The following is a 110,534-nucleotide window of genomic DNA, read 5'->3' on the forward strand; positions in this document are numbered from 1 at the left end:
AGCTCGTCGGCCGGCGGGGCGCCGCCGGGGCCGGACGATGTGGCGCTGGCATGCTCGGACATGGCGGTCCTCCTCTGATGCGGTCTAGCGGTAGGCCTTGTAGGTGGTCACGAACGGCCGGTCGCTCGGCCCGATCTGCTTGCCCAGCGGCATCAGCGAGACCGGGATGAGCTTGAGGTTGGCGATGGCCAGGGGGATGCCGATGATGGTGATGGCCATGGCGAAGGCGGTCACCACATGGCCGATCGCGATCCAGATGCCCGCGACCAGCAGCCAGATGACGTTCCCCAGCAGCGAAAACACGCCGGTGCCCCCGGGCCGGTCCACCACGGTGCGCCCGAACGGCCAGAGCGCGTAGTTCGCGATCCGGAAGGACGCCAGGCCCCATGGGATGGTCACCACCAGGAGGCAGCAGATGATGCCGGCCACGAAATATCCGATTGCGAGCCAGAGCCCGCCAAAGAGCAGCCAGATGAGGTTGAGCAGTGTCTTCATGGCTCCATTGTCCCCCGCCGGGGCCCGATCCGGCCTAGGGGTTCACCCTGAACATTTCCTGAATCATGTCCCGTGACGCACGCGCGGGCAGGGAGCTTTGCGAACGCCGGAAAGGGCACAATACTGGGTACATGCCTGCACTCCTGAAGATTGCCCTGATCGTCGCCGTTGTCCTGCTGGTCCTCGGCGCGGCGGTGAAGGCCGTGCAGTTCCTGCTCTACGTGGGCCTTCTGGTCCTGGTGGGGGCCGGCATTTTCTACTTCCTGCGCCGCTCGCGCATTTCCCGCTGACGCTGCCCGGAACGTCCGGATGACCAACTTCGTGGACCTGCTGGGCCCCATTCTCGAAGTGATGACGTGGGTGGGTTTTATCCTGGGGCTGCCGTTGCTGGCCTGGGGCTGGATTGTCCGGCGCCGGCACTGCGAGTGGACCGGGACCACCGCCAAGGTGATCAGCGCAGGCGGGTTCACCGGGTACAGCTGGACGGACCACCACGACGCCGACCACCGCTCGCTGCTGCCGGCGGCCGAGTCGCAGGGCCTGGTGGTGGGGTCCGACGTCGATCTCTACTACGACGTGTGCCACCCGTCCCGCTGGGGACTCACGCCGCCGAAGCACGACAACGCCGCCTGGACCCTGGGCTGGATCCTCACCGGGGTGGGGATCCTTTCCACCGTGGGCGGCTTTGTCCTCCTGCTCTTCTAAATGGTCAGCTGCCAGCTGGCCGACTCTGGGTCCACTCACCCACAGAAAGGTCACGGCAGATGAGCAGCGGCATGTTAAACCCCGAAGATGGGCCCGGGACCGGGCACGTAACCCCGTCCAGGATGGCTCTAGGCCATTATGGTTTAAAAGTTTCCTACATCGCCGCTGTGATGGTGGGCGGAGGGGCCGGCGCGCTGTCCCGGTACGGTGTGGAGCAGGCGCTGCATGTCCCGTCCGGATGGCCGATCGCCACACTGGCCGTCAACCTGTCGGGGGCCTGGGCACTTGGGGTGTTGCTGGAGGCACTGCATCGGGGCGGACCGGACACCGGGACGCGGCGCGTCGTCCGGCTGGTGGCCGGGACGGGCTTCCTTGGCGCTTTCACAACCTACAGCACGCTGGCCCTCGACATGACCCGGCTGATGGCACTCGGGAATGGCGCCGGCGTCGCTGTTTATCTGGCGGCGAGTCTGTTCGGGGGCACCCTTGCCAGCTGGTCCGGAATCTGGTGCGGTGCAGCCTTCCATCAGCGTGCTCTCCGGCGCCGCTCCATGAGGGAGGCGCCGAAACCGGCAAGACGGCCCGATTTTGACGAGGAGGGACTGTGACCGTAATCCTGATGATTCTTGCCGGAGCCGCCGGAGCCGCCGCAAGGTTTATTCTTGACAGTCTGGTGCGGCCGCGGTTTCCCACTCCCCTGCCGGTGTCCACCATGATCATCAATGTAAGCGGCTCGTTCCTGCTCGGCCTGCTCACAGGCGGGGTGCTGATGGCCCGGGTGCCGGCCGAACTGCAGACGATTCTCGGCACGGGCTTCCTCGGCGCTTACACCACCTTCAGCACCGCCAATGTCGAAACCGTCCGTCTCATTCAGGCGCGGCGGGGCGGACTTGCCCTTATCAACGCACTTGGCACGCTGGTCCTGTCCGTGGCGGCTGCCTTGGCGGGCCTGCTGGCGGGAAGCGCCCTTTGAAGATCTGACCTTTCACGGCCAGTCCTACGAGCTTCCCTGCGCGGCAAACTAGGTCGAAAGTCCTTAGTCGGTTGATGGGGCGCCGACTAGCCTTGGGGTGTCTTTCATCCTAGAATTCCGCGTTCTTCCCGTCCGCAGGTGGACGGGAAATCAGCTAATGCACGAGTTATCCGTATGGCGATGGAGCTTACATGGGCAGCGTGGGTTTGCTTTACGTAGGGGCAGTATTGTTTATCAACGGCCTCATGCTGCTGGGCATCGTCCCCGGCAAGTCGGCCGCAATCCTGAATTTCCTGGTGGGCACCATGCAAGTGGTATTCCCCACCCTCATCATCCTGCAGTCCAACGGCGACCCCGCTGTCATCTTCGGCGCCGCCGGACTTTACCTCTTCGGTTTCACCTATCTGTATGTGGGCATACTGCAGATGACAGGGATCAGCGGTGAAGGCCTTGGATGGTTTTCACTGTTCGTCGCCGTCTGCGCAGTTGTCATCGGGTACCTCCAGTTCACCCTTACCGCCGACCCCGTTTTTGGCGTCATCTGGTGGGTGTGGGCTGTCCTCTGGACCCTGTTCTTCCTGCTCCTGGGGCTGAACAAGTCCTCCCTTACCAGGATGACGGGGTGGTTCACGGTGTTCATCAGCCACCTCACCGGCACGATTCCCGCGTTCCTCCTTCTCCTGGGCCGCTACGAAACCAACAACACGCTCGCGGTTTGGGTCGCGGCCCTTGCCGTCGCGTCCCTGGTGGGCGCCTACTTCCTGGGCCGCAAGTCGATGCGGAGCAGCGCAGAGCCCGGGCAGGCGGCGAGCGTCGCACCGGCCGCTTAATCTCGCCTTCCGAACAAAGTCAGGAGCTTCATGGCCATCTACGAGTACCGATGCCCCGAAAATTCACGCTTCGAAGCATCGCACCCGATCGGGGACGCCCCGGCCACCATGCCCTGCCCCTCCTGCGGTGAACCGTCGCGCCGACTGTTCACCGCACCGCACCTGTCCAAGACCGGATCGTCAGCCTTCCGGCTTATTGACTCCACCCATCGCAGTGCCGATCAGCCTGAGGTGGTGACCTCGCAGATCCCAGGCACCCCCAGGCGCGTCCAACAGTATTCATCCAACCCGCTACACCAGAAGCTGCCGCGTCCTTAACCGACCAGGAAACGGCGCCAGTAACAAGGAGATGAAATGCCAGCGAAGATATTCAGCCTTGACTCGAGCAAGAAATTTGAGGACCAGGAAAAGATCGGGCACAACCGGTGGCATCCTGAGATTCCGCCCGTCGCGACAATTAAACCCGGAGATACCTTCCGGGTGGATTGCCGGGAATGGTTCGACGGGGCGATCGTTAACGACGATTCCGCCGAGGACATCCTCAACGCGCCGCTGTTGACCGTGCACAAACTGAGCGGGCCCTTCGCCGTCGAAGGAGCCAAACCCGGGGACCTGCTGGTAGTCGACATTCTGGACGTCGGCCCGATTCCCCAGGAAGACTCCGGTCCTCTCGCTGGGCAAGGCTGGGGATACACCGGCATTTTCGCCACGAACAACGGTGGAGGCTTCCTCACCGAGCAGTTCCCGGACGCCTACAAAGCCATCTGGGATTTCACGGGGCAGACCGCAACATCCCGTCACGTGCCCGGTGTCTCTTTCACAGGCCTGATCCACCCCGGGCTGATGGGCACGGCCCCCTCCGCCCAGCTCCTCGCCAAATGGAACAAACGCGAAGGAGACCTGATCGCGACGAATCCGAACAGGGTACCCCCGCTGGCGCTGCCTCCCGAGGCCGCGCATGCAGTCCTCGGCCACCTTCCCTCCTCGGACTTTGACCGGGTGGCGGCGGAAGCGGCCAGGACCGCACCTCCGCGTGAGAACGGCGGTAACCAGGACATCAAGAACATGTCCAAGGGCACCCGCATTTTCTATCCCGTGTTCGTGGACGGAGCGAACCTCTCCATGGGAGACCTCCACTTCTCGCAGGGCGATGGAGAGATCACGTTCTGCGGTGCCATCGAGATGGGCGGATTCATCGACCTCAGGGTGGAGATCATCAAGGGCGGCATGGAAACCTACGGGGTCAGTGAGAACGCCATTTTCATGCCCGGTAACGTCGACCCTCAGTTCAGTGAGTGGCTGGCATTTTCCGGCACGTCCGTAACCCTTGACGGCGAGCAGCGCTACCTCGACTCGCATCTTTCCTACCAGCGGGCCTGCCTCCACGCCATCGATTACCTCAGCAAGTTCGGCTACAGCAGGGAGCAGGCCTACATCATCCTGGGTGCAGTCCCCATCGAAGGACGCCTGTCCGGCGTGGTGGACATCCCGAATTCCTGTTCCACGGTCTACATTCCGACGGCTGTCTTCGACTTCGACGTCCGGCCATCCGCGGCGGGCCCCCATCAGATAGATCCAGGCATCGGGGTGCCCATGGCAAGAAACAGGTAGGCCAACCTGTCACCGCAGGCAGCGGCCCGTCCAGCCTTGGGCTGGACGGGCCGATGCCTGCTCCTGTAACTACGCCTGCTTAACCATGGCGGCGTCAACATTGATCTTGACCTTGTCGCTGACCAGCAGCCCGCCGGCTTCGAGGGCGGCGTTCCATGTCAGGCCGAATTCCTTGCGGCTGATCTCGGCTTCCGCGCTGAACCCGGCGCGGGTGGCGCCGAAGGGGTCCACCGCGACGCCGGTGAACTCGACCTCGAGGTCCACCGGCTTGGTGACGCCGCGGATGGTGAGGTCGCCGGCCAGCACGTAGTCCTCGCCGTCGCCCCGGATGCCCGTGGCGCGGAAGGTCATCTCCGGGAACTTCTCGACGTCGAAGAAGTCCGCGCCGCGGACGTGGGCATCGCGGTTGGCGTCGCCGGAGTCAAAGCTGGCGGTCTTGACGCTGGCATGCAGGCTGGACTCGGCCAGGGAATTGCCGACGTGGGCCTCCGCCGTGGCCTCGTTGAAGCGGCCGCGGACCTTGCTGATGCCTGCATGGCGGACGCTGAAGCCGATCTCGCTGTGGGACATGTCCAGCGTCCAGATGCCTGGGGTCAAACCTTCGGGCAGGGTCACAACGGTCTCCTTCGCGTGGATGGCGGACCGGGCCCGCCGGGTCTTTCGGGGCACTCCCCCAAGGAGCCATGCTAGCCACGCCCGCCCGGCCCGGCTAGGGTTCCCCGCGTCCGACGGCGGCAGCACCCCGCCGTGGGGAGCACCCCGCCGTCGGGAGGAACTGCCGGGTTACGCCCGCGCCGCCGGCGCCCAGCCGATGGCCGGGGCGATGTGCCGGACCACGGTGCCCAGCAGCTTGGCGTTAAAGTCGACCCCCAGCTGGTTGGGGACGGTGAGCAGCAGGGTGTCGGCGGCGCGGACGGCGGCGTCGGCGGCGAGGTCCTTGGCAATGGCGTCGGGTGCGCCCACGTAGCTGCGGCCAAAGCGCGCCATCAGCCCGTCGATCACCCCCACCTGGTCGCGTTTCTCCCGCAGGGCACTCAGTCCGAAGAACCGCCGGTCCTCGTCGTCGACGATCGGCAGGACGCTGCGGCTGACCGAGACGCGCGGCTGGTGCTGGTGGCCGGCGTCGGCCCACGCCTGCCGGAACATGCTGATCTGCTCGGCTTGGAGCTGGTCGAAGGGCACGCCGGTGTCTTCGGTGAGCAGCGTGGAGCTCATCAGGTTCATGCCCTGTTCCGCGGTCCAGACGGCCGTGGCACGGGACCCGGCGCCCCACCAGACCCGTTCGCCGAGGCCCGGTGAATGCGGCTGGACAGGCAGCAGCCCGGAACCGCCGCCCGCGTAGCGCGGCTCCGCCTCCGCCATCCCGGCCCCCGAAATGGCGCGGCGGAACACGGAGGTGTGCCGCCGGGCCATGTCCGCCGCGGTTTCCCCGTCGGCCGGCACATGGCCGAACACGGCGGCGCCGTCGCGGGCCGGTTCGGGTGAACCCCGGCTGATCCCGAGCTGCAACCGCCCGCCGCTGATCAGGTCCGTCGCGGCGGCTTCCTCGGCCATGTAAAGCGGGTTTTCGTAGCGCATGTCGATCACGCCGGTTCCCATTTCGATCCGGCTGGTCCGGGCGGCAACAGCGGACAGGAGCGGGAACGGAGAGGCCTGTTGCCGGGCGAAGTGATGCACGCGGAAGAACGCGCCGTCCACCCCCAGTTCCTCGGCGGCGACGGCCAGTTCGATGCCCTGCAGCAGGGCGTCGCGGGCGGTCCGGGTGCGGGAACCCTCCCCGGGTCCCCAGTGCCCGAAGGACAAGAATCCGATGCGCTTCATGTCATGCCCAACACCCGAGGCAGCAGCAGCATTCCGGCGCTCAGGCGCTACCCGGGGTGCGGAATTGCCCGGTAGCAACGCGGCGCGCGATGTTGCCCGCTGGAGGCAGACCCGGAAGACTGCCCGAATGAAGCGGGGAGAAAGCGTGCGCCCGGAGCTGCGGACCGGCATGCCAGCAAAGTACCAGGGACTGCTGGCAGCCGTGGGTTTTGTGGCTGTCATGGTGCTGTCGCTGGCAGGCCAGGTGTGGCTGGGGCCGGTGATGGCCCTGGTCTTCGTGTCGGCGCTGCGCATGAGCGCGCGGATTCGCTTTGAGGATGCCGGCCTGTCCGTCCGGGTTGCGGGGCTGTTCTCCACGACAATCGCCTATCGTGAGATCACAACCGTCGCCACCGGTCCGAGCACCGGCCTTCGTGAGGGCATGGGCTTGCGGATACTCCCCGGCGGAGGAACCGGCTATCTGGTAGGCGGCCCGACGATCCGGATTCAGACCGCCGGCGCCTGGCTGCTTGTCTCGTGCGCTGACCCGGCAGGCGCCGTCGCGTACATCCGCACGAAACTTCCGGAACCAACGTAGACGCGTTCGCAGGGCTTCTGGCCGGCTGAGGCGCTCAGGCCCGGACTCAGGCCCCCGCTTGCGGAGCCAAGGCGGGCTGTCGCGGGCACTCCGTCGCGGGCTCTCCGCTACGCCGCGCGTTCGCCCGGCCCCCAGGGCAGGCGCGGTGACGCGTGGATCCTGGCTTCGTGCCGGCTGAGGAGTTCGGCGCGTTTCTTGACGGCGCTGAGGTACTCGGCGAAGACCGCCTCGACATCGGGGACGGCGTTCCAAAGCAGGACGGGCAGCGGGCCGGCAAAGTCCTGCCTGACGCGCAGGAGCGTCTGCCCACCGTGGGGCGTGAGTGTGAAGGTGCGCACGCTCCTGGCCAGAGCAAGGGGCACGCCTCCGGTCCAGGTCATCACTTCGCCCGGTACCTGCCTGACCCGTAAGCGGAAGGTGCGCTTCCCGCCGGTGCGGGTACGGACTCTGATCGTGCTGCCGTGGCGCAGTTCGCCGTCAATGTGAGTAATCCCGGAGTTCCAGACGGTGAAGTTGCCGCCGTCAGTGATGACGTCCCATACCGTGCTTTTTCGGGCATCGATCAGGGCCCTGGACTCATAGGATTTTATGCCCCTGCCGGGCCAGAACTTTGCCTTCGTTCCTGTCGGACTCATCGGGACTGGTGGTTCCAGAGCCCGGAAGGGCCTTGGCTCCGGATCGCGCAACGTCTCGACATTAGGAGGCTTCCTTCCGAAAGAGGGTGCGAGAGGTGGATCTGCCACTGGTGACTACGATCATTCTCGGGCCGCACCGGGGCGCGGACCTCATCCGGGCAAGATGATTCCCGCCGACAACACGGCGATCCACCAGTGCGTGGCCCAGGGGAACCCACTGTCGGTCAACGGCCCCGGGCAGCTGGGCAGCTCGCCGGCCGGCACTATCCGGGGATCCGGAATTCCTGGGCCGTCAGCGTCCACGCGGTTCCGGTGGCGCTCACTATCAGCGTGTACGTCCCGGGGTCCAAGGTGACGCCGACTGCCCCGGTGCCGCCGGTCTGGCCCACGGACAGCGCAGTGATGGCTGGTCCTTCTGCGGGCTGGAGGTAAGCGATGGCCGGCCCGGGGAACGTGTACTCGAGGTGGACCCGGCCGGTGAGGGTCACGAGCGAAGCCTGGGTCTTCGTGCCGGAGGATTCCGCGACGGTGACCCACTCTTTCGCCAGCGGCGGGACCGGATCCAGCAATGCCATCACGGCGGCGACAGCCCCGGTGACGGGGACCGCACTGACGCCGGTCAGGGCTCCCCCGAGGGCGGCGGCCAGGACGGCCGAGGCGACGCGCAGGCCTCGGCGCAGGGCGTTCGTCCCGGCCAACGGCATGGATGCACCGTCGGCGGCGTATTCTTTGGTGATCCGGAACAGGTCCAGGAGCCACCAGATCCCCAGTCCGCCGAGCGTCAGCAGCTTCAGGGTGCCGGAGACGGGCTGGCGGAGGTAGAACCGGTCCGCGCCGGTGAAGCCCAGGAACAATGCCAGCAGCCACGCCGTGCGCAGGGAGCGCAGCGGCGGCAGCTCACCTTCGAAGAACAGGCCATGCTGCCCGGGCGGAGTCACATTTCTGATTCTCGAGCAGCCAGGCGCGGGACGTCTACGGTCTTTCGGCACCAGTGCAGCGCCGCAGGCTGGGCTCAGGCCGCCGGATCAGCCTTCGGTTCAGAGCTGCCCCGCCGGGGACTTGGCCGCCGCCACGAAGTCCCGGATCCTGGCCAGGTCCTTGACCCCGCGGGAGGACTCGACACCGGAGGAGACGTCCACGCCCCAGGCGCCGGCCTGCGCGGCGGCGCCGGCCACGTTGGCCGGATCGAGGCCGCCGGCCAGGAGCCAGGTGCGCCCGGCCAGGCCCTTGGCGCGGACCGAGGCGTAGTCCCAGGCCTCGCCGGAGCCGGGAACGGCCGCGTCGATCAGGAGCAGGTCCTCACCCCAGTCCGCGAACGCGTCTGGCGCGGCGGACATGGTGACGGCCCGGATCAGCCGCAGGCCGGCGTCGTGCACGGTGCGCACGTCCGCCGGCGTACGGTCGCCGTGGAGCTGCACCCAGCCCAGCCCGGCCTCGCGGGCCAGCTCGACGGCGTCCGCCGCGGCCTCGTGCCGGAAGACGCCGACGGCGGGAAGCCCGGCCGGGACGTGGGCCAGGAGTTCCCGTGCCTGCGCCGCCGTCACTTCGCGCGGGCTGCTGGTCAGGACGAACCCGACGGCGTCCGCCCCGGCTTCCGCGGCGGTCCGGACCGACTCCGGGGTGCTGAGTCCGCACACCTTGACGAACATCCGGCTCCTTCCGCAAAGTCCATGTTGTTACCTCCGACCGTAGCAAGGACGGCGGCATGCTGGCCCATCACGGTCCCCCGCATGACGCGGGCGGATAGGGTGGAGGGATGGAAATCATCCGGTACGCCGCGCTGAAAGCCCAACCCTGGCGTAACGGCGGCGGGGTGACCCGCGAAGTGGCCGTCCACCCCGGCTCCGCCTCCCCGCAGGCCGGGACGGACGGCGGCTGGGACTGGCGGGTGAGCATCGCCGAGGTGTCCAAAGCGGGCGACTTCTCGGCGTACCCCGGCATGGACCGCGTCCTCACCGTGGTGGAGGGTGAGCTGCTGCTGCTGACCGTCGACGGCGCCGAGCACCCGCTCGAAAAGTACCGCCCCTACCGGTTCTCCGGCGACGCCGCTGCCGCCGGCGCGCTGCCCACCGGCAACATCCGGGACCTCAACGTCATCACCCGCACCGGCGTGTTCAAGGGATACACCTCCATCGTCGAACTCTCCAAGAAGCGGGCGCACCCGGTATTCGAGGGACAGCTGGGGATCCTGCTGCAGGGCCAGGCCACCGTGGGCACCGGCGGCGACGACCAGCCGACGGCGCTGGAGCGCTATGACGCCGTGGTGGGTTCGGATGCCGGCACCCCGGAGATCCTGGGACGCGGATTCCTGGCCGTCGTGTCGATCGACCCCGTCGGGGACTGATCACGATCGGGAGCAGCAGCGGGAGCTCCTACCCGGTGGGCCGCCCGCTCCGCATCTGGAGCAGCGCCGCCCCCTCACCGGCCGCGGGATAATGATTGCGCTGGCGCGCGCCCTCCGGCCCGCGGGTTCGACCCTCCGCCGGGGCGTTGCTAAGCTGGAATGAAGGCCCCTTCTGGCGGGCCTCCGGACGACGGTTCAGTACCCGGCACGCGACAAGACTGGCCACAGGAGCAGTCATGTCGTGGTTAATTCTTATTCTTTCCGGCTCGTTGGAAGCCGTCTGGGCCGCAGCCCTGCACCGGACCGCGCAGGCCACCGGCCGCCGCCGGATCGCCCCGGCCGCCGTTTTCCTTGTCTCCGTGCTGGCCAGCACCGGCGGGCTCGCGATCGCCATGCAGTCCATCCCCACGGGCACCGCCTATGCCGTCTGGGTGGGCGTCGGCGTGGTGCTGACCTCCGCCTATGCCATGGCCACCAAAGTCGAGCCTCCGACGGCGGCGCGGATCCTGCTGCTCGGCGGCATCGTGGTGTGCGTGGCCGGCCTGAAGCTGGTGGCATAGCCATGGCTCCGAACCGCACCCCCAAGGCACCGGCCGCCACCCTGGCGTGGATCATCCTGCTCGCGTCCGCCGTGCTGGAAGCGGTCTGGGCCACGGCCCTGGGCCTCTCCGACGGCTTCAGCCGCCCCCTCCCCACCCTGGTCTTTGCGGTCACCGCCACCCTGAGCATGGTGGGGCTGGGACTTGCCGTCAAAACCATCCCGCTCGGCACGGCCTACGCCGTCTGGGTGGGGATCGGCGCGGCGCTGACGGTGGGCTGGGCGATGGCGACCGGCGTCGAACCTGCCAGCCCACTCAAACTGCTGTTCATCGCCGGGATTGTGGGCTGCGCGGCCGGGCTGAAACTGCTGCCGGCCGGGAAATCCGAGGCGTCCCCGGCGCTCCCGCCCAGTTAGTCCGCGCCCGGACGGGTGATCCGGGGCGACACGCCGTGGCGGCGGCCCGCTCGCGGGAAGCAACTGGGCAGGAGCGTTGGAATACCCCGGAGCGGACCGGGGTTGGGGCTAAAAACGGCGAATGGAGACCCCATGAATGCAGCGACAGTCCGGCTCGGCGACGGTCTGGAAGTCAGTCCCCTCGGTTTTGGCGGCATGGCCCTGACCCCGGTGTACGGCGAAGTGGACCCGGCCGAGGCCCTGCGGACCCTGCACCACGCGGTGGATGCCGGCGTCAGCTTCATCGACACAGCGGACATCTACGGCGGGGGCAGCAACGAGGAGCTGATCGCCAAGCTCCTGGCGGATCGCCGCGGCGAGGTACAGCTGGCCACCAAGTTCGGCCTGGTGGGCACCCCGGCCACCGGTTACTCAGACATCCGCGGCGACGCGGACTATGTGCGGCAGGCCGCGGACCGGAGCCTGCAGCGGCTGGGCACCGACACCATTGACCTGTACTACATGCACCGCCGTGACCTCCGCGTTCCGATAGTGGAAACCGTGGAGGCCATGGCGGGGCTGGTGCAGGCCGGCAAGGTGCGGCACCTTGGCCTGTCTGAAGTGACGGCCGAGGAGCTGCGCGAAGCCAGCAGTGTCCACCCGATCGCCGCAGTCCAGAGCGAATGGTCCATCTGGAGCCGCGATGTGGAACGCAACGTGGTTCCTGCCGCGGCCGAGCTGGGGGTGGGATTCGTGCCCTACTCGCCGCTGGGCCGGGGATTCCTCACCGGCACCGTGGACGCGTCGAAGCTGGGAAGCAACGACTTCCGCCGCAACATCCCGCGTTTCGCCGAGGCGGCGCTGGACGCCAACCAGGCAGTGGTGGCGGCCGTGCAGTCCGTCGCGGCTGAACTTTCCGGGTCCGGGCAGGCTGCAACTCCCGCCCAGGTGGCCCTGGCCTGGCTGCTGGCGCAGGGCCGGAAGCTTGGACTGCCCGTGGTCCCCATCCCCGGCACCCGCAAGGCGGCCCGGATCGACGAAAACCTTGGCGCTTTGGCCCTCGGCTTCACCACGGCGCAGCTGGAGAAGCTCGACGCCGCGGCGGACGCCGTCGTCGGCTCCCGGTCCGCGGACCCGCGGTGGGTGTCCCAGGGCCGTGAATAGCCCGTCCGTAGACTGAAGCCCATGGACTCGCTTATTCACTCGTTACGGAACATCACCATCCGCCGGATTTCGGTCAGCGAGATGGACAACAACGTTTATCTGCTCACCGCCAAAGCCTCCGGTGCGCAGCTCTTGATCGATGCGGCCGATGATCTAGCCGCCATCCAGGAGCTGCTGGCCGACGCCGCCGCGGATACGTCCGCGACGCTGAAGCTGGCGCTGATTGCCACCACCCACCAGCACTGGGACCACGTCCGCGCGCTGCCGGCCCTGGTGGAAGCCACCGGCGTGAAGACAGCGGCCGGGACGGACGACGCCCCGGAACTGCCGGTGCCGGTGGATGTGCTGCTGGATCACGGGGACGTCGGCAACTTCGACGGCTTCGACGTGACGGCAGTGCACCTGCGCGGCCACACCCCGGGTTCGATCGCGCTGGTGTACCAGGACCCGGAGGGCCCGGCGCACATCTTCTCCGGCGACTCGCTGTTCCCGGGCGGGGTGGGCAACACGCAGAAGGACCCGGACCGGTTCGCCCAGCTGCTCAGCGACGTGACCGAGCGGCTGTTCGATGTCTATCCGGATGACACCGTGGTGCACCCGGGCCACGGCAAGCCCACCACCCTGGGCGCGGAGCGGCCGCACCTGGAGGAGTGGCGCGCCCGCGGCTGGTAGGCCGCGCGCTGTCGGACGGGCGCTGCGTTTTCAGACGGCCGCTGCGGGGATTCCCGTAGCGGCCGTCCGTTTGCGTAGCGGAAAACCGGGGACTTAGCAGCCGCGGCGTTCGTTCGACGCCGGAGCCGACGCACGGCGGGGTCCGCTGCCGCGGGCCGGACGGCCTTCGCCGGAACGGCCGTTGCCGCCGCCTGCGTAGGATCCGCCCGAGGTGCCCCCGGTGTTCGAGGACCAGACCGGTGCGCTGCCGCCGCTCTTGGCGCCGGCTGCGGCACGCTGGCCCGTCGCCGGACGTCCGCCGCGCTGGCCGCCGGTGGCTCCGCCCGTGCGGGGTGCACCGCTGCGGGGTCCACCGGACCGGGGTGCGCCGCTGCGGGGAGCCGAGGCGCCCCGGGCGTCGCTGCGTCCTTCTGCTGCGCGGCCGTCGGAGCCACGGCCGGCCGCGGCGCGGCCGCCGGCGGACGGAACATCGTTGTGGTGCGCGTAGGCGGTAGAGCGGCCGCGGCCCCGGGCGTTGCGCCGCTCGGCGCGCTCGGCGTCGGCCTTGTCCTGGTTCTGCTCCGCGAGGCGGTCGGCTGCGCTGCGGGCTGCAGCCTGGCCTTCGTAGGCGGCGGCGCGGCGCTCGGCACGCGGAAGGTCGGTGCGGGGAGCCTCGGTGGAAACCCGTCCGCGTCCGCCGCGTCCGCCCCGGCCGCCCGCGGTGGGCGCAGCCTGGCGGCGGGCGCGCTTGCGTTCGGCGTTGGCACCGGTGGAGGTGCCGCCGCCCTGGTTGAACTTGGCGGCCAGCAGTGCGGCGCGGGTGCGCGGATCGATCTTGTCGGCCATTTCGCCCACCAGTTCGGCGACCAGCGGCGAGTTGGCGGTGACGCGCTCGAAGTTGACCTCGACGCCGGCAGCCTTCATCAGCTTCTTGACGTCTGACTGCTGCTCCGGAAGGGTCAGCGTCACCACGGTGCCGTCGGAACCGGCGCGGGCCGTACGGCCGGAGCGGTGCAGGTAAGCCTTGTGCTCCGTGGGGGGATCAACGTGGATGACCAGCTCGACGTCGTCCACGTGGACGCCGCGGGCGGCCACGTCGGTGGCGACCAGGACGCGGACGTCGCCGGAGGAGAACTCGGCGAGGTTCCGGTCACGGGCGTTCTGCGACAGGTTGCCGTGCAGGTCGACGGCGGGGATACCGGCGTCGGTGAGGGTCTTGGCCAGCTTGCGGGCGTGGTGCTTGGTGCGCATGAAGAGCACGCGGCGGCCGGCGCCCGAGGCGAGCTCGACGATCAGCTGCTTCTTGACGGTCTGGTCGTTGACCACCAGGACGTGGTGCTCCATGGTGGTCACCGCGGCCTGCGGATCGTCCACGGAGTGGGTCAGCGGGTTGGACAGGTAGCGCTGGACGATCTTGTCCACGCCGTTGTCCAGGGTGGCGGAGAACAGCAGGCGCTGGCCCCGGCTGGGGGTCATGTCCATGAGCTTCTTGACCACCGGCAGGAAGCCGAGGTCAGCCATGTGGTCGGCCTCGTCCAGGACGGTGATCTCGACGGCCTCAAGGGTCAGGATGCGCTGGCGGATCAGGTCCTCCAGGCGGCCGGGGCAGGCGATGACGATGTCGACGCCGGCGCGCAGGGCCTTCTCCTGGCGCGCCTGGGAGATGCCGCCGTAAATCACGGTGGTGGTCAGGCCTGCGGCCTTGGCCAGCGGCTCGATGGTGGCGTTGATCTGGGTGGCGAGCTCGCGGGTCGGAGCGAGGACCAGGCCCATGGGCCGGCCGGGCTTGCGGAAATGCGCGGCTTCGCGCTCAGCGAGCCGTGCCACGAGCGGGATGGCGAACGCGATGGTCTTGCCGGAGCCGGTGCGGCCGCGGCCCAGGACGTCGCGTCCGGCCAGGGTGTCCGGGAGGGTCTTGACCTGGATGGGGAACGGTTCAACGATTCCCTGGGCGGTGAGGGTGTCGGCGAGGGCCTTGGGCGTGCCGAGGGCAGCAAAAGTAGTCATAAGTTTCAAAGGTCTTTCAGGCGGTGTCCGTGCAGACATCGGCCCCCGAGCCGGTTGGTCCAGGGGTTCGCCGAAGAAAAGTCAGGTGATCAACCGGGCCGTTACCAACCTTGCGGCAGTGGCGGCCGGGACCAAATAGAACGCGTTCATCGACGCAGGATGTGCCTCTCACATGAAAAAATCCCACTCCCTAAGGACATTCCCGAAGGAATCCAGCAGGGGAACCGGTTGATGAACCGGACCGGTCATTCAAGACCGGCCAATTTGAACCGAAAAGTGGGCATCACTGCACATCAAGTTCCTCCAGTCTATCATCCGGCGAGGCCAGGGCCGATTCCGCAGGCTCAGGGCAGCAGCGCGGGTGCCTGGAACAGCGGTACGTGCGACGCCGGGGAACCGGGCCGCAGCGCCGCCGGCGCGGGCTGATTAGCGGGCAGCGCCCCGGCCTGGCCGGCGGCCCCCGCGCCGGCCGCTGCCGCCGCGACCGGGACCCGCCGGACCACCAGGACCTCGGCGTCGATCAGCCGCCTGGTGCCGGTCCGCTCGTCCAGGATCCAGAACAGGTCAGTGTCCGCCACCGTGCGGATGACTTTGCCCCGGTGGAAGAGTTTCCCGTTGTGCCACGCCTCGATCGGGTCCCCCACCAACAGCTCCTCACACGATTGCACCTGCTGCCCAACGTCTACCGTCATGGCCTGCTCCTTCCGTGGACCCGGATCCACCCCAGCGTCATTCCGGCCTCCGGCCCCAGCCTCCCCTACCGAGGTTTCAAGGGCGTTTCGGCGGAGTGATCGTCGTGTGTCAATTTTGGAAGCCGCCGGGCGCCTGACGCCGTGCGCCTGTCGCCGACCGCCGGGCCCTGCAATGATGAGGGAACCCAACCCCCACCACCGGCGAGGACATCCATGACTGAGCAGACACACCCCGAGCCCGGCAGCGACGACGGCGCAGCCCAGATGTGGGACGACATGTACCGAAGCCGGGACCGGGTCTGGAGCGGCCAGCCGAATCCGCAACTGATCGCCGAGGCCGCGCCGCTGCCGCCCGGGACAGCCCTTGACCTGGGCTGCGGCGAGGGCGCCGACGCCATCTGGCTCGCCAGCCGCGGCTGGACGGTCACCGCCGTCGACGTCTCCGCCGTCGCCCTGGAACGGGCCAAGGCGCATGCGGAGGAACGGGGCCAGGGCGGGAACGTCACGTGGGTACAGCAGGATCTGGCCACGTGGGTGCCCGGCGAGCTCTTCGATCTGGTCACGGCCCAGTTCCTGCATTCCACCGTGATGCCCTGGCAGCAGGCGCTGCAGGTGGCCGCCGCCGCGGTGCGGACCGGCGGAACGCTGCTGATCGTGGGCCACCACCCCGAGGGGCTGCCGCCGTGGGGGAAGCATCACGACCACGGGACTGAGCGGTTCTACACGGCGGAACAGCTGGCCGCCGGGCTCGGGATCGAAGCACCCGAATGGCGGCTCGACGTCGTCGACACCCGGCACCGCAGCGCCACCGGGCCCGACGGCGAGGCTGCCGCCCTGACGGACGCCGTACTGCGCGCCACCCGCCTCGCCGCCCACTGAGCCCGGCACCTGCAGCATCCCGTCCGCCGTCGAACGCGCCGGAAGTGTGCGGGATCGCCGGAACGTTCCGGCGACCCCGCACGCCTCCGTCGACTTTGCGGAACGCCCCCGCAGGCTTTGATGTATGACATGGGACACAGGGCGACAACTGGGCCGCGGATGCTCGACAAGTGTCGAACTTCGGAAGGCGCGCCGGGCGGGCCCGACAAGGGCGGCTGCCCGCGCAGCGGCGGGGCCGCGCCCGCCCCAGGGGCGCCGCGTGCCACCCGCCCGCCCGGATCCGCCGCCGCGAATCCGCCCGGATCCCGCCCCTACGCTTAAACCACCCACCAAGTGTTAGCTCCGTCACACCTGCGACGGAACCGTGCGGGCCGCTGAAATCTCCTCCGGCGGGCCGCCCGAAACAAGGAAGAAGCCTCATGTCTGAACGCTCCACCACGGCTGTCCCGAACACTGCACCAGAGTCCACCGCCAGCAGCCACGGCCAGGAACCGCACCTCGCCCGGGCCCTGGGCAACCGCCACATCCAGCTGCTGGCCATCGGCGGCGCCATCGGCACCGGCCTGTTCATGGGCTCCGGCAAAACCATCTCCCTGGCCGGTCCGTCCGTCATCTTCGTCTACATGATCATCGGCTTCATGCTGTTCTTCGTCATGCGGGCCATGGGCGAACTCCTGCTTTCGAACCTCAGCTACAAGTCCTTCAGCGACTTCGCTGGCGATCTGCTGGGCCCCTGGGCGGGCTTTTTCACGGGCTGGTCCTACTGGTTCTTCTGGGTGGTCACCGGCGTGGCCGACATCGTCGCGATCGCCGGGTACGTGGACAAGCTGGCCCCCGGCACACCGCTGTGGATCCCGGCCCTCATCACCCCGGTGGTGCTGATCCTGCTGAACCTCCCCACGGTCAAGGCCTTTGGCGAGGCGGAATTCTGGTTCGCCATCATCAAGGTGGTGGCCATCCTCGCCCTCATCGCCACGGGCATCGTCATGATCGCCACACACTTCACCTCCCCCAGCGGCGCGGTGGCCAGCCTGTCCAACATCTGGAACGACGGCGGCATGTTCCCGCACGGCATGTTCGGCTTCATTCTCGGCTTCCAGATCGCCATCTTCGCGTTCGCCGGCATCGAGCTGGTGGGCACGGCAGCAGCTGAAACCAAGAACCCGGAAAAGAACCTGCCCCGGGCCATCAACTCCATCCCCATCCGGGTGCTGCTGTTCTACGTGGGCGCCCTGGTGGTCATCATGGCGGTCAACCCGTGGCGCAGCATCGATCCCGGCAGCAGCCCGTTCATCGGCATGTTCACCCTCGCCGGGCTCGGCATCGCCGCGGTGGTCATCAACCTGGTGGTGCTGACGTCCGCGGCCTCCAGCGCCAACTCCGGCATCTACTCCACCTCGCGCATGGTCTACGGCCTGGCCCAGGACGGCAACGCCCCGAAGGCCTTCGGCAAGCTGAGCATCCGCAAGGTCCCGCAGAACGCCCTGCTGTTCTCCTGCATCTTCCTGCTGGCCGGGCTGGTGCTGCTCTACTCCGGCGACTCGGTGATCGGCGCCTTCACCATCGTCACGTCGGTGGCCTCGGTGCTGACCATGTTCGTGTGGTCCATGATCCTGGTCAGCTACATCGTGTTCCGCCGCCGCCGGCCCGAGCTGCACGCGGCGTCGAAGTTCAAGATGCCGGGTTCGGGCTTTATGCCCTACGTGGTGCTCGGGTTCTTCGGTTTTATGCTGGTGGCGCTGGGCCAGGCCGACGACACCCGGCTGGCGCTGCTGGTGGCGCCGCTCTGGTTCCTGCTCCTCGGCGGGGCCTGGTACTTCAACCGCCAGACGCCGCTGCAGCAGGCGCGGATTGCGGAGTGGAAGGCAGTGCGCGACGCCGGGACGGTCACCGCAGCGCGCTGACCATGACGCCGGGCGCCGGTCCTCACCGGCGCCCGGCCACCCGCGGAGCCACCGCCACCGCCGCGACGCCGATCAGCACCGTCAGGGCGAAGACACCGGCGAAGGACGCCGCCGCCGTCGCGAACGCCGCAAAGATGATTCCCGTGGTGGCGAGCGACAGCGCCCCGCCCAGGGAATCGGAGATGGACATCGCCGAGCTGTTGAACCCCTCGTTGTCCCTGGTGGACAGGGCCAGGGTCATGACGCTCAGGCGCGCATACATCAGTCCCATGCCGGCCCCGGCGAGGACCCACGCGGCAATCGCGACGGCGGCCGGCCAGCTCAGCAGCGTGGTCACGAGCACCAGGACGACGGCGGCCAGGACCAGGGCCGCCCCGGTCCGGACCGCGCGGCGGTGATCCAGCCGCGGCCCCAGCCGGCCCTGCACCGCGGAGCCGGCGGCCCAGGCGACCGCACCGCCCGTGAGTGCCAGCCCGGCGAAGGTGGGCGAGAAGGAATACCGCTCCACCAGGAGGTACGGCAGATACACCTCGGCGCCGAAGAACGCTGCAGCGGCCAGCCCGCGCGTCAGAATGACGCTGGGAAGGCCCCGGCGGGCCGTCAGGGTCCCCCTCGGCACCAGCGGGCGCACGGCAAGGAGGGCCACCACGACGGCGGCCACCGCCACGAGCCCGCCAGCCACCGGAAGCCGGGCGGAAAGGTTCAGGCCAAGCACCGCGAGCGCCGCGAGCGCAGCCCAGACCAGCCGGCCGGCGGCCGAGGTTTTCCGCGGCGCAGGGGTGGACATGTCCCCCGGCGCGGCAGTGTTTCTTTCGTCGCTGGCTCCGTCGGCACCGTTCCCGTTGTCGCGAGTCCCGCCGTCGCCGTTCCCACCAGCACTTTTCCCGCTGGCGCCGTTTCCGCCGTCGGGGGTTCCGTGCAGCCCGCGCAGGGCCGGGACGATCATCAGCAGGGCCGGCACCACCAGGCCCACCACCCCCAGAAACACCCAGTGCCAGCTGAGCAGCTGAGCCACGACTCCTGCGGCAAAGGGGCCCACCAGCGAGGGAATCACCCAGGCCGCGGAAAACGCGGCAAAGATCTTCGGATGCAGCACGGCCGGATAGACCCGGGCGATCACCACATACAGCGCCACCGTCATGGCCCCGCCGCCCAGGCCCTGTACCAGCCGTCCCGCCACGAGGGCCGGCATGGTCTCGGCCGTCCCCGCGACCAGCAGGCCCAGCACAAACATGGCCACGGACGCGTACAGCGGCCCCACCGGGCCGCGCCGGTCGGACCAGCTGCCCGCGGCCACCATCCCGATGACACCGGTGGCCAGCGGGCCGGCGAACGCCAGGGCGTACAGGGCGGCGCCATCCAGCTCACGGCTGACCACCGGCATGATGGTGGTGACGGCCAGCGATTCGAACGCGGCCAGGAACACCAGGGCGCAGGCGCCGAGTGTCACCAGGACGTAGTTGCGGTGGAAGATGCCGGCGGATTCGAGGGTCGCGGCGGGGGCGGTACGGGGCAAGGGAATGGCCTGATCGATAGTTCTTGGAGGGGTGGTGGCTGTAGGGGAAGCATGCCACAGGCGGCGGCCGGGCGCACCCACGCCGTGCGGTTCTATACTTCCGGGAAGACCGCGGCGGCAAAGACTGCGAGAGGACACAAAGACGTGACTGAACGGATCGGCATCATTGGTGGCGGGATTGTGGGGATCGCGCTGGCGCGTGCGCTGGCCCAGGCCGGGATCGGCGAGGTCACCGTTTTCGAGAAGGAGCACCGGCTGGCCGCCCACCAGACCGGCCACAACTCCGGCGTCGTCCACGCGGGTCTCTACTACGCGGAAGGGTCCCTGAAGGCGCGCCTGTGCGTTGCCGGACGTGTTGCCCTCCGGGACTTCTGCCAGCAAAAGAACCTGCCCTACCGGGAGGCCGGCAAGCTGGTGGTCGCCGTCGACGAGTCCGAGCTCCCTGCCCTGGCGGAGATCGAACGGCGGTCCCGGGCGAACGGGGTTCCCGGCCTGGCCCGGCTCGACGGCGCCGCGCGGCTCCGGGAGATTGAACCGCACGTGGCCGGTGTGGCCGCGGTCCATTCGCCGCACACCGCCGTCGTCGATTTCGCGGCGATCACCGAAGCCCTGGCCCAGGACGTCCGGGCCGCCGGCGGGACCATCCTGCTGGGGCAGGAGGTGGTGTCGATGGCCGTGGCGGGGAGCACCGTGCGGGTGGTGGCGGTGGGGTCGGAGCACGTCTTCGACCGGGTGATCGCCTGCGCCGGCCTGCAGTCCGACGTCGTTGCGCGCCTGGTGGGCGCCGATCCCGCACCGAAGATCCTTCCGTTCCGGGGCGAATACTGGTCGCTCAGCCCGGAGCGGACGGACCTGGTGCGGGGCATGATCTATCCGGTCCCGGACCCGCGGTTCCCGTTCCTGGGCGTGCATTTCACCCGCGGCGTGTACGGCGACGTGCACGTGGGCCCCAACGCCGTTCCGGCGCTCGCCCGCGAGGGCTACGGGTGGCGTGCGGTGTCGGCGAAGGACACCTGGGAGTCGCTGCGGTGGCCCGGGGCCTGGCCGCTGGCGAAGAGGCACTGGCGGATGGGGGTGGAGGAGATCAGCGCCTCACTGGTCAAGACCCTCTATTACCGCAAGGCCAGGCGCTTCATCCCGGAACTCGCCATGGCGGACCTCACGGCGAAGACGGCGGCGGGCGTCCGGGCGCAGGCCTGGGGCCGCGACGGGTCGCTGCTGGACGACTTCGCCGTGGACCAGGTGGGACCCGTGACGCTGCTGCGCAATGCGCCCTCACCGGCGGCGACGTCGTGCCTGGCCATCGCCGACCACTTGGTGTACCGGTACCTGAACGTCCGGCGGCCGTAGGGCACCCGGAGTGCAGCGTTTCCGGGGTCAGCCGCCGACGTAGCGGTCACGCCCGGCGCGGTAGCCGAACACCGCGGCCAGGGATCCGACGGCGAGGAAGAGCACCCCGGCCGCCGCGAAGGACCCCGTGGCCTGGTGCAGCTGCCCCACCATCAGGGTTCCGGTGGAGCCCACCCCGTAGCCCACGCCCTGCATCATGCCGGACAGGTGCGCGGCGGTGTGCCCGTCCCGGGTGCGGACCATGATCATGGTCAGCGCGACGGCGGTCAGGCTGCCCTGGCCCAGGCCCAGCAGTCCGGTCCACAGCCAGATGAGTTGCAGCGGACCGAAGATGCTCAGCGCGAAGCCGGCGCCGGTCATCAGCGCCACCACGGTATTGATGCCGCGCTGGTCCCGGAACCGGGTGGCGAGCGCCGGGGCAAAAAGGGACCCCAGCATCTGCAGCACGATCGAGACGGAGACGATCAGTCCGGCCGTGCCGCCGTCCACGCCGCGTTCGCGCAGGATCGGCACCAGCCAGGCGAAGACGCTGAAGGACATCATGGCCTGCAGCACCATAAAGATGGTCACCTGCCAGGCGATGGCCGAGCGCCACACGTTCACGCCGCCGTGCAGCACGTGCTGGCGGCCGTGGCGCTGCCGGATGGCCACCGGCAGGAACAGCAGGAGGACGACGCCGGCGGGCAGCGCCCAGAACCGCAGCGCCGCGGTCCAGTCCCCCGTCGCGGCAAAGACGGGATACGTGAATCCGGCTCCGAGGGCCGCGGAGGCGCAGATCGCCGTGGTGTAGAGGCCGCCCATGAGTCCCAGCCGGTGCGGAAAGTCGCGTTTCACCAAACCGGGCAGCAGCACGTTGCAGAGCGAGATCGCGGCGCCGCACGCCGCCGTCCCGGCCAGCAGGGCGGGGAGATGCCCCGCGTCCCCCGCTTCCAGGGGGCGCAGCAGCAGCCCCGCGGTCAGGACGGCCATGGCGCCCAGCAGGACGCGCTCGGCGCCGAACCGGCGGGCCAGCACGGGTGCCAGCGGCGCGAAGACCCCCAGCAGGGTCACCGGCACGGTGGTGAGGACCACCACCGCCCAGCCCGGCAGTCCGGCGTCGGCCGTCACCTCGGGAAGCACCGCGGAGAAACTGGAGAATACGGTGCGGAGGTTCAGCCCGATCAGGACCAGGCAGACACCCAGGTAGGCCAGGGCGCGGCGGCCGGCGACGCGGGTGGGTTCCGCCGCGGGGACGTCGTCGATTTCGGCGTCCACCAGCAGGCCCCGGCCATCCTCGATCTTGAGGCCGCCGACGGTGGAGTCCTGGGAGCTCTTCGGTACAGTCACGGACCCATTCTGGCAGGCCGCGCGCCGCGGACGTTGTCAACAGCCCCCGCCGGCGCCACCCCGGGCGGTCCGCTCAGCTCCGGCTAAGGATCAGGTACCGTTCGTCACTGACCGCCTTTCCCCACAGCGCCGGGTCCGTCAACGGCACGACGTCGGCGTGCCGGCGGTGCCGGAGCACCAGGTCCCGGCACTCCTTTGCGGGTATCCCGGCGCCGGTACCCCACAGCCCTTCGACCAGGACAATGGTCCCGGTCCCGCGCAGGAGCTGTGTCCAGCGTCCCAGCGCCGCGTCAGGATCCGGAAGCGCCCACACCACGTGCCGGGCCAGCACCACGTCGCAGCATCCCGGTGGAAACGGCGGTTCCGAGGCGTCACCCTGCCGGAACTCAACCGCCGTCGGGAGCGGCAACCTGCCGGCGGCGGCAGCCCGGGCCGCTTTGGCCTGCGCGGTTTCCACCATCCGGGCGGAGAGGTCCAGACCCCGGACGCGGTGGCCGGCCTCCGCCAGCAGGAGGGACAGGCTGCCGGTCCCGCAGCCCAGATCCGCGACGTCGCTGACGGGCCCGGGAATGAGCGGCAGGATCAGGTCCGCCCAGGCCTGCCGGACGGCCGGATCGCGCAGGCCGTGGTCGGCTTCCCGGTCAAAATCCTTCGCCTGGGCGTCCCAGTATTCGCGTATTGCGTCGGTCATGCGCACAGTCTGCCACGGCCCCCGGACAGGAACGGCTGCCGGACCGGCGCCTTGGTCCCGCCCGGCCGGACGGCGGAACTCCACTATTCTGGAAAGGATGAGCGAAACCCCAGAATCCCCCGAAACGCCACAGCCGCCGCGCCCGGTGACCCCCGGCAGCCAGGCCTCCTTCGGCACCTACGGCGGCCGCCCGGTCAGCTTTGTCCGCCGCGGCACCCGCCTGCAGGGCCGCCGGCAGGCTGCGTGGGAGGAGCACTCCGACCGCTGGGCTGTCGAGGTCCCCCGGCACGTCGCCAACACGTCCGTGCACCCGGACTACGTCTTCGACGCCGAAGCCGAGTTCGGCCGCAAGGCGCCCCTGATCGTGGAAATCGGTTCCGGTCTCGGCGACGCAGTCTGCCACGCCGCCGAGGAGAACCCGGACACGGACTTCCTCGCCGTGGAGGTCTACACCCCGGGCCTGGCCAACACCCTGATCAAGATCAACAGCCGCGGCCTGAGCAACGTCCGGGTGGTGGAGGCGAATGCCCCCGAGGTGCTAGCCACCATGCTGCCGGCCGGTTCCGTAACGGAGCTCTGGGTCTTCTTTCCCGACCCCTGGCACAAGTCGCGGCACCACAAGCGCCGCCTCATCCAGCCGGCGTTCGCCGACCTGGCGTCACGGGCCCTGAAGCCGGGCGGCATCTGGCGCATCGCCACGGACTGGTCCAACTACGCCGTCCACGTCCGGGAGGTCCTGGCCGGGTCCCCCGACTTCGAGAACCTGCACGACGGCGAGCGCAGCGGCCCCGACAGCCCCCTCACCCAGGTGTGGGAATCCGGCGTCGAATCCCTGGTGGGCGGCGCCCCGGTCAAGGAGGGCCGCGCGCCGGTGAGCACGGAACATACCGGCCCGAATGAGGGCATCGACCAGACCGGGGGCTGGGCCCCGCGGTTCGACGGCCGGATCCTGACGAGTTTCGAGGGTAAAGCGCACGAGGCGGGACGGCTCATCTTCGACCTGGCCTACCGCCGCCGGTAGCCCGGTCCCGGCTCCGTCGGGCCCCTGTCCGGCCGCCTTTCCGGGTCCGGTGCCGCGGGTACTGTTCCCGCACGGCTCCGCGTGGCACGATTACCGAAGATGCACCAACCGGGCGGAACGGAAGCCCGGGCGAACCACCGAACCAGCTGAGGAATCCGCCATCAAAGAAGAACTGAGATCCGCCACGGACGCCGCGGAAAACATCACCAACTCCCGCACCCTGGAGATCGTGGCCCGCGCCGGTTTCGCCGTGAGCGGCATCCTGCACCTCCTCATCGGCGTCGTCGCCATCCGGCTCGCCATGGGCGGGGAAGGGAAGGCCGACTTCAGCGGGGCGGTGGAGCAGCTCGCCAGCCAGCCAGCCGGTCCGCTGCTGCTGTGGACCTCGTTCGCGGCGTGCGTGGCCCTCGCCATCTGGCAGACCAGCGATGCCATTTTCGATTTCGAGCACCTGCCGACCAAAAAGAAGCTGGGCAAGAAGCTCAAGGCAGCACTCCAGGCCGTCGTCTATGCCGGGCTCGCCATCACCTTGTTCAGTTTCGCCAGCGGCGCCGGCTCGGATCAGGGCAGCGCCACGAGCAACCTCACGGCGTCGATGATGAAAACCCCCGGTGGCGTAGCCCTCCTGATTGCCGTCGGCGCGGCCATCGCGATCACCGGGGTCGTGTATGCCATCCGGGGCTTCCGCCAGTCGTTCGCCAAATACCTTCGCCTCCCGGCTTCGCCCAGGGCGCGGACGGCGGTGACGGTTCTGGGCGTGGTCGGCTACGCGGCCAAGGGCGTTGCCCTGCTGCTGGTGGGGTTGCTGGTCATCATAGCCACCGTCAAGGCGAACCCCGAGGAATCGACGGGGATCGACGGCGGCCTGAAGGCCCTGCGCGACCAGCCTTTCGGCGTCTACATGCTGGCCGCCGTCGGCATCGGCCTGATCTGCTACGGCATTTTCATGATGGTGCGGGCGAAACTCGCCAAAATGTAGAGTCCGCACATCAGGCGCGCCCGCGCCGTCAGCCGTTCCCCGCCGTCAGCCGCGGGGGACTGTGATGACGGCCACGGCCTGCTGCTGCCCGTCCCGCATCTCGATGCTGGCGATGTTGGTGAGCTGCACGGGCGTGGCCCCGGTGATCCGGACCCTGCCGCTGGGGGTGGCCGTCCACGCGCAGGCGCGCTCCTCGCCGCCGCCGCTGTCCTTCACCCAGAGGGAGAGGGTGCCGTCCGCCGGGAGGCTCCGCCCGTCGACGGCGAGCTCGGTGCCCCAGGTCTTCTTCACCATGCCTACTGTGAACTGCAGCCCGTTGCCGGCCTGGACGGAGTAGCTGGCATCCGGTTTGGGCGGCTGGTTGGCCAGCGGCGCGGCCAGGAACCCCAGGACCAGGCACGCAGCGGCTGCCGCGGCCAGCGCTGCGGTCCACCGGAGCCGGATGCTCCTTCGCCGCGCGGACAGCTCATCGAGCAGCCGCCGCGGCACGGCAGCCGGCGCGGGAACCGACGCCGCCGGTTCCCGCCCGGCCGCCATGCCGAGGGCGACGGCGTCGGGCACCGGGAGCGCGTCCAGCAGCGCCGGCAGGCTGGCAAGCTCGTCCAGTTCCTTCCGGCAGTCCGCGCAACGGCCCAGGTGATCCTCAAAGGCGGCGGCCTCGGCCGGTTCCAGACCGCCCAGCAGGTAGGCGCCGAGGAGCTGGTGCGGGTCGGCGGCGCTCACCGCTGCACCCCCATCTCGTCGAGGATGGTCCGCAGGGCCCTTACGGCGTAGAACGCCCGGGACTTCACTGTTCCGTTCGGGATGTTCAAGCTGACCGATGCCTCCTGCACGGTGTAGCGGCGGTAGTGGAGCGCCACCAGGACATCCCGGTGCTCGGCGCTGAGCCGCAGCAGCGCTTCTTCCATCAGGACGCGGTTGAGGAGTTCGTCCACGCGTTCCGCACCGCCGGCCGGATCGGCCAGTTCCCGGTCCGTTGTTTCCTGGGGCCGGCGCTGGGCCTTGCGGTAGTTGTCGATCATGATGTTGCGTGCGGTCCGGAACAGGTAGCTCCGCAGGCTTCCGGTGATGTGCGGCGCCTGCTGCCAGACCTTCAGCACTGTCTCCTGCACAATGTCCTCCGCCAGTTGCGGATCCCGGCAGGCGCTCAGGACGAAGCGCCTGAGCGCTGCCCCGTGGTCGCGGTACATCGCGGCCACCACGTCTTCGTCCAACGGCATTGCCGTCCTCCCTGGCCCTGCGGTTTCCGCGCCCTTCGGCGCCGGCGTTTCTGCCCCTACGACGTGCAAATCACCGGAACAGTTCACCAGGGCCGGCGCCGGGGCGCGTCCCGGGCCTGCTGTGAACCATTCTGGCCCCGGAGGCGTCGTAACGGTTAGCGCCGGCCGGAGCCGATTGGCCGGTTCGCGCAAGGATCCGAGTCAAGGAGCAGCAGATGAAAAAGCACCTCCGCGTCGGCCTGTCCGCTGTGGCCCTCGCCGCCCTACTCTCCGGCTGTGCCGGCACGGGCGGAACCACCACTTCCCCGACCACGGCGGCGGCGCCAACCAGCGCAGCGGCTTCCCCGCCGACGTCGGCCGCGGCTTCGACGTCGGCTCCGGCAGCGGCTACCGCCGACGTCAAGGTCGCCGATTCCTCCGCCGGCCAGATCGTGGTGGACGGCAAGGGCATGAGCGTCTACTACTACACGAAGGACGTCAAGGATTCCGGGACCAGCGCCTGCACCGGCGGCTGCCTCGACGCCTGGCCACCGGTCCTCGCCGCAGCTGACACCCCAACGGTCGACGGCGTCACCGGCACCGTGGGCACCATCGCCACCCCCGACGGCAAGCAACAGCTGACCATCAACGGCATGCCGGTGTACTACTACGCCAAGGACCTCGCGGCCGGGGACATCACGGGCCAGGGCGTCGGCGGCGTCTGGTATCTCGTGGCACCGTCCGGCGAGATGATCACCGCCGCCGGCTAGCAGAGGACACCGGCGACGCCGGGCCCCCGGCTCAGTCGGCCTCGTCCTCCAATTCGACGGCCGCCAGAATCTCCTTGTCGGCCTCGGCCTGGCGTTCGGCCAGGTTGGGGATCCGGGCCACGCGCTCGGCGATGTGGCGGTCCAGTTCCTCCTCGTCCAGGACGAGGAGGTCGCCCTGGCTCCGGAGCCAGGCGGCGTTGAGCGCGACGATGTCTTCGGTCCCCAGCAGGGCCTCGAACTCGCCGTCGAGCTCGTCCAGGAGCCGGACGGCGTCCGCGGCGGTGCTGCCGGCACCGCCGTCATTGGGGGCGCCGTCCAGCTCCGCGTCCCCGTCAAGGTACGCGTCCGCCTCTTCCTCGGAGAGCGAGTCGAAGGCCGCCGCGGAGCGGTTGAAGAGATCCAGGTGCGCGGCGGCGCCCATACCTTCCAGCCCGGCCCGGACGTACGCGTCGATCTCCTCGCGCTCGGGCGCGCTGAACACGTACTGGGCGAACCCGCCGCCCAGTGCCTGCGTCAGGTAAAAATCGACGTAATAGCTGCGCAGTGCGTTCGGGGCGATCTCCCCTACATCCAGCAGTTCCGCGTACATCGTGTTGACCACATCCACGTTCGCGTCCACGACGTCGGCGTCGCTGCCGTTAATGCACTCCCGCGGCAGGACCGCCGCGTAGTCGTTGGCGGGAAGGCTCGTGGAAAGACCGTTGCTCATGGAAGATCCTCACTGCAGAAGGCGGGTGCCGCTCCGAACCCTTTCAACGTACGTTGCACCGCGCAGGGTGCGGCTGAGCCCGAGCTGAACGTCCGGCGAAGTTTGGGTGTCCCGCGGCCCCTGCCCGGCCCACGAGACCGGCAATAAAATCCATGGACTGGCTTTAAAAATATAAGTGAGTATGGTGATGGGTAGATAGCGTTTAGAAAGGCGTGATTCCATTGTCCGGAAAGTCTCCCCGAAATATCAATGCCAAGAAAACGGGAAAGTCGATTCTTGAAAAAAGAGCCGACAAAAAGGCAAAAAGCGAATCCAGCGACATTCTGTTCGTCAAGCCGCGCAAAAACCAGCGGTGACGCCTAGCCCCTGTCGGGAAAGATCCGCGGGCGGCCGGACGTGTTACTCCTAGCCGCGGCCGGCCGCCCGCGCCACCCGACAGCAGGGTGACCCGCCGCCGGACGCACCGCCGCTTGGACACCCGGGCCATTCAGGCTTCCGAGTAGATTTCCGCTAAATGGCGGAATGCGCGCCGGCGAACGCCGCAAGCCGCCACAGAACTCCCTGCCCGGATGCCGGGTGATTCCTGTCCGGCCCGTTTCTCAGCCTGCAGAAATTGCTGGTTGTTTGGACACAGAAAGACCCAGTCATGCGCCAGACACGTAATGCACTGATTATTCCGCCCCGCCTTAACCACCCCATTCGGGTGGAGGAAATCGACACCTCCCTGGCCGCACGGCAGACCCTGGTGGAGGGAAGCGTCGGGGCCATCACCGGCCCGGGTTGGCACGCCTTCCTGAACGACGAGGCGGACTTCATTCCCCTGCCCCCGAACGCGCGGGCCGAGGTGCTGATCCGCGAAGCAGGGGTCCCGCTTGAGGAGACCGTCAGCGGGACGGTGGTGTTCCTCGGCAACGCGCACGATGGCGGCGACACGGACATACCGGCACCCCTGCTGCGGCTGGCCGAGCGCCTCTTCAACACAGCACTGGCCGCCTGACCAGGCCACGGAGCTGTTCCCGGATGCAACACTCCGCTGGTTCGAAAGCTGCGGTCACTTCCCGTACTGGGACCAACCAACGGAAGCGGCAGGCCTGATCCTCGATAGCACCGGCTGGGCTGCGGCTTAGCGCCGGAGCGGAGCCGTGACGACCGCCAGGCAACCCACCACCCTCGCGCCTCACCAACGGCACCCGGCACCGTCGGCCATGCCGACCGCATGCGCGAATCGATGGACGGGCTGGTGGGACAGGATCCCCGGGTTGAAGGTCCCGGCCCCGGCGGGGCCAAGGAGCGAACATCACTCCACCCGGTCGGGACGGAGGCCCTGTTCGTAGGCATCGCCTGATCGCCGGGTTTCCCTTAAACCAGTCGTCGAAAGCGCAGCGAGGCCCGGTTCCTCCTTCGGCTCCGCTGCAAGCCTCCAAAGGAGCGTTTATCCCGCACGATGGAATGCCCGATGAGGATGCCTTAACCGCTACCCTCCGGGCGTCTTGAAACCCTAGGGTTTCGAGGCGCGGAGGTTTCGAGACACAGGCCGGAATAGGAAGCAGACTCCGCAGACCGGACACGAGCGGCTTCAATCGGTAGTAGCTTCATGCCGCGATCCTGCTTTCCTGCCACGGCATTTCTTCGTGTCCTTCGGCTGGGAGAAAGCCCTAACGATTTAGGACCTAGAGCGCAGCGCGGTCAAAAGATCCGCTAGTGAGGGCAGCCCCGCCAACCCGGCAGGGCTTTTGTAGACCCTGCATGTCAGGGCCGGCGATGCTGGTGATGGGAACAGGTCCAGGCCGTCTGCAATGAAGGACGGCGAGCCGTGGAAGTGCAGTGCTGTGGCTTGTTCCTCAGTGTCCAGCTGCACCACACGCACGTCTCCAGCGGCGTTTTCGGCTGCCAATGCCTGACGGAACAGATCCAGAGCCGGAGCACTGTTTGGGCAGCCGGCAATGATCCGCAGTTCGTAGTCCATAGTCTCTCCAGTATTTCAGCCGAGAGAGCTTTGCACTCCTCCCGTCAGTGGCGGTCAGTCCTCATCCTCGTCTTCTACGAGTTCACCTTCCCAGGCTTCTTTGCCTTCCCAGATGGCGAAGGCGGCGATGATGAAGCCGGCGACGGGGTCCAACCAGGCGGCGCCGGTGAGCTCGTAAAGGCCGACACCGAGGAGCGTGGAGATGCTGAGCAGGACGCATATTTTGGTTTCTGCTGCGTCGGCCAGGATCAGGTTGTCCTGCAGTTGGTTTCCGACGCGTTTTTTCATGGCCGCGAGGAAGGGCATCACGATAATCGAAAGCACGAGAATGGCAATGCTCACCGGGGAGCTTTCGGGAGCTTCGCCCTCGATCAGACTCATGGTGCCTTCGTAGGTGACGTAGGCGGCGAGGATGAAGAAGGTGACGGCAACCAGCTTGAGCGCGATCCGTTCTTTTCGTTCATCGGCGTGACCGTGCCGGAGCCGGGCCGCGAGCCGGATTCCCACGAGGACGGCTGCGATTGATTCGATGCCGGAGTCGATGCCGAACCCGACCACGGAGACCAGTCCGGCGATGAGGCCTGCGGTCACTGCGATGGCGCCCTCTATGACGTTATAACCGACGGTGAACTGGGCCAGGCGAAGGCCTTTGCGGGTGAGCTGTTCGGTTTGTTCCGGAGTGAGTGTGCCGGCGGTTTCCATTGTTCGCTCCCTGTTTCGTGCTTGCAGAATCGAAAAGGGTTACCGGTCCGGATGCGCTTTGGGTCGGTCCTCTTTGCTGCCTCAGAGTGAGGCCGCTACAGCTGTCCCACCGCGAAGGTCGCATCAAACCGATAATATCGCTTAAAGACGATTGATAGGCGTAGGCCTCTTAGAAGGTTTCCTTCAGTGCGGTGGTGATGAGGGCTTTAAGCGTGCCCTTTTCGGCGAGGCCGAGCACGCGGGCGCTGACCCTGCCCTGTTTGTCCAGCACGAGGGTGGTGGGTACCGCCCGTGGCGGGACGTAGTCGGCCAGGGCAAGGAGGATGCTGCCGTCGGCGTCATCGAAGCTGGGATACGTTGTGCCGAAGGTTCGTTCAAAGGCGGCGGCCGTGGCTGCGGTGTCGCGCAGGTTGATGCCGTAGAACAGCACGCCGTCAGCTTTGAACTCCTGATTAAGGGCCTCCAGATCTGGGGCTTCCGTCCGGCAGGGGGCGCAAGCGGCGTACCAGACGTTCAGGACCGCCACCGATCCGCGCCAGTCTTTGGCGTTGACGATCGTTCCGTCGTAAAGCGGGCCTTCCAGCTCCACGGGAGCGCTCCTGTCTTCGGGAGCGAACTCGGAGACTGACCCGTCGCCGGCGATGTAGTTTTTGTTGTCCCCGGCCCGCGCCTGGGCCGCGAGGGAGTCAGCGGGGGCGGCGCAGCCGGCCAGAAGCAAGGCCCCTGATGCCATGCCGAGCAGGAGGCTGCGACGGCCGGGCTTTGATTCGACGGCTGATGATGGGTTTGAGGGGACGTTCACGGGGTGCGGTCCTTTCGTTTCATACGGGGGTGGTGATGGTCCCGGCGAGGTTTTGCAGCTGGTAGATCCAGAGCATCCAGACCCCGGAGAGCATCAGGATTCCGACGAGGATGAGCAGCGAGCCGCCGATGATGTTGAACGTGCGGATGTGCCGGCGGATGAAGCCCAGGCTTCTGGTGACCCAGTTCAGGCCCAGCGCGACCAGAACAAAGGGGATTCCCAGCCCTAGGCAGTAGACGAATCCCAGCAGCGCCCCTCGCCAGGGATCCCCGGTGGTGGTGCTCAGGGCGAGGACGGCGCTGAGCGTCGGCCCCATGCATGGGGTCCATCCGAGGCCGAAGACGATACCCAGCAGCGGTGCCCCGGCGACGCCGGTCCTGGGCCGGAAAGACAGTTTCCGGGTGGTTTGGAGGAAGGAGAAACTCCCGGCCAGGACCATGCCCATCAGGACCACGAACACGCCCAGGGCGCGGATGAGGGTGTCCTGCCACTGCACCAGCCAGCCGCCGATGACACCAAAAGCGGCCCCGTACAGCGTGAACACGGCGGCAAAGCCCAGAATGAAAAGACCGACACCGGTTAGGACCCGACGCCGGTTATCCGGCTGTGACGGGTCGGTAAGCCCGGAGACGTAGCCCAAGTATCCCGGCACCAGCGGAAGGATGCACGGGGAGATAAACGACACAGTCCCGGCGGTCATGGCCAGTGGCATCGCCACCAGCAGCGCCCCGGACTGCACCATTTCGGCGAAAAATCCGCCAATGCTCATCAGTTTTTCTCCGGTCAGTATGTATAGCTTCGCCGCTCCGGCAGCAATCCGATCAGCCCCGTCAGCTCGCTCACGGCTGAGGTACAGGGGCCGTATCGTCCGTTTCGACGTTACAGTATCTCGACGATGACATCCTAAAACTGCGCTATCATCGTCTCATGACGATTGAATCTGTGGCTTCCGCGGATCCGTGCGGGCAACTTAGCCCAGCGGCGGCGCTGTTCCATTCCCTCAGTGACCCGACGCGCTTGAGCATCGTGCAGCGCATGGCCGGCGGTGAGGTCCGGGTCGGTGACCTGACCGGGGAGTTGGGCCTGGCCCAGTCCACGGTATCTGCGCACGTGGCGTGCCTGCGTGATTGCGGCCTGGTTGAAGGCCGGGTGCAGGGCCGCAGCGTCTATTACTCGCTGTCCCGCCCGGAACTGATGGACATGCTCGCACAGGCCGAGATCCTGCTTGCCGCTACGGGCAACGCAGTGAGCCTCTGTCCGAACTACGGCACCGGCAGCACCGGGGCCGCCGCCCTGACCAAGGAGAACGAACGATGAGTGACGCCTGCGGCTGCAGCGACGAAAAGACCGGGACCGAAGCGGTCGAAGAGGCCGAGGAAGCCGTCGGCTTCTGGCAGGTCACTGAGGTCCGGGCGGCAGCGGTGTCCGGTGTCCTGCTCCTCGCGGCGTGGATCGCGTCGCTGGCCGGCGGCCCCCAGTGGTTGACGCTTCCCCTGGAGATCGTCGCGCTGCTGGTAGCGGCCTGGACGTTCGTTCCTTCCACGCTCCGCCGCCTGTTCAAGGGCAAGATCGGGGTCGGGACCCTGATGACGATCGCCGCCGTCGGTGCCGTCGCCCTGGTGGAATTCGAGGAAGCGGCCATGCTGGCCTTCCTCTACGCGATCTCGGAAGGACTGGAGGAGTACTCCCTGGCGAAAACCCGCCGGGGCCTGCGCGCCCTGCTGGACCTTGTCCCGGCCGAGGCCACAGTCCTGCGCGGCGGAACCGAGGTCACTGTGGACCCGGCAGAACTCGTCCTCGGGGACCGCATGGTTGTCCGGCCCGGGGAACGTCTGGCTACCGACGGCAGGATCGTCACAGGCCGCACGTCCCTGGACACCTCGGCGCTGACCGGTGAGTCCGTCCCGGTCGAGGTTGGGCCGGGCAGCGAGGTTTACGCCGGGTCGATCAACGGCACCGGCCCGCTTGAAGTCGAAGTAACCAGTACCGCGGAAAACAACTCACTGGCCAGAATCGTGCATATTGTGGAGGCCGAGCAGTCCCGCAAGGGCCCCGGCCAGCGACTGGCTGACTCCATCGCCAAGAAGCTCGTCCCGGGCATCCTGATCGCCGCGGCCCTGATCATCGGCTTCGGCTTCATCGTCGGCGAACCCCTGCTGTGGTTCGAACGCGCCCTCGTCGTCCTGGTCGCGGCCTCACCCTGCGCCCTTGCCATCTCCGTTCCCGTCACGGTCGTCGCCTCCGTCGGTGCCGCCAGCCGCATCGGCGTGCTCATCAAGGGCGGCGGCGCCCTGGAGACCCTCGGCAAGATCCGCACCATCGCCCTGGACAAAACCGGCACCCTGACCCGGAACAAGCCCGCCGTGATCGATGTCGCCGCGGCCGGGACCGCCACCAAGGAACACGTCCTGGCCCTCGCGGCCGGCCTGGAGGCCCGCAGCGAACACCCGCTGGCCCGTGCCATCCTGGCCGCTGCCGACGAGCGGGCAGCTGTCACCGATGTCGACACCGTTCCCGGAGCAGGGCTGGAAGGACGGTTCGAAGGCAGGACCGTCCGTCTTGGCCGGCCGGGCTGGATCAACGCCGGGCCCCTTACCGCCGAGGTCGAACGGATGCAGCACGCCGGCGCGACCGCAGTCCTAATCGAAGAAGACGGCCAAGTCATCGGTGCGGTCGCGGTCCGCGACGAGCTGCGCCCCGAAGCCCGGGAAGTCATCGCCCGGCTCACCGCCTCCGGCTACACCACAGCCATGCTCACCGGTGACAACCTCATCACCGCCACCGCACTGGGCAAGGATGCCGGGATCACCGAAGTCCACGCTGACCTCCGGCCCGAGGACAAGGCCGACATCATCCGCACCCTCCAAACCCGGCAGCCCACCGCCATGGTCGGGGACGGAGTCAATGACGCCCCGGCCCTTGCGACCGCCGACAGCGGTATCGCCATGGGCGCGATGGGCACCGACGTCGCAATCGAAACCGCCGACATCGCCCTGATGGGCGAGGACCTGAACCACCTTCCCCAGGTCCTCGATCACGCCCGCAGGACCCGGTCCATCATGCTCCAGAACGTGGGATTGTCCCTGCTGCTGATCGCGGTGCTGATCCCGCTGGCACTGTTCGGTGCACTGGGCCTGGCCGCTGTCGTCCTCATTCACGAACTCGCCGAAATCGTGGTTATCGCCAACGGCGTCAGGGCAGGCCGGATCAGCCGCAAGACCATGTCCACCGCCAGCACACCGGCCCCGGCGCTGGAACCGGCAGCGTGAGCGCCGAAACCACGGAGTTGGACTCGCCCACCCGGCAGGCCAGACGGTCCAGGGCCGTGCTGCTTCTGGTGGCAGCAGTCCTGGCCGCGGCCGACCTGATCCTCAAAGCCGTCGCCGAAGCGCTGCTCTCCACCGGAGCGACGACCGATCTGGGCCCGATCAATATCCGGCTGCTCTATAACCGCGGCGTCGCCTTCAGCCTCGGCGCGGATCTTTCCCCGTGGATCGTCATCACCGCCACCGGCCTGATTATCGCGGCCCTGACCTGGTACACCGTCTCCTCCGCCCCATCCATGACCGGCCTCTCCAGGGCAGGGGCGGCCATGCTGCTGGGCGGAGCGGTCGGGAACTTCATCGACAGGCTCGACGGTCAGGGGGTCGTGGACTACCTGCATAGCGGATGGTTCCCCACCTTCAACCTCGCGGATGTGTTCGTCACCACCGGAGTAGCCCTCCTCGTTCTCGGCACCATCTTCCCCCGGCGCACGCGCAACGACCACTAAGGCAACCGGTGCTTCACGAACGGCCAAGCCGCCACGGTTTTGGTGACCTGCAGCGCCGACGTCAACAGAACAAATCAAAGTCCGCGTTAAGACATTTAAGTTTCAGATAGAACCAGCCCCGCCCAGCGCGACCAGGAAAGCATCCCGCTAATGACACAAGCTCCGCCAACCACCACCCCCACTGACGCCGCACGGAAAATACGCAGGGTCGTCTGGATCATCCTGGGAGCGGTCGTCGCCGCCGGCCTCGTCTGGTACGCGGTGTTTACCGCGACCAAGCCGCAACCGGCCGCCCTGCAGCCGGTCGTGGATGCGCAGCTGGTCAGGGAGGACAGCCACCGCGTCACGAACCCCGCCACGGAGAAGGCCCAACTTGTGGAGTTTCTGGACTTCGAATGTGAGTCTTGCCGTGCCGCCGAGCCCTTGGTGCAGGAGTTGAAGCAGGAGTACGGGGACAGGATCACGTTTGTTCACCGCTACTTCCCCCTGCCCGGGCACGCCAACTCCGGCACCGCGGCCCTCGCCGTCGAAGCCGCCGCCCAGCAAGGCAAGTACGAGCAAATGGCCGCCAAACTATTCGAGACCCAGTCACAATGGGGCGAAAAGCAGGACTCCCAAGCCCCACTGTTCCGGACCTATGCTGAAGAACTCAGCCTGGACATGGAAACGTACGACGCAGCCGTGGCCGCGGAAGAAACCAAGGAACGGATTCGTCGAGACATCGCTGACGGTAAAGCACTCGGCGTAACCGGCACGCCGACCTTCTTCCTCGACGGAGACAAGCTCACCCTCAACACAGAAGAGCAGTTCCGGCAGCTACTCGACGACGCCGTGAAGTAGCGCAATAACCTACCCTGTTAGGCCAGCGACTCTGCGCCATATCCGCGTCCGGAAACCCAGCGATTCACAAGGCATCGATTACTGAGACACTGCACCCGGCCGATCCACTAAGGAGACAAACGATGCTGGCGTCTGCTCAGTGCCTAAAGACTGAGTTGCCTTGCATGAAAGTCAAAGTGTTTTGTGGGATACGCGTAGACATCCCGGAGCGTCATCGCGGGAGCGAAGAAGGGATCCCACCGGTCCGGGAACGGCATTGACCTGGACAGCGAATCGCGACTCTCGCGCTTCAGGCTGCGGGTAATGGCGTTGATGGTCTTGTCGAGTTTCCGGGCCATCCGTCGCTCGTTGAAGTACAGCGCTGCACTCTTGGAGCCCCAGTAATTAATAACGTCGAAGGGGCGCGTGCCCGCGTTCAGGATTGCGGCGAAGGCCCTCCCGGCAGGTGCGGGGAGCCGGCTGATGAGATGGACCAACGGAAGCAGCGCGCGGACCACCATGTAGCCGAAAACCATGTGAAAGAGCAGCTCCTCATTGCTCCACTTCGTGCCGTTGCTCTTGCGGCGAAGCTCGGCGGTGCTGGCGCCCGCCAACCACTTACGGAGGTCAGCTCGTACTCGGCTGTATTCAGCCAAGATGTCCTCCTTGGTCGGTTCCATGTTCCCCTTCACCTCGCACCTTGCTCGTTTACATTCGCTCGCTGCGTTCGTTCAGAAGGCTACCGCCTCACTCGCCGTGGCCAGCCTGCAGCTACATCCGACAGCCACCTGCATCGCCTCAACTGGAACGTACGGGCGTCTCGCAACCCTTGGGATACGAGACGTCTCGCCAGGCCTCGCCGGGGCCGCGATGTCGGCGCCAGAATTCCTCTAATTCTCGGGAAAGTTCGCGGCGCCCGCGATTCTCATAACTACGTCTCGAAACCATCTGGTTGAATCGGTGTATTCGCTGTTAGTTATGAGACACCCTGAGAGCAGGCATGGCGAAACTGATCGGCTAGGCGCGCGTTTCGACGCGGCAGCAGTCCACTGACCGGCAGGAGGCAGACCTTCTGGCTGCCGGCGCCCGGCGGGATGACCTCTACATGGACCACGGCGTATCCGGCGCCCGGTCCTCGCGGCCGCAGTTCGACCGGGCACTGGACGAGCTGGTCGTGGGCGACACTCGTCATCACCACCCTGGACCGGCTAGGACGATCCACACAGAACATGCTCGCCTTCGCCGACGCACTCCGGACCCGCGGCGCCGGCCTCCGGGTCCTGAACCTGGGCGGGGGCGACGTTGATACCTCGACACCGATGGGGTCGATGCTGTTTACCGTCATGGCCGCACTCGCCCAGATGGAAAACGAGATCAAACGCGAACGCCTCACTGACTCAATCAGCAAACGGCGGCAAGCCGGGCTGGACCTCGGGGGCCGGCCCCGGCGGATCACGGACAGTCAGGTCCGCAGCGCGGTGCGCCTGGTCGAAGGGGGCGCTCCTGCTGCGCAGGTTGCCCGCGACCTCGGGATGTCCCGCGCGACGTTCTATAGACGCTCCCAAGCCCTCGTGCCCTAGAGGTCACAGCTGCCGCTCCATTGCCTCAAGCGACTCGATGCGATTCTGGGGCCTTAGCCCCGTTGGCCGCAGCTCTGGTTATGTCACCGACTCGCTCACACTCTTGCTCAGCAAGGACTCGGCTAGACCAGCGCCGCGACAAATGCGTGGTGGCTATCTGCCTCTGCGCGGTGCTGCCGCCTGGTAGACGACGGCGGCGGCAACGTCCCTCAGCTTGACGTTGCTGTTGCTGGACATCGTCTGCAGTCGGTCAAAGGCCTCTTCGCTGGTGCAACGGTGCTGAGCCATGAGAATGCCCTTGGCCTGCTCGATGCCGGCCCGGGACCTCATGGCTTCCTGCAGTTGCTCCACCTCTTTGCGCGCGGAGTGATAAAGGCTCGATGTCACCATGGTCGCTGCCGAGTACTCGGTGAAGCGCTGTTTCCGGTCGGCGTCAGACACATCCGGATCAGCACTGAGGTAAGCCAGGAGGCGGACGAGATCCTCGCGGTGCTCGGTCACGTCGCGTACCTCTTGCAGCAAAGCGACCACATGACCCTCCTCATCCAAAACCGGATTATTGACCGGGCTCCAGTACCGCTCCAGGAACGCGCCGGGGCGCCCAGGATCAGGGATGTCGAACCGATGAAGGAACATGCTGTCTCTCTGCCCGGTTCTCTTCACACGCTCAAGCGACTCGCGCATCACCCTGGCCGGTTCCTGCTCTGCCTGGAACGGGTTCTCGCCGAACACCTCGAAAGCCCGGTGCCCAACAAGATCAACGGAGGGGATTCCCACGAGGTCGACGAACGCGGGATTCACGGCGAGGATCACGTACTCGAGATCCATCAGCGAGTACGCCGACGACGTTGCCTCAAAGATGCCCCGAGCATATTCGTTGATCCGATCAACTGTTTTCCCCGACCCGCCCACGCCTGCACTGTCGTACTGTTCCATGTCGCCGCCCTCTCCCTACCCGGTACCTCAGCATCCTTTGTGCGGCATGGAACGGAAGCGTGGTGGGGTCCGAATTGACCTCTTATCGACGGTGTCAAAAGGATCGGGTTGCCGCGGGGAACCCCACCCCACAATCCTCTCATTGAGACAGATCATTTTCGGCTTACCAGGAGGATCAGAAGCTACCCTGATGAAGTAGTGTCTGCTGGGGCTATTCCGGTTCCCCAATTAGGCAGGCCTTTAGTGGGCCTCTTCGTAAGCTTTCATGATGTCCTGGCTAATGCGGCCGCGGGCGCTGGGGTTGTACCCGTTTGCCGCAGCCCACTCCCGGATCCGCTGCGTCTTTTCCCATCACCGGGATCTGGGGCCGGGCGGCTTCGACGGCGGCGCGGGTGCGGCGCTGTCCCATCAGGACGTGCACGGTGCCGTCGTCCGTGCTGTGGACGATCACCGGCTCCATCACGCCGTGTTCTTTGATGCTGGCGATGAAGTCAGGGGTCAGGGCCGCGTCTATGCGGACATTGACGTCGACGGTCAGGGTGGCCGGGTCGAGCATTTCGAGGGTGGTGTTGGTTTTCATGGTGGTGCTCCCTTTGCAGAGGGCTTGGGTGGGTGGGCCGGCTCAGGTGACCGGCCAGCTTCCCCTCTCCCCCGACGCTTCTATGTCTGTCTAGCGGTTGGAAAACACGAAGAGCGCTTCTATAGCGCGAGCGAAGCGAGGCCCTTTCAGCGGTTAAAGGGCTGAGGCCGGCAGGACCGGGGTTCCTTTCCCGCGCAGGTTCTGCAGGCGCAGAACGCGCCGCGGCGCCTGGTCCCGCCTTCCCAGGTTCGGGGCCGCCGCCCCGGCTCGCTAAGATGGATCAGATGACCAACTGCTGAAAGTAGTGCGCACATGCCATCCCATCCGGACGAGAGTGCGGCACTGGCAATACAGACCCCCGCGATCAACGACCGCTCCCTCGCGGCCGGGCTGGCGTACGCCATGGGGAGCCGCGTTTCCGGGATTTCCTTTGACGCCGCCACCGGGCTCATGCTCGGCAAGGTGCGCGGCGGTGCGCCCGCGCCGTACTCCACCACGGCGAAGCTGGTCCGGAAAGCGGGCGGCTGGAGCTGCACTGTCGGCGTCTGCAGCTGCCCGGTCCGGAAAGACTGCAAGCATGTGGCCGCACTGCTGTTCGCCGCCGAGGACAACCCGGCGACCCGGGTCCAGCTGCTGGCCCCGGCCGACGTCAGCAGGCTGTCCCGGCAGGCCGCGGCGCCGGAGGTCCCGGACTGGGAACAGGCGCTCAGCCCGCTCATCGCCCAGCCGGGCATCACCCCCTCCACCAACGGCACGCCGCTGGCTCTCCAGTTCGAGATTGAAGAACCCGCCCCGCACTTCTCCTACACCGGCCGCCGGGATCCGCTGCGCAGCGTCCGCCAGCTGAAGGCCCGGCCCGTCATCATGGGGGCCAAGGGCAAATGGATCCGCGGCGACGTCTCGTGGACCACCCTGAGCTACCTCAGCTACCGCCGCGAGTGCAACCAGGCACATGTCGAGTGGATGCAGGAGTTCCTCGCCTCGCACACCGCCCAGGCCAACCGCCAGCACGCCGGGACCGGCCTGTGGCTGGGCCTGAACACCTACGCCGGCAAGAACCTGTGGAGCCTTCTGGCTGAGGCGCGCAAGGTCGGCGTCGCCCTGGTCCACAGCCGGGGCTCCGAACCTGTGCGGCTCGTGGAGCAGCCAGCCGCCGTCGGGCTCAACCTCACCCGGTACGGGACCGCACCGGCCGCGGCCGAGGCCGGAGACGACGGCGGGCTGTCGCTCGCCCCCACCATCACGGTCGAGGGGGAAGTGGTGGACCCAGCCTCCGTCGGGACCATCGGCCGCCCGGCCCACGGGATCTTCCTGACGTCCGGGGCGGATACCCTGCCCGGCGTGGCACCGGGAGACGCCGTCATCACGCTCGCTCCGCTGGAAGGCGGCCTCAGCGAAGAGCTACTGAGTTTCGTGACGGCGGGAACCACGCTGCACATTCCGGCCCGCGACGAGAGCCGCTTCCTTACCGGCTTCTACCCGAAGCTCAAGCAGAGCGCCCGCGTCACGGCCTCCGACGAATCCGTGGAACTGCCCCAGCTGGCCGTCCCCACCCTGTCCCTGCTGGCGAACTACGGCGCGGGCCACCGGGTCCGGCTGCACTGGGAATGGCACTACACCTCCGGCACACACGTCACGGCCCAGCCGCTGTGGCGCCACCCCGGCGACCACGGCTACCGGGACGACCCCGCCGAGGCCCGCATCCTGGACGCCGTGGGGCAGCCCTGGGACGTGGTGCCGGCGCTGGGCGAATCCGCCACGGGCGGCTGGGGAACCCCGCGGCTGGCAGCGACAGCCGAACTCAGCGGCCTCGACACGCTGGCCTTTACCGAGGAGCTGCTCCCTGCGCTCCGCGAGGTTCCCGGCGTTTCGGTGGACACCTCCGGCGAGATTGCCGACTACCGGGAGGCCGAGGAGGCCCCGGTGGTGTCCATCTCCACCAAGGCCACCGAGCAGCGGGACTGGTTCGACCTCGGCATCCAGATCTCCCTGGAGGGCCAGCCGGTGTCCTTCGCGGCCGTATTCTCGGCGCTGGCAGCCGGCCAGACCAAGATGCTGCTCCCCAGCGGCGCCTACTTCTCCCTTGACCTGCCCGAACTGCACCAGCTCCGCGCCCTGATTGAGGAGGCCCGGGAGCTGCAGGACAACAAGGACGCGCCCCTGCAGATCAGCCGCTTCCAGGCCGGCCTCTGGGACGAACTGGCCCAGCTCGGCATCGTGGACCAGCAGGCCGCGGCGTGGCGTGAGGCTGTCGGCGGGCTGCTGGAGGGCGGCGTGAAGGGCCTGCCACTGCCGACAACGCTCAACGCCGAGCTCCGCCCGTACCAGCTGGAAGGCTTCAACTGGCTCAGTTTCCTCTACCGCCACGGGCTGGGCGGGGTGCTGGCCGACGACATGGGCCTGGGCAAAACGGTGCAGGCCCTGGCACTGATTTGCGCCGCCAAGGAAGCAGCCAGGAATCCGGACGCAGCGCCCGACGGCGGTGCTGCCGCCGGCACTGTCCCGGAGGGTGCGCCGCCGGCCGCTGCCCCCCATGCGCCGTTCCTGGTGGTGGCCCCCACGAGCGTGGTGGGCAACTGGGATGCCGAGACGGCCCGGTTCGCCCCCGGCCTCACGGTGCGGGCCATCGGCGAGACTTTTGCCAAGAGCGGCTCGGACCCGGCGGAGGCGATGGCCGGCGCGGACATCGTCATCACCTCCTACGCCCTGTTCCGGATCGACTACGAGGCCTACGCGTCCAAGGAATGGGCCGGGCTGGTCCTCGACGAGGCCCAGTTCGTCAAAAACCACCAGTCCAAGGCCTACCAGTGCGCGCGGAAGCTTCCGGCGGCGTTCAAGCTCGCCATCACCGGCACCCCGCTGGAGAACAACCTCATGGAGTTCTGGGCGCTGACCTCGATTGTGGCGCCCGGGCTATTCTCCAGCCCCAAGCGGTTCGCCGAGTACTACCAGAAGCCGGTGGAGAAGAACGGTGACAAAGCACAGCTGGACAAGCTCCGGCGCCGGGTCCGTCCGCTGATGATGCGTCGCACCAAGGAGCAGGTCATCCACGACCTGCCGCCGAAGCAGGAACAGATCCTCGAAGTGGTGCTGAACCCGCGGCACCAGAAGGTCTACCAGACGCACCTGCAGCGGGAGCGCCAGAAGATCCTGGGCCTGATCGATGATGTCAACAAGAACCGTTTCACCATCTTCCAGTCCCTCACCCTGCTGCGGCAGCTCAGCCTGGACCCGTCGCTGATCGACCCCTCGCTGTCCGGCGTCCGGTCCAGCAAGCTCGATGTCCTCTTCGAGCAGCTGGAGGACCTCGTGGCGGAAGGCCACCGCGCCCTGATCTTCAGCCAGTTCACCGGTTTCCTGGGCAAGGTCCGCGAGCGGCTGGTCGAGGAGAACATCGAGTTCTGCTACCTCGACGGCGGAACCCGGAACCGCTCCGACGTCGTCAATGAGTTCAAGAACGGCGCCGCCCCGGTGTTCCTGATCAGCCTCAAGGCCGGCGGGTTCGGCCTGAACCTGACCGAGGCGGACTACGTGTTCCTGCTGGACCCGTGGTGGAACCCGGCTTCGGAGGCGCAGGCCGTGGACCGCACGCACCGGATCGGGCAGGCCCGGAACGTGATGGTCTACCGGCTGGTTGCGAAGGACACCATCGAGGAGAAGGTGATGGCGCTCAAGGCCCGGAAGTCCCAGCTCTTCGCCGACGTCATGTCCGGCGACGCGCTCACCGGCGGAGCGCTCACCGCGGAGGACCTGGCCGGTCTGTTCACCGACTGACCCGCCTCCGTTAGCAGCAACGCGGGGTCACTAGGCGCCGATGAATCCCTCAAGGATGGGCCGCATCTGACCCCGCGTTGCGGGAGCTGCGGTCAGTCCGCGTGGACACCGCCGGCCGCTGACCGGAGCCGGGCCAGCAGCGTCGCGGCGAGCATCGCCGTTGCCACTTCGACCGCGATGATTGCCAGCATCGCTCCGGCACCCGAGGTCGCCGCCCCAGGTGCCGGCGCGGCAGCATGGCTGATGTGGCCCTGCTGCCCGGCGCCGAGCAGCAGAACCGCGTGCACGCCGGTCATCGCCAGCGCCGAGGCCATTACCCGGCGCAGCGCGCCGGCGCGTCCGTGGCGCCAGATATGCACGGCGCACGGGAGGCACACCGCCACCATTGCGAGCATCAGCAGGTTCAGCCAGATCCCGTGCTGGCTCCCGGTGACCAGCCACAGGTGCGCCAGACACGACGCCGCCGTGGCGGCTGCGCAGATCCGGGAATGGACGGCGGGTGCGGCCCCGCCGCCCAGACTGATGGCGGCACTCACGGCGTCAGCCTAGCTGTGGCAGTGTCCGCCGCCGGCCGGCTGTGCACTCGCGGGCACATCCAGCACGGGACTGCGGTCGAAGAACCCCTCGGGCCGGAGCTTGAAGCCCACCGTGTCCACGGGCATGATGGGCCAGTCCTCGACCCGGGGGAAGTGCGTCAGCCCGAAGGTGTGCCACACCACGATGTCCTGGCCGTCGATGTCCCGGTCCTGGGCGATGTAGGCCGGCAGGCCCGCCCCGCCGGTGTGCTGGTTGACGAAGTCCCCGGTGGGGTACCGCTCCTCCTCCGCGAACCGTGTGACCCACAGGTCCTTGGTGGCAAAAGCGGCGCGCCGGGCGATGGAGGACTCCGGGTCGGCGAGCAGGGTGGGCTGGCCCTGTGCGTGCAGCTTGTAGCCCACTGGTTCACCCAGGCGGTTGCGTGATTCCGGGTTGGAGATGATCCATGTCCTGCCGCTGCGCGCGTCGGCTTCCCGGACGGCTTCCGATTCCCGCGCCAGGACTGTCCGCTTCCGGGAGAACGCGTTGCCGCGCTCGTTGCCCGCGCCCATGGCCTGGCGGACCACGTCCTCCTCCTCGACGCGGTTGGTGAAACCGTCGATCGCCATGTCCAGTCGGGCACTGAAGAGGTGCTGGTGGAAGGGTGCCCCCAGGCCGGGGGCCATCTGGGAGATGTTGTCCGAGCCCCCCTCTGGGAAAGCGGAGGTGAAGACCACGCCGGTGGCTTTGGCCTCGAACTCGATGGTGCCGTCGAGGTAGAGGTACCAGTAGAAGCCGTAGTCGTAGTTGCCGACGGTGGTGAAGAAGGAGATCACCAGGCGGCGGTTGCGGCGGGTGTAGTTGATGCCGCTCCACAGGTCGCTGTGCTTCGCCAAGATGCCCCAGTCCTCCTCGTGCATGCAGATGCCGTTGCGGATTTCCCGGGCATTGCCGAAGGCGTCGCTGATGATGGGGCTGAGGTAGGTGATCTCGCCGAGGCAGTCGCAGCCCAGCTCCAGGGAGTTCGCGTACTGGCCCACGAGGTATTCGCCGGTGTCGAAGTAGTTCTGCCATGACCGGACCGGCGACGGGTCCCCATAGGGGACCACCATCTCGGCGATGGATGCGCGGTTGATGATGGGACGCACGCGGTCGCCGTCCCGGAAGGCCAGGTTGTGCAGCACCACGCCTTCCCGGACATCGAAGCCGACGTCCACGCTCCACTTCTCCCATTCAACGTGGTTGCCGCCGGTGACTGTGAAGCTGGGCCCCTCGGGCTGGGTGATATTGATGGGCTTCTGCGTGGTGCGCAGCGGGCCGGTCAGTTCCGGATCCGTGTAGTTACCGTGCTCGGCCGGAATCGGGAAGACGCCGGCGTCCAGTACTTGTGTGACTTCCTTGCTGACGACGTCGACGTACGCCACAAGACCGTCCACGGGGTGCGCCCAGGCGCTGTCCTCGGGGAAGTCCTGCACGAAGGCCAGTCCGCGGAGGATCCGGCGCCCCCTCTCCTCCGGGTATTCGAAGACACCGGCGGACAGCGGGGCAACCCGGACCTTGCGGACGTCCAGGCCGCGGCTGGCCAGGGCCTTGAGCCACCGCCCGTCCGCGGCCAGGAGTGCCTCGACCACCTCGAACTCCTCCTCCAGAACGGGGAGCTCGCCGGTCGCCGTTGTGTCGAGTTCGACGGCGGAAATCACCGTGCCGCTGGACACCGAGACGGTTATGTCAGCCGGCCGCCCTCCCGCGATGTCATGGACGAAGACCCGGAACCGGCGTTCGTCGGTGCCTGCCGGCGCATTCCTGGCGGGGTCCACCAGGCCCAGGTATGCGATTCGCTTGGCCTCTCCGAGGAATCCCGCTGTACGCAGAATGGCCTGGACGGCGGAGATTTCGGCGCCCGTGGCGAGGCTGTAAGCGTTGGAAGGAATAGACGCGGTGCGGATGTCGGCTGGTGCGGTCATGATGACGGCCTTCGTTCGGGGACCCCGGCGGGTCGGAACTTTATTTTCTATAGTTGTAGAGAATACGGAAATGTAAGCTGTGCCACAAGAGTTTGATGCAAATGATTCGGGGAGCAGTACGGTGCCAAAGATCGTCAATCACGACCAGCGGCGGCTCGAGCTCGTCGACGCCACATGGCGGACCATCGCCAGACTGGGGATCGAAAGCGCCACCATGCGGGAAATCGCCCTCGAAGCCGGTTTTGCAAACGGCGCCCTCAAGCCGTACTTCCCCACCAAGGACGACCTGCTCACCTTCGCATTCGGGCACGTCTTCAACCGCACCAACGAGCGCATCCGGGAGGTTACCGCCGGGCAGACCGGACTCGCAGCGCTCCGGTTTTTTTGCCTCGAGGTGCTGCCGCTCGACGAGGAGCGGATCAACGAGGCCCGGATTGTCATCCCGTTCTGGCAGAAGGCCATCAACGACCCCCACAAGGCCCGGATCCACCGCGACTCGATGGAACAGTGGCTGGCGGCGATGCGGCAGTTCCTTGCCGAGGCCCGCCAGGCCGGCGCCGTCACCACCACGGTCGGCGACACAGCCCTGGCCGGGCAGCTGCTCAACCTGCTCCTCGGCGCGCAGGTCGCGGCGGCACTCGCCCCGGACGGCCAGGTGGAGCTGGGGCTGGCCGACCAGCTGGAGGGATTCCTCACCCTGCTGGCCCGCTGAGCCCGCCCTCCCGTTTTTATTCGCCGGGTGTCGAAAAAAGATGACACGGGCCGGGCGCGGCGCTACCCTGAAAGGACTGTGTCCCACGACACAGTCCTTTCGAATTACGACGGCGTCAGGATTCTTTATGACCGCAGTTGCAGCCCGCCCCTCGCTCCGTCCGGCCGGGCAGGACGTCCGCAGCAGCACGGCAGCATCTTTCGACCACTGGAAGCACCTCGTTGCGGAGTCGTTCGTTCCGCTGGCAACCTCGAGCGACGACGCGGACAACTTCCGCGGCCGCATGCGGGCCCGGCGGCTGGACCGTATGGCCGTCGTCGAGGTCTCCTCCACCAGCCATGAGGTCCACCGCACGCCGGCGCTGATTGCGCAGTCCAACCAGCGCTATTTCAAGCTTAATCTGCAGCTGCAGGGCACCGGGCTCCTCATCCAGGACAACCGCGAGGCGGTCCTGCAGCCGGGAGATCTCTCCATCTACGACACCAGCCGCCCCTACACGCTCGCCTTTGAGGGCGACGCCCGGCTCATGGTGGTCATGTTTCCCTGGGACGCGTTGTCCCTCCCGCCCGACTGCGTCGCGCAGCTTTCGGCCGTACGGATGGCGTCCGACGGCGGCCTCGCCGCGATCGTGGGTCCGTTCATTGCCCACCTCGCGGAGAACCTGGATGCGCTCAGCGGCCCCAGCGGGTCCCGTCTGGCCGCCAATGCCCTCGATCTCGTGTCCACCATGCTCCATTCGGAGCTGGACATCTCCGCCGACCGCATGCGGCCGCAATCCCTGCTGGCGGCCTCTGCCCGCGAATATATCGACGCCCATCTGGCCGATCCGCTGCTCTCGCCCGCTTCGATCGCGGCCGCCCACTTCATCTCCACTCGTCACCTGCACAACGTCTTCCATGAATCCGGCTCCACCGTCGCGAGTTGGATCAGGACCCAGCGACTGGAAGGTGCGCGCCGCGAACTGCGGGATCCGCTTCACGCCGGAAAGTCCGTAGGTGCTGTCGCCGCCCGGTGGGGCTTCCTGGACGCGGCACACTTCAGCCGTTCCTTTCGTGATGCCTTCGGCGTCTCCCCGAGCGACTGGCGGCGCGGCGCCTGAACCGGCCCCGGGGCCCTCTGCCGCCGTCGGCAAAATGGCAGGAGGGGCGGCGCCGGGCTGATCCGGCACCGCCCCTCCTGCGTCCGCGGCCGGAGACTACACGGCGGCGGCGCCTACGCGCACGGCCTTGCGCTCCAGAGCAGCTTCCACGAGCACACCGGCAACAAACACCACCGGGACTGCCAGCAGGAGGGCACCCGCCGTTTCGGCGCTGCCGCCAATCAGTGCGGTGAAGTTGCTGACCACCAGGGACAGGACCCAGCCCAGCAGCACCGCGGCGAGCGCCGGCGCCACCGCCGTCTGCCAGAGCTGGCCCGGCACCCTCTCACGCCGGAAATATGCGACGACGGCCAGGGAGCAGAGCATGTACAGCACCAGGAGCGCCGCGACGGCCAGCCCACTGAACCAGGAAAAGAGTGTCAGGACAGGGTCCAGGGACAGCACAGCGAAGGGCGCCACCAGTAGGAGCGCAATGCCGGTCTGGATCCGCGCGGCTACTTCCGGGGCTTTGTGCCGGTTGGTCCGGGAAACGATTCGGGGCATCGAACCGCGCAGTGCCAGCGAATGGAGGTAGCGGTTGATTCCATTGTGGAAGGCGATGATGCCTGCCAGCAGGGAAGTCACCAGCAGGACCCCGGTGACTGTTCCAGCCCACGGCCCGAACAGCTCCACCATCGGCGTCAGCACGAACGAGGTGGAATCGCCCGATTCGAGGGCCGCGCCGGCGGCGTCAACGACCTGGGACGGGCCGTAGTAGCTGACCAGCATCCACGAAATGAAGGAGAAGAACACAGCGATCACACCCACGGACACGTACGTGGCGCGGGCAACCGTGCGGTGGGCGTCCTTCGCTTCGGCGGAATAGATCGCCGTGGATTCGAAGCCGAACATGGAGGCGACGGCGAACATGATGGCCACGCCGGGCGCCCCTGCCCCGATAGCCGCGGGAGAGAAGGACGCCGCCAGGCTGATGCCCTCCGGCCCGCCGCCCCGCAACAGCACGGTGAACCCGAACATCAGCAGGATGGCGACCTCCAGCCCCACGAGCACCGCGAGGACCCTTGCCCCGAGCTCGATGTTGAGGGATCCCAATACCTGCACGCCCGCCATGGTGACCACAGCCAGCAGCCACCACGGAACCATGATCCCGGCGGACCCGAGGAGCCCCGCGAACGCCGCGCCGTACAGCCCGTACATGGCGGCCTGGACCGTGCTGTACGCGAGGAGCGCGAGCCACGCGGCTCCCGCTCCGGTCTTCCGCCCGAAGGCGGCCGTCACATACGCGTAGAAGGCGCCGTTGGCCTGGATCTTCCGGCTCATCGCGACGAACCCGACGGCAAAGACCACAATGACAATGCCCACCACCAAGTAGGCGCCGGGGGCGCCGGCGCCGTTGCCGAGGGCCGTGGCCAGCGGCGTTGCGCCGACCATTCCGGTCAGCGGCGCCTGGGCTGACAGGACAAAGAAAAGAATGCCCATAACGCCAACGCTGCCGGCGCGCAGCGCAGTGGAGTGCTCCGGGCGGGGACTGGACGCTGCCGTCCGGGACGTGGAATTTGAAATACTCATCGGATCCTTCTTACTTAACGGTCATGAGTCTGGGATATGGCGGCGTCTGGCACCGTGGCATTCAGCCTTGCAGGTGACACCCATCACTTTTTTGTCGATCAGCGACCGGTTGTTGTTCCCCAGCGCAACGGATCCGGCGCAGGGGCAATCCTTCGCAGTGGGTCAACGGCACTTCGCGCAAAGACAAGACTGCAGGTCCGGGATCGGGGGAAACTCGGAGATGTCCCAAGCGCCTCAACTACTCGATGTGGAGTACCCATGGAAACCTACGATGCCCTCCTGGCCGCGATCGCCCCGGCGTCCGGCGAAACGCGGACCATCCTCGACCCTGCGACCGGTACCGCCATCGGCGAAGCGCCGGTCCACACCGCCCAAGATCTTGAACGGGCCGTCGCCGCGGCCTCAGCCGCGCAGCCGGCCTGGGCCGCACTGGGTCACGACGCCCGGTCCGCCGCCCTCCTGCGGGCCGCCGACGCCGTCGAACGCTCCGCCGAGGAACTGGCCCGCCTGCTCTCCCGCGAGCAGGGCAAGCCGCTCAACGGTCCCAACGCCCGCTTCGAGGTCGGCGCCTGTGCCGCGTGGCTCCGCGTCGCCGCGGCCACCGCACTGGACCCGGAAACCGTGGTGGACGACGGCGAGACCCGCGCCGAACTGCACTACCGGCCCATCGGCGTCGTCGGCGCAATCGGCCCCTGGAACTGGCCCATGATGATCACCGTCTGGCAGCTCGCCCCCGCCCTGCGGATGGGCAACTCCGTGGTGGTGAAACCTTCGGAATACACGCCCCTGTCCGTCCTGGCCCTCGTCCATGTCCTGAACCAGGAACTCCCCGAAGACATCCTGTCGGTGGTCTCGGGCGGCCGTGACGTCGGTGAAGCTCTGGCCGGACACCCCGGCATCGGCAAGGTCATGTTCACCGGCTCCACCGCCACCGGCAAGGCCATCATTAAGTCCTCCGCCGACACCGTCAAGCGCCTCACCCTGGAACTCGGCGGCAACGACGCCGGCATCGTCCTGCCCGACGCCGATCCCGCGGCCATCGCCGAAGACCTGTTTTGGGGCGCGTTCATCAACACCGGCCAGACCTGCGCCGCGCTCAAACGCCTCTACGTGCACGAGGACATCTACGATGCGGTCTGCGCCGCACTCACCAAGGTCGCCGCCACCATGCCGATGGGCAACGGGCTGGACGAGAACAATGTCCTCGGCCCGCTGCAGAACAGGCAGCAGTACGACGTCGTGTCCCGGCTGGTGGAAGCGGCCCGGGATTCCGGGGCCAGGATTCTCCTGGGCGGCAACCCGGACGCCGGCCAGCCCGGCCACTTCTATCCCGCCACCCTGGTGGCCGACATCGACAACACCAACCCGCTGGTCGCGGAGGAACAGTTCGGCCCCGCTCTCCCGATCATCCGTTACAGCTCAGTGGACGAGGCGGTCACCATGGCGAACGCGCTCGACGTCGGACTGGGCGCCTCCGTCTGGTCCGCCGACGCGGCGGAAGCCCGCAAAGTCGCTTCCCGGCTCGAGGCCGGCACTGTCTGGATCAACAAGCACGGCGCCGTGGACCCGCGCATCCCCTTCGGCGGCGCCAAGCAGTCGGGCTACGGACTGGAGTTCGGCGTCGAAGGCCTGAAGGCCCTGGGGATTCCGCAGGTGATCAACGGCTGACTGGACCTGGTGCGCGGCGGGTCAGGTCTCGCGACACGCAAACGGCCCAGTCGCTGGGCCGTTGCCGCGTCGCTGGTGCGCGACCGCGACCCGCCTCCGCCAAAGCAACGCGGGGTCACTTAGCGCCGATAAATCCCCCAGGGATGGGCCGCAACTGACCCCGCGTTGCGGGAGGTGCCGTCAGCCCGCGTGGTCCTGGAGTTCAGGGGCACGGTTCTCGGCGGCGCGGTGGCCGGTGCGGAGCAGGGGTGCGAAGAACGCGGCGAGCTCGTCCGTGGCCGTCAAGGGCAGGACGTTGGCCACGTACTGGTCCGGGCGCACCACCACCACGGCGCCGCCGCGGTCGACGCCGCGCAGGTCGAAGATGTCCGCCGCCGGATCCGTGGCGTAGACCTTCTCGAGGTAGGTGAGCTGGAACGGCCCCACCTGCGGTTTGAAGACGTCCGGCACGGCGCCGATGTCGAGGGAGGCGTGGTCCTGCTGGTAGATGACCTTCACGTCGAACCAGGCGTCGGCGTCGGCGCCCTCGGGGGTGGCGGCCAGCGGCGAGTGCGGTGCGCCGGCCAGCCACGCGGCGAGGTCAGCGGCCGGCGACGGCGCACCGGCCGCGGCTTCGTCGGCGAAGACGTAGATCCGCCACCGGCCGTCCGCCATGGCCTGGTGGCCCAGCTGCACCGGGTTGGTGTCGCAGACCCGCACCACCGGCGCGGACTTGAAGCGCTTGCCGATGGGGAATCCGGTGGCCAGGTCCTGGTGCGCCGCCTCGGCGACCAGCATGGAGGGAGCGTACTGGGTCATGAAGCCCGCAGGGAACTCCGCGGTGCTGGTGTAGAAGTCCTCGAGCTCCGAGGGGCTGTTGAACTCCTCGGGCTTCTTCGCCATCAACGTCGACCATTCCTTGTCGAAGTCGATGAGGTTCTTCGCGATGACCTGGCGTTCGGCCGAGTAGGTGGCCAGCAGGCTTTCCGGGCTGCGGCCCTCCAGCACGTGGCCCAGCTTCCAGCCCAGGTTGAAGCCGTCCTGCATGGAGACGTTCATACCCTGGCCGGCCTTGGCGCTGTGCGTGTGGCAGGCGTCGCCGGTGATGAACACCCGCGGCGTCCGGGTGCCGCGCTCCTCCGGCAGGACGTCATCGAACCGGTCCGTGAGCCGGTGGCCCACCTCGTACACGCTGTGCCAGGCGACGTTGCGCACGTCGAGCGTATAGGGGTGCATGATGGCGTTCGCCTTGGCGATGATCTGCTCGATGGTGGTGCTGCGCACGGCGCCGGCATCGTCCGGCGCCACCTCGCCGAGGTCCACGTACATCCGGAAGAGGTGGCCGCCCTCCCTGGGGATCAGCAGGATGCTGCCGCCGGCACCGGACTGGATGGCGCACTTGGTGCGGATGTCGGGGAAGTCGGTGTTCGCCAGGACGTCCATGACACCCCAGGCGTGGTTGGCTTTGTCGCCGGCGAGCGTGCAGCCGATCGACTCCCGCACCTTGCTGCGGGCGCCGTCCGCGCCCACCACGTACTTCGCCCGGACGGTGACCTCACGGCCTTCGTCGGGGCCGGACGTGCGCAGCAGGGTCACGGTGACGGGGTAGTCCCCCTGCCCGGTGACCTCCAGGCCGCGGAACTCATAGCCGTAGTCCGGCGCCATCCGGGCCGGTGAGTTCGCCATGAACTCGCCGAAATAGTCCAGGACCCGGGCCTGGTTGACGATCAGGTGCGGGAACTCGCTGATGCCGGCGGGGTCGTCCACGGCGCGGGCGGCGCGGACAATGCGGGAGTGGTCTGCGGGGTCCGGCTTCCAGAAGGCCATCTCGGTGATGCGGTAGGCCTCGGCAATGATCCGCTCGGCGAAGCCGAAGGCCTGGAAGGTCTCAACGCTCCGGGCCTGGATGCCGTCGGCCTGGCCGACGGCCAGCCTGCCGCCGCGGCGCTCCACGATCCGGGTGGTAACGCCCGGGAACTGGGACAGCTGCGCGGCCGTGAGCATGCCCGCCGGCCCGGTGCCCACAATGAGCACGTCCACTTCGTCGGGAAGCTGCGCGGGCCTGTTGATGCCGACGCCGGCGGCCGGCTGGATTCGGGGGTCACCGGAGACGTAACCGTGGTGGTGGAAATGCACGGGCTTTCCTCACTTCGTTGTGGGCGGCCTGACGCCGGAGCTGTGTTGGGCGAACTGTGTTCGCAACTGCAACTGTGTTCGCTATTTGAACTGCACGTTCGATAATAGAAATATTGCGCTGTCCCAAACTGTACGGCAGATATGACGCAGGTTACAAGCGGTGCCGGCGCACACCCGGTCCCGCCGCCTGGAGCGGGGCTTGACGCGCCCCGCTCCCCCGGGTCATAGTCTTCGTATACGATTTCGTACTCGATGAGGAGTAGCTCTTGGAACAGGTCACCGACCGCACTCTGGCCGCGGCCCGCAAAGTCATCGCGGTGCACATCAACTACCCCAGCCGTGCGGCGCAGCGAGGGCGCACCCCGGAGCAGCCCTCATACTTCCTGAAGCCGTCCTCCTCCCTGGCCGCCGGATCGGCCGCAGCCCCGACCACCGTGGAACGCCCGGCCGGCTGCGAACTCCTCGGCTACGAGGGCGAGATCGCCCTGATCATCGGCAAGCCCGCCCGCCGGGTGGGCATCGACGATGCCTGGAGCCACGTCGAATGGGTCACCGCCAGCAACGACCTCGGCGTTTATGACCTCCGCTACGCGGACAAGGGCTCCAACCTGCGCTCCAAGGGCGGCGACGGCTTCACCCCGGTGGGCCCGGGACTCATCGCCGCGGACACCGTGGACCCCGCCAGGCTCCAGATCCGCACCTGGCACAACCAGGAACTGGTCCAGGACGACACCACGGAGGACCTGCTCTTCCCGTTCGCCCGGCTCATCGCGGACCTCTCGCAGCTGCTCACCCTCGAGGAGGGCGACATCATCCTTACCGGCACGCCCGCCGGGGCCTCCGTGGCCAAGCCGGGCGACGTCGTCGAGGTTGAAGTCAGCACGACGCCGGACGCCGCGGCCGGCGCGCCGCTCACCACCGGCCGGCTGGTCACCACCGTCACGGAAGGCACGACGGCGTTCGCGGACTTTGGCGCCGGACCCAAGACCGACGACCTGCAGCGGGAAGAGGCCTACGGTTCCCGGGAAGCGGCGGGCCTTCCGGCGGACACAAGCGCCGCCGTCGGGCATGCCCTTTCCCCGGCGCTGAAGGCGAAGCTGGAAAGCGTCTGCACCGCCACCCTCTCCTCCCAGCTCCGCAAGCGGGGTCTGAACAACGTCAGCATTGACGGCCTCAGCTCCACCCGCCCGGACCAACGCATCGTGGGCCTGGCCCGGACGCTGCGTTACGTGCCCAACCGCGAAGACCTCTTCAAGACCCACGGCGGCGGCTTCAACGCGCAGAAGAAGGCGATCGACTCCGTCAACGAGGGCGAGATCCTTGTCATGGAGGCCCGCGGCGAAAAGGGCACCGGCACCATCGGCGATATCCTGGCCCTCCGCGCGCAGGTCCGCGGCGCCGCCGCGATCATCACCGACGGCGGCGTGCGTGACTTCGCCGCCGTGGCCGCCATGGACATGCCCACCTACTACGCCAACCCGCACCCGGCGGTGCTGGGCCGCCGGCACATCCCGTGGGACACGGACATCACAATCGCCTGCGGCGGCACCACCGTGCAGCCGGGGGACATCATCGTGGCGGATTCCGACGGCATCCTGGTCATCCCGCCGGCCCTCGCGGAAGAGCTCGCGGACGATTCCATCGCGCAGGAGCGCGAGGAAACCTTCATCGCCGAGATGGTGCAGCAGGGCCACAGCGTGGACGGCCTCTACCCGCTGAACGCTGAATGGCGCGCCAGGTACGACGAATGGGAAGCGATGGGAAGCGGGGAAACCAATGGCTGACGCAGTGACAGCAGCCGCCGCGCGCCCGGCCAGCAAGTCCGAGCAGGCCTATGCCGCCGTCAAGGCCCGCATCGTGGACGGCACCTACTCCCCCGGCTACCGGCTGGTGCTGGCGAAAATCGCCGAGGACCTGGGCGTCAGCGTGGTGCCCGTCCGCGAGGCCATCCGCCGGCTCGAGGCGGAAGGCCTGGTGAAGTTCGAGCGGAACATCGGCGCCACCGTGGCCGGCATCGACCCCACCGAATACCTGTACACCATGCAGACGCTGAGCATTATCGAGGGCGCCGCGACGGCCCTGTCGGCCCCGCTGATCGGTCCGGCGGACATCGCCCGCGCCCGCGCCGTCAACGCCGAGATGCGCGGCTGCCTGGAGCACTTCGATCCGGTCCGCTTCACCGCCCTGAACCAGGACTTCCACAGCATCCTCTTTGAACACTGCCCCAACCCGCACATCCTGGACCTCGTCCACCGGGGCTGGAACCGGCTCGCCGCGCTGCGGTCCTCCACGTTCCGCTTCGTCCCGGGCCGCGCCCACCAGTCCGTCGACGAACACGAGGCGCTGCTGCGCCTGATCGAAACCGGCGCGGACGCGGACGCCATCGAAAAAACCGCCCGCCTGCACCGGTCCGCCACCCTGGACGCGTACCTCGCCCAAAGCAACAGTTAGGAAGACACAACAATGACGTTCCCTGCCTCAGAAACCGCCACCCACTACGTTCCGCAGGAGCTGCCCACCCACATCCAGCACTACATCAACGGCGAGTTCGTTGACTCCGTGGGCGGCAAAACCTTCGACGTCCTCGATCCGGTGTCCAACACCAACTACGCCACGGCGGCCGCCGGCCAGAAGGAAGACATCGACCTCGCCGTCGCCGCAGCCCGTGAAGCGTTCACCAACGGCCCCTGGCCGAAGATGAAGCCCCGCGAGCGTGCCCGCGTCCTGAACCGGATCGCCGACGCCGTCGAAGCCCAAGAGGCCCGCCTCGCCGAACTGGAAACCTTCGACACCGGGCTGCCCATCACCCAGGCCAAGGGCCAGGCCCTGCGCGCGGCCGAGAACTTCCGCTTCTTCGCGGACCTGATCGTGGCCCAGTTCGACGACGCCATGAAGGTCCCCGGCTCCCAGATCAACTACGTCAACCGCAAGCCGATCGGCGTCGCGGGCCTCATCACGCCGTGGAACACGCCCTTCATGCTCGAGTCCTGGAAGCTCGCCCCGGCCCTGGCCACCGGCAACACCGTGGTCCTCAAGCCGGCGGAATTCACCCCGCTCTCCGCCTCGCTGTGGGCGCAGATCTTCAAGGATGCGGGCCTGCCCGACGGCGTGTTCAACCTGGTCAACGGCCTGGGCGAGGAAGCCGGCGACGCGCTGGTGAAGCACCCGGACGTCCCGCTGATCTCCTTCACCGGCGAGACCACCACCGGCCAGACGATCTTCCGCAACGCCGCCGCCAACCTCAAGGGCCTGTCCATGGAGCTCGGCGGCAAGTCCCCCTGCGTTGTGTTCGCCGACGCCGACCTCGACGCCGCGATCGACTCCGCCCTGTTCGGGGTCTTCTCGCTCAACGGCGAGCGCTGCACCGCCGGCTCCCGGATTCTGGTGGAACGGGCCGTGTACGAGGAATTCTGCGAGAAGTACGCCGCCCGCGCCAAGAACATCGTGGTCGGCGACCCGCACGACCCCAAGACCGAGGTGGGCGCCCTGGTCCACCCGGAGCACTACGCCAAGGTGGCCTCCTACGTGGAGATCGGCAAGTCCGAGGGTAAACTGCTGGCCGGCGGCGGCCGCCCGGACCACCTTCCGGAGGGCAACTACATCGCCCCGACGGTGTTTGCCGACGTCGCCCCGGACGCCCGGATCTTCCAGGAGGAGATCTTCGGCCCGGTGGTCGCCATCACCCCGTTCGACTCCGACGACGAGGCCCTCGCCTTGGCAAACAACACCAAATACGGTCTGGCCGCCTACATCTGGACCCAGAACCTGACCCGGGCGCACAACTTCTCGCAGAACGTGGAGGCCGGCATGGTGTGGCTCAACAGCCACAATGTCCGCGACCTGCGCACCCCGTTCGGCGGCGTTAAGGCCTCCGGCCTGGGCCACGAGGGCGGTTACCGCTCCATCGACTTCTACACCGACCAGCAGGCCGTCCACATCACCCTCGGCACCGTACATACCCCCAAGTTCGGCGCCTAGGCCCCGCAGCCCGCCGCCGGACTGTCCCCAGACCCTTTCAAAGAAGAGAGAATCCCATGACCAACTTCGTCCCCACCCCCACCGTCCCGGCACCGGACATCGTCCGCTGCGCCTACATGGAGATTGTGGTCACCGACCTCGCCAAGTCCCGTGAGTTCTACGTGGACCTGCTGGGCCTGCACGTCACCGAGGAGGACGAGAACGCCATCTACCTGCGTTCCCTCGAGGAATTCATCCACCACAACCTGGTGCTCCGCAAGGGGCCCATCGCCGCCGTCGCCGCCTTCGCGTACCGGGTGAAGTCCCCCGCCGAGGTGGACGCCGCCGAGGCGTACTACAAGGAACTGGGCTGCCGGGTGGAGCGCCGCAAGGACGGCTTCACCAAGGGCATCGGCGACGCCGTCCGGGTGGAGGACCCGCTGGGCTTCCCCTATGAGTTCTTCTACGAGGTGGAGCACGTGGAGCGCCTCACCCAGCGCTACGACCTGTACTCCGCCGGCGAGCTGGTCCGCCTGGACCACTTCAACCAGGTCACCCCGGACGTCCCGCGCGGGCGCAAGTACCTGGAGGACCTGGGCTTCCGCGTCTCCGAGGACATCCAGGACTCCGACGGCGTCACGTACGCCGCGTGGATGCACCGCAAGCAGACCGTGCACGACACCGCCCTGACCGGCGGCAACGGCCCGCGCATGCACCACGTCGCGTTCGCCACGCACGAAAAGCACAACATCATCCAGATCTGCGACAAGATGGGCGCCCTGCGCATCAGCGACCGGATTGAACGCGGCCCGGGCCGGCACGGCGTCTCCAACGCCTTCTACCTCTACATCCTGGACCCGGACGGCCACCGCGTGGAGATCTACACGCAGGACTACTACACCGGCGACCCGGACAACCCCACCATCACCTGGGACGTGCACGACAACCAGCGCCGCGACTGGTGGGGCAACCCCGTGGTCCCGTCCTGGTACACCGAGGCCTCCCTGGTCCTGGACCTCGACGGCAACCCGCAGCCCGTCATCGAACGGACCGACGCCTCCGAGATGGCTGTGACCGTGGGTGCCGACGGGTTCTCCTACACCCGCAAGGACGAGGACGGCCACGCCGGGGAAAAGACCGGCTTCAAGCTCGGCGCGCAGCTGTAGCCATGCTGGATGTCACAACGATCGAGGCCATCGCCGACGAGCTCCTGGAGGCCGGCCGCAGCCGGACCCCGGTTCCCCGCCTGACGGCCCGCTACGCGGACATGACAGTGGAGGACTCCTACGCCGTGCAGCAGCTCTGGCGGCGGCGCAACGAGGACGCGGGCCGGAAGCTGGTGGGCCGCAAGATCGGGCTCACCTCCAAGGCCATGCAGGCCGCCACGGGCATCACCGAACCCGACTACGGCGCCATCTTCGATGACATGGTGCTCGAGACCGGGTGCTCCGTGGAGTGGGACCGGTACACCCACCCGCGGGTGGAGGTGGAGCTGGCGTTTGTGCTGAAGAAGGACCTGGCCGGGCCCGGCTGCACCATCTTCGACGTCCTGAACGCCACTGACTACGTGGTGCCGGCCCTCGAGATCCTGGACTCCCGGATCGAGATGGAGGGCCGGACCATCGTGGACACCATCGCGGACAACGCTGCGATGGGCGCCATGGTGGTGGGCGGCAACCCGGTGAAGCCCGACGCCGTGGACCTGCGCTGGGTCTCTGCCATCCTTTACAAGAACCAGACCGTCGAGGAAACCGGTGTGGCCGCCGGCGTCCTGGACCACCCGGCCAACGGGGTGCACTGGCTGGCCAACAAGATCGCCGCCCACGGGGACGGGATGAAGGCCGGCGACATCATCCTGGCCGGCTCGTTCACGCGGCCGCTCTGGGTGTACAAAGGCGATACCGTCCACGCCGACTACGGACCCTTGGGGAGCATCACATGCCGCTTCGAGTAGAGCCCAACCCCACATTCCGGGACGCCCTGCGCGGCCAGGCCGGCCCGTCCGGCCGGCCCCTGGCCGGCATGTGGGTGTGTTCGGGCAGCCCTCTGGTGGCGGAACTCTGCGCCGGAGCCGGCCTGGACTGGCTCCTGATCGATGCCGAGCACAGCCCGAACGGGCTCGAGTCCATCCTGGCGCAGCTGCAGGCGGTCCACGGCTACCCGGTGCATGTGATGGTGCGGCCCCCGGTGAACGACACCGTCCTGATCAAGCAGTATCTGGACCTCGGAGTGCAGAATCTGCTGGTCCCGATGGTGAATTCGGCGGCCGAGGCGGAAGCCGCGGTCGCCGCCACCAGGTACCCGCCGCACGGCGTCCGGGGTGTGGGCTCCGCCCTGGCCCGCGCCGCGCGCTGGAACCGGGTCCCGGACTACCTCACCCGCGCGTCAGAGACCGTCAGCGTCACGGTCCAGATCGAATCCGCCGCGGCCGTGGACGCTGTGGAGGACATCCTGGCGGTCGACGGCGTGGACGCCATCTTCCTGGGGCCCTCCGACCTCGCCGCGTCCATGGGTGTGCTGGGGCAGCAGGAACACCCCCGGGTGCGTGCCGCCGTCGAACAGTGCCTGGCCGCCGCCACGGCGGCCAGAAAACCGGCCGGCGTCAACGCGTTCAACCCGGCAACGGCCCGCGCGTACCTGGCCGCCGGGGCAGCGTTTGTCCTGGTGGGCGCCGATGTGGCGCTGCTGGCGCGGGGCTCCGAGGCGCTTGCCGCCGAGTACGTCCGGCCGGACCCGGCGGTGGGGCCGTGCGGCGGTTCCCCCGCCAGCTACTGAGGCTCAGGCGGCGGCCGGCGCCAGCGCGGGCCGGAAGGCCGTCTGGCGCCGGAACCAGCCGGCCAGCTTCTTGCCTTTGCCCTTCCACCAGCTGTCCTCGTCGCCGCCGGTGCGCCACCGGAAGATCACCATCACCATCACGAAGACCCCGGCCGCGACGTCCTGCCAGGTTCCGCTGGCAGCGTCGATTAGCACGCTGACCGCGCTGATGAGGATTGAGGGCCAGGCCAGGGTGGTGAAAACGGTGTTCGCCACGTAGCGGCGGTGGGACCTGGGCACGGACAGGGCCCGGACCATGTCAAAGCAGACACAGATGACCACAATGGTCTGGCCCAGGGTCAGCAGGAGGGATCCCGTCAGGGAGCCCGCGAACATGGCCAATTGCTGCAGTCCGGAATTCATGGCCTGCCCGCGATCAGTGCGGGTCCAGGTTCCGTTCCCCCCGGCGAAAATTGAACAATCATGCGGTGCCCCCCGGCTGCCGTCGCTGCACTGGCTGCGAGCCAGCATTTCCTGCCGGATCAATTCAAACGGCTGGGCGGGCCCGAAGTCACGCAAACGCTGTACCCGTCTTTCCGGGCCGCCGCTACGCGGATCCGGGGGCGGGTACTCACCCCGGACGCGCCGACTACTTGGCCGGCGGGGACGTGGCTGCGCTGCTCAGATCAGCATGGCCTCTCGCACCTGCCCGGCAGCGCCGGCTCCACCGGCACCCCGGGACGCGACCTGTCCCGCGGCCAGCACGTAATAGCTGTCGGCGGCACCTAGTGCGAAGCCGATGTGCTGCTCCACCAGCAGGACACGCATGCCGCTGCGCTGGGACAACGTGATGATGGTGTCCTGGATTTCGGCCACCACGTTGGGCTGTATCCCCTCCGTCGGCTCATCCAGGATGAGCAGCGTGGGGTCCGTGATCAGCGCCCGGGCGATGGCCAGCTGCTGCCTCTGCCCGCCGGACAAAAGGCCGGCCCTGCGCGCCAGCAGCGGAGTGAGTGCCGGGAACATGTCCAGCGCCTCGGTCACGCGTTCCTTTCCGTCGCGGCGGCCGTCGGCCACGAGCTGGAGGTTCTCCAGGGCTGTCAGCTGCCCGAACGACTGCTGTCCCTGCGGAACGTACGCCATGCCGCGTGCCACCCGCTGGTGCGGACGGAGGGAAGAAATGTCCTCCCCGTCCAGCGTGATGGTGCCGCGGGTGGGCCTCAAGTGCCCGACGACGGCGCGCAGCAGCGTGGTTTTCCCGGCACCGTTGTGGCCCAGGACGGAAACCAGCGTGCCGTCGGCGACCGTGAGGTCCACTCCGGAAATGACCTGGGTGCGCCCGTACCCGGTGTGCAGGTCCTTGATCTCCAGCATCAGTGCCCTTCCATTCCGGCTGTGCCCAGATAAACCTCTTGCACCTTTTTGTCGGCCTGCACCTGCGCCACACTGCCTTCACTCAGCACCTTGCCGGCTGCCAGGACGGTCACCGAGGTGGCGAACTCGCGGACGAAATCCATGTCGTGTTCCACCACCAGGGTGATACGGCTTGCTGCGATCCGGCGCAGGAGCAGCCCGGTTTCATTGCGTTCGTCCTGGCTCATTCCGGCGATGGGTTCGTCCAGGAGCAGCACGTCCGAATTCTGGACCAGCAGCATGCCGATCTCCAGCCACTGCTTTTGGCCGTGCGCCAGCGTCCCGGCCTGTTTCTCCGCTGCCTTGTCCAGTCCGATGATCTCCAGCGCTTCCAAAACGGCCGGGGCCACGCCCTTCCGGCGGCGCAACAGCTCGCCTGCTTTCCGGCCGGACCCGGCGGCGATGTCCAGATTCTGGAGCACGGAGAGGTTCTCAAAGACGCTCGCCGTCTGAAAGGTCCGGCCCACTCCCAGCCGGGCAATCTTGTGCACTTTCCGCCCCAGGATTTCCGTTCCGGTGTGGTTCACGGACCCGGTGGCCGGCACGAGTCCTGTGATGGCGTCGATGATGGTGGTCTTGCCGGCGCCATTGGGTCCGATCAGGAACCGCAGGTCACCCTGCGTGACGTTGAGATCGACCTTGTCGACGGCAACAAAACCGTCGAACGTGACCGTGAGGTCCCGGACCTCGAGATATTTGGGCCTGCCGTGGCGGAGCCCGCCTGCCTGGGGTTCGCCCTCGGGAAGCAGGGTGGGGGTTGTCATCGGGTTGCCCCTTCCGGGATGGTGGCTGGTGGTGCGGCGGCTGGCAGCGGTACAGCGCTTGGCTCGTCGTCGGGGCGTTTCTTCAGCCGGGACACGAGCCGGGGCAGGGACGCGAGGCCTCCGGGCATGAACCCGATCACCAGTACGAAAAGCAGTCCCTGGAAGTAGACCCAGAAGGACGGGAACGTGGACGACAGGCTGGTCTGGGCGATGGCCACGCTCAGGGCTCCCAGCACGGGGCCCAGCAGGGTGGCCCGGCCGCCGATTGCCACGCCGATCAGGAAGGCAATGGACGGGATCACGCCTACATCGGCCGGCGAGATGATGCCCACGATGGGCACGAACAGGGCGCCGGCGATCCCTGCCATAACTGCGGCAATCACGTACGTCACGGTCTTGATGGTGGCCGGGTCATACCCCAGGAAGCGGACCCGCTCTTCCTGGTCACGGACCGCTTCAAGGAGTTCGCCGAAGCGTGAGTGCATAAGTTGCCGGGCCGCCGCCAGTGCCAGCAGCAGCACCACGGCGGCGATCGAGTACAGCATGAGTTTGTTGGAGGGGTCCTTGAGGTCGAAGCCGAAGAAGGACCGGAAGCCGCTGAGGCCGTTGGAGCCGCCGGTGGTGGCCTGCTGGCCGACCAGGAAGACAGCGAAGGCGGCGGCCAGCGCCTGGCTGAGAATGGCGAAATAGGCTCCTTTGACGCGGCGCTTGAAGACGGCGAGTCCGAGCAGGAGCGCCACCAGCCCGGGGACCAGGACGATTGCGGCGAGGGTCACGATGGGGCTTCGGAACGGCTCCCACCATGCGGGGACCTCGCCGGCGCCGTAGAGCGACATGAAATCGGGCACGCCGGAACCGCCAAAGAGTGACGCGTCCGCCAGTTTGAGGTGCATGGCCATGATGTAGGCGCCGAGCCCGAAGAACACCCCCTGGCCCAGGGTCAGCATGCCCCCGCGCCCCCAGGCCAGTCCGATTCCCACGGCCACAATCGCAAAGCACAGGAACTTGCCCAGCAGGGCGAGGTTGAACACCGAAAGCGTGGCGGGCGCCGCCACCAGCAGCAGCACCGCGCCCGCGGCTAACCCGGACAGGACGCCCCATCGGGATTGTAGGAAAGTGCTCATGCCAGGCTCCTTGTCTTGAGGCTGAAGATGCCCTGCGGCCGCAGCTGCAGGAAGGCCACGATCACTACCAGGACCAGCACCTTGCCGATGCTGGCCGTGGTGGAAAATTCAAAGACGGACTGCAGCACTCCCAGGGCGAAGGCGGCGATCGCCGCCCCCTTGATCTGGCCGACGCCGCCGGCCACCACCACCAGGAAGGCATCCACGATGTAGTTGGTGCCCAGGTAGGGTCCGGTGGAGCCGATCAGGGTGACAGCCACGCCCGCTACTCCGGCGAGGCCCGATCCGATGAAGAACGTCAGCTGGTCCGTGCGCCGGGAGGAGATGCCGCTGGTTTCGGCAAGGTCCCGGCTCAGGACGACCGCCCTGATCCGGCGGCCGAGCGGGGTGGCCCTGAGAACCATCGCCAGTCCCGCCAGGCAGGCCAGCGACAGCAGCAGGATGAAGAGCCGGGTCAGCGGAATCGGGGCCCCCAGCAGTTCGATGTTGCCCTGCAGCCAGGCCGGCGCCCGGACGTCCACGCTGGGGGCACCGAAGATGTCCCGCGCCGCCTGCTGCAGGATCAGCGCCACCCCGAACGTCACCAGTAGCGTGTCCAGGGGCCGGTGGTACATCCGTCTCAGCAGTAGGGCCTCAAGCACCAGCCCCAGCAGGCCGCCCACGAGGAAGCCCACCGGAATGGAAACCAGCAGCGAGACGCCGGCATCGGAGATGCTTTGCTGCACTACGAAGGCCGTGTACGCGCCGGCCATCATGAACTCGCCGTGGGCCATGTTGATGACCCCCATCTGGCCGAAGGTCAGCGACAGCCCCAGCGCGGCGAGCAACAGCACGGAGCCGAGGCTGAGTCCGGCAAACATCTGTCCAATCAGCAGTTCCATTCCAGCGGGCCTTTCCTCAGGTATCTGCGGGTGTGGTGGAAGGTGCTACTTGGCCAGGTCTTTGGCCCAGTCGTAGGTGGCCAGGAAGGGGTCGGGTTCCACCGCTTCGGGGGAGGACCACACCGTGTCGATCAGGCCCTCGGAGTTGATCTTTCCGATGCGGGGGGTCTTGGTGATGTGGTTGTTCTCGCCGTTGACCGTGACGGTGCCCTCCGGCGCCTCGAACGTCACTCCGCCTGCTGCCGCCTGGACCTTGTCGACGTCGAAGGATCCGGCCTTTTCCACCATGGCTTTCCACAGGTACAGCGAGGTGTAGGCCGCTTCCATAGGGTCGCTGGTCACACGGTCCGCGCCGAACTTCGCCTTGAACGCGGCCACGAACTTTGTGTTGGCCGGCGTATCGAGGGTCTGATAATAGTCCCAGGCCGTGAGCTGGCCTTCCACGTTCTCCAGGCCGACGCCGGGCACTTCCTCTTCCGCGATGGAGACCGAGACAACCGGCATGGAGTCTGCGGTCAGGCCGACGCTCTTGTACTGCCGGAAAAAGGCCACGTTGCTGTCGCCGTTGAGGGTGTTGAAGACGGCATCAGCCTTGGAATCGCGGACCTTGTTCACGATCGTGGAGAACTCCGTGGATCCCAGCGGTGCGTATTCCTCGCCCAGGACTTCCATGCCGTGCTCGGCGGCGTAGGCCTGGATGATCTTGTTGGCGGTCCGGGGGAACACGTAGTCGCTGCCTACCAGGAAGATGGATTTGGTGCCCTGCTCGGCCAGGTAGTCCAGCGCCGGGATGATCTGCTGATTCGTGGTGGCGCCGGTGTAGAAGATGTTCTTGGACGCTTCCAGGCCCTCGTACTGGACCGGGTAGAACAGCAGGGCGTCGTTGGCTTCAAAGACAGGAAGCATTGCTTTGCGGCTGGAGGACGTCCAGCCACCGAAGACAGCGGCGGTGCAGTCCTGCTGGATCAGCTTCCCGGCGCGTTCGGCGAATTTGGTGGGTTCGCTGGCACCGTCCTCACTGATCACCTGAAGCTGCTTGCCCATTACCCCGCCGGCGGCGTTGATCTCCTCCGCAGCCAGGCTCAGGGAATCAAAAACGGTGTTTTCGCTGATGGCCATGGTGCCGGAGAGCGAGTTGATGAAACCGACCTTGACGCTGCTGCCGGACGTGTCCACGCAGGAACTGCCGACGCTGGCCGTGGAGTTGGCCGAGGCCGGATCTGCGATCTGACTGCCGCAGCCCGCCAACGCAGTCGCCACCACTGCCGCGGCCAAGGGGATAAAAGCGCGCTTAGTTACTGGAACCCTCATGATTACCTGCTTCTCGCTCCGCGCTGCCCCGGGGGCAGCGGTTGGTCTCCAGGGCCCTCACGGGACCCGTCGGGCCTCAATCTAGGAGCGAATTGTTTCCACAGGCGTGCCGCTTCGTTTCCGCGCCATTTCGGAGCGGGGCTGTTTATCCGGCGCGGCGACCGGGCACAGTAAATTCATTGGACAAAACCGCGGAAAATGCGGGCCGCAAAGTTAACCTGCAGGAAACTTTGCGGTCGTCATGTTGGCCTTTACAGCGACACATTCGCCGCGCCGCGGCTCAGTCGCCGTTCCGCGGCCTCCACACCACAACGGCCTGGGACCGGGCCCTGGGGCGCTGGCCGCGGGCCAGGCTGACGACGTCGCCGGCGGCTCCGGCGGCAAAGATGCGCGAGTCAATCGCGCGGGGGCGGCGGCTGAGTTCCTCACTCAGCTCGGTGACGCGCCGCTGCAACGCAGCCACCTGGTTCTCCAGCTGCAGGATCCGCTTGATGCCTTCGAGGGAAACACCCTCCTGCGACAGCCGCTGCACCTCGCGGAGCATGTTGACGTCCCGCTGCGAGTAGCGCCGGGACTTGCCGGGGGCACGGCTGGGCGAGACGATGCCCAGCCGGTCGTACTGCCTCAGGGTCTGCGGGTGCATGTCCGCCAGCTCCGCGGCGACGGAAATGACAAAGATCGGCTGCTCGTAATCGATGGCCATTCCGGGCACCCGTTCCTAGAGCCGGGCCTTGGCTGCGAGTTCGGCGCGGACATCTTCCCCGGCCGTGGCCGTGGCGAAGGCCTTGACGGCTTCCTCCGCATCCTTGTTCAGCTTCCGCGGGACGGCGACGTCGATGGTCACCAGCAGGTCGCCGGTGGCCTTGGCGTGCTTGACGCCGCGGCCCTTGACGCGGAGCGTGCGGCCCGACGGCGTTCCGGCCGGGACCCGCACTTTGACCTTGTCGCCGTCGATGGTGGGAACCTCGATGTCGGCGCCTAGGGCTGCCTCCGGGAAGGTGACCGGGACGTGGATGCGCAGGTTGTCGCCGTCGCGGACGTAGAAATCGTGCGGCTTCACCGAGACGGTGACCATGAGGTCGCCGTTTCCGGCCGGACCGTACTGGCCCTTGCCGCGGACACGGACTTTCTGCCCGTCCTTGATGCCGGCCGGGATGCGGACGTCGATGACCTCGCCGTCCGGCTCGCGCAGGCCGATGGTGGTGCCGCGGATGGACCCGGCAAAAGAAATGGAGGTGGACGCCGTCCGGTCGGCGCCTTTCTGCGGGCCGCGCTGGAAGGACTGGCCACCGCCGAAGCCGCCTGCCCCGCCGAACAGGTCGGCGAATTCCGGCGGAATGCCGCCGGAGGTGCTGTAACCGCCGGAGTGGCGTCCTCCGCCGCCGGTGAACAGGCCGCCGAAGAGGTCCTCGAACCCGGCCCCGCCGGCCGCCCCGCCGCCGCCGGGGGCAAACCGCGCTCCCCCGCCCATGGCACGGATGGCGTCATACTGCTGGCGCTCATCCGGATCGGAGAGCACAGAGTACGCCTCGGAGATGTCCTTGAACTTCTTCTCCGACGCAACATTCCCCGCATTGGTATCCGGATGATGCTGCCGGGCGAGCTTCCGGTAAGCCTTCTTAATATCAGCGTCGGAAGCGTCCTTGGCGACACCAAGGATCTTGTAAAAGTCCTTGTCCACCCAATCCTGGCTAGCCAATGGCGTTTCCTTTCAAAGTACAAAGCGTAAAGGCGAGATTACCGCGAGGGGTGATTAAGCCGGGACGGCCACAATCACCTGTGCCGCGCGGAGGACCCGCTCGCCGGCCCGGTAGCCGGAGCGCAGGACCTGGCTGACGGTGTCGATCTCGACGTCCGGGCCGGGCTGCTGGATGAGCGCCTCGTGGATCGTGGGGTCGAACTCCACGCCGGTCTCATCGATGCGCACCAGGCCGTACGTCTTCAGCGCCGTCTCCAGCTTGGCGGCGATCGCGGCGAACGGTCCGTCCGCGAGGTCACCGTGCTGGCGGGCGGCGTCGACGTCGTCCAGAACCGGGAGCAGGGAGTTCAGGACGCCGATGACGGCCATCTCCCCTGCCACGGCGCGGTCGCGTTCCACGCGCTTTCGGTAGTTGACGTACTCGGCCTGCAGGCGGCGGAGATCATTCCTGAGCTCCTCCGCTTCGGCCCCGTCGGCACCCTGGGCCACGGAGTCCGCGGCGGGCACCTCAACGCTGTTGAGGATGTCCTCCGCCTGGGACAGTACGTCCCCGGAAGGGGAGTCCACAGCATCGGCGTGCTCCTGGTCGGGGTGGCGTGCCTGGCCGGTCTTCGGGTCAACCTTGCGGTTGTCGTGGATGATCGGCTTCTGCGGCTCGTTTTCCGAATTGGCGTCGCGGCGGCTCTCGGAAGAACCGTGCTCTTCTTCGTTACCGTGATGCGGCATGGTTACTTCTTCTCGTCTTCGTCAACGATCTCGGCGTCGACGATGTCCTCGTCGGAGCCGGCCGCCTTGTCACCGGCGGGGGCGCCGGTGGAGCCGTCGGCGCCGTCCGGGGACCCTGCCTGGGCGTAGATGGCTTCGCCGAGCTTCGTCTGGGAAGCCTGGAGCTTCTCGAACGCCGTCTTCACAGCGGCGTCATCGGTGCCTTCGAGCGCGGCCTTGAGGGCGTCGACGTCGGCCTTGACCTCGGTCTTGACCTCTTCCGGCAGCTTGTCAGCGTTGTCGGCGATCAGCTTGTCCACGGAGTAGGCGAGCTGCTCGGCCGTGTTGCGGGTGTCGGCTGCCTCGCGGCGGGCCTTGTCCTCGGCTGCGTGTTCCTCGGCGTCCCTGACCATGCGGTCGATGTCTTCCTTGGAGAGGCTGGAACCGCCCGTGATGGTCATGGATTGTTCCTTGCCGGTGCCCTTGTCCTTGGCGGACACGTGGACAATGCCGTTGGCGTCGATGTCGAAGGTGACCTCGACCTGCGGGACGCCGCGGGGAGCCGGAGCGATGCCGGTCAGTTCGAAGGTGCCCAGCGGCTTGTTGTCGCGGGTGAACTCACGCTCGCCCTGGAAGACCTGGATGGCCACGGACGGCTGGTTGTCATCCGCGGTGGTGAAGGTCTCGCTCCGCTTGGTGGGGATGGCCGTATTGCGCTCGATCAGGTGCGTCATGATGCCGCCCTTGGTCTCGATGCCCAGGGACAGCGGGGTGACGTCGATCAGGAGCACGTCCTTGCGCTCACCCTTCAGCACGCCGGCCTGCAGGGCGGCGCCGACGGCGACGACCTCATCCGGGTTTACGCCCTTGTTCGGTTCCTTGCCTCCGGCCAGTTCCTTGACGAGGTCGTAGACGGCCGGCATGCGGGTGGAACCGCCGACGAGCACGATGTGGTCGATCTCGGAGAGCTTGATGCCGGCTTCCTTGATGACGTCCTGGAACGGCTTCTTGGTGCGGTCCAGCAGGTCCTTGGTGAGGTCCTGGAACTTGGCGCGGGTCAGCTGCTCGTCCAGGTGGACCGGGCCGTCGGGGGTGACGGAGAGGTACTGGAGGGAGACGTTGGTGCTGGAGGAGGAGGACAGTTCCTTCTTGGCCTGCTCCGCTGCTTCGCGGAGGCGCTGCAGGGCGATCTTGTCCTTGGAGAGGTCGATGCCCTTGACCTTCAGCTGGTTCAGCAGGTAGTCCACAACGCGCTGGTCCCAGTCGTCGCCGCCGAGGTGGTTGTCACCGGCGGTGGCGCGGACCTGGATGGTGGAGAAGTTGTCTTCGTCCTTGCCCACCTCGAGGAGGGAGACGTCGAAGGTTCCGCCGCCGAGGTCGAAGACGAGGATGAGTTCGTCTTCCTTGCCCTTGTCCAGGCCGTAGGCGAGTGCGGCCGCGGTGGGCTCGTTGACGATGCGCAGGACGTTCAGGCCGGCGATCTCGCCGGCTTCCTTGGTGGCCTGGCGCTGGGCGTCGTTGAAGTAGGCCGGGACGGTGACGACGGCGTCGGTGACCTTTTCGCCGAGGTAGGACTCGGCGTCGTTCTTCAGCTTCATGAGGATGCGGGCGGAGATTTCCTGCGCCGTGTACTTCTTGTCGTCGATGCCGACGGTCCAGTCGGTGCCCATGTGGCGCTTGACGGACGCGATGGTGCGGTCAATGTTGTTGACGGCCTGGCGCTTGGCGATCTCGCCGACCAGCACTTCACCGGACTTGGAGAAAGCAACGACCGACGGCGTGGTGCGGCCGCCCTCGGCGTTGGCAATAACGGTGGGCTCGCCGCCTTCGAGAACGGAGACGACAGAGTTGGTGGTTCCGAGGTCAATACCTACTGCACGTGACATGTGGTGCTTCCTTCTTTCCGTGGAAACTTGCTGAGATAGCTGCGGACCGCAGCGTGTTGATCAGCTGGATCCGAACGTTATTGAGCGATCTGCACTCAACTTTACTCAGGCCCGTTTCAAAGTCAATCCAGACTTGAGTGACGTACGCTCAAGTCTGGATTGACGACGGCTGGGCGCCGTCAAGGAAAGCACCAGGTTGCCCGTCATTACGGGCGACTCCGGGCCGCCGCACTCTCGGGGCCCGGCCTCCGGACAGCCGGTCTGTTCGCTGAACGCGAAGAAAGCTCAGCGGCGGTCGCGGTCTGCCTCGCCCGGGGTGCCCTCCCGGCGCCCGGGGTGCCGGGCGCCGGGGCCCTGGGTGCCGGCGGCGCCGTAGTCGCCTTCCTCGTACTCGCCCTCTTCGGCGGCCGACGGCGTCGCTGCGGTCCCGCCCGCCGCGCCGTAGTCACCCTCGGGGTAGTCCCCTTCTTCGACGCCGACGGCGGCGGTGCCACTGACACCCGCTTCGCCATAGTCGCCGGTGGGGTATTCCCCCTCTTCGGCCTCCGGCGGATTCTCCCCGGCAACACCTGCAGTGCCGTAGTCACCTTCGACATACTGGCCCTCGGCAACCTCGGCCTCGGGTTCCGCTGCCTTGCGGTCAAACTCGCTGTTTTCGGACATGGTTGGATCCTTCCTGGAAGCCTCGGCGCGCCCAGGCAGGCGCAGGGGCAGTCTATCTAGCAGCGCCGGACGGCAACAGGGGGTAGGCCGGGGGAGCTATGCCGCGGGGTCGAGTCCCGCGAGGCCCGCCAGCAAAGCCAGCTGGTGGGCGAACAGATCATCCGGGGCCGCGAACGTGGCCGCGCCATACTGGCCAAAGACCTCGAAACTGATGGCACCGAACAGGGACGTCCAGACGAGTGCGCCGCGGGCCAGCAGCGCATCCGGCACGGCGAGCCCCATGCCGGTCCGGATGGCCGCCAGGTCGGCGGCCAGGGGCGCGGCGACGGCGGCCCGGTCACCGGGCGCGGCCAGGCGGCCGGCGCGGTAGGCGCCGTCAAGGATGTCCATCAGGGCGCGGATCACGCGCGTGCCCGGCCCGGTGGTTCGCTCGGCCGGCGCCCGGTAGCCGGGCACGGGACTGCCGAAGAGGAGGCCGTAGCGGGCCGGCTCCCGCAGGGCCCACCGCCGCACCGCCCCGCCCAGAGCGCGGAACCGTTCGGCAAAATCCCCCTCGGGCAGGGCGGCCACCGCAGCGTCCACCTCGTCCCCGAGCTCGTTGTAGGCGTCAATCAGCAGCAGGGTTAGCAGCTCCTCCCGGTTCCCCACATAGCGGTATACCGCCGAGGAGACCACGCCGAGGTCCCGGGCAACGGCACGGAGAGACAGGGCGGCGGCACCGTGGAGCGCCAGGTGCTCCCGGCCGAGGCGCACAATGTCCTCGATGGTCCGGGCCCGCGCCCGCTCACGGGGCGTGGGCGGCTTTGTGGACGGGGAAGCGGGTGGCTGTGGCACGGCTCCAGCTTCCCACAAAACAGAGCAGTGTCAACAAATGTGAGCACTGCTCTTGACATCCGGCGCCAACGGCCCCATTCTTGTTTTCGAGAGCAGTGCTCTCGTGACTCACTGCCCGGCCCTCCGATGCCGGCCCGCCCGCGAAAGGAAGAACCGCCGTGCCAGAGTTTGAATCCCCCGAGGCCCCGGCCTTGTTTGTGGTCACCGGCGCCGGGCCGGTGGGCTGGAGTGTCGCCGAACAGCTCGCTGCGGCCGGCCACCGCGTCCGGGTCCTCACCCGGTCCGGCAGCGGCCCGAACCACCCGCGCGTGGAGAAAACGGCCGTGGACGTCTCGGATCCTGCCCGCCTCGGGGAGCTGTTCCGCGGCGCCAAAGCCGTGTTCCACTGCATCCACGGCTCGGAATACAGCGCCAAGGCCTGGGCTGCCGAACTGCCCGTCGCCGAGCTGGCTGTCCTGGCGGCGGCGGGCGAGGCGGGCGCCGCCGTCGTCTTTCCGGAGAGCCTGTACTCCTACAGCGAACCCGGCCGGCCCATGACAGAGGAGGGTCCGCGCGAGGCGCAGGGCGGCAAGCGGGGCATCCGGACGGCGCTGCTCAAGGCCCGCGCGGCGTCCGCGACGGATACCGTGAGCGTGGTGGCATCAGATTTCTTTGGCCCCAGGGTCCGTACGGCACATGCCGGCGAGCGCATGGTGAAGCCGGTCCTCGCCGGCAAGACCCTGATGGTGATCGGCGACGCCGGTCTGCCGCATTCCTTCACCTACGTGCCCGACCTGGCCCGTGCCATGATTGCGGCCGCCCTAGACAGGGCCCGGTGGAACCGGGTGTGGCACGCGCCCACCGGCCCGGCGCTGAGCCAGCGGGAGATGGCCGCAGCGTTCGCCGCAGCGGCCGGCGTTCCGGTACCGCGCGTGGTGGCCGTTCCCGGCTGGGTGCTGCGCGCGATGGGCGTGTTCTCCCCCGGAACGCGGGAACTGGCCGAGACGCTGTACCAGTTCGAGCGCCCCTTCGTGATGGATTCGAGCGCCAGCGGGGCGGCCCTGGGCCTGGCACCCACCCCGCTCAGCGAAGCAGCCGCCGCCACCGTCGCCTGGTGGGGTGCCCAGGGACAGTGACGGCGGCTGCGACGGAGTTTTCCGGCCAGCGGGTTTCCGGCCAGCGGGTTTCCGGCCAGCGGGGTGCCGGGCAAAGTGTTCCGTCCGTTGGGTCCGGCTAGCGGACCCCCACCTCCTCGGCGTCCGGTTCCGTTGCGGGCAGGGAGCGTGCGGCATCCGCCTCGGGACGGCCGAGCTTGCTGGGCCACCAGATCCGGGGCCCGATGTCGTAGGCCAGCGCCGGGACCAGCAGCGAGCGGACCAGGACAGTGTCCAGCAGCACGCCGAAGGCCACGATGAAGGCCAGCTGGACTAGGAACATGATGGGGATGACGCCCAGGGCGGCAAAGGTGGCCGCGAGGACCACACCGGCGGAGGTGATCACCCCGCCCGTGACGCCCAGGCCGCGCAGGATGCCGGGACGCGTGCCGTGCTTCAGCGACTCCTCCCGGACCCTGCTCATCAGGAAGATGTTGTAGTCCACCCCGAGGGCCACCAGGAAGACAAAGCCGAAGAGCGGAACCGTGGCGTCGGCGCCCGGGAACCCGAAGACGTTGTTGAACACGTAAGCGGAAACGCCCAGCGCGGCAGCGTAGGACAGGACCACCGAGGCAACCAGCAGTACAGGGGCCAGCACGGAGCGAAGCAGCAGCATCAGGATCACGAGGATGACCGCCAGGACCACCGGGATGATGGTGACCAGGTCGCGCTGGGCGGTGGTGTTGGTGTCCAGGGCGGTCGCCGTCACTCCGCCCACCAGTGCGCCGTCGTCGATCTTCTTCAGGTCCTCGCGGAGTACCACGACAACCTGCTCAGCCTCGTTGGAGTCGGCGGCGAAGTTCAGGGTCGCATTGATCAGGACTTTGCCGTCCCGCACCGCGGGAGCCGTGGGGGCCGGAGGCGCACCGGGGGCAGCCGGGGCGCCCGGAACAATGGGCATGCCCCCTTCGGCCAGCAGGTAAGCATCGCCGACGCCGTCGGTCGCCTTGACCTGTGCCAGCACTTCCTGGGCCTTCGCCTCGTCGGTGACGATCACCGCGGGGCTGCCGGAACCGGCGTCGAAGTGCCGGGCCAGGGCGTCCTGGCCGTCGACGGCGTTGGAGGCGGTGAGGATGACATCGGTCTGCGGGACGCCGTTGGCCTTGAGCTGCAGGACGCCGGCGGAGGCCACCAGCAGGAGCAGCACGGAGGCGATCCAGACGGTGCGGGGCCGGCGCGAGACGAGGGAGCCGGTGGCGCGCCACAGGCCCTTCTGGCCTTCAAGGCCGGTGACAAGCTCAGGTTCGCGCTCCGTCTCCGGAAGCAGCTTGGGGCGGAAGGGCCAGAAAGCGGTCCGGCCCAGCAGCGCCATCATGGCCGGCAGCAGGGTCAGCGCGGCCAGCAGCGAGCAGAGGATGCCCGCGGCGGCCACCGGCCCGAGGGCCTTGTTGGAGTTGAGGTCGGAGAAGAGCAGGCAGAGCAGGGCGATGATCACCGTGGCACCGGAGGCGACGATGGGTTCCCAGGAGTTCTTCCAGGCGGTGATCGCGGCGCCGGTGCGGTTGGTGGTGTGCGTCAGGGCTTCGCGGAACCGTGCCACGTACAGCAGCGCGTAGTCCGTGGCGGCGCCAATGACCAGGATGGAGAGTATGCCCTGGCTCTGCCCGTTGAGCTGGATCCAGCCGAGCTTTGCCATGCCGAAGACCAGCAGGATGGCCGCGCAGAGGGCGAACACCGAGGTGAAGAGCACGGCAATGGGCAGCAGCAGCGAGCGGTAGACAATCAGGAGGATCACGAACACGGCGCTGAGCGCCACGAGCAGAAGGATGCCGTCAATGCCCGCAAAGGCGCTGACCAGGTCCGCCGTGAGCCCTGCCGGGCCGGTCACGAAGGTCTGCATTCCCTCCGGGGCGGATTCCTGGACCACCGTACGGAGTTCCGTGACGGTTTCCTTCACCTCGCCGGACGAATCGATGGGAACAACGAACTGGACGGCGTTGCCGTCCTCGGACGGGATGGGGCCGATGACCGTGCTGACGGATGGCACGGCCTCCAGCTCGGTCTTCAGGGCGGCCGCCTCGCCGAGCTGGGCCGGGGTGAAGGCCGCGTCGCTCTCAAGGACAATCACAGCGGGGATCTCGTTGGAGTCGCGGAACTTGGCCTGCCAGTCCTGGGCCGCGGTGGCCTCGGCCCCTGCGGGGAGGAAGGAAGCCTGGTCGTTGGAGGAGACCTCTTCCAGCCGGCCGAAGGTGGGCCCGCCGATTCCGGCGATGGCCAGCCAGGTGACAACGAGCAGGACGGGGACCAGCCAACGGAGCCAGAAGGGGACGCGGGGGGAGTGTTGCCGGTGGGGTTTCATGGCGTCCTTCGTGGTGGGGCGGCGCGGAGTAGAATGAGTAAATCATAGAGTATCTCCATCATGGATATAAGTGCCAATCTAGACACTTCCGGAAATGGAGGTGTCCCGGGGTGAAGTAAACTCCGGAGGGCGCAAGCGCGCCGGCCCTCTGGGCACGGCGGAGGAGGAGGTGCAATGTCAGCCGAGATGCCGGGCCCCCCCGACACTGCAGGGCAGCCGCCGCTGGTCCGGCTGCTGCAGGAATTCAGCCTCGAAGCCAACCGCTACGTGGACTCCGCCGGCGGCCGCAACGACATGCACCGGACAGACCTCAATGCCCTGGCGGTGATCATGCAGCACACCGCGAGGAACCAGATCGTCACGCCCGGCGTGCTCCGCAAGGAACTCCACCTCAGTTCCCCCGCCACGACGGCACTGATTGACCGGCTGCACCACTCCGGCCATGTGGTCCGCGAGCGCCTCGGCACCGACCGCCGCCAGGTGCAGCTCCGCATGACCCCCAAGGCCTACCGCGACGGCGGGGCCATGTTCCTGCCGCTGGCCCGCCACATGGACGCTGCGATGGCCCAGTTCACCCCGGAGGAACTGGTGATTGCCACTCGGTTCATGACCTCGATGATCGACGCAACGGTCAGGGCAGGGCAGGAGGCCGCGCAGCAGACGGCCCCGGCTCCCCCGGCGACGCAGTAGCCAGCACCGCCGGGCGCGCGGACGGGCGGACTTTCCAGTCCGCCGGGTGGCCAGCCCCGGCCCGGCGGGCTGCCCACAGAGCTCCCGCGGCCAGGGCCGCCGGAACCACCAGCGCCCAGCCGCTGAACAGCAGCACGGCCAGCATCACCGCGGCTGCCAGCACCACCCCGTACCAAGCGGGCGTCTGTGCAGGGAGCAGCCGGATGCCGGCCGCCAGCCCAAACGCCGTCACGGCAGTGAAGCACGCCGATGCTGCGCCGATCTGGAGCTGCATGTCCGCCAGCCCGGCCGCGGCCGCGCCGAAGGACACGAAGGTCATCGCGGCCAGCAGGCCCAGGCTGGCCGCTGGCACCTGTCCCGCGCCGGCGCCGCGCTCCAGGCGGCGCGGCAGCACACCATCGGACGCCAGACTCGCCCCGAGACGGCTGGCGCCGGCGACGAAGGTGTTGATCGGACCGAATGTGAGGACGGCGGCGGCAACGGCGGTCAGCGGGGCCGCGAGCCCGCCCAGCCCCTTTTCGAGCAGGCGCGCGATGGGCACGTCGCTGCCGGGGAGGGCCGGGCCCAGCACGGCCACGCACGCCGCCACCACGCCGAGGTAGACCACGCCCACCACCACTAGGGTCAGCCAGGTGGCCCGCTTGAGGTCCCGCTCGGGGTGCCGGAATTCGCCGGCGATATGCGTGACCGCCTCCCATCCGGCGAAACAGAAGAAAAGGAGGCTGGCCACGCCGCCCACGGCCCAGTAGCCGTGCGGTGCGAAGGGCGCGAAGTTCGCGGCGCTGGCGAACGGAGCGGCCAGGGCAACGGCCAGCGCCAGCAGCCCCACCAGGAGCACCATCAGCACCAGCTGGATGCCGCTGGACATCCGGATTCCGACGGCGTTGGCCGCGAACGCGGCGGCGAGCAGCAGTGCGGCGGCCAGCAGCGCCGTTCCGCGCCCGCCGCCCAGGGCGTGGGCGATGTAGTTGCCGCCGATGATTGCCGTCGCGGGAGCGCCGAAGGGGATGGCAAAGTAGAAGAGGTAGCCGGCCACGGCCGAGGCGCGGCGCCCGTAGGCGCGCGTCACGAAGTGGGCTATCCCGCCGGCGTCGGGCTGCTGCCGGCTCATTTCGGCGAAGCTGAACGCCACGGGCGTGCAGAACACCAGCAGCAGCGCCCAGGCCAGGAGCGACGCCGGGCCGGCTTCCCTGGCGGCGATGGCCGGGAGGACCAGGATGCCGGAGCCGAGGATGGCTCCGACGTAGATGCCGGTGGCCCGGAAAAGGCCGAGTCCCGCCTGTTTGCTGGTTTTGCTGTTCACTCCTCCAATCATCCGCGGGACGGGCCCGGCCGGAAGCGGCAAAACGGACGCCGGCGCACAATATCCTGCCGTTGTGCCGCCGCATTTCTGTCGGTTCTTATGCCGGTGGTCATGCCACTGGTTCTGCCGTTTTTTATGCCACTGTTTTTCTGCCACAAGTGGCACTGGAGGCGGTAGCGTTTCCCCATGAGTGCGCAGCAGCCTGACGATGTGTACAGCCACGGCCACCACGAGTCCGTGGTCCGCGCCCACGCTTCCCGGACGGCGGAGAACTCCGCGGCGTTTGTCCTCCCGCATCTCACGCCCGGCGTCTCGGTGCTCGACGTCGGCTGCGGGCCGGGCAGCATCACGTGCGATTTCGCCGTACTCGTCTCCCCCGGAAAGGTCACCGGCCTGGACCGCTCGCCCGAGGTGATCAGCCACGCGCGGGACCTCGCGTCCGAACGCGGCGTGCCGAACGTCGAGTTTGTCGCCGGCAACATCTACGACCTCGACTTCGAGGACGAAACGTTCGACGTCGTCCACGCCCACCAGCTGCTGCAGCACCTCACGGACCCGGTCGCCGCGCTGCGGGAAATGCGCCGGGTCGCCAAGCCCGGCGGGATCGTGGCGGTGCGCGACGCCGATTTCCACGGCATGAGCTGGTACCCGTCCCTTCCCGAACTGGACGAATGGATGGAGCTGTACCAGCGGATTGCGCGCCGCAACGGGGCGGAGCCCGACGCCGGCCGCCGCCTGGTCTCATGGGCCCAGGCCGCGGGGTTCACCGACGTCGCCCCGACCAGCAGCAACTGGCTCTACGCCACCGCGCAGCAGCGCCGCTGGCAGGCCCGGGTCTGGGGCGAGCGGGTGCTGCATTCGGCCTTCGCGGACCAGGCGCTCGAGTACGGGTTCGCCAACCCCGCCGACCTCGCCCGGCTCTCGGCCGGCTGGCACCGCTGGGGATCCACGGACGACGGCTGGTTCCTGATCCCCAACGGCGAGGTGATCGCCCGGGCCTGAGAGCGCGGAGTCAGCGGGGGATGATCCGGAACAGGAATTTGGTCTTGACCATCGTCCACACGAGGGCCAGTACCAGCACATAGGCACCGGTGTTCAGCCAGATGTTGCCCAGCCTCAGCGCGGGGATATTGGCCAGTGCCAGGATCAGGAACACGTGGATGATGAAGACGTACAACGTGGCCTGCCCCAGCGGGATGAGGAACCAGCCCAGCGACCGCTCCAGCAGCTTCCAGTACGCGGTGAGGAGCGTGTAGGCGGTGATGACCACCAGCACCACGTTGAGCAGGCGGCCCGCCCCGAGGTAGGTCCGGCCGAAATAGCCGCTGTAGAGCGTCTGGTGCAGGGTATCCGGCAGCAGGGCGAGGCGGAAATCGTAGGCGTTGGACAGGTAGGGGTTCGAACTGGCGAACAGGGCGAACACCACTGTCAGCGCGGCACACAGGGCCAGCACGCCCTTGTGGCGGGAAAACCAGGCCACGAGGGGCCGGCGGTGGTAGCCGGCGGTCAGGCCAAGGACAAAGAGGACCTGCCAGACCAGCAACGGAAAAGAATCTTCGAACTGGGAGGGCAGGAGGCGGATGCGGAACAACGCCCCCACTGTGTACAGGGCGGCGCTGACCAGCAGCACGGGCCACACCAGCCGGCGGGACAACGCCCACAGGATCAGGGGGCTGAGAAGTAGGAGCACCACGTACAGGCCCATGATGTTGAACTGCCACGGGCCGAACTCCAGCAGCAGGATTTTCGGGATCAGCCAGGCCGGGACCGGGAACTGCAGCAATCCCTCCACCTCCGAGTACATGTCGTAGCTGCGGCCGGCCGCCACACTGCCTGCGCCGCCGGTCCCCTGGTCGGTGAAGGCCGTCAGCACCGAGCTCTGGATCCGCGGGATGAGGCTGATGACGAAGACGGCCATGACCACGGCCAGGGCGGTGACGTAAAGCTTCCAGGACCGGGCGGTTGTTTTGTCCACCACGTCCCCGATGTTGTCTGCCACCCGCGGCCCGTAGACCATGCCCAGCACCGCCCCGGAAAGCAGGACAAAGAATTCCGCACCGGACACCGCGCCAATCGTTTCCTGGGTCAGCAACTGGAACAACGAGGTGAGGCCGACGTGGTTGACCACCACAAAGAGGATCGCCATGCCGCGCAGCATGTCCACCCGCCGGTCCCTGGCGCTCCCGTCCGTGTAGGCCCACTTCTGTGCCGCCGCCCAGCGGAAGGGAAGCACCCACACCACGGCGGCCAGCGCCAGACCCGCCGCAGCGGCCAGCCACGCCCAGCCACCGGAGATCGTTCTGCCGCCCGGTGCGCTGCCGGCAGCGTTCCCGGCCTCCCCCGACGGCACGGTGCCGGTCAGGAAGCGGGACTCGTCCAGCGCGGCGGCCAGCACCCCGGCGGTGCCCGGGTCCGCGGTGAGCCGCCAGTCGATGGCCACCTCGCCGGAGGCACGCTGTTCCACCCGTTCGTTCCACAGCACGGCGCGGATGTTGTTATATCCGGCGTCCGGGGCCGCGAGCACCTGCCTCAGCCACGCACTCTTGGTGTCCGCTTCAGCGGGTCCGCCGCTGGCCGGGCTGTACAGGGCGCCCGTTTCCAGCAGCAGGGGCTTAGCCCTGGCCACGGCGTAGCTGGCATAAAAGTCCGCATCCGCCAGGGCCTGCACAGGTACTGCGGGCCCCAGCATGCGGCCCAGCCCATCCGCGGCAGGAAGGGTGTTCACCGGAGGCCCGCCGGCCGAGTCGTCATGGAACGCTGCCAACCCCACCCAGTCCACCGCGTCGTCCCCGGGGTAGTACGGCGCGTAGGCCGCGTCCTCAGGGTTCCAGACGCCGTCGGAGTTCGTGTCCAGGGCCTCGAAGTCCGGGCTGCCGGGCTGCGCCTCGTCCGGAGCCGGGCCAAAGGGGTAGCCCCTTCCCTGGAACGGCGACCAGACCATGATCGGCCTGTCCAGCTCTCCGCGCATGGCGGTGGCCACGGCGCGGAATGCCCCAACGTACTCAACCGGCTTCTGGCCCCATGCCGTCCAGCCCGCGTTCATGTCGGGGGCGAACCGGATGAACAGCCGGCCCTTGAACCCCTCCGCCATGGCCTTGATTTCCTGCGCCAGCTCGGCCGCGGCCTCCCTGTCAACCTGCGCCAGCGGAATCCTCGGATTGACCGTGATCAACGCATCAGCTTGTGCGGACCCCGTCTGGTCCAGGAACTGCGGGATGAAGGTCTTTTCCTGCTCCCGGACAGGCAGCGAAAGTTCATGGGCGTACACGGCCGCCGGTTTTCCCAGCCGCTGCGCGTAGCGGGCAGCCGAGTCCGTCGCCCAGTCCAGCTGGACCCCCCACGCCGGCCCGCTGTCCGGCCCGGCCAGAGGCTCGAGGGCCGCTGCCTCAGCCGCGGCAGAAGCAGGGCCCGGGCCGCTGGCCTGCGCCGATGCGCCGGAAACGGCCGTGAGCGTGGGGACCAGAAGCAGGAACGGCAAGAGGGCAAGCACGCGGCGCAGGTTCACAGTCGCAATAGTAGCCAGTCCGGTCCTGGCCGCCGGTTCCGACGCCGGCAGGCTGGGATGCCGGGCAGGCATTCCCCGCACTCCGGTATGCCGCTAGGGTGCACTAAAAGATGCACCAAAGACCCTGCGGCGAGGAGTAACCATGCGCAAAGTGACGGCTGGCCTGTTCAGTTCCGTGGATGGTGTGGTTGAAGACCCGTTCCGCTGGCAATTCGACAGCTTCGACGAGGAACTCGGGGCGGGGATGGGCCAGATGATGGCCCGGATCGACGCCGGGCTCCTGGGCAGGGTGGGCTACCAGCAATGGGCGGACTACTGGCCGAAGGCCGATACGGATACGGACTTCGCGGGGTTTATCAACCCGCTGCCCAAGTATGTGGCGTCCCGGACCCTGTCCGGCGACCTGGGATGGCAGAATGCCCGGCTGATCGACGGGCCGCTGGAGGACTTCGTCGCGGACCTGAAAAAGGGCAACGGCGGCGAGATCGGGGTCTTCAGCAGCATCTCGCTGGTCCGTCAACTGCTGTTCGCCGGACTGCTGGACACGCTGATGCTGATCGTTCATCCGGTGATCGCGGGCAGCGGCCGGCGGCTCTTCAACGACGGCGATCCGCTCACCCGGCTTGAGCTGCAGGCGTTCGAGCAGACCAGCAAGGGCAACCTGATTCTCAGCTACGGCCTGCGCGGGGACTGACTGCGGGCGGCAGAGCCGGCCCCGGCCGCCATCGGTCTTGTCATCAGGCGAACTTGTCATCAGGCGGAACGCCGCTGCCGGGACCGTAAACTGGGTTCGTGCAACCCTCCCTGTGGCTGGCCCTGGCGGGCGCCGGCGTCCTGATCAGCTTCACGCCCGGCGCTGGCGCCATCAACACGATGAGCAACTCGCTGAACTCGGGCTTCCGCCGCTCCATCTGGGGCATCCTGGGGCAGCAGGCCGCACTGATTGTGCACGTGGTGATCGTGGCCCTCGGTGTGGGCGTCCTGGTGGCCAGTTCGCCGGTGGCGTTCAACGTGATCCGCTACGCCGGCGCGGCGTACCTGGTGTACCTGGGCATCCAGCAGTTCCGGCACAAACCGGACCTGGACCATGAGAAGGCTGCCGCGCTGCGTAACGAACCGGCAGGCTCCATGTTCCGCCGCGGCCTGTGGGTCAACCTGCTCAATCCCAAAGCCATCGTGTTCTTCCTGGCCTTTATGCCGCAGTTCATCCGCCCGGAGGACCCGCTCCTGCCGCAGTACCTCATCCTGGCTGCCACTGTGGTGGTGATCGACATCCTGGTCATGTGGTTCTTCTTCGCAGCCGCTGCCAAGTCCTTCCAGCGCTTTACGCACGATGCCCGCGGCCAGAGGATCCTCAACCGGACGTTCGGAGTGCTGTTTATGGCCGTCGGCGTCGGGCTGGCCCTGATTCACTGACGGCGTCAGCCGCCCGCCCGGAGGCGCGGGAGCAGCGACTCCACCGTGTTCGAGGCGATGGCGAAGCTGATCCCGTTCGCCTCGGCCTGCGGGGTGGACGCGGCCACCATGGTGTTAATGCCGATCACCTGCCCGCGGTCATTCAGCAAGGCCCCGCCGGAGTCGCCCGAGCTGATGGACGCGTCGGTCTGGAGCAGCCCCGTGAGCGTGCAGCTCGAACCCAGGCCGGTCTCCATCACGGAGGTCCGGCCCGTGGCGGAGATGATGCCGGTGGTGACGCTGGGATCGCCGTCCAGGCCCAGCGCGTAGCCGACAGCCACCACCGCATCACCGGTTTCCACGGACTCTGAATCGCCCAGCTCCAGGACGGGCACGTTCTTCACGCCCTCGACCTGCAGCAGCGCCAGGTCGTTCTCGCAGTCGGAGCCGACAATCCTGGCGGGATGCTCGCCCGACTCGGGGAATGTCACGGTCACCGCCGAGGCCCCGCTGATCACCCCCGTGACCAAATGCGCGTTGGTGATGACCTCACCCGAGCTGCCGATCACCACCCCGGTCCCCTGGGCCGTTACCCGGCCGCCGCCGCTCGGCGCCAGGAAGGGGTTGGACTGCGTGGTGGTGGCCTTCACGGAGACGACGGCGGGCAGGGCAGCGGCCAGCAGAGCCTTGACGTTGGCGGGACGGTCAGAGACCGACCCGCCGTCGGTCACGTACTGCCGGACCACGGTCTCGGTCCCCCAGCCGGTGGCGCGGGCCACCAGCAGCGCAGCTCCGGCGCCCGCGAGCGCGGCGGCAAGCAGCATGGCCAGCAGCGGAAAAATGCCGGGCACGTAGCGGCGGATCCACCGGCGCGTTTCCGGCGTTTCCACCGGACGTTGCGCCGCCACAGCGGCCGCGGAAACCGGCGGCGGCGTGTTCGTTTCCAGCGCCATGGACACCATGTTCCCTCCCCCGCCCGCCACCGGCTAGGGGCGAAGGCCCCGTCACCATATAGCCCTTCTCCTGCCCCGGCGATTCCCGCGCGGCGCCAGTCTGTACAGCGAATACCGCCTCACGGAAGACTGGCGCCATGCGCAAACTGACCTTCGGCATGAACGTAAGCGTGGACGGCTACATCGCCGCTCCGGGTGGCGACCTCGGCTGGGGCGTGCCGAGCGACGAACTGTTCCAGTGGTGGTCCGACCGGGTGGGGGCGACGGGCCTGGCGCTGTACGGGCGCAGATTGTGGGAGTCGATGAGCCCGCACTGGCCAACCGCCGACCAGCAGCCTGGCGCCACACCGGCACAGATCGAGTTCGCCCGCCGCTGGCGGGACATGCCGAAGGTGGTGTTCTCCTCGACCACCAACACCGTCGACTGGAATACCCGCCTGGTCACCGGCGACGCGGTCGCCGAGATCACCCGGCTCAAGGCCGGCGACGGCGGCCCCCTGGACATCGGCGGTGCCACACTCGCCGCGGCAGCCATGCGGGCCGGGCTGATCGACGAGTACTTGATGGTCACGCACCCGGTCCTGGTGGGCGGCGGCACGCCGGTCTTTCCAGCCCTGGACCGCTGGATTGATCTGCGTCTGGTGGAAACCCGGACCTTCCCCGGCGGCGTGGTCCTGACCAGGTACGAGACCAGAAGCTAGAAGGTGCGTGACAGCAGCGAAAACAAATGTGACAAACTCTGTAATAGTTGCCGTCCGGAAACTAGCCAAGGGGGAACCGCATGACTCATGCTTGCACTATGACCTCACTGTCGAGCCAGTACCGGATCATCGCGGTCTGCACCGGAAACATCTGCCGGTCCCCGATGGCCGAGCTGATGCTGGCGGAGGCCATCGACGCAGCGGGCCTGACCGGCGTCGTTGTTGATTCGGCGGGTACCACAGCCTACGAGGCGGGGCGGCCGATCGACCCCCGCGCCGCCCGCAGGCTCACCGCGAACAGCATTCCCTCGGACCTCCACGTGGCGCGCGAATGGCGGCCGGAATGGTTCCAGGACCGGGACCTCATCCTGGCCCTGGACGTGGACCACTTCGGCTGGCTGCAGCAGGCGGCGCCGGACAGTTCATCCCTGGCCAAAATCCGGATGCTGCGCAGCTTCGACCCGGCCGTTGAAGACAGGGACCCGCTGGACCAGGGCATCGAGGACCCCTGGTACGGCGGTCACGCGGATTTTGACGTCACCTGGAACCTGATCCATGCCGCGGTCCCCGGGATCGTCGCGCATGTCCGGGCCGAGCTCGCTCTGCGCCGGCCGGGCGGGCTGCATCCCGGCAGTAATCAACCCCATGCACAGCACCGGGTACGCTCTATTTCATGAGTCCCGCACCCGTCATCATCGCCATCGACGGACTCTCCGGCGCAGGCAAGACCACCCTGGCGATTGAACTGGCGGCACGGCTCCGCGAGCACCACAAGGTGTCCCTTTTCCACCTGGAGGACATCTACCCCGGCTGGAACGGCCTCACGGCCGGCATCGAACGCTACACCTCCACGGTCCTGGCCCCGCTGCACCGCGGCGAGCCGGCCCACTGGGTCAGCTGGGACTGGAAGGCCCACTACGACGGCGAACCGCGCACCACCCAGCCCGCCGAAATTGTCCTGGTGGAGGGCGTGGGCGCCGCCGCGGCCGACGCCCGGCACTTCCTGTCCGCGGTGGTCTGGGCCGACGCGCCCGAACAGGACCGGCGCAGCCGTGCCCTGGCCCGGGACGGCGAGAGCTACGAACCCTATTGGGATGAGTGGGCCGCCCAGGAGCAGGAGTGGCTGGCTGCAGACGACGTCCCGGCCCATGCCGACGTCCGGGTACTCAACCTTGCCGACGGCGCCGCGCCGGCGGAAGTGCTGCAGGCCCTCCAGTACCTGCCGGCCGTTGCCCCCGCCCTGCTCCCCGAACTGGCCGCACGCCGCGGCCTGGAACTCCGCGCCGAACGGATCGACTCCGCCCCGGACCCTGCCCGGCTTTTCGCGTCCCTCTTCGGCCGCTCGGCCAACGCCGTCTGGCTCGATTCCTCCCTTGCCCCGGACGGCGCCGCCGCGGAGCGGAGCCGCTTCAGCATCATGGCGGATGACGGCGGCCCGTCCGGCCAGTCGGCCAGCCACAGTTCGGGCCGGACCGAGGTCAGCGTCGGCAACGCCATCGTCCGGACCGAAGGCCCGTTCTTCCGCTGGCTGGACGGCGTCTGGGGCCGCCGCGCCGTCCGCAGTCCCGAGGACTACCCCTGCGAGTTCACCCTGGGCTGGCTCGGCTACCTTGGGTACGAGCTCAAACGCGAGACCGGCGGCAGCGACGTCACGGCCGACTCGCCTGACGCCTGCCTGCTGTTCGCCGGCCGCGCCGTGGTGCTGGACCACGTGGAACGGACCGCCTGGCTGCTGGCCCTGGACGGCCCCGACGCCGGGGACTGGCTAGAGACGGCACGCACCGCCGTCACCGAGGCAGCGAGCGCCGCCGTCGCGGATTCCGCCCCCGCGCCTTCCGTCCCCGGGTCCGGTTCCCTGGACTTCACCGCGCGCGACTCCGAAGCCGCCTACAAGGCCAAAATCAAAGAGGCCCAGCACCAGATTGCCGAGGGCAACACCTACGAGGTGTGCCTCACCACCGCCCTCACCGCAGACCTGCCGGCCGGCGCCGTGGACCCGCACCAGGCCTACCTGGCGCTGCGCCGGAGGAACCCTGCCCCGTTTGCCAGCTACCTGCGCTTCGGTGACCTTACGGTGGCGAGCACCTCGCCCGAGCGCTTCCTGCGGATCGCGGCCGACGGCGGGATGCGCGCCGAGCCGATCAAGGGCACGCGGCACCGCGACGCCGACCCCGCCCGGGACGCGCAGCTCCGGCAGGACCTCGAGTCCTCTCCCAAGGACCGCGCCGAGAACATCATGATCGTGGACCTGCTCCGCAACGACCTCAGCCACTTCGCGCTGCCCGGCTCAGTATCGGTCAGCCGCCTCTGCGCGATCGAAAGCTACGCCACGGTCCATCAGATGGTGAGCACCGTCGACGCCCGGCTCCGGCCCGGGATGCCGCGGGCCGAGGCCGTCGCGGCCTGCTTCCCCGCCGGTTCCATGACGGGGGCCCCGAAGGTCAGCACCATGGCCATCCTGGACCGGCTCGAGGACGCGCCCCGCGGGGTGTACTCCGGCGCGATCGGCTATTTCTCCCTCAGCGGCGCCACGGACCTCGCCGTCGCGATCCGGACCTTGGTGCTCACGGACGGTCCGGACGGCGGCGCGGGGCTTAGCCTCGGCGTCGGGGGTGCAATCACTGCGGACTCCTCGCCGGAGGAGGAGTACGCCGAGATCCAGACGAAGGCCTTCGGGGTCCTGTCGGCGCTGGGCACCGAGTTCCCGCCCGGGTGACTCCGGTGATGCATCGATTTGCCGAGAATGGCCGCTATCCGGGGTGGTTTCGCGGCCATCTGTGGTGAATGGGCGGCACCCGGGCCGCGGCGTCCCGACCCTCCGGGCATACGAAAACGGCGCCGGATATCCTCCAGAGGAATACCCAACGACGCCGTCTTTCGTCGGGATTAGTTCTGATTGAAAGCGTCCTTGACGTTCTCGCCAACCTTCTTCGCGTCTGCGATTACCTGGTCCTGCTGGCCCGCGGAACGCAGTTGCTCGTTGCTACTGCAGGGTGGCGGTCAACCGGGCGACGTTGTCCACGTACTTGACGCCCATGGGCCGCTGCATCCAGTCCTCGAGCGTCAGTTCGCGGGAAATGTCCCGGTAGGTGTCCTCGACGGCGCTGATCCGGCGCACGATGTCCTCGCCCAGAAGCATCACCGAGACCTCCAGGTTCAGCGAGAAGGACCGCATGTCCATGTTGCTGGAGCCCAGCACAGCCACTTCGTTGTCGATGGTGAAGTGCTTGGCGTGCAGCACGAACGGCGCCTTGTACAGGTAGATCCGCACCCCGGCTTCCAGGAGCGCCTCGTAGTAGGACTGCTGGGCGTGGTGCACCAGGAACTGGTCGCCTTTTTCCGAGACGAAGAGCTCGACGTCGACGCCGCGCTGCGCCGCCGTCGTCACCGCGTAGAGCAGTGAGTCATCCGGAACGAAGTAGGGGCTGCAGATGGAGATTTTGTGCTGCGCCGAATAGATCAGCGTGTTGAAAAGCCGCAGGTTGTTTTCGGTGATGAACCCGGGGCCGCTGGGCACCACCTGGGCCGTGATGTTGCCGGCGTGCAGCTGGGGCCGGTGCGCCAGCTGGTCCTCCAGTGATTCGTCGGTCTCGCCCAGCCAGTCGGTGGCGAAGACGACGTTAAGCGTGTTGACGATCGGTCCGCGCATGCAGGCCATCAGTTCGACCCATTCGCGGCCCACCTTGCGGTGCCGCGGGTTGTTGTAGGACGGCTCGATCAGGTTCTGCGAGCCGGTGAAGGCGATTTCGCCGTCGATCACCATGATCTTGCGGTGGTTGCGCAGGTCCGGGCGGCGCCACTGGCCGTGCACGGGCCGCAGCGGCAGCATGGGCCGCCAGCGGATCTTGCTGGCCTTGAGCCGGGCGATCAGCTTGCTGTAGCCCTTGATACGCAGGGTCCCCAGGTGGTCGAACAGGAGCCGGACCTCGACGCCGCGCTCCGCGGCCTCTTCCATCGCGGTCAGCAGATCGTCCGTGACATGGTCCGAGCTGAGGATGTAGAACTCGGCGTTGACGAAGGATTCGGCCTCCCGGACGGCCGCCGCCATCGCCTTGATCGAGTCCGGGTAGCCCGGCAGGAGCTCCACTTCGTTGCCGTCCACCATGGGCAGCGAGCCCAGAGTCTTGTTCAGTTCGGCCGCGGACGCCACCCATTCGGGGCCATCGTATTGGCTTTCCGGCGCTGCCAGCTGGGAGGTGCCGGCGCGGACGCGGGTGTTCACGGCTTCCTGCTGCGCCCGGCGCTTGCGGGAGAGCCGGAAGTTGCCGAACAGCAGGAACAGGACCAGGCCCACGGCCGGAACGAAGAAAATGATCAGCAGCCACGCCATGGCCGTGGTGGGGCGGCGGTTTCCCGGAATAATGCCCAGCGCCAGCACCCGGATGGCCAGGTCGATAACGGCGAGGATCAGGATCACCCAGGACGGGAGCGACCCCGCCAGCGAAAACGGCCACAGCACAGGCGAACCCCTCAAGTTCCAGACCCGCGGAACAGTTCCGGAACGGGCAACTTTCAAATCCTAACCCGTCGCCGCCGCACTAAGCTGAAGCCATGACGCCTGCTGCTGCCGCCCCTGCCCCCGCCACGGTCCTGGTCTTCCTCGACCCCGCGTTCCAGGACGGCCGGCTGGCCGATTCCTCCAAGCCGCAGCTGATGGCGACGGACCAGGGCGCCACCCGCGGCGACGGTGTTTTCGAGTCGCTGCTGGCCGTCGGCGGGCAGCCCCGCAAACTCCAGGCACACCTGGACCGGCTGGCCGGATCCGCGCGGGTGCTGGAGCTCGACATCCCGGCGCAGGACGCCTGGCGCCGCGCCATTGCCACGGCCATCAGCGAGTACCGCAGCCAATCCGCACCCGCGGCCGGTGCGGCGGCCGACGACGAGCTGGTGGTCAAGCTGCTGGTGACCCGCGGCGTCGAAGGCGGCTCACCCACGTGCTGGGTCCAGGCTTCCGCCACCAGCCCGGCAGGCAGACGGCAGCGTGAAACCGGCGTCGACGTCATCCTGCTGGACCGCGGGTACGACAGCGAGGTCGGCGAGCGCGCCCCCTGGCTGCTCCTGGGCGCCAAGACCCTGTCCTACGCCGTCAACATGGCCGCGCTCCGGTACGCGCATGCCCACGGCGCGGACGACGTCATTTTCACCTCGGCGGACGGGCGGGTTCTGGAGGGCCCGACGTCGACCGTGCTGCTGGCGCACCTGGAGACCTCTGACGACGGAGCCGGCGGGGTCCGCACCATCCGGCGCCTCATCACCCCGCAGCTGGACAGCGGCATTCTGCCCGGCACGTCGCAAGGGGCGCTGTTCACCGCGGCCAAAGCAGCCGGCTGGGAACTGGGCTACGGCCCGCTGGAACCCCGCGACCTGTTCGACGCCGACGCCGTCTGGCTGATCTCGAGCATCCGGCTGCTGGCACCGGTGAACCACATCGACGGCAAGGAGATCGGCACGCCGGAACTCCGCCGGCAGCTCACAGAGGAGCTCAACGCGCTCTACGCCACCATCGAGTAGCCCTCCCCGCCTTCCAAAGCAACGCGGGGTCACTTGGCGCCCATCCGGGGCCTCCTGATGGGCCGTAGGTGACCCCGCGTTGCTGTTAGGCCGGGGACCGTTACTTAAGATGACGGCTGCGGCGGTGCCGGCCCGCGTCGCAGGTGTTACGTTCGTGGAGAGTAATGAGAACCGGCGCCAAGCCCTGACTGGCCGGTCGGCAACCCTCCCTTTCGCGGCGGGGTGCCTCAGGTGAATACTCGGCATATCGACCATTCGAGCTGCAAGCGTGAGAGAAAAGGAGATCCGTCATGCCTGACGCACCCGCTGGTTCCAGTAATAGAAACGGCGTGGCACCAGCCCCGTCCCCCGCAGGACCCGCCGAGGAGAAGCTGGCGTACCGCCTGTTTACCGGCCCCGATGACCGGGCGTTCTGCGAGCGCGTCTCGGCCGCCCTGGCCGAGGGCTACGTGCTGCACGGCAGCCCGTCCGCCACGTACAACGGCCTCAGCGTCATCGTGGCCCAGGCCGTGGTGCTGCCGGCGGCGATCGCGAGTGCCGACGCCGCCGTCGCCAATGCCGTGGACGATCTTGAGTTCGACGGCGAGGGCCACGCGTGAGCTACGCCGGGGACCTCACCCCGCAGGAGGCGTGGGCCAAGCTGGAGGACGGCGCCATCTTGGTGGACGTGCGCACCGAGGGTGAATGGGCGCACATCGGCATGCCTGACACAAAAGCGACGCGCAACGACCCCCTTTTTATCCAGTGGAACCTGGCCGGCGGCATCCCCAACACCCAGTTCGCAGAACAGCTGAAGCGGCAGTTGAAGCAGCAGGCCCCCGAGGACCAGGGCACGGAACTGGTCTTCCTGTGCCGTTCGGGCGCCCGGTCCGTGGCCGCCGCCATCGCCGCGACGGAGGCCGGCTTCACCTCCTACAACGTCCTTGAAGGCTTCGAAGGCGAACCGGACCGGCACGGCGACCGCACGGTCAACGGCTGGAAGAACCGCGGCCTGCCCACCAACCTCGGAAAGCACTAAGTGAGCTTCAACCCTGACGCCGCCGGCTGGAGCGCCGACACCCAGGCGGTCCGCGGCGGGCTCGACCGCACCAGCTTTCAGGAGACGGCCGAGCCGATCTTCCTCAACTCAGGCTTCGTCTACGAGTCCGCGGCCGCCGCGGAACGCGCCTTCACCGGCGAGGACGAACGCTTCGTCTACTCCCGCTACGGCAACCCGTCGGTGGCCACCTTCCAGGAACGGCTCCGGCTGCTCGAGGGCACCGAAGCCTGCTTCGCCACCGCCTCCGGCATGTCCGCGGTGTTCACCGCCCTCGGCGCCCTCCTGGCCGCCGGCGACCGGGTGGTCGCGGCCCGCTCGCTGTTCGGCTCGTGCTTTGTGATCCTCAACGAGATCCTTCCGCGCTGGGGCGTGGAGACGGTCTTTGTGGACGGCCCGGACCTGGAGCAGTGGCGTGCGGCGCTGGCGGAACCCACGACGGCGGTCTTCTTCGAGTCGCCGTCGAACCCCATGCAGGAGATCGTGGACATCGCCGCCGTGAGCGAACTGGCGCACGCGGCCGGCGCCACCGTGGTGGTGGACAACGTCTTTGCCACTCCCCTGCTGCAGCGCTGCGGGGAGCTCGGCGCGGACGTGGTGGTCTACTCCGGCACCAAGCACATCGACGGCCAGGGACGGGTCCTCGGCGGAGCGATTCTGGGCACCAAGGAGTTCATCGAGGGCCCGGTCAAGCAACTGATGCGCCACACCGGCCCGGCGCTCTCGGCGTTCAACGCGTGGGTGCTGGCCAAGGGGCTGGAGACCATGGCCCTGCGGGTCAACCACTCCTCCGCTTCCGCGTTGCGGCTGGCCGAATGGCTGGAGGCGCAGCCCGCGGTCGGGTGGGTCAGATACCCGCTGCTACCGTCCCACCCGCAATACGAGCTGGCCGCACGGCAGATGAAGGCCGGCGGCACGGTGCTGACCTTCGAGCTCTCCCCCTCGGGCGGGCGGTCGGCGAAAGAGGCGGCCTTCGCGCTCCTGGACGCGCTGCGGATCATCGACATCTCCAACAACCTGGGGGATTCGAAGTCCCTCATCACCCATCCCGCCACCACAACGCACCGCGCCATGGGGCCGGAGGGCCGGGCGGCGATCGGGCTCAGCGACGGCGTGGTGCGCCTCTCCGTGGGCCTCGAGGACGCCGAGGACCTGATCCGCGATCTGGGCCAGGCGCTCAAGCAGGTCTAGGGCGCGCCCACGGCCGATCCGGGCTCAGCCGGTTCCGCGGCCGCGGTCCCCTCCGTGGTCACCTCGACGGCCCGTTCGACGACGGCGGCGAGCCCGCCGGGGTGGAACGGCTCCCGCTGCAGCTGGGACCCGGAGCCCTCGGCGAGGATCCGGGCAACACCCTCGCGGGCCAGGTCCAGCTCGCCCTGCTCTTCGAGCACCGGCGCCACATAGTCCACCAGGGCATGGACCACGTCCGCGGCGGGGGCCGGGGTGAACGTGCCGAAGTCCAGCAGTTCCCCGCGCAATCCGCAGTTGCTGGCCTGCCAGGAGGCCATCCGCAGCAGCAAGGTCGGCACGGGGGCCGGATCGACGCCGTCGTTCCATTCCCGCGATGCCGACTCGACCAGCGCGCGGACCAGCACGGCGATCAGCGCCGCGTCCTCCGCCCTGAGGCAGACGTCGGCGACCCGCACCTCGACGGTGGGATGATGCCGGGCCAGCCGGACATCAAAGTAGACCATCCCCTCGTCCATCAGGACGCCGCTGTCCACCAGCCGGGTGATCAGCCGCTGGTAAATGGGCAGGCTGCCGAAGATCATGGTGGGCCCCGAGCCGGGCCAGCGGTTCCAGGCCTGCGTGCGGTAGCTTTCGAACCCCGTCTCGGCACCGTTCCAGTAGGGGGAGTTGGCGCTCAGGGCGATCAGGACGGCCAGCTTGTCCCGGATCCGGTCCATCACGGCCACGCCTTCCTCCGGGGACTCCACAAAGGTGTGGACGTGGAGGCCGCAGGTCAGCTGGTTCCGGACGGTGAGCCCGAAGCGCTGCTGCATGGTCAGGTAGCGCGGGTTGGGGGTCAGGTGGGTGGCGGCACCCAGGGGCGAGGTGGCCAGGGCCGCAACCCTGCCACCGTGCAACCGGGCGGCACGGTCCGCCAGCGCCCGGCCCTGCCTGAGCTGCCGGAGCAGCTCCGGGTAGTCCAGACAGGGACGGGTCTGGGTTTCAATCTGCTCGAGTTTGAGCTCATAACTGAAATCGGCACCGGGTTCGTGGACCGGCTGCTGGCCCGGGAGAACCTGCGCGGGGCCGTGTTTCGGGGGCACCAGGGCGGGCAGCATGACGTCGGCGAGCGCAAGCAGCATCCCCGTCTCGGGATCCACTATGAGCAGTTCTTCCTCCACACCGAAGGTCCGCATGATTCTATTGTGCGTCAGGAAGCCCCAAAACGGGTCCAACGGATTTTAGTCCTGGAAGTACTCGACCTTCGCGCCGATGGTGTTGAGCCGTTCGGCCAGGTCCTCGTAGCCGCGTTCGATCACGTAGATGTTCCGCAGTTCCGACACCCCGCGCGCCGCCAGCATCGCCAGCAGCAGGCATGCTGCGGGACGGAGCGCCGGCGGGCAGCCCACCTCTGCCGCCCGCCACTTGGTGGGTCCGTTGACGTAGATCCGGTGCGGGTCGAGCAGCTGCACCTGGGCCCCCAGCTTGTTCAGCTCGGTCAGGTAGATCGCACGGTTGTCGTACACCCAGTCGTGGATCATGGTCTGGCCCTGGGCGTTCGCGGCAATGACGGCGAAGAAGGGCAGGTTGTCGATGTTCAGCCCGGGGAACGGCATGGGGTGGATCTTGTCCTCCGGGGCGCGCAGCTCCGAGGGTTTGGTGGTGACGTCCACCAGCCGGGTGCGCCCGTTGCGGGCCAGGTATTCGCCGGACACTTCGAGCCGCTGTCCCATCTGCTCCAGCGTCGCCAGTTCGATCTCCATGAATTCGATCGGGACGCGGCGGATGGTGACTTCCGAGTCCGTGACAATGCCGGCGGTGATCAGGCTCATCGCCTCGATCGGGTCCTCGGAGGGGAAGTACTCAATGTCGACGTCGACGGCGGGGCGTCCGGTGATCTTCAGCGTGGTGGTTCCCACGCCCTGGATCTCAACGCCCAGCATCTGCAGGTAGAAGCACAGGTCCTGCACCATGTAGTTGGGGCTGGCGTTGCGGATGACCGTGGTCCCGCTGCGGTGGGCGGCGGCCATGATGGCGTTCTCCGTGACGGTGTCGCCGCGTTCGCTGAGCACGAAGGAGCGGTCGTGCCCGTCCGACGGCGGCGCCTGCACGGCGTAGAAGCCGGCTTTCGCGTCGACGCTGAGGCCGAACTGGCGCAACGCCTGCATGTGCGGCTGCACCGTGCGGGTGCCGAGGTCGCAGCCGCCCGCATAGGGCAGCCGGTACCCGCTGGATTCGTCCAGGAGCGGGCCCAGCAGCATGATGACGCTGCGGGTGCGGCGGGCCGCCTCGATGTCCATGGAGTCGAGGTCCAGCACGGCGGGGCGGCGGATCTGGAGGTCGTTCGCGTTGAGCCAGGTGCATTCGACGCCGATGCTGGTCAGCACCTCAACGATCCGGTTGACCTCCTCGATGCGGGCCAGCCGCCGCAGGGTGGTGGTGCCGCGGTTGATGAGGCTGGCGCACAGCAGTGCCACACCGGCGTTCTTGCTGCTGTTGACGTCCACTGAGCCGGACAGGGTGCGTCCGCCTTCGACCCTGAGGTGGGTCATGGCCGGCCGCCCCACCTTGACGATGCTCCGGCCGAGGATGGATTCAAGCCGCTGGATCATTTTCAGGCTCAGGTTCTGCTTGCCCTGTTCCATCCGGGCGATGGCGCTCTGGCTGGTGCCCAGCTCGGCAGCGAGCTGCCCCTGGGTCCAGCCCTTCTGGCCCCGGGCGTCGCGGAGCAGGGCGCCGACGTGTTCAGCGGTCTCTTGTGTCATGACCCGAAAATATCACGCATGATTTATTAACCCCGGGCATTGTGGCCGGAATGCCGCCAATGTCACACGGCTACCCGCCCCGTGCGATAACGCAGGATTCGATGGGCTGCTGCGGCTGGGCCGGTTACTGCTGGGACAGGAACACCATATTCCACGTTCCTGCCGCCAGGGCCGAGGCGACGGCGGCGCCGGCGATCAGCAGCCCGCCCAGGACTACCCAGGCGTCCAGTCCCGTGAAGACCGAGGCCCGGGCCCAGGTCCGGCGCGAGTTGCCGAAGCCGCGGGCCTCCATGGTGACCGCGAGCCGGGAAGCGCGCCGGACGGCCTGCACCAGCAGCCCGAAGCTCTGCCCCAGGGTGGCCCGCAGCCGCTGCAGCGGGTTCCCGTGGGACCCCACGCCACGGGCACGTCGGGCCATGCCGATGGTCTGCCACTCCTCGGCCATCAGTCCCACCAGCCGGAGGGCGGCGAGCGTGCCGAGGACGAAGCGGTGCGGCAGCCTGGCTTTCTGCGCGAGCGCGTCGGCCAGGTCCGTGGGATCCGTGCAGCTCATCAGCAGCACAGCCGGCAGCGCAATGGCCAGCCCGCGCAGCATAAACCCGAGTCCCAGTTCAAGGGACCCTTCGCTGATCGACCAGATCCTGGCGTCGAGGAGGATCTGCCCGCTGTCCGGCGCCAGGATCGTGGTGCTCCAGCCACCCAGTGCCGCGGCCAGGATCAGCGGCCAGCCGCGCTGCCAGAGCAGCCCGAGGGTCAGCCCGGCCAGGGGAAGGAGCGCCAGTTCGAAGGCGAGCGCCACCGAGGCGGACACCCAGTCGATGGACAGGGCCAGCACCATGGTGATGAGCGTGACGGCGCCGAATTTGGCCAGCGGGTTGGCGCGGGCCAGCACGGCGTGGTTGCCGCGCAGGGTCAGTTCCTGCCTCATGGCGCAACCTTCCCCGGTTCGCGGCGTCCCGTGTCCACGCCGTCGGGCGTCCGTTGTTCCGGGGCGCGGAGGCTCAGCCGCGTGCCGCCGAGGACTTCGCTGAATTCCGCGTCGTGGGTCACCGAGACGACGGCGGTGCCGCTGTCGAGGAGTTCGGAAAGGAAGGAGGCCAGCTCGGCCCAGGTGTTGGCGTCCTGGCCGAAGGTGGGCTCGTCGAGGACCAGCACCTGGGGGTGGGCGGCGAGGACGGTGGCCACGGACAGCCTCCGCTTTTCGCCGCCGGAGAGTGTGTAGGGGTTGGCGTCCACCAGCTCCGTCAGCCGGAGCCGCTCCAGGAGCTCGTCCACGCGGTCCCCGCCGCGGCCTAGGTGCTTGGGGCCGAACATCAGCTCATCAAGCACCCGTCCGGTGACGAACTGGTGCTCGGGTTCCTGGAAGACGGTGCCGATCCGGGAGATCAGCTGCTGGGCCTTCCACCGGTACGGGTCGATTCCGGCGCCGGCGCTGAGGTCATAGGTGGCGGACACCGTGCCGGAGACCGGTGCCAGCAGGCCGGCGAGGGTCAGGGCGAACGTGGATTTCCCCGACCCGTTGGGGCCCGTGATGGTCAGCGCCTCGCCGGCGCGGACCTGGGCCGCGATGCCGGACTGCACGGGTTCCGGCGGAACGGGGCGGAATCCCCCGCGGAGCCCCGCGCGCCGCGGCCTCTCCCGCGAGACGGCAAGGTCCTCCGCGGCGAGCAGCAGCTGCCCGGCCGGGCCGGCGCTGTCCGGGCCCGCGGACAGCACAGTGCGCGCCCGGGTGGGCGGCACGTAGCCGGGCACCCAGACGCCGGCGGCAGTGAGCATGTCCCGTGCCTGTGCCAGCACCTGGTCGGGCGGGCCGTCGATCAGCACCGCGGAATCCGTGGCCGATCCCGGCCGCAGCACCACGATCCGGTCCACGAGGTCCTTCCAGACCGAGACCCGGTGCTCCACCACCACCAGGGTGGCCCCGGTCTTGTCCAGGGTCCGGCCCACAGCGTCCCGCACGTCCAGGACCCCGGCGGGGTCCAGGTTCGCGGTGGGCTCGTCGAGCAGGATGAGCCCGGGGCGCATCGCGAGGATGCCCGCCAGCGCCAGCCGCTGCTTCTGGCCCCCGGAGAGGGCCGACGTCGGGTGGTCCAGCGGCAGCCGGCCCAGCCCGACGTCGTCGAGCGCTTCCGCCACGCGGGGCCAGATCTCAGCCGGGGGCACGGACAGGTTCTCCGCGCCGAAGGCCACGTCGTCACCCAGGCGTGAGAGCACCACCTGGGTTTCCGGATCCTGCTGCATCAGGCCGGCCCTGCCGCGCCGGGCCCGCGGCGCGGCACCGTCGATCAGCAGGCTGCCGGTCTCGTCCGCGTCCTCGGCAGTGCTCCCGGCAGCCGGGTCACCGCCGCCATCACCTGAGGAGCTGTCGCCCAGAACCCCGGCCAGGGCGTGCAACAGCGTGGACTTGCCGGCGCCCGAAGGCCCCAGGAGCAGCACACGCTCCCCGGCCCGGATGTCCAGGTCGAGTCCGCTGATGGCGGGGCGGGTCCTGCCGGCATGCCGCCAGCCCCAGCCCCGCGCGGTGATCGAGGCCGGGCGGACCCCGCTGCCGGCGGACGTGCTGTGTGCTGTCATCAGGAGAAGACGGGCTCCGTGGCCGCCTTGCGGGAGGCGAAGGAACTCAGCACCCCGGTGCGTGCCAGGCCGCGGGTGGCCAGCCAGGACAGCCCGCCGGCGATCACGGCCCCGGAGATTGCGGTGAAAATGATGTAGGCCAGCTTGTCGCCGCCGGCGTACGCAATGTTCCAGCCCCACGGCATGAACGAATCGTTGAGGCCGCAGAACAGCCCGGCGCCGGCGCCGGCCAGCAGGGACACCGGCAGGTTGAACTTCCGGTAGGCGAACGCGGCAAACACCAGTTCGGCGCCGAGACCCTGCAGGATGCCGGATATAAGCACCGTGGTGCCGTACTGCGAGCCCATGATCAGCTCGCCGGTGGCGGCGACGGCTTCGCAGAACAGGGCGGCGCCCGGCTTGCGGATGATGAGCATGCCCAGCACCGCCGGGATCATCCAGCCGCCGGCGTACAGCCCGGTGAGCGGCGGATAGAACGCGTTGACGGGGGCGGACACCAGGTTGGCGCCCTGGGACCAGGCCCAGAAGATCACGCCGCCGGCCACCGCGATCAACGCGGCCACCACAATGTCCACTACGCGCCAGTTGTAGCTGCGCCGGGAGCGCGCCTGTTGCGCGGCTGCAGCAGATGTTTCAGTCATTTCGTCCTCCTGAGGAACAGGAGGGGAGAGTGTCCCGGGTCCGCGGCTTCCGCCGCTGCTCCGGGCACTCTGAGAACTCGACTCCCTTGCGCCGGTACTAACCGGATCAGGTTCGAGGGTCTGCGGCTGTCCGCACTCTCAGCGCCCACCTGTGGTGACCCCGGATTGCTCCGGTGATGCCCGACGGCGGCGCTCCCCTGTCGTATTGAAAATTGCCCTTGTGGGCGTGGCCAGTTTACACCCGGGGCGCGCAGATATCCGGGGCCGCCTGTCACAATGCGCGTATCTTCTCCTCCGGTGACCCGGGGCAGGCTGCTTGGTAGAGTCGGCAGGGCACGGGACCAACGGATGCCGCCCCGGGCGGACTGTCCTCCGCCCGGTGCCCCAAACGGAAGCTGGACGCCTTGACCATTCCTCCAGAGCCTTTCCCCGGCTTCGACCCGGACTCCGCCGAACCCCAGCCGCACGGATCCCTGGCGGCGCTGATCGGCCGCATCCTGGCGGAAATGGACCAACTGCAGTTCGGCTCGTTCAGCAAGGACGACGCCCTGGACCTGGGGCTCCGCCTGGTTGAACTCGGCAGGCAGCGCTCCCACCCGATTGCGATCGACATCACCAAGGGAGAGCAGGTGCTGTTCCACGCGGCGCTGGCCGGCGCCACCCCGGACAATGAGCGCTGGATCAAGGCCAAGCAGCGCACCGCCGTCCGGTATGAGGTCCCGTCCCTGCTGGTGGGGCTCCGCGCCCGGGCCGCCGGTCGCAGGATCGAGGACAACGGCTGGTTCGACGAGACGGAGTTCGCCGCGCACGGCGGCGCGTTCCCCATCTACGTCCGCGGCACCGGGATGGTGGCCACCGTGACGGTATCGGGCCTGCCGCAGAAAGCCGACCACGACCTGGTGGTCGAGGCCTTGTCCGAACTCCTCGGTGTTGCTGGACCGGCGGGCGGGGACCGCTAGGCTAGGGGAAGCCCTGTCCCCTCCCCAAGGAGTCCGAAGAATGAACATTTTCATCAAGCTGCTCGGCACCGGCGTCAGCCTGCTCGCCGGCTTCGCCGGCACCAAACTGGTTGACACCGTCTGGGAGAAGACCACGGGCAGCAAGCCGCCCAAGGGCACCGACGACGACGTCCCCACCACGCTGCGCCACGCACTGACCTTCGCCCTGATCTCCGCCTCGGTCAGCGCCGTCATCCAGGTGCTCGCCAACCGCGGCACCCAGCGCGCGATCACCCGGTTCGCCAAAACCCAGGACCTGGTTTAAAGCGCCTGGTCTAAGGCACCGTCCAAGGCACCTCCGGCGCACCCCGTCTAGTCCTTCGCACGCCTAGTCCTTTGCGCGTGCCGCCGGGCCGTCGTCGTCGGTGAAGCCCCGCGTGCCGGCCGCCTGCTGCACCACGGCCTCCAGTTCGTCGGTGCTGAGCAGCTCCGGGTGCAGGTGCTTGGTGCGGTAGCCGGCGCGGCCCACCATGTGCGCCGACACGGGTACCGTCAGCAGCTGGAAGATCCAGGCCACCACCAGCACCGGCCACACCCACCAGGTCCGCATCTGGAGTCCCAGCGCGGCCAGCAGCAGGAACAGCCCCAGCACCTGGGGCTTGGTGGCCGCATGCATCCGGGTCATCAGGTCGGGAAAACGCAGCAGCCCCAGCGCGGCGGCGAGGGACATCAGCGAGCCCACGACGAGGAAGACGGCCGAGACGGCGTCGATCACGGTGTCAACGGTGAAGGTCTCAGGATTCACGGGGCTGCTCCCTTCGGTCGGCGACGAACCGCGCCACCGTTACGGAGCCGACAAAGCCGATGAGGGACACCGCCACCAGGAGCATGAGGTTGTTCAGGTGCCGGTTGACGGCCATGTCGATGCACAGCGCGGCTCCCACGATCGCCAGCAGCACGTCCGCGGCGAGCACCCGGTCCAGCAGCGAAGGTCCCCGCGCGATCCGGATGATCGCCCCTCCGGCGGCCAGGGACAGTACGACGGCGGTTACGGTCAGGACAAGCTCCATCATGGCACCAGCTCCTGGTTGAGCGCGGAAAGTTCGGCTTTGGTGCCCATGATCCGGATCAGCCCGGCCTCCGTGGCGCGGACGTCCCGGCGCAGCTGCGCGGCGTCCTCTGCGTTGCGGACGTTGATGCCGTGGACGTACAGCGTGGACGTGGAGCGGTCCACCTCCACCACCAGCGACCCCGGGATCAGTGCGGTCACGTGCCCCGTGGCGGTCACCAGCAGGTCGGAGTGGCTCCGCAGCGGGACCGCGACGACGGCGCTGATGACCTTGGGCCCTTTGGCCGCGGCCAGGTACAGGACCTGGAAACTCGCCACCACCACCTTGCCCAGGAAGTGCGCGGCGAAGGTGGCGGCGTGCAGCACGTTGAAGCGGCCGCCGAGTTCCACCGGGGGCAGGTAGAACAGCCGGGCCACCAGCACTGCGATCAGGGCGCCGAAGAGCAGATTGCCGGGGCTGAAGTCCTGCCACAGCGCGCCCCAGACCACAACGAGCCAGACCAGGAGCGGGAGTTCCTGGCGCAGGGAGATCCTTTTCCGGTTCATCGGCGTTCCTGCCCGCTGGCCGGCTGGTCAGGGCCCGGCCCGGGCTGGGACAGCACCGGGACGGGCACTTCCTCGCCCAGGACGGCCTGGATGTAGGGTGCCCGGTCCAGCATCTCGACGGCGGACCGGTCCGCCACCCGGAACAACGGCCCGGCGAAGACGGTCAGCGCGACGCCGAAAATGACCAGTCCCAGCGTGGAACCCACCATGGTCCGCGGGAGCAGGGTGACGGACTTCCCGGCCCGCTCACCCGTGGCGGAATCCGCAGGATCCGCCAGCAGCACCGGGTCGGGGTGCTCGGCGTCCTCGGGCTTGCGCCAGAAGGCGCGGTTCCAGACTCTCGCGATGGCCAGCAGCGTCAGCAGGCTGGTCAGCACGCCGCCGATCACCAGGGCGTAGGCCAGCGGGGTGCCGAGCTGGACGCCGGCCTGCAGCAGGCCCAGCTTGCCCAGGAAACCGGAGAACGGCGGGATCCCGGCCAGGTTCATGGCGGGGACGAAGAACAGTACTGCCAGCAGCGGGGACAGCTTGGCGAGGCCGGCCACGCGGTCCATCGAGGAGCTGCCGCCGCGGCGTTCGATCAGGCCCGTCACAAGGAACAGGCTGGTCTGGATAGTGATGTGGTGGGCGACGTAGAACACGGCGGCGCCCAGCCCGGCCACGGAGGACATCGCAAGGCCGAACACCATGTAGCCGATGTGGCTGACCAGCGTGAAGGACAGGAGTCGCTTGATGTCGCTTTGCGCCAGCGCGCCGAGGATCCCCACCACCATGGTCAGCAGCGCCGCGACCATCAGCGGCGTGTTGAAGGTGTCCCCCGGGAAGAGCAGTGTTTCGGTCCGCACCATGGCGTACACGCCCACCTTGGTCAGCAGGCCGGCGAACACGGCGGTCACCGGGGCGGGCGCCGTCGGGTAGGAGTCCGGCAGCCAGAAGGACAGCGGGAACACGGCGGCTTTGATCGCAAACGCCACCAGCAGCAAGACGTGCAGCAGGTTCCGGGTGCCCGGGTCCAGCTCGGCGAGCTTGAGGGCGAGGTCGGCCATGTTGATGGTTCCGGTGGCCCCGTAGACCATGGCGATCGCGATCAGGAACAGCACGGAGGAGACCACGGAGACCACCACGTAGGTCACCCCGGCCCGGATCCGCGGGCCCGTCCCGCCCAGGGTCATCAGCACGTAGCTTGCGGTCAGGAGGATCTCGAAGCCCACGTAGAGGTTGAACAGGTCCCCGGAGAGGAAGGCGTTGGACACCCCGGCCACCAGAATCAGGTAGGTGGGGTGGAAGATCGAGACGGGGGCGTCCTGGTCGCCGTCGGCCATGCCCTGCCCGGTGGCGTAGATCAGCACTGCGAGGCTGACGGAGGAGGAGACCACCAGCATCAGCGAGGAGAACTGGTCCACCACCATCACGATGCCCCAGGGCGGGAGCCAGCCGCCGATGTTGACCGCCGAGGTGCCGCCGTCCCAGACGGAGGCCAGCAGCCAGCACTCAAGCAGCAGGGTCAGGGACAGGACCGCGATGCTCACGGTCCGCTGGGCCCGCGACTGCCGGACCAGGAGGAACGTCAGCGCGGCGCCGAGGATGGGAAGGACGACGGCGAGCGGGGCGAAACTGGCAATGTTCATCGTCCGCCTCCTTCCTGGCTGGGGGGCGGTGGAACGTTGAGGGAACCTGGCTGCTCTTCCGAGGCGGTCTCATCGGCTTCCAGTTTGCGGTCGCCCACCTTGACGGTGGCGCCGGAGGCATGGCCGGCCCCGTCCCGGGAATCGGAGATCCCCTCGCCGTCCGTGCCGAGCATGGTCAGCGGGAATTCGGATGTTTCGACCGGGATGACGGAGTCGTCCTCGGCGTCGAAGCTGGGGGTCTTGGCGACGCGGCGGTCCTCGGCGTCGTCCTGGATCTCGTCCTGGCGGGCCAGGACCCAGGTGCGGTAGATGATGCCGAGCATAAACGCCGTGACCGCGAAGGAGATCACGATCGAGGTGAGAATGAGAGCCTGCGGCAGCGGATCGTTGTAGTCACCGGGTGCGGTGTCCTTGTTGTAGAGCGGCGCCAGGCCGGCGTAGCCGCCGGTGGCGAGGAGCAGCAGGTTGGTGGCGTTGGCCAGCAGCATCAGCCCCAGCAGGACCCGGGTCAGGCTGCGTTCAAGGATCAGGTAGATGCCGCAGGCATACAGTGCCCCCATGACCGTCAGCAGGGTCAGGTTGACGCTCATGCTTTCCCCTTGGCTGTGGTTTCGGCCGGGATGTCTCCGGTTTCCTGCTCCTCGGACGGCTCGGCCGGGTGCTCCTCGAAATGCTCGTCGATCTCCGCACCCAGGCTGCGCAGCACGTCCAGCGCCAGGCCGAGGACCACGATGTACACCCCGATGTCGAAGATGGTGGAGGTGACGAACTTGACGTCACCAAACACGGGCAGCCAGAACTCGATGATGGCCGTCTGGAAAACCTGCCCGCCCAGCAGCAGCGGGGCCACGCCGGAGGCCGCCGCGGTGGCCAGGCCGATGCCCAGCAGCGTGCCTGCGCTGACCGGGGTGGCCTCGTGCAGTTCGAAGCGACCGCCGGCCAGGTAGCGGATGGTGAGGGCCAGGCCGGCGGTGAGGCCGCCGGCGAAGCCGCCGCCGGGGAGGTTGTGGCCGGCCAGCAGCAGGTAGATCGAGAAGACGATCAGGGAGTGGAAGATCAGCCGCGTCACCACTTCGAAGATGATGGAGCGGCGCTCCGGCGCCAGGGTCCGCCCTGCCACCAGCCAGGCATCGCGGCTGGACTCGGCGAAGCGGCGGCTCATGGCCAGCGCAGCGGCGTCACGGGTGTTGCCGCCGCCCGCGCTGCTGGGCTTCCGGCGGCCCACGGTGCCTTCGGCGACCGAGGACGCTGTCCGCGCCCCGTCGCCGCGGCCGCGGACGAAAATGAGGCTGGCCACGCCGGTGGCGGCCAGGGCCAGCACCGTGATCTCACCGAATGTGTCCCAGGCCCGGATATCAACGAGCGTCACGTTGACGATGTTCAGCCCGCCGCCGCCCTCGTAGGCCAGCTTCGGGAATTCCAGCGAGACGGGCATGGATACGCGGGCGCCCAGGGCGTAGATGGCGGCGAACACCATGGTGAGGCCGAATCCCAAGCCAATGATCACACGGACAACCCGGTACCTGCCGCCGGTGCGGTCCCGCAGCTCAGCGGGGAGGCTGCGCATGGCGAGAACGAAAGCCACCAGAATAATGGTTTCCACCAGCATCTGGGTCAGGGCCAGGTCCGGCGCCCCCTGCAGCGCGAACATCAGGGCGATGCCGTAACCGGCGACGGACACCATCAGGACCGCCAGGAAGCGCCGGTTGGCCCGCACCGCGGCCAGCGCGCCGACCACGATTCCGGCGCCCACCACAATCTGCAGCGGTGAGTTGGGGTCGATGAAGTAGAGGTCGGTGGGAAGCGGTTTGTCGGCGAGCACCAGCGCCGTGAGCGGCAGGACGAAGGCCACGGACAGGATGACGGAGAGGTAGAAGTAGAGCGAACCGCGCTGGGTCCGTCCAGTGACCCAGACCGCGACGTCGTCGAGGGCACCGATGGTCAGCTGGTAGGTGCGGTCGCCGTCGATCCAGCCCGGGACCAGGCTCTGGGCACGCGCCACGGCGTTCCGGCCGTAGAACATGGCCAGGCCGAGGGCAAAGGTGACGGCGGTCAGGCCCAGGGCGGGTGTCAGCCCGTGCCACAGCGCCAGGTGGCCGGCCGCGGCGGCCACGTCCTCGCCGTCGGGCACGAACAGCGCCGCGTACGGCTGGATCCACGCGTCCACCGGCACCGGCCACAGGCCGTAGACGATGGTCAGCAGGCTCAGGACGGCGGGGGCCGCCAGGAACGCCGGCTTGATCGGTTTAAACGGGGTGGCCTCGACGCCGGGCTTGACGGCGAAGGCGCCCCACATGAACCGCGCGCTGTAGGCGAAGGTCAGGACGGATCCCACCACCAGGCCGGCCAGGAGGACCGTTCCCCAGGGCCCGGCGGCGGGCTCCGAGGCGTAGTGGACGAAGGCCTCGAAAACCGATTCCTTCGCGACGAAGCCGGCCAGGGGCGGGATGCCGGCCATCGAGGCGGCGCCGATCGCGGCCACAACGGCGAGGGCCCGGGACGAGCGGTAGACGCCGGAGAGCTTGCGGATGTCGCGGGTCCCGGCCTGGTGGTCGATGATGCCCACGGTGAGGAACAGGGTGGCCTTGAAGAGGCCGTGCGCAAGGAGCAGGGCGAGTCCGGCGAGGGCCGCATCCGGTGTGCCGAGGCCCACCACCATGGTCAGGAAGCCCAGCTGGCTGACCGTACCGTAGGCCAGGATGAGCTTGATGTCGGTCTGCCGCAGCGCCCGGTAGCCGCCGACCAGCATGGTGGCCAGCCCCAGGCCCAGCACCACCGGGAGCCAGTACGAGGTGTCCGCGAAGCCGGGCGCCAGCCGCGCCACAAGGTAGATGCCGGCCTTCACCATGGCCGCGGCGTGCAGGTACGCGCTCACCGGTGTGGGAGCTGCCATGGCGCCGGGGAGCCAGAAGTGAAAGGGCACCAGCGCGGACTTGGTGATCGCGCCGACCAGGATGAGGACCACGGCGCCGGCCACGGCCCCGGCGGCCGGGCCGGTGACGAGGGCTGGGGCCTGCTCCAGGATGGCGGAGATCCGGTACGTGCCGGCGTTGAACCCCAGGATGATCAGGCCCACCAGCATGGCCAGGCCGCCGGCGGTGGTCACCACAAGGGCCTGCAACGCGGAGCGGCGCGCCGACAGCCGGGTCCGGGCGTAGCCGATCAGCAGGTAGGACAGGACGGTGGTCAGTTCCCAGAAGATGAACATCAGGAGCAGGTCGTCGGCGGTCACCAAGCCGAACATGGCCCCGGCAAAGGCCAGCAGCTGGGCCCCGAATCCGCCGAGGTAGTCATCTTTGTTCTTGAAATACCGGGCGCAGTAGACCAGGACCAGGGCGCCCACGCCGAGGACCAGCAGGGACATGACCCAGGCCAGGGCATCCATGCGGAAGGCGAGTTCAATGCGCAGCTCGGGAATCCACGGCACGACTTCGGTGAGGGCGGTGCCGGGGTCGCCGCCGGTCAGGGGTGCGTCTGAGCCGGCATAGACGGCGCCGTGCTGCAGGGCCAGCCAGACGAAGGAGACGGCGGGAACGGCGGCGAGGACGTAGAACGAATTCCGGCCGAACTTCCGGAAGAGAAAAGGCGCCACAGCGGCCACCGCAAAGTGCACGGCAAGAACTGTGATCACTGGTATCTCCGCAACGTCAGGAATTCGGTTGTCAAAAAGTTGGAGCAGGCGGCGCATTCGTTAGGTTCAGTCCGGTCAGTTTACCAAGCGTGCACAAATTCTTTTCGCAGGGGTCCCCCACCTGCGCCGGGCCGCGGGTGTCCTGCGATTAGTATTCGAGCTATGAACTCCGCCGCCGCCCCTGAGGCCATGCGACCCGCATCGGATCTGGCATCCGGAAGCCAGGTCTCCCGGAAGGGCCGCATCCTCGCCTGGGCGGCCTGGGACTGGGGTTCCGCCGCCTTCAACGCGGTCATGACCACCTTCGTTTTCACCGTGTACCTGACCTCCAACGCCTTCGGCGGCGAGGACCAGGCCTCCGCGGTCCTGGGCGGCGCGCTGGCGATCGCCGGCGCGGCGATCGCCCTGCTGGCCCCTGTCACCGGGCAGCGTTCCGATGCCGGCGGGCGCCGCAAGCTCTGGCTGGGGGTCAACACCGCCGCCGTCGCGCTCCTGACCGCCCTGTGCTTCTTCGTTTTCCCCCGGCCGGAGTTCCTGCTGCTCGGCGTGACGCTGATTGCCCTGGCAAACGTGTTCTTCGAGTTCGCCGGCGTGAACTACAACGCCATGCTCACCCAGATCTCCACGCCGCAGAACATCGGCAAGGTCAGCGGGTTCGGCTGGGGCATGGGATACCTCGGCGGCATCGTCGCCCTCCTGGTGGTCCTCCAACTGTTTGTCCAGCCCAGCTTCGAGTGGTTCGGCGCGTCGACGGCGGAGGGCCTGAACATCCGCCTGGTGGCGGTCTTCTCGGCCCTCTGGTTCTTCATCTTCGCGCTGCCCGTGCTGTTCGCCGTCCCGGAGGTGCCCCGGACCCGGCAGGGCCCCGGCCTCGGGTTCCTGGCCTCCTACGGACTGCTGGTGCGCCGGATCAAGGCGATCTACCGGACCAGCCCGCACACCATCTACTTCCTGCTCGCCAGCGCCGTCTTCAGGGACGGGCTGGCTGCGGTGTTCACGTTCGGCGGGATCATCGCCGCGGGCACCTTCGGCTTCGAGCTCAAGGACGTCATCTTCTTCGCGATCTTCGGCAACGTCGTGGCGGCCGTCGGCGCCGTCCTGGGCGGTCTCCTTGACGACCGGATCGGGCCGAAAGCGGTCATCACTGGCTCCCTGGCCGGTCTGCTGCTCGCCGGGACGGCGATCCTGGTCCTCGGCAACGACGACCATGCCGTCTTCGGCATAAGCTGGGCCGGGAGCACCACTTTCTGGGTCTTCGGACTGTTCCTGTGCCTCTTTGTCGGGCCGGCACAGTCCTCCTCGCGGGCGTACCTGGGCCGGCTGGCGCCGCCCGGCGAATCCGGCGAGCTCTTTGGCCTCTATGCCACCACAGGCCGGGCCGTAAGCTTCCTCGCACCCGCCCTCTTCACGCTGTGCATCACGGTCGCCGCCCCGCTGGTGGCACCCGGGGAGGCCCAGCGCTGGGGCATCCTCGGCATCATGGTGGTGCTGCTCGCCGGGCTGCTGCTCCTGCTGCCGGTCAAGGCTCCGGACAAAGCGGACATCGCCGTCGTTCCCGCCGCCTGACGCTGCCCGAAAGGCCGTGCCGCGCACTAGGCTGGAGGCATGAACGTGGATGAAACAGACCTCCCGGGACTGGGCCGGCGCAAGGACTTCATGACCGCCTCCGGACGGCGGATCGGCGTCGTGGAGTACCGCGAAGGTCAAACCGAACTGATCGTCTCAACGTGGGATGACCCGGACACCTGCCAGGCGTCCATTCCCCTGACGGCCGACGAGGCCGCGGCGCTGGGAAACCTCCTGGGCGGCCAGCGCCTTGCCATGCAGCTTTCCGAAGCCCACCGCGAGGTTCCGGGGATCGTGACCCGGCAGTTCTCCATCGCCGCCGATTCCCCGTTCCACAACCAGCCGATGGGCAAGGCCGCCATCCGGACCCGGAGCGGCGTCTCGATCGTCGCGATCATGCGCGAGGGCGAGGTGGTCCCTTCCCCGGGACCCGACGTCGTCCTCCACCCGGGCGACCTCCTCGTGGCGGTGGGAACCCAGGAAGGCCTTGACACGGCGGCCCGCATCCTGCGCAACGGCTGACGGCATGGATCCGCTCGCACTGACCCTCATCGAACTCGGGGCCGTCGTCTTTTGCCTCGGCATGCTGGCGAGGCTGGCCGGGCGGATCGGCATGTCCCCCATCCCGCTCTATCTCATCGGCGGCCTGTTCTTCGGGGCCGGCGGGCTGGTCAAGCTCGAAGGTATGCACGAGTTTGCACACCTTTCCAGTGAGATCGGCGTCATCCTGCTGCTGCTTATGCTCGGATTGGAATATACGGCCGCCGAGCTCGTAACCGGCCTCCGCCGGTCCTGGCAGGCGGGCGTCCTGGACCTGGTGCTGAACTTCCTGCCGGGCGCCATCCTCGCCATCCTGCTGGGCTGGGGCCCGGTAGGGGCCATGGTGATGGGCGGGGTCACGTACATTTCGTCCTCGGGGATCGCGGCCAAGGTGATCACGGACCTGGGACGGATCGGCAACCGCGAAACCCCGGTGGTGCTCTCGATCCTGGTGTTCGAGGACCTCGCCATGGCCATCTACCTGCCGATCCTGACGGCCACCCTGGCCGGGGTGAGCTTCGCTGTGGGCCTGCAGACCGTGGGGATCTCCCTTGCCGTCGTCACGGTGGTCCTGCTTGTGGCGCTGCGGCACGGGCACCACGTCTCCAAGGCCGTCCACAGTGAAAACTCCGAGGTGTTCCTGCTCAACCTGCTGGGGGCCGCGCTGCTGGTGGCCGGCCTGGCCGCCGCCATGCAGGTGTCCGCCGCGGTGGGCGCCTTTATGCTCGGCATCGCGATCTCCGGAGCCACCGCGCACAGCGCCACCCGGATCCTGGAGCCGCTGCGGGACCTCTTCGCGGCCATTTTCTTCGTCGTGTTCGGCCTCAACACGGACCCTTCCACCATCCCGCCCGTGCTCGGCTGGGCGCTGCTGCTGGCCATCGTCACGGCGGCCACCAAAATGCTCACCGGGATCTGGGCGGCGAAGCGGGCGGGAATCGGTGTGCCGGGACGCTTCCGCGCCGGAGCGGCGCTGATCGCGCGCGGGGAATTTTCGATCGTTATTGCCGGGCTGGCCGTGGCATCCGGGGTGGTGCCCGCGGACCTGGCGGCCCTGGCCACAGCCTATGTGCTGATCATGGCCGTGACGGGCCCGCTGGCCGCCCGGTTCGTGGAGCCGGTGGTGGCAATGCTGCGCAAGCCGGCCAAACCGTCCGCCGTGCGGACCGCCGACGGGGTCTAGGGGGGACTCAGATGTCCGTGCGGTGGAAGTTCAGGTGGCTGCGGCTCGCCGTCGGGCCGCGCTGGCCCTGGTAGCGGTTGCCGTATTCGCCGGAACCGTAAGGGTGTTCGGCGGCCGAGGTGAGCCGGAAGAAGCACAGCTGGCCGATCTTCATGCCGGGCCACAGCTTGATGGGCAGCGTCGCCATGTTGGACAGTTCCAGGGTCACGTGGCCGGAGAAACCGGGATCGATGAACCCTGCGGTCGAGTGCGTCAGCAGGCCCAGACGGCCCAGCGAGGACTTGCCCTCCAGCCGGGCGGCGATGTCATCGGGGAGCGTCACGGTCTCGTAGGTGGAGCCCAGCACGAACTCCCCGGGGTGGAGGATGAAGGGTTCGCCGGTTTCGACCTCCACCAGGCGGGTCAGCTCGGGCTGGTCCTCGGCGGGGTCGATGTGGGCGTACTTGTGGTTGTCGAAGAGCCGGAAGAATTTGTCGATCCGGACGTCCACCGACGAGGGCTGGACCATGGCCGGGTCGAACGGCTCCAGAACGATCCGTTGGGAGTCAATTTCGGCACGAATGTCGCGGTCTGAGATCAGCACAGACTCAAAATTACCGTACTCCCCCGGAACAGTCGTCCGCGGCGCCAGTGTTACAGCCCCGCTGTCAGGACTCGGCCCGTTCCAGTACCGATTTGAGCTGTTCAAGCTGGCAGACTTCAGCCTTCATCCGCCGCCGGAAGGGGGAGCTCAGCCGGGCCAGGATGCCCCGGGGCTCGCGTTCCAGGGCGAACCGGACGCGGGTGCTGCCGCCCTCCGTGCTCAGGTAGTAGCCGCCGTGCATACGCTCCGCGCCGGCAAGGGCCTTGTACTGGATCTCCGCACCGGGACGGGCCTCGGTGATCTCGAAGTTCCCGCAGACCGTGCGCCCGCCGGGGCCCGCAATAATCTGGCGGTAGAGGGCGCCTTTGGTTCCGGCCGCCCCGGATTCCAGTTCGATGCTGCGGATGCCGGCGCGCCAGCTCGGCAGGTTACGGACGTCCAGCAGGAAGTCATACACGCTCATGGCATCTCGTTTGATGATGACGTCGTACTCTGCGATTGCCACGGAAATCCTTGCTCGGCGGACAGCTGATGGGCGTAGCCCGCTTCCCCTGAACTGCAGCTAACCCCTTCAGGATAGACAGCAGGGCCCGCCCCGCGCGGTTGCGGGGGCGGGCCTTTATCGAAGAGTTATGGGACGGCGCGGACCGTGTCTCTCGCCGGTGCGAGGTGTTCGGAGAACGCCCCCGGCTGGGGTAAGGTAAATCTCGTTGTTCCCCGGGACCACGTCCAGCTTGCCGGACGGTCCCACTGCGGCTGTAGCTCAATGGTAGAGCGCTAGCTTCCCAAGCTTGATACGCGGGTTCGATTCCCGTCAGCCGCTCCAACCCACCATGCGGCCTCGGCCGGAATCCCCAGCCCGGAACCCCGGCTGGCGCACAGCTCCGGGGCCGTTAGGTCGGTACCTGTATCGTTCGAAGTCAGGAACCTCTTCGGTTCCGCTACAGGAGCGATCATGGCTGACAAGTCCCCCCGTCAAACAGCATCCAAGAAATCCGCAAAATCCATCAAGGAAAAGCGCGCCGAGAAGAGGGACGCCGCGGCGCCGCCCAGCTCCCTGGACAAAACGACCAGCTCCAAGCCGGCGGGCGCCAAAAAGAAGTGAGCGGCACCATGAGCCACCTCACCCTCGGAGTCCTTGCCACGACACGGAAGCCTGACGAGCGCCGCCTCCCGATCCATCCCCTTCACCTGGGCCGCATCGCCCCGGAACTCCGGCAGCAGCTGATCCTGGAGGAAGGCTACGGCGAACGTTTCGGCGTCTCAGACGCCCACCTGGCGCCGCTCGTGGGGCGCATCGCCCCCCGCGCGCAAGTACTGGCCGAGGCCGATATCGTCCTCCTGCCCAAGCCCCAGCCCGCAGACCTCGCCGAACTGCGCGACGGGCAGGTCCTCTGGGGCTGGCCGCACTGCGTCCAGGACCGGGCTGTCACGCAGCTCGCAATCGACAAAAAGCTCACGCTCATCGCCTTCGAAGCGATGAACCACTGGGCCAGCGACGGCGGCTTCGGGCTCCACGTGTTCCACAAGAACAATGAGCTGGCCGGCTACTGCTCCGTCCTGCACGCCCTGGCGCTGACGGGCTCCACCGGTGACTACGGCCGGCGCCTGCGCGCCGTCGTCATCGGCTTCGGGGCCACAGCCCGCGGTGCGGTGACGGCCCTCAACGCCCACGGCATCCATGACGTCCAGGTGCTGACCAACCGAGGGGTTGCCGCGGTGGGTTCCCCCATCCATTCGGTGCGGATCGCGCAGTTCGACCACGACGATAAGGCGCCGTTTCTCAGCGAGGTCATCACCGAGCGCGGCCGCGTGCCGCTGGCGCCGTTCCTCGCCGAGAGCGACATCGTGGTCAACTGCACACTGCAGGACCCGAACGCGCCGCTGACGTACCTGCGCACCGAGGACCTGCACGCGTTCCGGCCCGGCAGCCTGATTGTGGACGTCTCCTGCGACGAGGGCATGGGCTTCAGCTGGGCGAAAACCACAACATTCGCGGAGCCGATGTTCAAGGTCGGCGACCATATCGACTACTACGCGGTGGACCACAGCCCGTCCTACTTGTGGAACTCGGCCAGCTGGGAAATCAGCGAGGCTCTGCTGCCGTTCCTGGAAACCGTGATCACCGGCCCCGAGGCCTGGATCGGAAACGAGACCATCCGCCGCGCGATCGAAATCCGCGACGGCGTGGTCCTCAACCCGGATGTGCTGCAGTTCCAGCAGCGCGGGCCGGAGTACCCGCACCTGCCGCTGACGCCCTAGTTTGGGTTTCGGCGACGAGTTAAGACGGCCGCTGCGCGGATCCACACAGCGGCCGTCCGTTTTCGGTGGTGAAACCGGCGCGTAAAGTCAGACGGAGGCGTGGCGCCGGCCCTGGTTCCGGACGATCTTCAGCAGCCTGCGCCGGTCTTTGAGATCCACCTTGAGCATCAGTTCCCCGCGCCGCGCCAGCACGACGGCGGCCGTCGCCGCAGCCATTGCCGGCACCCCGCCCGAAACCAGGATGGCCGTATGCGGGTCCACGTGCTCGGCCAGCCAGCCAATCATCGGGCCGCCAATCGCCTGCCCGCCGATCAGCACCATGATGTACAGGCTCATAACACGTCCGCGGATGGCCATGTTGGAACTGACCTGGACCAACTGGTTGGCCGCGGTCAGGAACATCAGGCACCAGAACCCTGCCAGCACCATCGCCGCCCCGAACCACACCATGGAGGGGGCCAGCGAGGCCAGGCAGAGCATCAGCCCGTACATGCCGGCCCCCAGCATCACCGAGCGCAGCCGGAGCTCCCGGCGCCGGGCAGAGGTGACGGCCCCGGCCAGCGC

At 68.0% G+C, this 110,534-nt stretch carries 111 protein-coding genes, 1 tRNA gene, 2 pseudogenes and 3 riboswitches (2 of these 117 only partly in view); of the genes and pseudogenes, 56 read left to right on the forward strand and 58 right to left on the reverse strand.

Annotation, left to right across the window (positions count from 1 at the left end):
* Together ACTWQD_RS15470 and ACTWQD_RS15475 are read right to left on the reverse strand one after the other, a co-directional pair.
* Positions 1 to 62: the 5' portion of an SRPBCC family protein gene (locus tag ACTWQD_RS15470; protein WP_443197012.1), read on the reverse strand. It extends 442 nt beyond the left edge of the window; only the first 62 of its 504 coding nucleotides appear in the window; the start codon lies at positions 60 to 62; the stop codon falls past the left edge of the window.
* Positions 63 to 84: 22 nt separating this feature from the next.
* On the reverse strand, positions 85 to 495 hold the full coding sequence (locus ACTWQD_RS15475) for a YccF domain-containing protein (protein WP_443197013.1): 411 nt from the start codon (positions 493 to 495) through the stop codon (positions 85 to 87).
* A gap of 131 nt (positions 496 to 626) precedes the next feature.
* On the opposite strand from ACTWQD_RS15475, the gene ACTWQD_RS15480 reads away from it, so the two are divergent.
* The 7 genes from ACTWQD_RS15480 to fmdA all read left to right on the forward strand — a co-directional run bounded on the left by ACTWQD_RS15480 (position 627) and on the right by fmdA (position 4,614).
* On the forward strand, positions 627 to 785 hold the full coding sequence (locus ACTWQD_RS15480) for a hypothetical protein (RefSeq protein WP_443197014.1): 159 nt from the start codon (positions 627 to 629) through the stop codon (positions 783 to 785).
* A 19-nt stretch (positions 786 to 804) separates the two neighbouring features.
* Positions 805 to 1,200, forward strand: coding sequence for a hypothetical protein (locus tag ACTWQD_RS15485; protein WP_443197015.1), 396 nt, complete (start codon positions 805 to 807; stop codon positions 1,198 to 1,200).
* A 59-nt stretch (positions 1,201 to 1,259) separates the two neighbouring features.
* The gene (locus ACTWQD_RS15490; RefSeq protein ID WP_443197016.1) at positions 1,260 to 1,808 is read left to right on the forward strand and encodes a fluoride efflux transporter FluC; all 549 of its coding nucleotides are present in this window, start codon (positions 1,260 to 1,262) and stop codon (positions 1,806 to 1,808) included.
* Positions 1,805 to 2,173, forward strand: coding sequence for a fluoride efflux transporter CrcB (crcB, locus tag ACTWQD_RS15495; RefSeq protein ID WP_443197017.1), 369 nt, complete (start codon positions 1,805 to 1,807; stop codon positions 2,171 to 2,173). The genes ACTWQD_RS15490 and crcB overlap by 4 nt, the downstream gene beginning before the upstream one ends.
* 227 nt (positions 2,174 to 2,400) lie before the next feature.
* The gene (locus ACTWQD_RS15500) at positions 2,401 to 3,003 is read left to right on the forward strand and encodes an AmiS/UreI family transporter (protein ID WP_443197018.1); all 603 of its coding nucleotides are present in this window, start codon (positions 2,401 to 2,403) and stop codon (positions 3,001 to 3,003) included.
* Between the two features lie 30 nt (positions 3,004 to 3,033).
* Positions 3,034 to 3,321, forward strand: a complete 288-nt coding sequence (locus tag ACTWQD_RS15505) for an FmdB family zinc ribbon protein (protein ID WP_082699430.1) — start codon at positions 3,034 to 3,036, stop codon at positions 3,319 to 3,321.
* 36 nt (positions 3,322 to 3,357) lie between these two features.
* Complete coding sequence (gene fmdA / locus ACTWQD_RS15510; RefSeq protein WP_443197019.1) at positions 3,358 to 4,614, forward strand: formamidase; 1,257 nt, start codon at positions 3,358 to 3,360, stop codon at positions 4,612 to 4,614.
* Positions 4,615 to 4,683: 69 nt separating this feature from the next.
* Here fmdA and ACTWQD_RS15515 read toward each other — a convergent pair whose 3' ends face one another.
* Together ACTWQD_RS15515 and ACTWQD_RS15520 are read right to left on the reverse strand one after the other, a co-directional pair.
* Positions 4,684 to 5,229 (reverse strand): YceI family protein, encoded by a 546-nt coding sequence (locus tag ACTWQD_RS15515; protein WP_443197020.1) that lies wholly within the window; start codon positions 5,227 to 5,229, stop codon positions 4,684 to 4,686.
* Positions 5,230 to 5,397: 168 nt separating this feature from the next.
* Positions 5,398 to 6,435: an LLM class flavin-dependent oxidoreductase gene (locus ACTWQD_RS15520; RefSeq protein WP_443197021.1), complete on the reverse strand. Its 1,038-nt coding sequence runs from the start codon at positions 6,433 to 6,435 to the stop codon at positions 5,398 to 5,400.
* Positions 6,436 to 6,562: 127 nt separating this feature from the next.
* Here ACTWQD_RS15520 and ACTWQD_RS15525 point away from each other — a divergent pair, with 127 nt between their 5' ends.
* Entirely contained in the window at positions 6,563 to 7,012 is a 450-nt protein-coding gene (locus tag ACTWQD_RS15525; RefSeq protein ID WP_443197022.1) for a hypothetical protein, read from the forward strand.
* 107 nt (positions 7,013 to 7,119) lie between these two features.
* Here ACTWQD_RS15525 and ACTWQD_RS15530 read toward each other — a convergent pair whose 3' ends face one another.
* From ACTWQD_RS15530 to ACTWQD_RS15540, 3 genes are all read right to left on the reverse strand, one after another.
* A complete protein-coding gene (locus ACTWQD_RS15530; protein ID WP_443197023.1) occupies positions 7,120 to 7,647 on the reverse strand; it encodes an SRPBCC family protein in 528 nt (175 codons plus the stop codon).
* 263 nt (positions 7,648 to 7,910) lie between these two features.
* Positions 7,911 to 8,585: a TM2 domain-containing protein gene (locus ACTWQD_RS15535; RefSeq protein ID WP_443197024.1), complete on the reverse strand. Its 675-nt coding sequence runs from the start codon at positions 8,583 to 8,585 to the stop codon at positions 7,911 to 7,913.
* A 99-nt stretch (positions 8,586 to 8,684) separates the two neighbouring features.
* Complete coding sequence (locus tag ACTWQD_RS15540) at positions 8,685 to 9,296, reverse strand: phosphoribosylanthranilate isomerase (RefSeq protein WP_443197025.1); 612 nt, start codon at positions 9,294 to 9,296, stop codon at positions 8,685 to 8,687.
* A 107-nt stretch (positions 9,297 to 9,403) separates the two neighbouring features.
* Between ACTWQD_RS15540 and ACTWQD_RS15545 the strand changes: the two genes are divergently transcribed.
* The 5 genes from ACTWQD_RS15545 to ACTWQD_RS15565 all read left to right on the forward strand — a co-directional run bounded on the left by ACTWQD_RS15545 (position 9,404) and on the right by ACTWQD_RS15565 (position 12,761).
* Positions 9,404 to 9,991 (forward strand): HutD/Ves family protein, encoded by a 588-nt coding sequence (locus ACTWQD_RS15545; protein ID WP_443197026.1) that lies wholly within the window; start codon positions 9,404 to 9,406, stop codon positions 9,989 to 9,991.
* 160 nt (positions 9,992 to 10,151) lie between these two features.
* Positions 10,152 to 10,218, forward strand: a riboswitch (guanidine-III (ykkC-III) riboswitch).
* Positions 10,219 to 10,227: 9 nt separating this feature from the next.
* Complete coding sequence (locus ACTWQD_RS15550) at positions 10,228 to 10,551, forward strand: DMT family transporter (RefSeq protein WP_443197027.1); 324 nt, start codon at positions 10,228 to 10,230, stop codon at positions 10,549 to 10,551.
* A gap of 2 nt (positions 10,552 to 10,553) precedes the next feature.
* Entirely contained in the window at positions 10,554 to 10,946 is a 393-nt protein-coding gene (locus ACTWQD_RS15555; protein WP_443197028.1) for a DMT family transporter, read from the forward strand.
* A 132-nt stretch (positions 10,947 to 11,078) separates the two neighbouring features.
* The gene (locus ACTWQD_RS15560) at positions 11,079 to 12,089 is read left to right on the forward strand and encodes an aldo/keto reductase (RefSeq protein WP_443197029.1); all 1,011 of its coding nucleotides are present in this window, start codon (positions 11,079 to 11,081) and stop codon (positions 12,087 to 12,089) included.
* Positions 12,090 to 12,110: 21 nt separating this feature from the next.
* Positions 12,111 to 12,761, forward strand: coding sequence for an MBL fold metallo-hydrolase (locus ACTWQD_RS15565; RefSeq protein ID WP_443197030.1), 651 nt, complete (start codon positions 12,111 to 12,113; stop codon positions 12,759 to 12,761).
* A gap of 93 nt (positions 12,762 to 12,854) precedes the next feature.
* Here the strand turns inward: ACTWQD_RS15565 and ACTWQD_RS15570 are convergent, their stop codons facing one another.
* A complete protein-coding gene (locus ACTWQD_RS15570; RefSeq protein WP_443197031.1) occupies positions 12,855 to 14,747 on the reverse strand; it encodes a DEAD/DEAH box helicase in 1,893 nt (630 codons plus the stop codon).
* 344 nt (positions 14,748 to 15,091) lie between these two features.
* Entirely contained in the window at positions 15,092 to 15,439 is a 348-nt protein-coding gene (locus ACTWQD_RS15575; RefSeq protein ID WP_443197032.1) for a hypothetical protein, read from the reverse strand.
* 213 nt (positions 15,440 to 15,652) lie between these two features.
* Here ACTWQD_RS15575 and ACTWQD_RS15580 point away from each other — a divergent pair, with 213 nt between their 5' ends.
* Complete coding sequence (locus tag ACTWQD_RS15580; protein WP_443197033.1) at positions 15,653 to 16,318, forward strand: SAM-dependent methyltransferase; 666 nt, start codon at positions 15,653 to 15,655, stop codon at positions 16,316 to 16,318.
* A gap of 419 nt (positions 16,319 to 16,737) precedes the next feature.
* On the forward strand, positions 16,738 to 18,222 hold the full coding sequence (locus ACTWQD_RS15585) for an amino acid permease (protein WP_443197034.1): 1,485 nt from the start codon (positions 16,738 to 16,740) through the stop codon (positions 18,220 to 18,222).
* A 22-nt stretch (positions 18,223 to 18,244) separates the two neighbouring features.
* On the opposite strand, the gene ACTWQD_RS15590 is transcribed toward ACTWQD_RS15585, so the two are convergent.
* The gene (locus ACTWQD_RS15590; RefSeq protein ID WP_443197035.1) at positions 18,245 to 19,738 is read right to left on the reverse strand and encodes an MFS transporter; all 1,494 of its coding nucleotides are present in this window, start codon (positions 19,736 to 19,738) and stop codon (positions 18,245 to 18,247) included.
* A gap of 144 nt (positions 19,739 to 19,882) precedes the next feature.
* On the opposite strand from ACTWQD_RS15590, the gene lhgO reads away from it, so the two are divergent.
* Positions 19,883 to 21,088: an L-2-hydroxyglutarate oxidase gene (gene lhgO / locus ACTWQD_RS15595; protein WP_443197036.1), complete on the forward strand. Its 1,206-nt coding sequence runs from the start codon at positions 19,883 to 19,885 to the stop codon at positions 21,086 to 21,088.
* 27 nt (positions 21,089 to 21,115) lie between these two features.
* On the opposite strand, the gene ACTWQD_RS15600 is transcribed toward lhgO, so the two are convergent.
* The gene (locus ACTWQD_RS15600; protein ID WP_443197134.1) at positions 21,116 to 22,366 is read right to left on the reverse strand and encodes an MFS transporter; all 1,251 of its coding nucleotides are present in this window, start codon (positions 22,364 to 22,366) and stop codon (positions 21,116 to 21,118) included.
* Positions 22,367 to 22,487: 121 nt separating this feature from the next.
* Positions 22,488 to 23,105 (reverse strand): class I SAM-dependent methyltransferase, encoded by a 618-nt coding sequence (locus ACTWQD_RS15605; protein WP_443197037.1) that lies wholly within the window; start codon positions 23,103 to 23,105, stop codon positions 22,488 to 22,490.
* 97 nt (positions 23,106 to 23,202) lie between these two features.
* Between ACTWQD_RS15605 and trmB the strand changes: the two genes are divergently transcribed.
* Both trmB and ACTWQD_RS15615 read left to right on the forward strand, forming a co-directional pair.
* Positions 23,203 to 24,126, forward strand: coding sequence for a tRNA (guanosine(46)-N7)-methyltransferase TrmB (trmB, locus tag ACTWQD_RS15610; protein WP_443197038.1), 924 nt, complete (start codon positions 23,203 to 23,205; stop codon positions 24,124 to 24,126).
* Positions 24,127 to 24,298: 172 nt separating this feature from the next.
* Entirely contained in the window at positions 24,299 to 25,105 is an 807-nt protein-coding gene (locus ACTWQD_RS15615; RefSeq protein WP_443197135.1) for a DUF1206 domain-containing protein, read from the forward strand.
* Between the two features lie 45 nt (positions 25,106 to 25,150).
* On the opposite strand, the gene ACTWQD_RS15620 is transcribed toward ACTWQD_RS15615, so the two are convergent.
* Positions 25,151 to 25,828, reverse strand: coding sequence for an anti-sigma factor family protein (locus tag ACTWQD_RS15620; RefSeq protein WP_443197039.1), 678 nt, complete (start codon positions 25,826 to 25,828; stop codon positions 25,151 to 25,153).
* Positions 25,825 to 26,325 carry a sigma-70 family RNA polymerase sigma factor gene (locus tag ACTWQD_RS15625; protein WP_443197040.1) on the reverse strand — a complete coding sequence of 167 codons (501 nt, stop codon included), beginning with the start codon at positions 26,323 to 26,325 and terminating at the stop codon, positions 25,825 to 25,827. Before ACTWQD_RS15625 ends, ACTWQD_RS15620 begins: the two co-directional genes overlap by 4 nt.
* Positions 26,326 to 26,540: 215 nt before the next feature.
* On the opposite strand from ACTWQD_RS15625, the gene ACTWQD_RS15630 reads away from it, so the two are divergent.
* Positions 26,541 to 27,074, forward strand: a complete 534-nt coding sequence (locus ACTWQD_RS15630) for a COG4315 family predicted lipoprotein (RefSeq protein WP_443197041.1) — start codon at positions 26,541 to 26,543, stop codon at positions 27,072 to 27,074.
* A gap of 31 nt (positions 27,075 to 27,105) precedes the next feature.
* On the opposite strand, the gene ACTWQD_RS15635 is transcribed toward ACTWQD_RS15630, so the two are convergent.
* Positions 27,106 to 27,783, reverse strand: coding sequence for a DMP19 family protein (locus ACTWQD_RS15635; RefSeq protein ID WP_443197042.1), 678 nt, complete (start codon positions 27,781 to 27,783; stop codon positions 27,106 to 27,108).
* A 646-nt stretch (positions 27,784 to 28,429) separates the two neighbouring features.
* Here ACTWQD_RS15635 and ACTWQD_RS15640 point away from each other — a divergent pair.
* Entirely contained in the window at positions 28,430 to 28,780 is a 351-nt protein-coding gene (locus ACTWQD_RS15640) for a DUF3846 domain-containing protein (RefSeq protein ID WP_443197043.1), read from the forward strand.
* A gap of 219 nt (positions 28,781 to 28,999) precedes the next feature.
* Positions 29,000 to 29,128, forward strand: coding sequence for a hypothetical protein (locus ACTWQD_RS15645; protein ID WP_443197044.1), 129 nt, complete (start codon positions 29,000 to 29,002; stop codon positions 29,126 to 29,128).
* Positions 29,129 to 29,446: 318 nt separating this feature from the next.
* Here ACTWQD_RS15645 and ACTWQD_RS15650 read toward each other — a convergent pair whose 3' ends face one another.
* The 4 genes from ACTWQD_RS15650 to ACTWQD_RS15665 form a co-directional block, all read right to left on the reverse strand.
* A complete protein-coding gene (locus ACTWQD_RS15650; RefSeq protein ID WP_443197045.1) occupies positions 29,447 to 29,749 on the reverse strand; it encodes a hypothetical protein in 303 nt (100 codons plus the stop codon).
* A 54-nt stretch (positions 29,750 to 29,803) separates the two neighbouring features.
* Entirely contained in the window at positions 29,804 to 30,451 is a 648-nt protein-coding gene (locus ACTWQD_RS15655; protein WP_443197046.1) for a cation diffusion facilitator family transporter, read from the reverse strand.
* A gap of 169 nt (positions 30,452 to 30,620) precedes the next feature.
* Positions 30,621 to 31,184: a TlpA family protein disulfide reductase gene (locus ACTWQD_RS15660; protein ID WP_443197136.1), complete on the reverse strand. Its 564-nt coding sequence runs from the start codon at positions 31,182 to 31,184 to the stop codon at positions 30,621 to 30,623.
* Positions 31,185 to 31,272: 88 nt separating this feature from the next.
* Positions 31,273 to 32,022 carry a cytochrome c biogenesis CcdA family protein gene (locus ACTWQD_RS15665; protein ID WP_443197047.1) on the reverse strand — a complete coding sequence of 250 codons (750 nt, stop codon included), beginning with the start codon at positions 32,020 to 32,022 and terminating at the stop codon, positions 31,273 to 31,275.
* A gap of 158 nt (positions 32,023 to 32,180) precedes the next feature.
* Here ACTWQD_RS15665 and ACTWQD_RS15670 point away from each other — a divergent pair, with 158 nt between their 5' ends.
* From ACTWQD_RS15670 to ACTWQD_RS15685, 4 genes are all read left to right on the forward strand, one after another.
* The gene (locus tag ACTWQD_RS15670; protein WP_443197048.1) at positions 32,181 to 32,570 is read left to right on the forward strand and encodes an ArsR/SmtB family transcription factor; all 390 of its coding nucleotides are present in this window, start codon (positions 32,181 to 32,183) and stop codon (positions 32,568 to 32,570) included.
* On the forward strand, positions 32,567 to 34,522 hold the full coding sequence (locus ACTWQD_RS15675) for a heavy metal translocating P-type ATPase (protein WP_443197049.1): 1,956 nt from the start codon (positions 32,567 to 32,569) through the stop codon (positions 34,520 to 34,522). The genes ACTWQD_RS15670 and ACTWQD_RS15675 overlap by 4 nt, the downstream gene beginning before the upstream one ends.
* Positions 34,519 to 35,025, forward strand: a complete 507-nt coding sequence (gene lspA, locus ACTWQD_RS15680) for a signal peptidase II (RefSeq protein ID WP_443197050.1) — start codon at positions 34,519 to 34,521, stop codon at positions 35,023 to 35,025. Before ACTWQD_RS15675 ends, lspA begins: the two co-directional genes overlap by 4 nt.
* Before the next feature lie 150 nt (positions 35,026 to 35,175).
* Complete coding sequence (locus ACTWQD_RS15685; RefSeq protein WP_443197051.1) at positions 35,176 to 35,865, forward strand: DsbA family protein; 690 nt, start codon at positions 35,176 to 35,178, stop codon at positions 35,863 to 35,865.
* Between the two features lie 143 nt (positions 35,866 to 36,008).
* On the opposite strand, the gene ACTWQD_RS15690 is transcribed toward ACTWQD_RS15685, so the two are convergent.
* On the reverse strand, positions 36,009 to 36,524 hold the full coding sequence (locus tag ACTWQD_RS15690) for a DinB family protein (RefSeq protein ID WP_443197052.1): 516 nt from the start codon (positions 36,522 to 36,524) through the stop codon (positions 36,009 to 36,011).
* Positions 36,525 to 36,844: 320 nt separating this feature from the next.
* Between ACTWQD_RS15690 and ACTWQD_RS15695 the strand changes: the two are divergent.
* A pseudogene (locus ACTWQD_RS15695) lies at positions 36,845 to 37,424 on the forward strand (recombinase family protein).
* Between the two features lie 153 nt (positions 37,425 to 37,577).
* On the opposite strand, the gene ACTWQD_RS15700 reads toward ACTWQD_RS15695, so the two are convergent.
* The 3 genes and pseudogenes from ACTWQD_RS15700 to ACTWQD_RS15710 all read right to left on the reverse strand — a co-directional run.
* Positions 37,578 to 38,360, reverse strand: coding sequence for an ANTAR domain-containing protein (locus ACTWQD_RS15700; protein ID WP_443197053.1), 783 nt, complete (start codon positions 38,358 to 38,360; stop codon positions 37,578 to 37,580).
* A 240-nt stretch (positions 38,361 to 38,600) separates the two neighbouring features.
* Positions 38,601 to 38,693, reverse strand: a complete 93-nt coding sequence (locus ACTWQD_RS15705; protein WP_443197137.1) for an Lsr2 family DNA-binding protein — start codon at positions 38,691 to 38,693, stop codon at positions 38,601 to 38,603.
* Positions 38,692 to 38,940 (reverse strand): annotated as a pseudogene (locus tag ACTWQD_RS15710) (ParB/RepB/Spo0J family partition protein); the annotation flags it as partial. The pseudogene ACTWQD_RS15710 and the gene ACTWQD_RS15705, both read right to left, overlap by 2 nt.
* A gap of 312 nt (positions 38,941 to 39,252) precedes the next feature.
* On the opposite strand from ACTWQD_RS15710, the gene ACTWQD_RS15715 reads away from it, so the two are divergent.
* Positions 39,253 to 42,714, forward strand: a complete 3,462-nt coding sequence (locus tag ACTWQD_RS15715) for a DEAD/DEAH box helicase (RefSeq protein WP_443197054.1) — start codon at positions 39,253 to 39,255, stop codon at positions 42,712 to 42,714.
* Positions 42,715 to 42,806: 92 nt separating this feature from the next.
* Here ACTWQD_RS15715 and ACTWQD_RS15720 read toward each other — a convergent pair whose 3' ends face one another.
* Positions 42,807 to 43,250, reverse strand: a complete 444-nt coding sequence (locus ACTWQD_RS15720) for a hypothetical protein (protein ID WP_443197055.1) — start codon at positions 43,248 to 43,250, stop codon at positions 42,807 to 42,809.
* Between the two features lie 9 nt (positions 43,251 to 43,259).
* Positions 43,260 to 45,194 (reverse strand): primary-amine oxidase, encoded by a 1,935-nt coding sequence (locus ACTWQD_RS15725; RefSeq protein WP_443197056.1) that lies wholly within the window; start codon positions 45,192 to 45,194, stop codon positions 43,260 to 43,262.
* Between the two features lie 121 nt (positions 45,195 to 45,315).
* On the opposite strand from ACTWQD_RS15725, the gene ACTWQD_RS15730 reads away from it, so the two are divergent.
* Entirely contained in the window at positions 45,316 to 45,906 is a 591-nt protein-coding gene (locus ACTWQD_RS15730; protein WP_443197057.1) for a TetR/AcrR family transcriptional regulator, read from the forward strand.
* A gap of 127 nt (positions 45,907 to 46,033) precedes the next feature.
* The gene (locus ACTWQD_RS15735) at positions 46,034 to 47,005 is read left to right on the forward strand and encodes an AraC-like ligand-binding domain-containing protein (protein WP_443197058.1); all 972 of its coding nucleotides are present in this window, start codon (positions 46,034 to 46,036) and stop codon (positions 47,003 to 47,005) included.
* A 96-nt stretch (positions 47,006 to 47,101) separates the two neighbouring features.
* Here the strand turns inward: ACTWQD_RS15735 and ACTWQD_RS15740 are convergent, their stop codons facing one another.
* On the reverse strand, positions 47,102 to 48,574 hold the full coding sequence (locus ACTWQD_RS15740) for an APC family permease (protein ID WP_443197059.1): 1,473 nt from the start codon (positions 48,572 to 48,574) through the stop codon (positions 47,102 to 47,104).
* Between the two features lie 258 nt (positions 48,575 to 48,832).
* Here ACTWQD_RS15740 and ACTWQD_RS15745 point away from each other — a divergent pair, with 258 nt between their 5' ends.
* Positions 48,833 to 50,242: an aldehyde dehydrogenase family protein gene (locus ACTWQD_RS15745; RefSeq protein ID WP_443197060.1), complete on the forward strand. Its 1,410-nt coding sequence runs from the start codon at positions 48,833 to 48,835 to the stop codon at positions 50,240 to 50,242.
* A gap of 180 nt (positions 50,243 to 50,422) precedes the next feature.
* On the opposite strand, the gene ACTWQD_RS15750 is transcribed toward ACTWQD_RS15745, so the two are convergent.
* Positions 50,423 to 52,357 (reverse strand): FAD-binding monooxygenase, encoded by a 1,935-nt coding sequence (locus ACTWQD_RS15750; protein WP_443197061.1) that lies wholly within the window; start codon positions 52,355 to 52,357, stop codon positions 50,423 to 50,425.
* A gap of 266 nt (positions 52,358 to 52,623) precedes the next feature.
* On the opposite strand from ACTWQD_RS15750, the gene ACTWQD_RS15755 reads away from it, so the two are divergent.
* The 6 genes from ACTWQD_RS15755 to ACTWQD_RS15780 are packed head-to-tail and all read left to right on the forward strand — an operon-like array spanning position 52,624 to position 59,089.
* The gene (locus ACTWQD_RS15755) at positions 52,624 to 54,141 is read left to right on the forward strand and encodes a fumarylacetoacetate hydrolase family protein (protein WP_443197062.1); all 1,518 of its coding nucleotides are present in this window, start codon (positions 52,624 to 52,626) and stop codon (positions 54,139 to 54,141) included.
* The gene (locus ACTWQD_RS15760) at positions 54,134 to 54,808 is read left to right on the forward strand and encodes a GntR family transcriptional regulator (RefSeq protein ID WP_443197063.1); all 675 of its coding nucleotides are present in this window, start codon (positions 54,134 to 54,136) and stop codon (positions 54,806 to 54,808) included. The genes ACTWQD_RS15755 and ACTWQD_RS15760 overlap by 8 nt, the downstream gene beginning before the upstream one ends.
* 12 nt (positions 54,809 to 54,820) lie before the next feature.
* A complete protein-coding gene (gene hpaE / locus ACTWQD_RS15765; RefSeq protein WP_443197064.1) occupies positions 54,821 to 56,335 on the forward strand; it encodes a 5-carboxymethyl-2-hydroxymuconate semialdehyde dehydrogenase in 1,515 nt (504 codons plus the stop codon).
* 56 nt (positions 56,336 to 56,391) lie between these two features.
* Positions 56,392 to 57,480 (forward strand): 3,4-dihydroxyphenylacetate 2,3-dioxygenase, encoded by a 1,089-nt coding sequence (hpaD, locus tag ACTWQD_RS15770; RefSeq protein WP_443197065.1) that lies wholly within the window; start codon positions 56,392 to 56,394, stop codon positions 57,478 to 57,480.
* Between the two features lie 2 nt (positions 57,481 to 57,482).
* Positions 57,483 to 58,268, forward strand: a complete 786-nt coding sequence (gene hpaH, locus ACTWQD_RS15775) for a 2-oxo-hept-4-ene-1,7-dioate hydratase (protein WP_443197066.1) — start codon at positions 57,483 to 57,485, stop codon at positions 58,266 to 58,268.
* Positions 58,253 to 59,089, forward strand: coding sequence for an HpcH/HpaI aldolase family protein (locus ACTWQD_RS15780; protein ID WP_443197067.1), 837 nt, complete (start codon positions 58,253 to 58,255; stop codon positions 59,087 to 59,089). Before hpaH ends, ACTWQD_RS15780 begins: the two co-directional genes overlap by 16 nt.
* Before the next feature lie 3 nt (positions 59,090 to 59,092).
* On the opposite strand, the gene ACTWQD_RS15785 is transcribed toward ACTWQD_RS15780, so the two are convergent.
* The 12 genes from ACTWQD_RS15785 to ACTWQD_RS15840 form a co-directional block, all read right to left on the reverse strand.
* The gene (locus ACTWQD_RS15785) at positions 59,093 to 59,491 is read right to left on the reverse strand and encodes a hypothetical protein (RefSeq protein WP_443197068.1); all 399 of its coding nucleotides are present in this window, start codon (positions 59,489 to 59,491) and stop codon (positions 59,093 to 59,095) included.
* A 258-nt stretch (positions 59,492 to 59,749) separates the two neighbouring features.
* On the reverse strand, positions 59,750 to 60,442 hold the full coding sequence (gene urtE / locus ACTWQD_RS15790; protein WP_443197069.1) for an urea ABC transporter ATP-binding subunit UrtE: 693 nt from the start codon (positions 60,440 to 60,442) through the stop codon (positions 59,750 to 59,752).
* Positions 60,442 to 61,245 carry an urea ABC transporter ATP-binding protein UrtD gene (gene urtD, locus ACTWQD_RS15795; protein WP_443197070.1) on the reverse strand — a complete coding sequence of 268 codons (804 nt, stop codon included), beginning with the start codon at positions 61,243 to 61,245 and terminating at the stop codon, positions 60,442 to 60,444. The genes urtE and urtD overlap by 1 nt, the downstream gene beginning before the upstream one ends.
* Complete coding sequence (gene urtC / locus ACTWQD_RS15800; RefSeq protein WP_443197071.1) at positions 61,242 to 62,369, reverse strand: urea ABC transporter permease subunit UrtC; 1,128 nt, start codon at positions 62,367 to 62,369, stop codon at positions 61,242 to 61,244. Before urtC ends, urtD begins: the two co-directional genes overlap by 4 nt.
* Complete coding sequence (gene urtB, locus ACTWQD_RS15805) at positions 62,366 to 63,250, reverse strand: urea ABC transporter permease subunit UrtB (RefSeq protein WP_443197072.1); 885 nt, start codon at positions 63,248 to 63,250, stop codon at positions 62,366 to 62,368. Before urtB ends, urtC begins: the two co-directional genes overlap by 4 nt.
* 45 nt (positions 63,251 to 63,295) lie before the next feature.
* Positions 63,296 to 64,561 (reverse strand): urea ABC transporter substrate-binding protein, encoded by a 1,266-nt coding sequence (gene urtA / locus ACTWQD_RS15810; RefSeq protein ID WP_443197073.1) that lies wholly within the window; start codon positions 64,559 to 64,561, stop codon positions 63,296 to 63,298.
* A 280-nt stretch (positions 64,562 to 64,841) separates the two neighbouring features.
* A complete protein-coding gene (locus ACTWQD_RS15815; RefSeq protein WP_443197074.1) occupies positions 64,842 to 65,264 on the reverse strand; it encodes a heat shock protein transcriptional repressor HspR in 423 nt (140 codons plus the stop codon).
* A 15-nt stretch (positions 65,265 to 65,279) separates the two neighbouring features.
* The gene (locus ACTWQD_RS15820) at positions 65,280 to 66,260 is read right to left on the reverse strand and encodes a DnaJ C-terminal domain-containing protein (protein WP_443197075.1); all 981 of its coding nucleotides are present in this window, start codon (positions 66,258 to 66,260) and stop codon (positions 65,280 to 65,282) included.
* A gap of 54 nt (positions 66,261 to 66,314) precedes the next feature.
* The gene (locus tag ACTWQD_RS15825; protein ID WP_443197076.1) at positions 66,315 to 66,986 is read right to left on the reverse strand and encodes a nucleotide exchange factor GrpE; all 672 of its coding nucleotides are present in this window, start codon (positions 66,984 to 66,986) and stop codon (positions 66,315 to 66,317) included.
* A gap of 2 nt (positions 66,987 to 66,988) precedes the next feature.
* Complete coding sequence (dnaK, locus tag ACTWQD_RS15830; protein ID WP_443197077.1) at positions 66,989 to 68,851, reverse strand: molecular chaperone DnaK; 1,863 nt, start codon at positions 68,849 to 68,851, stop codon at positions 66,989 to 66,991.
* Between the two features lie 285 nt (positions 68,852 to 69,136).
* Entirely contained in the window at positions 69,137 to 69,514 is a 378-nt protein-coding gene (locus ACTWQD_RS15835) for a hypothetical protein (protein WP_443197078.1), read from the reverse strand.
* A gap of 96 nt (positions 69,515 to 69,610) precedes the next feature.
* Positions 69,611 to 70,348 (reverse strand): TetR/AcrR family transcriptional regulator, encoded by a 738-nt coding sequence (locus ACTWQD_RS15840; RefSeq protein ID WP_443197079.1) that lies wholly within the window; start codon positions 70,346 to 70,348, stop codon positions 69,611 to 69,613.
* A 191-nt stretch (positions 70,349 to 70,539) separates the two neighbouring features.
* Here ACTWQD_RS15840 and ACTWQD_RS15845 point away from each other — a divergent pair, with 191 nt between their 5' ends.
* Positions 70,540 to 71,463, forward strand: coding sequence for an NAD-dependent epimerase/dehydratase family protein (locus ACTWQD_RS15845; RefSeq protein WP_443197138.1), 924 nt, complete (start codon positions 70,540 to 70,542; stop codon positions 71,461 to 71,463).
* Between the two features lie 97 nt (positions 71,464 to 71,560).
* Here ACTWQD_RS15845 and ACTWQD_RS15850 read toward each other — a convergent pair whose 3' ends face one another.
* Positions 71,561 to 73,780 (reverse strand): MMPL family transporter, encoded by a 2,220-nt coding sequence (locus tag ACTWQD_RS15850; protein WP_443197080.1) that lies wholly within the window; start codon positions 73,778 to 73,780, stop codon positions 71,561 to 71,563.
* A 174-nt stretch (positions 73,781 to 73,954) separates the two neighbouring features.
* On the opposite strand from ACTWQD_RS15850, the gene ACTWQD_RS15855 reads away from it, so the two are divergent.
* Positions 73,955 to 74,470, forward strand: a complete 516-nt coding sequence (locus ACTWQD_RS15855) for a MarR family winged helix-turn-helix transcriptional regulator (RefSeq protein ID WP_443197081.1) — start codon at positions 73,955 to 73,957, stop codon at positions 74,468 to 74,470.
* On the opposite strand, the gene ACTWQD_RS15860 is transcribed toward ACTWQD_RS15855, so the two are convergent.
* Positions 74,412 to 75,773 carry an APC family permease gene (locus ACTWQD_RS15860; RefSeq protein ID WP_443197082.1) on the reverse strand — a complete coding sequence of 454 codons (1,362 nt, stop codon included), beginning with the start codon at positions 75,771 to 75,773 and terminating at the stop codon, positions 74,412 to 74,414. The genes ACTWQD_RS15855 and ACTWQD_RS15860 overlap by 59 nt on opposite strands.
* Positions 75,774 to 75,959: 186 nt before the next feature.
* Here ACTWQD_RS15860 and ACTWQD_RS15865 point away from each other — a divergent pair, with 186 nt between their 5' ends.
* A complete protein-coding gene (locus ACTWQD_RS15865; RefSeq protein ID WP_443197083.1) occupies positions 75,960 to 76,775 on the forward strand; it encodes a methyltransferase domain-containing protein in 816 nt (271 codons plus the stop codon).
* A gap of 10 nt (positions 76,776 to 76,785) precedes the next feature.
* Here ACTWQD_RS15865 and opgC read toward each other — a convergent pair whose 3' ends face one another.
* Positions 76,786 to 79,278, reverse strand: coding sequence for an OpgC domain-containing protein (gene opgC / locus ACTWQD_RS15870; protein WP_443197084.1), 2,493 nt, complete (start codon positions 79,276 to 79,278; stop codon positions 76,786 to 76,788).
* A gap of 142 nt (positions 79,279 to 79,420) precedes the next feature.
* On the opposite strand from opgC, the gene ACTWQD_RS15875 reads away from it, so the two are divergent.
* On the forward strand, positions 79,421 to 79,972 hold the full coding sequence (locus ACTWQD_RS15875; RefSeq protein WP_443197085.1) for a dihydrofolate reductase family protein: 552 nt from the start codon (positions 79,421 to 79,423) through the stop codon (positions 79,970 to 79,972).
* Positions 79,973 to 80,070: 98 nt separating this feature from the next.
* On the forward strand, positions 80,071 to 80,694 hold the full coding sequence (locus ACTWQD_RS15880) for a LysE family transporter (protein WP_443197086.1): 624 nt from the start codon (positions 80,071 to 80,073) through the stop codon (positions 80,692 to 80,694).
* A gap of 5 nt (positions 80,695 to 80,699) precedes the next feature.
* On the opposite strand, the gene ACTWQD_RS15885 is transcribed toward ACTWQD_RS15880, so the two are convergent.
* Positions 80,700 to 81,626 carry a S1C family serine protease gene (locus ACTWQD_RS15885; protein WP_443197087.1) on the reverse strand — a complete coding sequence of 309 codons (927 nt, stop codon included), beginning with the start codon at positions 81,624 to 81,626 and terminating at the stop codon, positions 80,700 to 80,702.
* Between the two features lie 137 nt (positions 81,627 to 81,763).
* On the opposite strand from ACTWQD_RS15885, the gene ACTWQD_RS15890 reads away from it, so the two are divergent.
* The 3 genes from ACTWQD_RS15890 to pabB all read left to right on the forward strand — a co-directional run bounded on the left by ACTWQD_RS15890 (position 81,764) and on the right by pabB (position 85,043).
* Complete coding sequence (locus tag ACTWQD_RS15890) at positions 81,764 to 82,327, forward strand: dihydrofolate reductase family protein (protein WP_443197088.1); 564 nt, start codon at positions 81,764 to 81,766, stop codon at positions 82,325 to 82,327.
* 98 nt (positions 82,328 to 82,425) lie between these two features.
* Positions 82,426 to 83,004 carry a low molecular weight protein-tyrosine-phosphatase gene (locus ACTWQD_RS15895; protein WP_443197089.1) on the forward strand — a complete coding sequence of 193 codons (579 nt, stop codon included), beginning with the start codon at positions 82,426 to 82,428 and terminating at the stop codon, positions 83,002 to 83,004.
* Positions 83,001 to 85,043: an aminodeoxychorismate synthase component I gene (gene pabB / locus ACTWQD_RS15900; RefSeq protein WP_443197090.1), complete on the forward strand. Its 2,043-nt coding sequence runs from the start codon at positions 83,001 to 83,003 to the stop codon at positions 85,041 to 85,043. The genes ACTWQD_RS15895 and pabB overlap by 4 nt, the downstream gene beginning before the upstream one ends.
* Positions 85,044 to 85,310: 267 nt before the next feature.
* Here the strand turns inward: pabB and cls are convergent, their stop codons facing one another.
* Entirely contained in the window at positions 85,311 to 86,786 is a 1,476-nt protein-coding gene (gene cls / locus ACTWQD_RS15905) for a cardiolipin synthase (protein WP_443197091.1), read from the reverse strand.
* A 92-nt stretch (positions 86,787 to 86,878) separates the two neighbouring features.
* Here cls and ACTWQD_RS15910 point away from each other — a divergent pair, with 92 nt between their 5' ends.
* The 4 genes from ACTWQD_RS15910 (at position 86,879) to ACTWQD_RS15925 (ending at position 90,065) form a co-directional block, all read left to right on the forward strand.
* Entirely contained in the window at positions 86,879 to 87,838 is a 960-nt protein-coding gene (locus tag ACTWQD_RS15910) for an aminodeoxychorismate lyase (protein WP_443197092.1), read from the forward strand.
* 160 nt (positions 87,839 to 87,998) lie between these two features.
* A riboswitch (SAM riboswitch) is annotated at positions 87,999 to 88,113 on the forward strand.
* Positions 88,114 to 88,167: 54 nt separating this feature from the next.
* A complete protein-coding gene (locus tag ACTWQD_RS15915; protein ID WP_443197139.1) occupies positions 88,168 to 88,437 on the forward strand; it encodes a DUF1737 domain-containing protein in 270 nt (89 codons plus the stop codon).
* Entirely contained in the window at positions 88,434 to 88,856 is a 423-nt protein-coding gene (locus ACTWQD_RS15920; RefSeq protein ID WP_443197093.1) for a rhodanese-like domain-containing protein, read from the forward strand. Before ACTWQD_RS15915 ends, ACTWQD_RS15920 begins: the two co-directional genes overlap by 4 nt.
* Positions 88,857 to 90,065 (forward strand): O-succinylhomoserine sulfhydrylase, encoded by a 1,209-nt coding sequence (locus ACTWQD_RS15925; protein ID WP_443197094.1) that lies wholly within the window; start codon positions 88,857 to 88,859, stop codon positions 90,063 to 90,065.
* On the opposite strand, the gene ACTWQD_RS15930 is transcribed toward ACTWQD_RS15925, so the two are convergent.
* From ACTWQD_RS15930 to ACTWQD_RS15950, 5 genes are all read right to left on the reverse strand, one after another.
* Complete coding sequence (locus ACTWQD_RS15930; RefSeq protein WP_443197095.1) at positions 90,062 to 91,240, reverse strand: glutamate--cysteine ligase 2; 1,179 nt, start codon at positions 91,238 to 91,240, stop codon at positions 90,062 to 90,064. The genes ACTWQD_RS15925 and ACTWQD_RS15930 overlap by 4 nt on opposite strands.
* A gap of 45 nt (positions 91,241 to 91,285) precedes the next feature.
* Positions 91,286 to 92,809: a UDP-N-acetylglucosamine 1-carboxyvinyltransferase gene (locus tag ACTWQD_RS15935; protein WP_443197096.1), complete on the reverse strand. Its 1,524-nt coding sequence runs from the start codon at positions 92,807 to 92,809 to the stop codon at positions 91,286 to 91,288.
* A 124-nt stretch (positions 92,810 to 92,933) separates the two neighbouring features.
* Positions 92,934 to 93,737 carry an energy-coupling factor transporter transmembrane component T family protein gene (locus ACTWQD_RS15940; protein ID WP_443197097.1) on the reverse strand — a complete coding sequence of 268 codons (804 nt, stop codon included), beginning with the start codon at positions 93,735 to 93,737 and terminating at the stop codon, positions 92,934 to 92,936.
* Positions 93,734 to 95,383, reverse strand: coding sequence for an ABC transporter ATP-binding protein (locus tag ACTWQD_RS15945; RefSeq protein WP_443197098.1), 1,650 nt, complete (start codon positions 95,381 to 95,383; stop codon positions 93,734 to 93,736). Before ACTWQD_RS15945 ends, ACTWQD_RS15940 begins: the two co-directional genes overlap by 4 nt.
* The gene (locus ACTWQD_RS15950) at positions 95,383 to 96,024 is read right to left on the reverse strand and encodes an ECF transporter S component (RefSeq protein WP_443197099.1); all 642 of its coding nucleotides are present in this window, start codon (positions 96,022 to 96,024) and stop codon (positions 95,383 to 95,385) included. Before ACTWQD_RS15950 ends, ACTWQD_RS15945 begins: the two co-directional genes overlap by 1 nt.
* Before the next feature lie 65 nt (positions 96,025 to 96,089).
* Positions 96,090 to 96,233: riboswitch (TPP riboswitch) on the reverse strand.
* Positions 96,234 to 96,428: 195 nt separating this feature from the next.
* Here ACTWQD_RS15950 and ACTWQD_RS15955 point away from each other — a divergent pair.
* Positions 96,429 to 96,983: a heme-degrading domain-containing protein gene (locus ACTWQD_RS15955; protein WP_443197100.1), complete on the forward strand. Its 555-nt coding sequence runs from the start codon at positions 96,429 to 96,431 to the stop codon at positions 96,981 to 96,983.
* A gap of 40 nt (positions 96,984 to 97,023) precedes the next feature.
* Positions 97,024 to 97,287 (forward strand): DUF4235 domain-containing protein, encoded by a 264-nt coding sequence (locus tag ACTWQD_RS15960; RefSeq protein ID WP_443197101.1) that lies wholly within the window; start codon positions 97,024 to 97,026, stop codon positions 97,285 to 97,287.
* A 63-nt stretch (positions 97,288 to 97,350) separates the two neighbouring features.
* On the opposite strand, the gene mnhG is transcribed toward ACTWQD_RS15960, so the two are convergent.
* The 6 genes from mnhG to ACTWQD_RS15990 are packed head-to-tail and all read right to left on the reverse strand — an operon-like array spanning position 97,351 to position 103,836.
* Entirely contained in the window at positions 97,351 to 97,767 is a 417-nt protein-coding gene (gene mnhG, locus ACTWQD_RS15965; RefSeq protein WP_443197102.1) for a monovalent cation/H(+) antiporter subunit G, read from the reverse strand.
* A complete protein-coding gene (locus ACTWQD_RS15970; protein ID WP_443197103.1) occupies positions 97,757 to 98,035 on the reverse strand; it encodes a monovalent cation/H+ antiporter complex subunit F in 279 nt (92 codons plus the stop codon). Before ACTWQD_RS15970 ends, mnhG begins: the two co-directional genes overlap by 11 nt.
* On the reverse strand, positions 98,032 to 98,577 hold the full coding sequence (locus ACTWQD_RS15975; protein ID WP_443197104.1) for a Na+/H+ antiporter subunit E: 546 nt from the start codon (positions 98,575 to 98,577) through the stop codon (positions 98,032 to 98,034). Before ACTWQD_RS15975 ends, ACTWQD_RS15970 begins: the two co-directional genes overlap by 4 nt.
* On the reverse strand, positions 98,574 to 100,205 hold the full coding sequence (locus ACTWQD_RS15980; RefSeq protein ID WP_443197105.1) for a Na+/H+ antiporter subunit D: 1,632 nt from the start codon (positions 100,203 to 100,205) through the stop codon (positions 98,574 to 98,576). The genes ACTWQD_RS15975 and ACTWQD_RS15980 overlap by 4 nt, the downstream gene beginning before the upstream one ends.
* The gene (locus ACTWQD_RS15985) at positions 100,202 to 100,795 is read right to left on the reverse strand and encodes a Na(+)/H(+) antiporter subunit C (RefSeq protein WP_443197106.1); all 594 of its coding nucleotides are present in this window, start codon (positions 100,793 to 100,795) and stop codon (positions 100,202 to 100,204) included. The genes ACTWQD_RS15980 and ACTWQD_RS15985 overlap by 4 nt, the downstream gene beginning before the upstream one ends.
* Complete coding sequence (locus tag ACTWQD_RS15990; RefSeq protein ID WP_443197107.1) at positions 100,792 to 103,836, reverse strand: Na+/H+ antiporter subunit A; 3,045 nt, start codon at positions 103,834 to 103,836, stop codon at positions 100,792 to 100,794. Before ACTWQD_RS15990 ends, ACTWQD_RS15985 begins: the two co-directional genes overlap by 4 nt.
* A gap of 162 nt (positions 103,837 to 103,998) precedes the next feature.
* Between ACTWQD_RS15990 and ACTWQD_RS15995 the strand changes: the two genes are divergently transcribed.
* The 3 genes from ACTWQD_RS15995 to ACTWQD_RS16005 are packed head-to-tail and all read left to right on the forward strand — an operon-like array spanning position 103,999 to position 107,125.
* Complete coding sequence (locus ACTWQD_RS15995) at positions 103,999 to 105,402, forward strand: MFS transporter (RefSeq protein WP_443197108.1); 1,404 nt, start codon at positions 103,999 to 104,001, stop codon at positions 105,400 to 105,402.
* A gap of 39 nt (positions 105,403 to 105,441) precedes the next feature.
* A complete protein-coding gene (locus tag ACTWQD_RS16000; RefSeq protein ID WP_443197109.1) occupies positions 105,442 to 105,924 on the forward strand; it encodes a cation:proton antiporter regulatory subunit in 483 nt (160 codons plus the stop codon).
* A 4-nt stretch (positions 105,925 to 105,928) separates the two neighbouring features.
* Positions 105,929 to 107,125 carry a cation:proton antiporter gene (locus ACTWQD_RS16005; RefSeq protein WP_443197110.1) on the forward strand — a complete coding sequence of 399 codons (1,197 nt, stop codon included), beginning with the start codon at positions 105,929 to 105,931 and terminating at the stop codon, positions 107,123 to 107,125.
* Positions 107,126 to 107,132: 7 nt separating this feature from the next.
* On the opposite strand, the gene dcd is transcribed toward ACTWQD_RS16005, so the two are convergent.
* Complete coding sequence (gene dcd, locus ACTWQD_RS16010) at positions 107,133 to 107,708, reverse strand: dCTP deaminase (RefSeq protein ID WP_066436588.1); 576 nt, start codon at positions 107,706 to 107,708, stop codon at positions 107,133 to 107,135.
* Between the two features lie 64 nt (positions 107,709 to 107,772).
* A complete protein-coding gene (locus ACTWQD_RS16015) occupies positions 107,773 to 108,213 on the reverse strand; it encodes an SRPBCC family protein (RefSeq protein ID WP_443197111.1) in 441 nt (146 codons plus the stop codon).
* A 247-nt stretch (positions 108,214 to 108,460) separates the two neighbouring features.
* Between ACTWQD_RS16015 and ACTWQD_RS16020 the strand changes: the two genes are divergently transcribed.
* From ACTWQD_RS16020 to ACTWQD_RS16030, 3 genes are all read left to right on the forward strand, one after another.
* Positions 108,461 to 108,534: transfer RNA gene (locus tag ACTWQD_RS16020), tRNA-Gly, on the forward strand.
* Between the two features lie 129 nt (positions 108,535 to 108,663).
* Positions 108,664 to 108,813, forward strand: a complete 150-nt coding sequence (locus ACTWQD_RS16025) for a hypothetical protein (RefSeq protein WP_443197112.1) — start codon at positions 108,664 to 108,666, stop codon at positions 108,811 to 108,813.
* Positions 108,814 to 108,821: 8 nt separating this feature from the next.
* The gene (locus ACTWQD_RS16030; RefSeq protein ID WP_443197113.1) at positions 108,822 to 109,970 is read left to right on the forward strand and encodes a N(5)-(carboxyethyl)ornithine synthase; all 1,149 of its coding nucleotides are present in this window, start codon (positions 108,822 to 108,824) and stop codon (positions 109,968 to 109,970) included.
* Positions 109,971 to 110,057: 87 nt separating this feature from the next.
* On the opposite strand, the gene ACTWQD_RS16035 is transcribed toward ACTWQD_RS16030, so the two are convergent.
* A protein-coding gene (locus tag ACTWQD_RS16035) for an MFS transporter (protein ID WP_443197114.1) crosses the window boundary here: on the reverse strand, positions 110,058 to 110,534 show its end. The gene runs 891 nt beyond the window's last position; only the last 477 of its 1,368 coding nucleotides appear in the window; its start codon lies off the right edge, out of view; the stop codon is at positions 110,058 to 110,060.

This window comes from Pseudarthrobacter sp. 1C304 (assembly GCF_052245515.1).
Taxonomy (GTDB): Bacteria; Actinomycetota; Actinomycetes; order Actinomycetales; family Micrococcaceae; genus Arthrobacter.

Bases quoted from the DNA above. Each gene is read 5' to 3' on its own strand.
- ACTWQD_RS15640 (WP_443197043.1), top strand. From the start codon at position 28,430: ATGCGCCAGACACGTAATGCACTGATTATTCCGCCCCGCCTTAACCAC.
- ACTWQD_RS16025 (WP_443197112.1), top strand. From the start codon at position 108,664: ATGGCTGACAAGTCCCCCCGTCAAACAGCATCCAAGAAATCCGCAAAA.
- urtB (WP_443197072.1), bottom strand. From the start codon at position 63,250: ATGGAACTGCTGATTGGACAGATGTTTGCCGGACTCAGCCTCGGCTCC.
- ACTWQD_RS15690 (WP_443197052.1), bottom strand. From the start codon at position 36,524: ATGGAACCGACCAAGGAGGACATCTTGGCTGAATACAGCCGAGTACGA.
- urtA (WP_443197073.1), bottom strand. From the start codon at position 64,561: ATGAGGGTTCCAGTAACTAAGCGCGCTTTTATCCCCTTGGCCGCGGCA.
- ACTWQD_RS16000 (WP_443197109.1), top strand. From the start codon at position 105,442: ATGAACGTGGATGAAACAGACCTCCCGGGACTGGGCCGGCGCAAGGAC.
- ACTWQD_RS15835 (WP_443197078.1), bottom strand. From the start codon at position 69,514: ATGTCCGAAAACAGCGAGTTTGACCGCAAGGCAGCGGAACCCGAGGCC.
- hpaE (WP_443197064.1), top strand. From the start codon at position 54,821: ATGACGTTCCCTGCCTCAGAAACCGCCACCCACTACGTTCCGCAGGAG.
- ACTWQD_RS15505 (WP_082699430.1), top strand. From the start codon at position 3,034: ATGGCCATCTACGAGTACCGATGCCCCGAAAATTCACGCTTCGAAGCA.
- ACTWQD_RS15855 (WP_443197081.1), top strand. From the start codon at position 73,955: ATGTCAGCCGAGATGCCGGGCCCCCCCGACACTGCAGGGCAGCCGCCG.
- ACTWQD_RS15825 (WP_443197076.1), bottom strand. From the start codon at position 66,986: ATGCCGCATCACGGTAACGAAGAAGAGCACGGTTCTTCCGAGAGCCGC.
- urtE (WP_443197069.1), bottom strand. From the start codon at position 60,442: ATGCTGGAGATCAAGGACCTGCACACCGGGTACGGGCGCACCCAGGTC.
- ACTWQD_RS15715 (WP_443197054.1), top strand. From the start codon at position 39,253: ATGCCATCCCATCCGGACGAGAGTGCGGCACTGGCAATACAGACCCCC.
- ACTWQD_RS15745 (WP_443197060.1), top strand. From the start codon at position 48,833: ATGGAAACCTACGATGCCCTCCTGGCCGCGATCGCCCCGGCGTCCGGC.
- ACTWQD_RS15485 (WP_443197015.1), top strand. From the start codon at position 805: ATGACCAACTTCGTGGACCTGCTGGGCCCCATTCTCGAAGTGATGACG.
- ACTWQD_RS15525 (WP_443197022.1), top strand. From the start codon at position 6,563: ATGAAGCGGGGAGAAAGCGTGCGCCCGGAGCTGCGGACCGGCATGCCA.
- ACTWQD_RS15995 (WP_443197108.1), top strand. From the start codon at position 103,999: ATGAACTCCGCCGCCGCCCCTGAGGCCATGCGACCCGCATCGGATCTG.
- ACTWQD_RS15565 (WP_443197030.1), top strand. From the start codon at position 12,111: ATGGACTCGCTTATTCACTCGTTACGGAACATCACCATCCGCCGGATT.
- ACTWQD_RS15555 (WP_443197028.1), top strand. From the start codon at position 10,554: ATGGCTCCGAACCGCACCCCCAAGGCACCGGCCGCCACCCTGGCGTGG.
- urtC (WP_443197071.1), bottom strand. From the start codon at position 62,369: ATGAGCACTTTCCTACAATCCCGATGGGGCGTCCTGTCCGGGTTAGCC.
- ACTWQD_RS15585 (WP_443197034.1), top strand. From the start codon at position 16,738: ATGTCTGAACGCTCCACCACGGCTGTCCCGAACACTGCACCAGAGTCC.
- ACTWQD_RS15475 (WP_443197013.1), bottom strand. From the start codon at position 495: ATGAAGACACTGCTCAACCTCATCTGGCTGCTCTTTGGCGGGCTCTGG.
- dnaK (WP_443197077.1), bottom strand. From the start codon at position 68,851: ATGTCACGTGCAGTAGGTATTGACCTCGGAACCACCAACTCTGTCGTC.
- ACTWQD_RS15530 (WP_443197023.1), bottom strand. From the start codon at position 7,647: ATGAGTCCGACAGGAACGAAGGCAAAGTTCTGGCCCGGCAGGGGCATA.
- ACTWQD_RS15980 (WP_443197105.1), bottom strand. From the start codon at position 100,205: ATGAACATTGCCAGTTTCGCCCCGCTCGCCGTCGTCCTTCCCATCCTC.
- hpaH (WP_443197066.1), top strand. From the start codon at position 57,483: ATGCTGGATGTCACAACGATCGAGGCCATCGCCGACGAGCTCCTGGAG.
- ACTWQD_RS15885 (WP_443197087.1), bottom strand. From the start codon at position 81,626: ATGGCGCTGGAAACGAACACGCCGCCGCCGGTTTCCGCGGCCGCTGTG.
- urtD (WP_443197070.1), bottom strand. From the start codon at position 61,245: ATGACAACCCCCACCCTGCTTCCCGAGGGCGAACCCCAGGCAGGCGGG.
- ACTWQD_RS15740 (WP_443197059.1), bottom strand. From the start codon at position 48,574: ATGAGTATTTCAAATTCCACGTCCCGGACGGCAGCGTCCAGTCCCCGC.
- ACTWQD_RS15605 (WP_443197037.1), bottom strand. From the start codon at position 23,105: ATGACCGACGCAATACGCGAATACTGGGACGCCCAGGCGAAGGATTTT.
- ACTWQD_RS15670 (WP_443197048.1), top strand. From the start codon at position 32,181: ATGACGATTGAATCTGTGGCTTCCGCGGATCCGTGCGGGCAACTTAGC.
- ACTWQD_RS15760 (WP_443197063.1), top strand. From the start codon at position 54,134: ATGGCTGACGCAGTGACAGCAGCCGCCGCGCGCCCGGCCAGCAAGTCC.
- ACTWQD_RS15895 (WP_443197089.1), top strand. From the start codon at position 82,426: ATGACCTCACTGTCGAGCCAGTACCGGATCATCGCGGTCTGCACCGGA.
- ACTWQD_RS15545 (WP_443197026.1), top strand. From the start codon at position 9,404: ATGGAAATCATCCGGTACGCCGCGCTGAAAGCCCAACCCTGGCGTAAC.
- ACTWQD_RS15700 (WP_443197053.1), bottom strand. From the start codon at position 38,360: ATGGAACAGTACGACAGTGCAGGCGTGGGCGGGTCGGGGAAAACAGTT.
- ACTWQD_RS15575 (WP_443197032.1), bottom strand. From the start codon at position 15,439: ATGACGGTAGACGTTGGGCAGCAGGTGCAATCGTGTGAGGAGCTGTTG.
- ACTWQD_RS15660 (WP_443197136.1), bottom strand. From the start codon at position 31,184: ATGGCATCAGGGGCCTTGCTTCTGGCCGGCTGCGCCGCCCCCGCTGAC.
- ACTWQD_RS15735 (WP_443197058.1), top strand. From the start codon at position 46,034: ATGACCGCAGTTGCAGCCCGCCCCTCGCTCCGTCCGGCCGGGCAGGAC.
- ACTWQD_RS15490 (WP_443197016.1), top strand. From the start codon at position 1,260: ATGAGCAGCGGCATGTTAAACCCCGAAGATGGGCCCGGGACCGGGCAC.
- ACTWQD_RS15985 (WP_443197106.1), bottom strand. From the start codon at position 100,795: ATGAGCGTCAACCTGACCCTGCTGACGGTCATGGGGGCACTGTATGCC.
- ACTWQD_RS15480 (WP_443197014.1), top strand. From the start codon at position 627: ATGCCTGCACTCCTGAAGATTGCCCTGATCGTCGCCGTTGTCCTGCTG.
- ACTWQD_RS15930 (WP_443197095.1), bottom strand. From the start codon at position 91,240: ATGCGGACCTTCGGTGTGGAGGAAGAACTGCTCATAGTGGATCCCGAG.
- ACTWQD_RS15580 (WP_443197033.1), top strand. From the start codon at position 15,653: ATGACTGAGCAGACACACCCCGAGCCCGGCAGCGACGACGGCGCAGCC.
- ACTWQD_RS15665 (WP_443197047.1), bottom strand. From the start codon at position 32,022: ATGAGCATTGGCGGATTTTTCGCCGAAATGGTGCAGTCCGGGGCGCTG.
- ACTWQD_RS15520 (WP_443197021.1), bottom strand. From the start codon at position 6,435: ATGAAGCGCATCGGATTCTTGTCCTTCGGGCACTGGGGACCCGGGGAG.
- ACTWQD_RS16030 (WP_443197113.1), top strand. From the start codon at position 108,822: ATGAGCCACCTCACCCTCGGAGTCCTTGCCACGACACGGAAGCCTGAC.
- ACTWQD_RS15655 (WP_443197046.1), bottom strand. From the start codon at position 30,451: ATGGAAACCGCCGGCACACTCACTCCGGAACAAACCGAACAGCTCACC.
- ACTWQD_RS15685 (WP_443197051.1), top strand. From the start codon at position 35,176: ATGACACAAGCTCCGCCAACCACCACCCCCACTGACGCCGCACGGAAA.
- ACTWQD_RS15780 (WP_443197067.1), top strand. From the start codon at position 58,253: ATGCCGCTTCGAGTAGAGCCCAACCCCACATTCCGGGACGCCCTGCGC.
- ACTWQD_RS15550 (WP_443197027.1), top strand. From the start codon at position 10,228: ATGTCGTGGTTAATTCTTATTCTTTCCGGCTCGTTGGAAGCCGTCTGG.
- hpaD (WP_443197065.1), top strand. From the start codon at position 56,392: ATGACCAACTTCGTCCCCACCCCCACCGTCCCGGCACCGGACATCGTC.
- ACTWQD_RS15865 (WP_443197083.1), top strand. From the start codon at position 75,960: ATGAGTGCGCAGCAGCCTGACGATGTGTACAGCCACGGCCACCACGAG.
- trmB (WP_443197038.1), top strand. From the start codon at position 23,203: ATGAGCGAAACCCCAGAATCCCCCGAAACGCCACAGCCGCCGCGCCCG.
- ACTWQD_RS15960 (WP_443197101.1), top strand. From the start codon at position 97,024: ATGAACATTTTCATCAAGCTGCTCGGCACCGGCGTCAGCCTGCTCGCC.
- ACTWQD_RS15725 (WP_443197056.1), bottom strand. From the start codon at position 45,194: ATGACCGCACCAGCCGACATCCGCACCGCGTCTATTCCTTCCAACGCT.
- ACTWQD_RS15875 (WP_443197085.1), top strand. From the start codon at position 79,421: ATGCGCAAAGTGACGGCTGGCCTGTTCAGTTCCGTGGATGGTGTGGTT.
- fmdA (WP_443197019.1), top strand. From the start codon at position 3,358: ATGCCAGCGAAGATATTCAGCCTTGACTCGAGCAAGAAATTTGAGGAC.
- ACTWQD_RS15815 (WP_443197074.1), bottom strand. From the start codon at position 65,264: ATGGCCATCGATTACGAGCAGCCGATCTTTGTCATTTCCGTCGCCGCG.
- ACTWQD_RS15975 (WP_443197104.1), bottom strand. From the start codon at position 98,577: ATGAACCGGAAAAGGATCTCCCTGCGCCAGGAACTCCCGCTCCTGGTC.
- ACTWQD_RS15645 (WP_443197044.1), top strand. From the start codon at position 29,000: ATGCGCGAATCGATGGACGGGCTGGTGGGACAGGATCCCCGGGTTGAA.
- ACTWQD_RS15970 (WP_443197103.1), bottom strand. From the start codon at position 98,035: ATGATGGAGCTTGTCCTGACCGTAACCGCCGTCGTACTGTCCCTGGCC.
- ACTWQD_RS15935 (WP_443197096.1), bottom strand. From the start codon at position 92,809: ATGACACAAGAGACCGCTGAACACGTCGGCGCCCTGCTCCGCGACGCC.
- ACTWQD_RS15540 (WP_443197025.1), bottom strand. From the start codon at position 9,296: ATGTTCGTCAAGGTGTGCGGACTCAGCACCCCGGAGTCGGTCCGGACC.
- ACTWQD_RS16005 (WP_443197110.1), top strand. From the start codon at position 105,929: ATGGATCCGCTCGCACTGACCCTCATCGAACTCGGGGCCGTCGTCTTT.
- pabB (WP_443197090.1), top strand. From the start codon at position 83,001: ATGAGTCCCGCACCCGTCATCATCGCCATCGACGGACTCTCCGGCGCA.
- ACTWQD_RS15635 (WP_443197042.1), bottom strand. From the start codon at position 27,783: ATGAGCAACGGTCTTTCCACGAGCCTTCCCGCCAACGACTACGCGGCG.
- ACTWQD_RS15850 (WP_443197080.1), bottom strand. From the start codon at position 73,780: ATGAAACCCCACCGGCAACACTCCCCCCGCGTCCCCTTCTGGCTCCGT.
- ACTWQD_RS15950 (WP_443197099.1), bottom strand. From the start codon at position 96,024: ATGACTGAAACATCTGCTGCAGCCGCGCAACAGGCGCGCTCCCGGCGC.
- ACTWQD_RS15940 (WP_443197097.1), bottom strand. From the start codon at position 93,737: ATGAGGCAGGAACTGACCCTGCGCGGCAACCACGCCGTGCTGGCCCGC.
- ACTWQD_RS15945 (WP_443197098.1), bottom strand. From the start codon at position 95,383: ATGACAGCACACAGCACGTCCGCCGGCAGCGGGGTCCGCCCGGCCTCG.
- ACTWQD_RS15630 (WP_443197041.1), top strand. From the start codon at position 26,541: ATGAAAAAGCACCTCCGCGTCGGCCTGTCCGCTGTGGCCCTCGCCGCC.
- ACTWQD_RS15560 (WP_443197029.1), top strand. From the start codon at position 11,079: ATGAATGCAGCGACAGTCCGGCTCGGCGACGGTCTGGAAGTCAGTCCC.
- ACTWQD_RS15910 (WP_443197092.1), top strand. From the start codon at position 86,879: ATGACGCCTGCTGCTGCCGCCCCTGCCCCCGCCACGGTCCTGGTCTTC.
- ACTWQD_RS15650 (WP_443197045.1), bottom strand. From the start codon at position 29,749: ATGGACTACGAACTGCGGATCATTGCCGGCTGCCCAAACAGTGCTCCG.
- ACTWQD_RS15785 (WP_443197068.1), bottom strand. From the start codon at position 59,491: ATGAATTCCGGACTGCAGCAATTGGCCATGTTCGCGGGCTCCCTGACG.
- ACTWQD_RS15890 (WP_443197088.1), top strand. From the start codon at position 81,764: ATGCGCAAACTGACCTTCGGCATGAACGTAAGCGTGGACGGCTACATC.
- ACTWQD_RS15570 (WP_443197031.1), bottom strand. From the start codon at position 14,747: ATGACTACTTTTGCTGCCCTCGGCACGCCCAAGGCCCTCGCCGACACC.
- ACTWQD_RS15675 (WP_443197049.1), top strand. From the start codon at position 32,567: ATGAGTGACGCCTGCGGCTGCAGCGACGAAAAGACCGGGACCGAAGCG.
- ACTWQD_RS15625 (WP_443197040.1), bottom strand. From the start codon at position 26,325: ATGCCGTTGGACGAAGACGTGGTGGCCGCGATGTACCGCGACCACGGG.